Origin of the sequence: Sphingobacterium sp. CZ-2 (assembly GCF_004526235.1) — a bacterium.
Lineage (GTDB): Bacteria > Bacteroidota > Bacteroidia > Sphingobacteriales > Sphingobacteriaceae > Sphingobacterium > Sphingobacterium tenebrionis.
In genome coordinates, this window is the sequence record NZ_CP038159.1 from 980,416 (window position 1) to 1,095,758 (window position 115,343).

Consider the following 115,343-nt stretch of genomic DNA (forward strand, 5'->3'; position numbering starts at 1 on the left):
ACCCTGCTTCCTCAATTTTCCTTACTGTCCCCCTAATAATCACATTCGTAGAAATCTTATTATCGTTCAGGTTCCGCACCGAATGCAAGGTCTCCGCCTGATACTTCGTATAATTCTCAGAAAGCGTATCATCAAACCTTCCTTCCACTTCCAATTGCTCCCGTGATGATAATTTAGATAACGCCAATTGCAGATACAGCACCGCTTTCTGCTTTTCAAACACTACACCGGCTAATTTCCCCACTTCCGAAGGAGAAATAATATCATCATCCGCACTGGTAAAAATATTGTAAAACTTACCGCCATTATCCAACAGATCAATTGCTTGGCTGGCACTTGTAAAAGGTTTAATCAATTCCATAGATATATCATTTTTGAATATCTAAATTTACCAATTATTTTTCTCTTTGCATATCCCAACGTTCCTCAAATACCGGAATATAATCCAGAAATTGAGAATCTTCATCCGCATATTTCTTAAGGATCGACACCCATTCGTCAAACTTCTTCCGATCCTTTACGTGGAAAAAACTCTGCACCATATTGATCGCCATTTCAGCTTTTTGATAGTTATCATTTGAAAGATCAATGCCTTTTAAATAAATCCGTTCTGCCTCTTTTAGGTTGTTCAAGTGTTTAAATGAAAACCCTAACTCCCTATAAAACCAAAAGTTATCTGGATCATTTTCGATAGCCTTATTCAAAACCACCACCGCTTTGTAAAAACTTCCGATATGGTTATAGGCATAGGCCAGCTCAAATTCAAGGCCTTCAAGATGGGGATCCTTCTCATAAACTTTCAACAGGATCGGCAATGCCAAATCACTTACGCCGGCCGCATTGTATGCCCTTCCTTTGGCTACCTGATATTTATCGGTTTTTTCGTTGACTTTATAAACAGACAACCAATTTGGTTCTCTGGGCAGCTTCAGCTCCTGCACCTGCTTATCCGATAATATAGCGACATCTACTGTCCTTGAATCCAGTCTTGATGCCATAATAGCATCTGTAATCGGATCCAATAAAACCAAGCCACCCTCCTTATCTAGAACTGTTGCATGATGCCGAAAAGAAAACCCAGAAAGCTCATCTAAGTAAACAAATCCAATCAAATGCTTTTTAGGATTCCCAGTGCCTTCAAATACCACCCACTTATCCAGTGCATCGTAAAACTTTTGATCGAAGGACAACACTTGAGCATTTCCAAAAAATGCAGCAAAAACAAACGAAATGATTAATAAAGAGGATTTCATCCAGACAATTTATTATTTCCAAGACCAGTTCAAATCTTCGATATAAGCAATCTGAAGATCTTCGGATAATTTATAGAAATAGTCGCCTACGGATTGCGTATCTACCTTCGATTTAGGAATGATAAATCCATGGCCTACATCGATCATCAGATAAAACGCCTTTCCGGTTTCAATAATCTCCGTCAGTTCCTCATATTGCACCTTGGTTTCCTTCATCCCATCATTTGAAAAAATATGATCATCCAGAAATTCCATGGTTACCATCTTATCTAAACTTTTACTCAGGTTGAGTTGGATATGCTTTTTAAAATGCTTGATATACTTTTTAGCTTCATAGCCAGGATAACTAAAAACCCACATCACTGCTATAGCAAGAAAGATATAAGCTCCTAATTGATAGCCTTTATATAAAAAGTAAGCACCGATTAATAGATAGATTACAGGAATTATCCATTTCGTTAACTGTCTCCTTTTTCTAATACTTTCTGTTTTGGATGCCACGTATAGATTAAAGTCCACGTAGTCCGCTTCACTAAGGGTAAATTCTAATTTCATATCGGCTTATCTAGCATGCTGTTTTTCTATTTACCTTAAAAGTACAGGTTTTATTGGTTTATAATGGCAGATTAGTCGAAAAACTCTGCTGGATATTGGACTACAGTTCTTGAAAACGCTGCTAATGCCCCAGGAAAAAGTTCCAATGCCATGCAGTTTTCTTCAGGTACATCAAATGGTAATTCAATGCCAAAATTTTTACATAATTGATAACCAAATCGGGGATAATAATCAGCATGGCCTAAAAGTATGACGGCCTTAAAGTTCAGACTTTTCGCCTTTCTATGGACCTCTCCGATCAATGCTGCGCCAATTCCTTGGTTTTGGTATTCCGGATGTACAGCTACAGGCGCAAGAGCCAGAAACTGATCCACATTTTCAGGAATAATCACTGCCCCATCTTTAGGAACGAGTTTTATTTTTGTGAGCAAGATATAGCCTACAATTTTACCGTTCTGTTCTGCCACAAGAGATAGCTCCGGCACAAAGGCTTTAGATTTCCTTAATCTTTCGACCAAAAATTGCTCTTGATGGTCTGTATAGACCTCCTTTTCAAAAGCATCTTTTATTAAATGGAATACCTGATCAAAATCCTGCGGACTTTCCTGCTTTATTTCCATTTCGAAATCCATTTTTGCTCTACTTGGGAAACCTTTTTACTATCTGCCACATAGGCCGGATTTGGCATATACCACGGTATTTGTTCATAATAACTTTTGAGATCCTTGTCGTGAAAAACAAATCCCCTCCTTGCAAAAGGCAAATTCCGAAAGATCTTCCGTTGAAGCGAAGAAATAGGCTCATCAATTGCCAATTTCTCTTGTTGATGAATGGAAAATGGCAAATAAAAATCGATTTCATTATTATTCATGGATTGCAAATAGGTGTTTAGACTATAAATGAACAGTTCACCTTTTGGCTTAAAATTCTTTTTATGAAAGGTCAATGAGCCATCCTGCACATAAAATGTAACTGCATCCTTATCTTTAATGCCATTTGGAGAGCCTTTTACATCCTTCTTTTTACCAATTCCATTGATTTTCCAGTCTTCTTTATTCGTAAAAAAGGTTTTTTGAATATCAAACTCCTCGAAATCACCCAAATCTACATTCAAGGTAAAATCATCTATTTGTTTATTTGCCCAACGATTAGCCGCTGTTAATACATATTCAAAATCATAGTGGTAATCAACACTACCCGATACATCAAATTTATAGGTATGCTTTACGATATTCTTTCCCTTTTTAAATTTCGCCTTAAAATGATAGACATAAAAGAAGTCCACATAATTTCCGGAAGTATTACCCCCAAAAGTCTTCAGATCGATGCTTTTGATTTTCCCCTGTTGATTATAGAGTGAATCCGCCACATAGGAGACTTGATATTTCAGGTTATTCCCATTCATATTTACCGTAAAATCATGCATGTATGGATGAAGTCCTTTTTTAGGAGCTCCATCTACATCCCCTTGCGGAGACATGGCTTCAAAACCAACAATGATTTCTTTATCTGCACCGGGATTAAAAAACTCGTAATACACCGATACTTCAATAAATTGATTATTGATCTTTTTGATGTTAAGGATTTCCTTTTGAACGGAAATATCAGTTTCCTGAATTGGAATCAACTGATTTCCAGAGGCAAAATAAGCACCATCATTCGCGTAAATGGATATATGGCAAAAAAGGATTAAAATAAATAATAGAAATTTTCTCATAATCATTATAAGGATGGTAGAAATAAACAATTTTAGTGTACAATAATATCTTTTGCATTTTATTGATACTTTTTATCTAAATATTCAGTGTAATCATCTCTTATTTTTTTGTAATCCATATCATTAGGAATAGTTTTTCCCATAGAAATACTTTTTACAAAAGGAGAAATAGCAAAGTCATCATTTTGTTCTCGCGTTAGCGAATCAAGATAATTTTCAATTAACTTAGATAAACTTACTTTATTTGTTGAAGCATATTTTTTTGCTCGCTCAATTACGTTTTTATTTAATTTTAGTGTTAATATAGAATCCATTATCTTCAATTTGGATAAATAAACATAAATAAATTATTCTGTCAATAAAGTTGGAGGTCATCATATTTTCTCCCCAGCAAAAAAGTGATCGGTATTGATAGTAATCAGCGTAGATTTTCCTGTTGAAATCTTTGAATTCTCCACTATTAATTTAAAGGCCTCCATACTTTGTTTGGGCATTAAATTCGACCAAAAAAAGATGATGGTATTATTTGTTTTAGATACAGGTAAACTAAATTCATTTAAAATATAATTTAAACCTTTATTTTCTTTTATTTGAGCTGAGGTTTTAGGAATAAATTCATCGAACTTACCATCATAATTCCAATCTAAAGACCCTCCAATAGATGCTTTGGCATAACAATTTGCATGGAATGAAACTAGCGTGTCATTCGTATAATAATGAATTTGAAGGGGTTGTTTCAAATCATTTTTATATAAATCGCCAAAGCCTTCCACATAGGTAAGAAATTGTTCCTTTGAAATTGTTTTCGTGATAATATTTGGATTTAATTTTTTAAAATTCTTTTCGAACTGTTCAACTTTATTATTATCGAATTCTTTAATGGCTTCAATACCAGCTACCTTATACATTATACTCTTGCACCCTGAAATTGTCACGAATAATATCAGGAATATAAAAATTAACCTTATAAATTTTAATGGATTTGACATCTATTAAATTTACCACAAATTTTTCATAACTTTCTATCTATAACGGCTTTTCTAAGGACGAATGTACTTATATGAAATATTAAACATCTTCCATAAAGACAGATTGCTAAAAGTTGGCTACGAGGCAAAACCATAGTGAAAGTATACTGAAAGTATGCAAAATGTATGCTTCATATACTCTTTCAGTACTTTAACCCTACTTTAAACATACTTAAAGCACGATTCTAACCTGAATTCAAACATATTTTGAATGGGTAGCATGGAAACCATGGCCAAAAAATGGATAATTATTGTTAAGCCTTCCAGAATCGAACACCCGCCTGCGCATGACTGAACCCTCACAACGCAAAAAAGCTTCAATCTTGCGATTGAAGCTTTTTATGCGGAGAGTGAGGGACTTGAACCTATGAATACTTAAAATTTGAATAAATACAAATAGATACTTTAAAATACTGATAGTCTTTAATATAGATTATCATAGCAATTCATTAATTATCACCGATTATCAAAATAGTGTCCCCTAAATTGTCCCCCTTTTAAGATAATTAGTTATATTTGAAATGCATTTAAAAATTATTTCATGGCCTTACTAACAACTAATTTTATCCTTCGTACTGATAAAATGAATAAGCTTGGTGAAAGTCCAATATTATTCACTATTTCAGTAGCAGGAAATAGAAAGAAAATATCAACCGGCATAAATATTCTACCTGAATATTGGAATGACCAATTAAAACAGATAATATATTTAAATCGAAAAACTGCAAAGATTTTATTTCCAGATCGTGTATTTGAAAATTTATTAAATGAGGATGAGGTAGCCGAATTCAACAACCAACTTAATGACTTGGTTAAGCAAGCAAATGAAACTGCTCAAAGATTTTATTTGGATAGGAAGTCATTTACAGTTTCTGATATTGCATCTGAAATTTCTATTTTAAAAAGAGTTCTTTCTAAAAAAGAGGAACCCAATAAATTTCTTTTTGATTTTATTGATAGATATATTAGGGAGAATGAAGATAAAAGACAAAAAGGCAGTCTAACGGTTTACAAATCATTAAAGAAACATCTCCAAGATTTTCAGGATTTCACAAAGGTTAAGATAAAATTTGAATCGATTAACTACAGTTTTTTTGATAGCTTTCAAACCTTTCTAATCAACAAAAGAATGGTAGTGTCTGGAGAAGAAAGAGGCTTAAGTAATACCACAATAGCGAAGCAGCTTTCTACTTTAAAAACATTTTTAGGATATGCCCAGAAATTTGATATACCAGTTAGCGACAGCTTTAGGAAGTTTTCTATTGAAAGAGAAGAATTGCCAGTAATTTCTTTGACCGAAAATGAGTTTTTAACTCTTTTTAATATTGATTTTTCGAATTTGCCTAATAAAATAGCTTCTTATCAGAATCCAGAAGAATTCATATTATCAGCTACACTTAATAAGGTCCGGGATATCTTTTGTTTTGGTTGCTCCACTGGGTTAAGATATTCGGATCTTTCAGCTTTAAAATGGACGAATGTTAAAGGTAATGAATTAAGATTAACTGTTACAAAAACGAAAAGACCTCTTAGGATACCTTTAAATGGGTATTCATCAGAAATATTGAAGCGGTATGAGGATAAATTATATCCATTACCAAAACTTAGTAGTCAAAAGTTCAACAAGTATATAAAAGAGCTTTGTCTTTTTGCAGAAATAAATGAAGAAGTAGAAATTATTCGTTACAAGGGAGCTAAGAAGGTTGAAAAAATATTTCCAAAATATAAATTGATATCAGCACATACGGCGAGAAAGACTTTTTGTACCCTTTCCCTGGAAAGAGGTATGTCGGCTGAACAAGTCATGAAGATCAGTGGGCATAAAGATTATAGATCGTTCCAGAGATACGTAAATATAAGTGAAAATATAAAGCGAAAGGCAATGCAAGATGCTTGGGGTAATCCAATATCATTCTTAAAGAAAGTTTCAGGGGGTGAATGATGAAAAAGAAAATAAGCTACTCAAAACATAGAAGTTTAACGGATGTTCTTACAGATAACGAAATTGCCGAAATAAGTTGTTATTACTATGATTTTAAGCTGCAGAAGTCACTAAGAAATACAAATAGAGCTTTAGTATTCTTTAATACAGCTAGTGAAATTTTAGAACTATTATACGCAAATGTTTATGAAAGGGATTCTTTAGAATTGTTTCTAAAAAATGAATATTTTGATAAAATCCCGGATTATATCGATAGATCGTTAATATTTAGTTATGTAAACGCACTCATTAATAATGAATATTTCACCGATATTTCTATTGGAGTTAAACATTCAATTAATTCTTTAACATTATATCTAGTATCATACTATTCAAATGTGACCCAAAAGAGAGAAGTGAGTATTTCTAATCTATTTAGAGATCCGTATGCCAAGGATTTTAAAAGCTTTTTAAAAATTCTCAATAAACCTAACTTAGATATTAATTTTATAGATGATGGTTTTAAATGGTTAAATGGTCATGGGGCTAACGTTGCATTAAAAGTGTACTATACTGCGCTTATGGAAGAAAAAATACTTAAGGAACGAACTAAGGCAACTCAGTTTTTTAATGGTTGTAAGGCATTTTTTAATGAAGGTGATAAAATAGGTCTATCAAATCAAAAATTAATAAATTTTAATACATCCTCTAACAAATATTTAGACATCTTCAAGTCCTTAATTAAGGATGTAAAAAATAACATTTAGCTATTTTAAAATTACTCATTGCGCCTCAAATAAAATTTGAGGCTTTTTTTTGATGTAAATTACGCATTTGCGTAAAAGCAAAAAAAAGCGTAATGTATTTATTTGTATTTGAAAATCTCTAAATCAATCCGCCACTTAGTATCTAATTGTATCTAAACATATTTTTACCTATCAAGTTATTCTATTGCGTAAATGCATATAATAATGGTCTTTATTAGCCTTTTATTTGCTTTATAGTTCAAACTCAAAAAGAATGTCATGAAAAAAAATTTAGATCCTAACAGGGAGTTAGTTAAAGCAGAAGACGTTTGTTCTCATTTCAAAATAAGCAATTCAACACTTCAGCGAATGAAAAAGTCTGGTTCAATACCATTTGTAAAGTATGGAAAAACGTATCGATTTAATATTGACGAAGTCCAGCAAGCTCTTTTTAAACAGGGAAGAAAGAGGGCATTTAATTAATTGAAGATATCATAAAAATTGAAAAGGAGGTAGCAATGAAACGTCGAAATATCACAACCACCCCCAGGGAGTTAGCCAAATATAATCAAATTATTTCAAGAAAGTACTTCAAACAGAAGTTGAGCGTGCTCAGGTTTTTGAAAGAAAGCGAAACCCCTCAATGTATGAGACAGATCGAGGCAGCAACCTCGGTACCTGTGTATACCATCTGCAGAATCATAAGACATTTTGAAAAAGCTGGAGTTATTGAAAATAAATATGATGGGAAATCTCAATTGTCCGGTTTCCCTAGCGTTCACCATTATGGATTATCTGATAAGAGGAAAGGGAATTTCAATGTATAGCGAAACTTTCCTTAAGGAAGCAATCAAAGGTAATATTGAGGTGATTGATTATGAAGATGATTCTATCAAGATTTGCCATTACATTTTACGATTTGGTACCGAATTGCACTCAATAACCTTTAAAGCTTCAGGTAAAACCATGATCAATATGGAGCCACAAATCAAATCAATGGGTTATAAGAGCATCCTGGAATTCTTTCATAAAAATCCAAGTGCAGTCAATCCCTGGTTAGACGGTAAGAATGAAGGAAAGGTATTTATTTCTTCTTTAAAAATTGACAACCATGGATTACAATAGATTCAGGGACCAATTAGACAGCGCCACAAGACGGGAATTTGATTTTGAAATGATTATGTCAAAATTGAGCTTCATGGGACACGATGAAAGATTCGTTTACTACGAAAGCATCCTAACGACTGGTTTTACAACTTATGGAAGAATGGATAAGTCCACTAAAGTTGTTGAGTTGGATATTATTAAAACTATCAGAGCTCAAGGCTATTCCAGCTTGAAGGAATATCTATATAAATTTCCAAGCATGGTTAATTATGTTCTTGATGGACTAAATCAGGGATACTTATTTATAGACAGGAAAGGGATGAAAAATGAGTGAGTTAAATAGCTATAAATTATCTCGTGATTGGTTTGATTTTGTTCACCTAAATCCGGACAAAGTTACGGGAAACCATACAGCTCTATACATGTGGCTAGTGGAATTAAATAATAGATTACAATGGCGAGAAAAATTCAACATCACTACTCGTGAATGCATGGATGGCATGTCTGCAAAAAGTAGAAATACTTATTCAAAATGTCTCCAAGAATTAATTGATTGGGGTTTTGTGATAATGCTGGTAAAAAGTCATAACCAGCACCAATGTAATGTAATTAGCTTGCTCAAAAATTGTGCAAGCACTGATACAAGCACTGATACAAGCACAGTAGCAACCACTGTAGCAATCACTCATACTATTCATAAAACAAAGAAACAACCAAAATCAATCAAACTAAGTAAAGAGGAATTTTCTAAAAGCTTGATAAAGGAGGGTGCAGACCCTCAACATGTAAATGATTGGATTGCGGCTTTAGAAGAAAAAACAGTTTCTTTTACTTTTTCCTTCCTTGAGGGATTTAAGGAAAAATGCATAAACCAAAATTATCCTATCCCATTAGCTGTAAAAAAATGTGCTCAATTCCAATGGAAATCTTTTGATAAAGATTGGCTAAAAGAAGAATCTAAAATCAAAGAAGGTATGATTGATTTGGGTGATGGAATTTTTTTATCTCTATCTGATATCAAACAAATGCCAATTTCTGATAGGGAAACATTATACAAAAAAGGTTTAATAGACAAAAAGCTTGCTAATATTCCAGGATTATGATAAAAGAAACATTACAGGCCCTAGTTATTGAAGAAATCGTATTAGGCTCACTTTTCGAAAGACAAGCCCTTGAAAACGTAATTGACAAAATTTCAATTGATGCATTTACCACGCCGGTTAATCAATCAATTTTCCGGGCAATTAGAACTTTATACACGTCCTCTTTGGGAGTGGATCTTGCTTCTGTAAGCAACCAAATTGAAAAGAACGGAGATAAGAAACTTTTTGGAAATGATTCAATCCCATTTAGATTAACCGGTTTGTTAGATAGAATTGTCAATACGATCAATATTGAGCAACATATTCACATCCTTAAGGAGTTTCAAATCAAAAGAGAGTCGATTAAATCAGCAAATCAACTGATCAGGGATTGCTATGATCCTACGAAGGATGTATTTGAGGTAATTGGCGCATTCAGAACGAACAATGACCATCTTTTGCATGAAGCTCTAACCAAACCGGAAACAAGCCAACTGGAAGCAGTAAACGAGGCTTTTAAGCAAATTGAAGAAAACGCACTTAAAGCAAAGAATGGATTAACAGGAATACCATCGCTAATAGATGATCTTGATTCAATAACCGGCGGGTGGCAAAATACTGACCTTATCGTTTTGGCTGCAAGGTCAGCAATGGGTAAGACATCATTAGCATTGACTTTGACCAATAACGCTGCAGTTTCTGGCTATAGCGTTGCATTCTTTTCGTTGGAGATGGCAAAAAATCAAATTCTATCAAAACTTTTTTCAATTAACAGCCAAGTTCCATTTGAAAACATTCGAAAAGGTAAAATGACCTCTGAAGATTGGTCTCAACTTAATTTCTGTATGGATGATATTTCTCAATTGCCTATCGTTTGGGACGATGCTAAAATGGGTATAACTGAACTTATAGCAAAAGCTAAGCGCATTAAACGAAAATATGACACCAAACTTTTTGTAATTGATTACTTACAACATATTAGTAGTGTAGCACATTCAAATACAATTACAAGGGATCGCGAGATAGGTCAATGGACTCAAGCGCTTAAAAACCTAGCTAAAGAATTGAACGTGCCAATCATTGTTTTGAGCCAACTGAGCAGGAATGTTGAAAATAGAGCCGACAAAAGGCCTATGCTTTCAGATTTAAGGGAATCAGGATCAATTGAGCAAGATGCCGACATGGTACTTTTCCTTTATCGACCTGAATACTACAAGATAGAAACGGATATTCTGGGCAATTCTACAGATGGCAGAGCGGAGATCATAATCGCAAAGCACCGAAACGGAAGATGTGATACCGTCTCTGCAATATTTGATAAGAATACAACCGGTTTCACCAGTATTACTGAAGAATTTTACAACAATATTTAAATAAAAATGCAATGGAAAAAGAAGAATTAGAAAACGAAAAACGAGAATTAGAATCTCGCTTAAAAGAAATTGATTTAGAAATGAAAGGGATGTCACGTCCAGCATTAGATGTACTCAACGGGCTTAAAAAGCAACAAGAGGCTAGAGACAGACAAAACACACAATATAAAGCACAAAGTAAAAAATATTAATACGTATGGCACAGAAACTAAAAAGTAAGATGGTTTATTATCACTCACAAAGTGAAAATATTTTCAGGGAAAGAATGCCACAAATAGCAATATTGGTGAACTCAATGAAACCACATTTGCAAAGGCTCGGATTTTTAAATGGAGATAAGTTCACTAAAATTGCCAAGAATATTCTTGAAAACAAGTATTCTTTAATTGACGATATGATTACTGATCAAGTTAAAAAGAACGGTGGAAATATCGAATATGTCGAAAATCAAATCAGGAAAGACCTCGAGGAAAAAAAGCGTCAACTAGTATCTTTAGTAGATGTAATCAATTCAAAAATTGAATCACAAAGAGATATGGGTTTACAAAGGCCTAGTGGCCGTACAATAGATTATAATCAATGCCTCTCTCAAAATTTTCTTTCTATCGACGAAATAAACGACGTCTTTCTAGTGGATGAACAATCTGTTATTAATGTTAAGTCAAGATTTGAAATCCATTTAGAAGGAGATGGCCTAAGACTCTTTGAAGAATTATGTAGCGTGGCGGACATCTTAAACTCGATAATTGAGCGAGTAAAAAAGATGGGGGTCGATACCTTCTATTTCTCTCCACTGGATTTATTGATAAGTGATATGAATCAAAAAGACTTTAAAGTTGATTCATTAGAAATCTATTCGCTGTTAGTGAAATATGGTGAATTAGTACCGGTTTGGGAACAAGAAAATTAAAAGAACATGGAAAAAGTAGACATAATCGAAATAAAGAAACCTGAAGTAATTTCTATTCTTACTATCGACAGGCCATTGAAAAGGTCATTGATCGACTATATCCTTCGACGGGAACCGAAAATAAAAAAGGAAAGCTTTGAAATTACCTCAACAAAATTGGGTGTTAGGATCAGATACGCCCAGATCATGAGAAAGATGGATAGCTTTACCATGTCCGAATCAGTAGACATGATGTCCCTAGGTTTATTTCTTTCTTCTGAGCACGTTGAAAACCTTGTTTATGCGATGGCGGTACTGGTTGTAAACGATCCGTTCAAATCACCTCCAAAATGGCTTTGCGAGCAACTAAAAAAAATGAATGAAGTAGAATTCAATCTATTAAAGGATGTTCTGTTAAAGGCCTTGGATATGCCTTCATTCATTCAATCTATTGTCATTTTAAAAGGGTTAGGATTAACCTATGAAGAAAATGGAGATTCAGAATAGCAAATATTTGAATATGAGGTTAGCCTTTGGCGTTCTGTCAGAGGCTAAGACCTCAATTATTATGGATGATATGGAGATAGTCTTTTCTCCACCTAGTTTTGGATCCTATTTATTGTTCACTAGGGAATTAGGTAATATGGAAAATCTTGTTTTTGATCTCAATGATTTGGATCTTTTATATAAACCCTTATCAATAATTTTTTTTGGTAAAAATGTTATTCCAGATTGGTTCAATACCTTTCTCATGAACCTAACTAATGCTGACCTTCTAAGGATCATCCACCTTGTTAAGAATTCTGTTGTAATTGATGAAATATACTCAATGTACGGACTGGATAAAATCAAGGCGTCCTCTGACGATTTGGATAAATCACCTAAGAAGAAATTTTGGGCAGGTAGTAGGAAGATCAATTATTGGGAGATGATGGGCAATGTTGTTAAGTTCTGGGGGATTTCATTCAACGAGGTAATTTGGGGTTTATCCTATCAGAACATTCTATTGATGAACATGAGCATTCCAAAATTTGACAAGGAAGGCAACAAGATTGAAGCAGGTGGAGAGCTTACCGGAATGCAGTTTTTGCAAAACTTGAAAGCAAAAAAAGATGCAAGCAAATGATCAATTTAAAGATTAAAAATGAAAATCAGATTTTAAAAGTACTCAAGCAGAAAACTGAAAAAGTAATTGAAGAAGCAGCTGAAAAACTTTTCCAAATGGGCCAGTCAACAATTAAGGATGCTAGGGACAATGCTAAGTTCATGAATCACACCAATAACCTTAGAAGCTCTTTAGGTGTAGCTGTTTCGCTTAACGGCAAGATCCTCAAATCAGACTTTGAACTTGTCGGTGATGGGAAAAAAGGAGATGGTTCAGATGGTTATGCTAAAGCTGAAAAACTGATAAATGAAAGAGTTGAAGAATATAAGGATAAGCTATTGCTGATTCTTGTAGCTGGTGAAGATTATGCAATGTATGTAGAGAATAGAGCAAACAAGTCAGTTCTTACAACATTTGCGAGACAATTAATAAAGAAATTAAAATAGATAGAGATGGCAATAGAATTGAATGATGGAGGTGCTGCACTAGAGTTAAAAGCAACTTTAGACACGGCAGATATCCAAAAGAAATGGAAAGATCTATTAAATGGGTTAAAAACTGAATCAGATAAATTTTGGGAGGGAGTGAAAAAGAACCCTTCTGGATCCGGTCCCAAATTACCTGAGTTTGACGCCAATGCGGCCAAGACAATTCAAGGTGCAATGGTTGCATTGGGGCAATTGGAGGAAAAGGCCCAAGAATCGGCTTACCGATTAGCAGAACTTAGATCACGTGTAACGGAATTGAGCCAGGCCAAAGCAGAATTAAAGAGACAATTGGCCGCTGGAACTCTTTCCACCGAACAATATAACAAAGCCCTTGGAGCAATCGAGATTCAGCAACGACAAGCTGCAATTTCATTAAAGGCACTAAATAAAGATATCCAACAATCTATTCAACTGGAAAACGTTGCAGCTGGATCATTGGAAGAAGGTAGAATAAAACTAGCCCAATATAATGCTGAAATCGTGAAGATGGGCGGTGCAATGGATGGGTCCAACAAGGAAGTAAATGAAATGATCGCCAAACAGCAGGAGCTCTACAAACAGGTTTCTGCAATGGAGCAAAAGATGGGAACTTATGGCCGTAATGTAGGTAACTACGCTTCGGGGTGGAATGGAATGCAGAATTCGATCAATCAAATGACCAGAGAATTACCCGCATTTACATATTCCGTGCAAACTGGTTTTATGGCTCTGAGCAATAACATTCCAATTTTTGTTGACGAACTGAATAAGGCCGCTTCAGCTAATAAAGCATTGACTGCTGAAGGAAAAAAAGGAGTTCCAGTATGGAAGCAATTAGTTAGTGGTTTGTTCTCATGGCAGACAGCATTATCAATTGGAATTACTTTACTTACTGTTTCTGGAAAAGAAATTGGTGAGTGGGTGAAAGCATTGTTCAAAGGCAAAGATGCTTTAGCTGAACTCAAAAAAGCCAATCAAGATTTCAATGCAACCCGTTTGGAAGGAACTAAGAGCGCCCAAGGTGAATTGACCTCTTTAAAAACTTTGTATAGGGCAGCTACTGATAATAAACTTTCCTACAATGAAAGGTTAAAAGCTGTAAAGCAGCTTCAGCAACAATATCCGGAATATTTCAAAAAAATGGATACCGAGGCAATACTTGCCGGAAAAGCAACAAATGCATACGGACAACTTTCTAAATCTATACTTGCAACAGCTCAGGCCAGGGCTTATGAAAATAAGATTACTGAAATCAGCACAAAGATGCTGGAAAACAATGATGCTATTTTGGAAAAGCGTAATTCCGTTTCAAAGCGTGATCGATCTAAAATGCAATTCGAGGATGATCTTATCAAAAATGGTGGTATGGTCACTTCTGCATCAACATGGGGTAGCGGTACTTCTGCGCCCAGAAAAGCCCTTGCAGATGCCGATATTATGGAAAAGGCCAACAAAAAGCTTTCCAAGCAAATCAATAGATATGAGAGTGAAATTGATAAATTGATCAAAACAAATGGTGTATCTATCATAACTGGTGATTACGGCGATGGAAAAGCTCCAAAGATCAGTACCAGCGAATTGAATGAATATAAATCCCTTGTTGATAAGATTGCAGACATTGACAAAGAATATGCCCGTAAATTCATGGATTCCAATGAAGCAGAAATACAATCAGTCAGGGATAAGTTTGCTGAAATTAAGAAAGAAATCCAAGAATACAATAGCAAAAATCCAAAGATTAAAATCAATACAACTGTTATCGATCAGATAGAGCAACGTGCAGTTAAGGAAACCGAATTCAAACAAGGCACCGATGAGTTAGTTAAGGATCTTGAGGAACAGAAGCGCATTTATGATTCGTATAACGCCTACGGGAAAGAAGTTGGAGAGAAAGCTGCAAAGGAACATTTCAGTGATCAATTATCCATCGTTGAAAATTTTCGTTCAAATTTAGAGGCTGAATATTTAAAAGCCTCAACCTTAGAGGAAACTACAATGCTTAGCGGCTTCAAAGGCACTACGGCCAAATTGACCCTAGCTCAAAAGGAAAGAGTGGACGAATTAGGGAAAATGAAAAAAGCTGCGAAAGATCAGGACGAGCAAATGGCTAAACAGGAATTCGCAGATGCTCTATCTTTAGCTTCTACCTATGATGACGATGTACTTAAACTTCAGCAGGAATATCAGCAAAAACTAAAAGTTTTGGGCTCAAAAGCCACTGAGGAACAAAAGGCCCAATTGAAAAAACGATATGACGAAGAGATCAGCTCATTGACTAATGTAAACCTTCAAAAGCAGGTTGAATGGGAAAAGGTCTTTAATTCACTTCAGTTTTATTCTAAGAAAGCAACGGATAAAGTTTTGGACGATATTCAGACCAGATTAGATGCTGAATTAAAAGCAGGAAAATTGACCAAACAGGATTATGATCAGTTGACAAACGAACTGAATTCAGCAAAGACCCAGAACAATATCGATAAGTCTTGGATTGCTTCAAAATCAGCTTTGGACAATTATAGGAAATCGCTTAAGGAATACGGGAAAGAAAGCGATGAAACCAAGAAAGCGCAAAGCGGAATGTTTTCAGCACTTTCAAGGGACCTGGCTGATGCTTCTGGACTCATTGGCGATCTTTCGGGCATGCTTGATTCTCTGGGGGCCAGTTCTGGCCTTCAGGACACTATCCAAAAGATAGGCTCTTTAACTGATGGATTAAGCGGAGTTGCAGCAGGAATAGCTTCAGGGAACCCAATTGCCGTGATATCAGGATCTATAAAAGTTCTGACTGCAGTTATTGATATTTTCAATACTAAGGACAAAAAAATACAGAAACAGCTAGATAGGTACCAAGAACAATTATCTTCATTGGAAAGTTCCTTTTCTAAGATTGACAAACAATTGAACGATTCAGTAGGTGAAAGTATCTATGCAAACAGTGAGCTTGCAATTAAGAATCTAAGGGAGCAGCAAAGATTGATGTCCCAAATGGCCAGAGCCGAGGAACAAAAGAAGAAATCCGACAAATCAAAGGTGCAGGGATATAAGGATGGTATAAGTCAGATCGATGATGAAATTGCAGCAATCGAAAAATCAATGAAAGAAATGCGTGTAGGGACAGATATCAAGCAACTGTCCCAAAGTATTTCTGATGCCCTTATTTCTGCCTTTGAGGAAGGTGCTGATGCAATAGAAGCAACTGACAAAGTATTTGATAAATTCATAAAGAATGCTCTCGCAAACAGCCTAAAATTAAAATACATCGAACCGATAATAAAAGGATTGATCAATGATCTGGATTCTTTCATGGAGGCAAATGACAATAACCTTGCTGGATTCAATTTTGAAGGGTACAAAACCCAAGTAAATGAAGCAGGGAAAATGATCGGATCAATGTTGGAAAACCTTTATGGAGGTTTGGGCCTGAAAAAAGAAAGTGAGAGTAACACAAGGGGGCTAGAAGGTTCGATATCTAGGGCAATTACTGAAAGCTCTAGTTCTGAGCAATTGGGAATTATTGGAGTAAAAATTAAAAATATTTAATATGTCAGGATATTCAGCATTATACATAAGAACAGCAGAAACAGATTATATTTTCTTAGCAAACGACACAGCTGCGATGATTAAAATCCCACTTATAGTTGGAGATAAAACCTACGATAAGACACATTCAAAGTTTACTTCCAAAAATTTTTATTACCAACACTTAAAATCAAGCATTATTGTTACCGGCTCAGTTGAATTAGGGATAAAAGTTCATGAATTTATTGAGGACCAAAATATTGATAGCTATGATGGATTATTAGATTCCTTGCGGAATGATCTCAATACCTATTTGAAGGATTTTATTGATAACTATCCATGGGATCTTTCAAATAAATATTCCTATCCAGGACTTTTAGGGCAAATAATTGTTCACGGACTATCAACTCTTGACAAAAACGGTAATAAAAGGCCAAGGAACTTGCTGTTAGGGAGAAGGTTACACTTTTTAAGGGATCGTGTTAAAGATTGCGGAACCATAAACCCTGAAACTGATGATTATGAAGGGAATGTATGTCATTTGAACGATGATCCAATACTTCCAATGGAAGAATTTGAAAAGATCGCCGATGACAATCAGAAGCTGATGAATGAAAATTTCTATCTAGGTTCAATGAACATTGTTAAGCAGCAATTGATCAGATCGAACGAGCTTTTTAATGAATCTGATCGAGAAAGAATATTTTCCGCAGGGGAAATCCATCTAACAGTTTTCCAATGCAATAAAAATGATCGCTATGGAGATACCTTAACAGTTTCCCAAATGCTTGTACATAGGTTCGATGACTACGAAGATATCCAAAAGGAACAGCAGCAATTGCAGGATCGCTTGAAAAATGGTTTGGTAAAACACGATGTTATGTCCGAAATGGTCAGCGATACTTTAAATAAAATTAGAAAGGAAAGACAAAATGAACATTCAAGAAATATATAATGCTGCCTACAAAGCCGGAGCATGCACAGAAAAAGGTCTAAAAATGATTAGCCGGGCAAATAATGTGAATGATCTAATTGATTTGATGAAGTCTCCACAGGGAATTGAATTTTGTATGAAAAACCAATTTCCGTCTTTGGATCTATTGAACGAGTATAGAGAACAATTAGAATCAAATAACATCTATCCTAAAGGTACAGATAAAACGATTATAAACCCTCGATTTGTAATTGTTTTCGGGGGCTCTATAACGGTCCAAGTCGATGATTTCAACGTTTGCGAGATCTATGCAACAAACGATTCAAAAGTCATTGTGAAGGCCTCAGATAATGCTTATGTTTCAATTGAATTACATCATGATTCGATAGCTGAAACAACAAAAAGTGGAAAATCTAATATCTTATTGATTAACAAGACATTGGTTAAGAAGTGAATTACTAAAGTAGTTAAAAGTAGTAATTAGTGATTATGGAAAAGAAACAGGTAGGAAGGCCCCCAGGCGGTAAACGTTTAGGGGGCCGCGCAAAAGGAACTCCAAACAAAATTAATAAAGAGGTGCGGGAGATAATTAAAGACATTGCCAGCGATTATTTTAATAACGGAGAGTTTACCAAGGATTTTAAAAAACTAAGTCCCAAAGACAAGATAATGGCAATGGAAAAGGTTATGAAATTTGCCATTCCTACACTATCATCGGTTGACGCTAAAGTTTACACAAATCAACAATTGGAAGATAAAGTTAAAAATATGACTGATGATCAATTTTTCACCTTGGTTGATATGGCCATGGGAATAAACGAAGATGATGATGAGGAATAATGAAGACATAAGTCAAGATCTTTCTGAAAGGAAATTGCAGATGAGGAAAATGATAATCGAAGGCATAAGAAACGGTGAAGATATTTCCATGGACCGATGGCTTTATGAGAATGATACCGAAAATGGTATTCCGATTGAATCATGGTTAGAGGCAAATGAAGAGGATTTATAGATGGGGGAAATTTCCCCTATCTAAATGTCCGTAATTCCGTGTATGTAAAAGTTCGATTTTACCACTTTTGAAAATTATGAAGTGGTTTTAAACCACTTTGGAAAATAAATTAATTCACTTCAACAATCAATATTAAATGACAGCCGCAGTAATCATTGACCACCTTTTTACGCTCTTATGGGAAAGCGATATCAAACAAACGATATCCGGAAAGATAAGAAAGTTCAACCGGCCCACAAATAGCAATAGAGAGGATATAACCATAAATATATTATCCGTTGACTTTGATCAGCTCCAGGAAGGAATAGCAAATATTAACTTGTTCGTACCAAACCCAAAATTTAATGCTATGATTGAAGGCAAAGATGTTGTTTTAACTGATATCCCGGACCAATTACGAATAAATAAATTGTTAGGTGATTTAAAGGCAATCCTAAAGCACCATTACGATGCTGAAAAATATATTTTGGTTGAATTAATGGAACAATACATTATGCCTGAAGTAAACCAGACGGTTGTAACTAATCGTTTAAAAGTTACTGTTAAAAACACTTAATTGATAAAAACTTATACACCTAGAAATTTAGTAATAGTTTCACCAAGATTATAATAAACTAAATCTTTTTGGTGGATATCAAGTGAAGCCAAAGGGTTTTCTAACTTGTTTATTGCCTGAAATTTTCTAAGATTAGATTTGTTATAAAGACATCTTCTTGCAATTATCGGAATGATCCTAATGCCTTCTTCCTCTAATTTTTTTAAAAGTTTTGGAACTTCAGTTTTCATTATAAATTCTGAAGCTAAAAAGCTTTGCGAGACAATCATTATTGCTATACTACACTCGTTTAGTTGAGATTCAATTTCCTCAAACCAGTCACTTCCTACAGGTATTTGTGTGTCAATCCAAAAGTTGAAATCTATTTCAGGCATAATATTCTTTATACTCATTAACATTTCTTCAACATCATCTTTAAATACACTATCCTTGTGAGAGTAACTCACAAAAATTTTATGTTTCTTATTCGCATCTATTTTTATATCCTCTTTCATTACCTCAATTCTGTTGCCCATTTGATCATCATTAAATTTTGTCAAATTTATGGTATGAATTAAATTACCTTTCTTGTCGAAAAGAGGTTGTAAGGGGTTGCCTTCTAAATAAATATTTGGCCCAAATAAATACAATCCTCTTAATTTGGTTAATCTTGATTTTATTGCTTCGATAGGAATGACATCAAAACCCATATTATTTAACCATAATCTTTCTAGCTTTTCTAGGTCTAATATAACATTTGGGAAATAAGCAAAATTATTATTCGAAACATTTAAATATCTCAAATTTTTTAAATTGTTTAAGCCTTCAGGAAGCTCCACAAATTTATTATCAGCAATTAGCAACTTTTCTAATCCGTATAATTGACAGACTTGTTTGGGAATTGATTTTAATCGATTGCCATTCAAGTTTAACACTTTTAGATTTATAAGTGATTCAATATTTGAATAAATAGAAGTTATTTCATTTTTAGAAATATCTAGAACTTTAAGATGTCTCAATGAATAAAGTTCCTTGGGTAATGTTTTCAGCTTGTTACCACTTAGTTTTAAAACTTTAAGGTTCTTGCATTCAAAAACTTCATTAGGAATTTCAGTTAATCCCTGGTCAGATAAATCAATTTTACTTCTGTTGTTTAGCTTTCCCATTAATTTTTATGACAAAATTCGAATATATTAAAATATTCTCTATTTTTATGGTCCCTATGGAGGATGGGGCAAAACGAATGTTATGACAGCCGATGATTCAATAGATCGAGATGGTCTAAATGCGATGAAATCACTGCACATAGCATTTGGCAAATAAAGTGTAGGACAAGTAAATGGGCAAGTTGTACCAACTGTTCCAACGGTTTGGTTCTGGTGGATTTAATGCAATTTTACTGTTTTCGGGGACTCACTCACTACGGTAACCTCACGATTAAAAAGCTTTACCCCCTGAGCCGGTTCGACCACTCAGGGGTTTGTTTTTTTAATTGTAAAAAAGTTTGGATTATGGTCCTTGAATAATTTTTTAAGATTTATATCTTTAATTAAGAAGTATTGTAAATTATTTAATATTGGCTTCCAAGCATAGAACAATCCACCTTGTTAATTACTCTATTCCTCATCTTAAGTTTGTTTCTAAAGTGCCTAGAGATATTTTGTGTAATTTCCGTATAGTTGTCATCGTTATTTCCTCGTTGCCAATAATAAGGCTTAATTGCAGCACAATTGTCATGCTCAAATATCATATTAAGCAATGTTCTGTCAGAAAGCCCACAGGAATGACCCCAGATATAAACTACATAAGAATCAGAATCAATAAAATCAATTAACTCTTTATAATTAGTATTATGGAAATAAGCAAAAGATTTGATGTGTGTAAGGAAGTCATTATTATTTGTTTTTTCCATCTCTAAATAATCAGAGTCAATTTCATCTCCAAATCCAAATACTGGTGGATTATTTCTTTGGGAAAGACTTCCATGAATATTTATATTATAATAATTTCCTCTAGATAACTGATATGGCAAACCAGTATAGTTAAAGTTCAAGAATGTAATATTTTTAAATTTTATTTCTCGTTTATGTTCATCTTCGTAATCATCATCTCCTAGCTTTTCTATGTGAAACTTATCAATTACTATTTTGGGGTTTATTCCCCCTTCTGCACAATAATTAAAATCATAAGGTACATTTGCTCTACTAATTACTTCCTTTAAATACTTTCCCAAGTATATTTTAATAAAATCTAGATCCTTATTGATTTCAATAAGTTCTTCATCCATAAATCGTATTTGAGAATTTTCATTTACAAGTCTCTTTAAAAGAATTTTTAAATTCTTATAGTAAATCATCTCAATGTCCACCCAATTCTTTTCAGTTTGATGCCTTAAAAGTTCATTAAGCAATTGAGATTTTATATCAAAATTTAATCGAAACATCATATCACCAATAATAAAATCATAAATACCTTCATTTTGAAAATTGTATTTATTTAAAAACATAAAATTTACAAGTTCATGAAGTGTAGAAAAGGTTTTCAGGTTTTGGCCGTAGTAAATTCGCTCACAAGAAATCTCTAATAATTCGTTTGAAAAATATTGGTCATTTCCTTCAACGTTAATACTTGAAACAATAAGCCATTTAATGAAATCTGAATATCTAGAGGGTAAGCCACAATGAATATCAAATCCATTTCCAACAATAATTAGTTTGTTCATAATAAATAGTTTGGTTTAGCAAATATACAATGAATACAATGGAATACATTAAGATACTTTTCCCTTGTTATTATCAATAATATTTTGCATTTTTGAAGTGCGAACATAGATGTGGAGCAAGTCCACTGAATAATCTTATTAACAATAATGTCTAGGCATACTGGTGAAAGTCCAGAAACCCAACGTTTCACGTCTGTGTTCGCGGTGACCTAGACTATTTATAAATTTTCAAATTATGCGAACACAGGAAAAAACAACCCCAGCAAACCAAATCATTGATCTCCCAAGCCTATTGGAGATCGCAACCGATTCAATTGAATTGGGTTCAGTACGTCTAACTGCATGCTTAAGAAGCATTAACAGGCTCAGACTAATGATTGAAGACAAAAGCCTTTTCCCAGAAGGTGATGACAATGTTCAAGAAATATTCAATGCAGCTTCTGAAATGGAATTAATGCTAGAAAAGGCTGAATCCATTATGAACGAAATCTATGAACCTAGCCTTTCAGCGTTATCTAAGATCCGTCTTTTCTCGGAAAGTGGATTACCAAAATTGATCTCGAGCGCAAAAAGTTTAGAGGCAATCAATAAGATTTGGAATAATAATATTCCATTGCAAAAAGATCCAGAGTTCATAAAGTTGATTGGATTGAAGAAGATCGAATTATCAACAACCAAAGCCGATCTTTCCAAAATCTTCGAGGAATCACCAATAATTCAAAATGACTTTGAGTTTATTGGCAAGTTGACGGCTAAAAGACAATCATTAGTTAACTGTTAAATCTGGATATCATGAACATTCAAGCATATCATTTAGGGCAATTGAAGAAAGTAAAGAGCCGCTATATTGTTAGAGAAGACAATCAGATAATTGTGGTCAATGAATTTGTGGATGGAGGGTCTACTATGGAATGGATCGATGAAGATGTTTTGAGTTCTATCAAGGAATTTTAATATTAATTCTCACGATCATGTACGATGCAATGGTATATCAAAAATTGCCTCATGGTACAGAGGTGATTTTTATCCGATTGATTGATGGAGTTGAAACTATATATGAAGATTGGTTTGATCATCACGATATCGAAAGGATAGCAAAGGAAAACATTGAAATGTTAGGGCTTTGATAAAGTAACATAAACACACACTATTACGTTATTATAATCCCTATCAATAAAAAGGTAGGGATTATTTAATATCACCAAAGACGACATTATGACTATTCCAAAGATTTACTTAAAACGAAGGTCTAATGAAAAAGATGGCCAATTGTGGCTTTACTACTCCCATGGATCAGATAAAAGATTAGAATACTACACCGGATTGCGTATTGAAAACCAATTCTACAATGAAAAATACTGGCTAAGCAATACCAAAAAACCGATTATGAAAGGTTTTATGTATTCACACCAATATAATAAGAAGCTTGAGGAAATGAAATCATTTGCAGTCACTTTGGTTATCAATGAAAAGATACATGACAACGATGAACTTAAAAAAAGGATCACAAAAGAATTCAGAGTAGAGAAAATCAGCCAAAGCAAATTTCCGTCCACAGAATCCTTGACAGACCAAAAGGACATCAACCAACCCAATTTTGGTTCCGTTGATTTTATTTCCTATTGTGAGTTTGTCCAAGCTGAACGGATAAGCGGTAAACGGCCCATTATCAGCGGAAATAGACAGGGGCTTAATTACAAGTATAACAGCTTGAAAAATCCGTCCACTACGATATCATCCCTGAAGGAATATGTTAAGTATAAACGGATAAAGCAGCTAAGTTTTAATGATATTAATGTTGCATTCTATAACGATTATAGAAATTACCTATTGAACGTAAAAAAGAAAAAGATAAGTACTTTTTCAACTCGGGTCAGGGACATTAAAGCCTTTATGAACGAAGGTATTGATGATAAATTACACCAAAACACCGGGCACAAAAATAAAAGGTTTATAGCCCCAAAATATGAGAGTACTGGAATTGCTTTAACACTGGAAGAAATTAGAACTATCCAGGACGCTGACATTGATAAATATTATCATCATGTTAGGGACCTGTTTTTAATCGGATGTTATACGGCTTTACGCTTCAGTGATTATTCAAGCCTTGAATTGGTGGAAATTGATGACAGCTTTATCAGGCTTAAACAGAGTAAAACAAACAATAGGGTTTCAATACCAATTATGAAGGGCTTAAAAGAAATATTGTCCAGATATAACAATAAATTACCACCACCTTGCAGCAATCAGCATTTTAATAGAACAATTAAGAAAATATGTTCATTATCTGAGATCGGATTAGATAGAGTTTATGAGATCGATAAGTACGGCAATAAAATTATGTGGAGTTCAAAGGTTACAAGCCATACTGGCCGCCGCTCCTATGCAACAAATATGTTTAAGTTAGGGGTTCCAACCATCTTAATTATGTCTGCAACTGGCCATAAAAAAGAAGAAATGTTTTTGAGGTACATAAAGGCCACCAATGAAGAGAAAACAAGAATGTTAGCTGACTGGATGGAGAAACTAGATATTTAATTTTTATAGAAACCATAAATTTTACGGTATAGATTAATACATAATAATTTGGGCTGGCCTAAATTTCGGCAAGGGTAATTAATGTCGGAATTTCCAATATTATAAACACCCAGAATTTTGGGTATTAAATCCATGATCGGTTTTAACCCTTGTAATTTCTGATCACAAATAGCTCAAGGAAATTTTCCCCTGACCTTTTAAATCGTCATCCTATCCACTGACTAACGAGGGATCAGACAGTTTATAATGTGATTTAAAGTAACCTTTTGAAAAATTATTTTCGAGCATTTTATTTCGCAGAATATTGCGTGTTTAAAGAATCTCCCCCCAAAGTTGGGGTTTGATGTATTTTTTATGCTGCAGAAAAAATAAAAGCCCGATTGAAATCGAGCTTAAATGCATTTAAAAATTTCCTTTCTTTGGATCTTTAAAACAAAGATATGAAAATAAGAATGGTTAAAAAGATATATTAAAGTATTTTTCAAGCCAAAAATTAGACTTAAATGTCCCCTAAATTGTCCCCCTGCTAAAAACGAAAAAGCTAAACATCTTATTATTAAATGTTTAGCTTAAATAGTTGCGGAGAGTGAGGGATTCGAACCCCCGAACCTGTGACAGTTAACGGTTTTCAAGACCGCCGCATTCGACCACTCTGCCAACTCTCCGCGACAAAAGTAGAAATTTTCATCCGTTCTCCAAAACTAAATTAATATCCCGCTGAAAATGAGCCCAATTATTTTTTTTGGTAATTTTAAGCTATTTTACATTTCAAATTACCTTGTGAACTGAGGACTGGAACGAACGAAATGGAGAATTACATTAAAATCATAGAAGAATATCGAAAAACCCAAAACAACAACCTTTTAACTGTTTTTGCCTGTAAAAGCAATAATGAAAAACAGCCAGAAGAACTAAGGGACCAGAACTATTGGCCGAGGGTTCGATTGATAAAGACTTTATGGGAAAACTATACCGCAGCCGACAAACCACTCCTTAAATGGTTGATAAAAGAAGAGGTTAAAGCGCAGCAGGAATGCATGATGCCGGTATACGCCTTAGATATTGCTGCCTATATGCTCTACAAATACATGGATCTATCCGATGTGTTCGACCTGTTCTTTGCCAAGTTCGCTTCTAGTAATGAATTCTACCTGGACATCGAGCTGGTATTCGGCTATAACAGAGTGGAAACCAAACAGTATCTGCAAACCGAAGGTGCCAACCAACCATATGCCAAGGACATCCTAAAAACCATTGAAGGTTATGAGGATGCCCTAAGTCAAGGTGCCATTTACAAAGATCGTGATGCGTACATGAAATACTTTGAAGAACGTAAAATAAAAATCCTATTCAATGAATTGGAAAATGCGAAAGCATTCTATATAGAATAAGATCAAGCAGTTTTTTCATCAAAAAACACGATAAATTGGGTCGGATTAAGTCCAGTTTTATCCTTGATGCTCTTCGCAAATTTACCATAGGAAGAAAATCCAGATAAAGCCGCCAAATAAGTCAATTTGAAATTGCGAGCTTCCTCTACCGTCCGCAAATAATGCTCCAGATAAGAAATTCGTAGGTTATTGATGTAATTCGGAAAATCAGCGCCTTTGTTTTTATTCACCACAAAGGATAAGTATTTTGTATTACAACCTATTTCCTTCGCTGTTGACCCTATGGAACAGGCAGGATTTAAAAAAGCTTGATGTTGTTCCCAAGATTCCAAAGCTCTTAAAATCCTTGTCTCCGTTTCCAGGTTCATGTATTCCTTTTTCTGACCGTTAATTAATGCTTCCATAAGCAGAAAATTTGTGTTTATATTTTGTTAATTATTTAGTTTGTTCTTCATCAAATCGCATATAATAGCCCTTGTTATTGGCAGTACCATCTACCAGGTCTTCTATATTGCCGTTCTTTTCCTTTTCCATCAGGAATAGTTCTTCATAATCCTTCGTATACATCGCATCAGGCACCACGTTGACATCGAATACCAATTCCATTTTTTCCAGCTTTTCGAAATTGCCATAGAGCTCTATCCAATGCTTCACAAAACCTACATTCTTTGTACTGTTATAGGTCATGCTGATGAACCCCTCTTGCCCTGCCGGAATCGTCTTGGTCGTATTCTTATTCAAGACGATGCAACCACAGGAAGTTATAATGTCCGTGATGATCAATGGTGATTTTCCGATGTTCTTCACCTTGAATACCACATCCAGATCCTGGCCTGTTTGGATAGGGTAATAATGTCTGCCATTATCCATTATTTCCAAACTGGTCTTTTCATTTTTAGGGTTAAAACAGGCATTTAGCGACATCAACCCTATAAATCCTATAAGCAGCATGTTATTTTTCATATCCAATCTTTTAATGCAATATTTGTAGTTCATCAATGGCCAATCTTTTGTTCTCCTCCGACGCCTTCTGTATGCGAACCAATAACGGTTTGCTCAAGTCCACGCCTTGAAACGGAATAACAATCTCCTTTACCGGAGATTCCTCTTCCTTGATTAAGCCGAATTTTAATTTGTTGATAAGCTTTCCTGATTGATGGATTTCAATTGTCGTTGGAACATTAAAACGATGCTTTTCATTAACCAAAAAACGGATAAACATCCCTTTTGTCCCTTGCAAATCATTAAAATTCACCTCAAAAGCTATATCCTCATTCGAGGTAAACCATCCTTGTTGATAATCCTGCGGAAAACCAAGAATACCATTCAAACAGGTATGTAATGCTTCCTTATTATTATCTCCAGGTTGAATCCATTTAACTTGCGATGCTGTCAACCGATTTCTTTGCTGTCCCCATCCAGAATAGGATTTCCAAGCAACTAAATAATTGGAGATATCTCCATCAGCCTCCTTATACATCTTAATACCATTAGCGGAAAAACCAGCTCGTAGATCCTCCACTATCTTAAGGATGTCCGCCTTAACCCGAACCTGATCATTTTTTATTTCAAATGCTCCGCCGGACTCCAATCCCTTTTGATAGGCCAATTGCAGCTTACTAAAACCCATTCCTAATAGGAGTTTTTGAAGTTTTTTCCTTTCCAATCCTGTAACTTGTGGTAAGAGCTTCTCCAGTTCCTTGTAGGAGTTTGCGAACCTGTCCGCCAATAGATAAGTCTTTTGTATGTCGGCAAATCCGGCATACATACCATATCCCTTGCCTTGAAAGGATTGCTTTTCCTGATCGATCAGATACAAAGCCAGGATCGAAGCAGATTTAGGATAAAAGCGATGAAGATAGGCGCGCAATAATTGCTCAACAGGTAGGTCTACATCATTCATCAATGCGGCAGCTACATAGGTTTTAACATCATCTAAACTGCTGTAATCATAGCCACTGGCATTCAGAAAAATTCCCTTTATCCCCAATGCCTTAAAATCCTTCCATTGCGCTTGCATGCTGAGCAGGCTTGGCTGTACCGTCAGGTAATCATCGAAATTCATCGAATAATCCCAGAGGTACAACTTGGAGGATTTTAATGTCCAGGTATTAACTTTCTTCTTAAATACATTAAATTCTTTGGCATCTTTGAAAGAGACCCCCTTGGGTAAGTCAATGGTGCTTAATAACACACCTACGTTGCTGGGTAATTTCCCTTTCGGCGGCGATTTAACTGTTCCATAGACGGTAGTAAAGAATTGATGGTTGGGAAATAGGGCACTGATTTTCCCCAAAAAAGCAAATACAGCTGCCGACGCATCTCCCACCTTATTCCCGGCAGCTGTACATGCCTCGCATGTAAATGCGATGGCATTATCTTCAGGGGCAAGCATGAAATGATTTCCATGTCCTAGCCCCCCATCACCATAATTATCAACGATATACGCTTTTGTTTGTTCCAATAGATCAGGGCTGGAAAAGCATAACTGCTCAGGCATAGGTTTTCCATCCAGCTTTGCATGGCTAGCCTCCCTTTTTTCAACCAACTTGCTGAGGTTGTGTCCCCAGATCCCCCAATCTGCATCCAACTGATTCGTCCCTAATATTCCTGCATAATCACTATCGGTATTGGGTTGATAGTGAGGCTCTCGGTATGAAAAATCAAAATTTCGAGCCTGATCTTTAAAATCTATATAGGCAGGTGGAAGATCTTCATTCTGGATATAATCATTGGCTTCCCCTATCCTATCAATCAATTGATAGATCAACCAAAGCATGGTCCTATTATCTTTGGCAGATAGGTTTAAGGCCGCCTTACCATTTTTTATCTCATAGTCAAAAGGTAATTCCGGATTTACCTGGATATGCAAATGGAAATAGCCCTGGGGAGGATTTTCTTCCTGGCGCATCCGGAGGATTACCTTTTTATTTTCAGATCGTTTCTGTAAATGGGTAAATAAATAAGAAGCCCATCTTTCCCCTTCGGTTGTGCCATCATCGCTGATCAGAAAACCTTTCGCACGAAGCTGACTGTAGGAAGGTTGACAACCTAACATACCTAAAAACAAACTGATCAATATGATATTAAAACGAAACATTGACTTGGAAATAGAGATTATACAGATTTCGATAAGGGATTTCATAATTATGGGTTTCATAGTTGTACCAGGTACCCAATACACCTGCAGAAATATGTTTACTCACCATCCTGCCTACCCCTGCTCCTACCATCGCATTCATCACCGAAAAGGAATTGATGAATTGATAATTGAGAAGCATCACGTCGGGACTATTCCCAATATTAGCCATGGCCATCAAGTAGTTTTTAGGATTATTCATATAATACCTACCCTGCAAGCCCACATTGTACAATAGATGGCCATCCAAAAAGAATTGCATGTATTTGGCATTCAATCGGAAGGAATTGATTTCCTTGGTCAAACCCAGAACACCGTTGTATAAATGCTCTTCCGTATACAGTTGTCGGTAGCCAGCTCCAAGTTCAAGTTCCCAATCATTTTTAAATTGTCTATAAACAGATGCATTGAAAGCTGTTTTTGGAAAGTATTTATTGGAAATAGCCGCATCTATTTTTGTAGCCCATTTTGCATCCCAACCTCTTCCCCATTCCAGCTGTCCCTGTATTCCTTTGCCTTCCGATCTGCCAGAATAATTGATCCGACCGATAAAAGTATTGACTCCTTCAAATCGGCTATATTCAAAGGTAGAGATGGATTGAATGGTATAATTATCGCCAAATCTAGACCTCAGGTGGTAAAGTCCCACTTCGTTCTTAAAGCCTTTTTGATTCAGAAATTGTAGATGAGCCTTAAAATCTTCCAATTCCAGCAAGGAAGGTTCGTAAAAACTTTGGTAATAATAGGCTGAATCGTACTGCTTCAGTTTTTCGTAGGCCAATCCTTTGAGGTATTTCAGTTCCTTATCCTGTGGTTTATAGTAAAGAGCTTGATCGGCCACTGCAATAACCTCTTTATCGGCCTTATTTTTCAATAGGTTATTCGCATAGTCGGTTGAGAATTGTACAAAGGTATTTCTCACCTCTTCATGATAAGGATATAGCGCAATTTCCTTTTTCACCAAATCGTATGCCTCTTGAATATTCGCCCCATTCAACAATTGCGCATTGGCAAGTTTTAGTTTGAAAGGTATATCCTGTGGATAAAGGTTGCTGGCCATTTGTGCATGAGCTAGCATCTCCTCTTTCAATCCCAATTGATTGGAAAGATTCACTCCATACATCAAGGCATATTTATCCTGCGGAAAATGCTTCAACCATCGCTTGGTCCATTGGTATGCTAAGGGATAATTCCCTTGTTCGTTGGCCAGTTTGACCATCTTTAACATCAGGTCGTTGTAGCCTGACACATAGTTTTCCCGCTCAACCTGTGAAACCTCCGTAAGAACCGATTCGTAAATCTCTGCTGCGCGCTCATATTGCTCCTGAACTTCATATATTCCCGAAAGCTTTATTTTTAGATCCACATTTCTGGGATCAAGATTTATTTTCTCCTGCAACAGGACGATAGCATCTGAAAAACGACCGGTTTGGTAATAGGCATTGTACATACTGTTCAACGCATAATCCCGTTCTTCAGCCTCCCCATAATTTAATATTTCGTTCAATTTGGGAATAGCTGCTCTATATTCATTTGCCGCCATATCGGCACGGGTTTCTTCAATTAAACTGGCAACATAAGCTGCTTTAATATCTGTATCATTTGGATGCTGGAGAAAGAGCGACCTGGTCAGTGATCTTACCTTATTCTTATCAGCCTTTAACCGATAGATATCCAATTCCCGAAGGGATAAGGCCTTATCCATGCCCCGTACATTGGCATAGGACCTTAGAAGATGCAAAGCTTCATCATATTGCTGATTGGCAATGGTCTTGTTCAGCACATGCGGAAATGCTTCCACATTTCCGGGATCAGCTTCCAGAATCTTTCCGTACAAGGTGGCCGGATCTTTTGCATTTGCATGCCGTGCCGCCTCCAATAAGAAATAATTATATTTCGTACGGTTGATGCCCGATCCACCCTTCGATTGGGCCTGAAGTAGACTTAGGATCTCATCGTATCTTTTATCATGTTCTAAAATGCTGATCTTCTTATCCACCAAACTTCCATTTCCTGGAAAATAGGTCAAGCCCCTATCCACGGTCGACAAGGCTGCATAATAATCCCCAGCCTTTATGTAGTTATTAGCCAATTCATGGTATAAGGCCAATTGATTGGGTTTCTCCTGGATCAGAAGCTTATTCACAGCAATTGCATCTTCGATCTTACCTGATTTCCGAAGATCGTTTGCCTTCAGCTCTGCTTGATAATTCCTATCAGCTTCCAATTCCTTATCATCAGGGAAGATCTGGGAAATGCGTTTTAATAAACGATCCGCTTCTACATGGTTGCCTTGAAGGCGGTAAAGATCAATCTTCTTTCGCCAAAGGCCTCTCCAATAGGGATTCACTTCTAATAGTTCATTCACGTAACATATTGCACTGGAATACCTTCCGGTTTCCATTTCTACTGCTACCAATAAATGCTTCGCATCCACATTGCCTGGATTAAAGGCCACGGATTTATTCAATTCGAAACGGGCTTTACTATAATCCTTTCTCAACCAATAATATTTTCCCAGGAACATTCGTAAGTCGGAATCCTTCGGTGATTTGGCAATTTGGAGGTCCAAAACCTGCTTGGCCTTATTGAGATCACCCTTATTCAAAAGTCCGGCAATTTGCTTGACAACATCTTCCTTATCGCTGATATGAACTTTTTGCTGAGCTTGTACGGAGCTAATCCCGCCAAGCATCAAGAAGATCAAAGTCTGCAATAGAGACATGGAAATGGTATTTGAATATTTCTTTAACGTATTCATTTAGTATATGATGGTATTGATGAATGAATTATGCAGCTTTTGAAGAAGATTTATCCTGACCGTTCTGTCCACTGAACCCTTGCCTGGTCATGGTTCCCCATTTAAAGTTTTTCTTGGTGAGGTATTGCCAATATCCTCTCAGCGTAAAAATCACGACAAAGGGATGGTATAGCAGGGCCTCAAAGGCGGAAAACAGCACTAGACGAAGGTATTCATTCAGATTACGGTATAGTTTTCTTAGGGAAATATCAAACACAATGGTGATGGTGGATATACTGATCCCGATGAGGTATACATAAGCCAACATCAGCCAAAACGTATTGAAATTGATCTGTTCAGTATAGAGCAAAAAGAGCAGGAAGAAGAAGCCCGAGAACTCGATGATGGGAGCCATCAATTCGAAGAAAAAGGCATATGGCATGATAATAAGTCCCATTCTTCCATATTTCCTGTTGAACAGAAATTTTCGATGAACAAAGAATATCTGCAACAAGCCCCTTCCCCACCTTGTCCTTTGTCGCATTAATACCTTTAGGTTTGGAGGCCCTTCCGTCCAACAGAGCGAATGGGGCACTTGCACAATCTTATATGGTAATTTATGCTCTCTTTTATAGGCGATAAGACGTAAGGTCATATCCATATCCTCGGCATGGGATTTCGTATCAAAACCTCCACAGCTGATGACCGAGCTTTTTTCAAAAAGCCCGAATCCTCCCGACACATTCGGAATGGCATTAATGGCAGACCATCCCATCTTGGCCACCAAATAAGACCGCAAGTATTCTGTTTCCTGAAAGGTCGGAATAAAATCTGCGGGAGGTCTGATACGCGTAATTTTCCCATCCCTAAAATCACATCCATTGGCCATGCGCATCGTAGCACCTACTGCCAAGACTGGAATATCAGAATCGAGGACAGGAAGGATAACCTTGCTCAAGGTATCGGGCGAAAGAATACAATCCACATCCGTATTGATGAAGTAATCATATTTCGCAACATTCACCCCGGCATTCATCGCATCGGCCTTCGTACCTCCATTTACTTTATCCACTACAATTAGTTTATCGTAAAGGGGGTTGACGGATTTAAAGGTCCTTTTAAAGGGTTTACATGCCACTTTTTCCATGTAAGCGTAAGGAACTTCGATCAGTTCAAACCTGGAGATCATTAATTCTAATGTGTTATCCGTACTACCATCATTGACAATAATGATTTCATAAGTTGGATAATTCAGGGAAAGCAATGACGTAATACTGTCCAAAATGATAACTTCCTCATTAAAAGCCGGTGCAACTATGGATATTCCAGGAGCTGTTTCGGGATAGGTCGTCAGGATATTCTCTTCCCTTTCGGTATACCTTACCCGATTCCTTAGGATGTTGTAATATCCCATAAAGGCAAGGACAAAATAAATCAGGGTGATGGCCGTCGCATAGAAAAAAATAGCATAGCCATAAAAATTGAATAAAAACTCAAACATGACTGATGTATTAACCTAATTGATAATTAACCTGATCGAATATCTTTCGCTCAAATTCATTGGAGTTCGTGGAAAGATTAGTAAGCCGAAGTTTTCCTTCTTCCCCAAACTGCTTGATGGCATAAGCCAAATGAACCTTTTGTTCATTATCTGTAGTTCTGAAAAACTGATTGGTCAGAAAATCGAGCCCTATCTTGGTTTTGAATTTTGCAACCGCATTAATGATTGCCGTTTGAATCTCTACAGGAGAGATGCCATACATATCGAAAATCTCATGTTCCACCTCCTGGCGACCCAGATTTCCTAGGCTCTCAATAATAGCTGCTCTAACCAATTTGGATTCCTCCGTTTTTAATAATCCCTTTAGGAATTCGGCACATTCCATTTGGTTGAAAAAACCGATCTCTTTTATCATAAATGCTTTGAAAGCATGGTTTTTAGCATGTTGAACCCACCTTGATAATAACGGCAATGGTCCCTCAGACTGGCGACCCACTAAGAAATGGTGAATCATGATCTCATCCAGGGCATTAAAATCCGTATCAAAACTGTCTTCCAAAAATTTGAACGGATCTATGTTATCATACTTCATGACGGCCGCCCTAGCCTGTTTTCTTAATCCCTTATTCTTATGGTTTGTAGAGCGCATCAACACCGATGTTGTCAACCCATTACCCAAATTATCTAACTTTCTTAAGGCGATATGGCGTCTCTTGGAATTATTTGACATCAATTCAGTTTCCCAAAAACTAGGTATGTCCAGAACATGGATGATGGAACGGTAGTTATCCTCATTTACAGTTTTCCCTGCTTCCTTCAATTCATTGGCGGTATTTAAGATCAAATCCGTGATCTGGATCTTGGTTTTATTATTCATTCGTAGAATAACGTCCTCAAATTCTTGAAAAACCCGATCCTCCCCATATTTCTCGTCGGATCCCAGCATAGCAACAAAACGATCCTTTACTTGTCTAGATAATTTTGCAAAATCCCTTTCCTTTTTCCGTAAATTCAAATTGATCCAAACAAAACGAATTAAACTGAGGATATAAATGAATATCAAGCCCATTACAATTAATACAGTTAATCGGATCACGAATGGATAACCCATAAACTTATTTTGTAAGTAGAATAGGTAATACTGTAGGTAAAAACTTAATTCCATAATCTTGTTTGTTTTAAAAGGTGATTAAATAGTTGGTCATTTTAGATAAGCGTTTTCTTGCGCGTTTTAAATAAGATAGCGTATCAAAACCGACAGTTCAAAATTACCATGTATGGGAAGGAAAATATGTCTCAATAATTGGATAATCTGCAATATGAATTTTTTGAGACATCATTAAGGAATAGGTAACTATCTGTATTTCAATTATTTTTAATAAATCACAGTTCATCAACCGGATATTTACCTATTTTCCATAATTAATAAAATTTGCATTGTTTTAGGACAATTTATGGTAATTACACAGTCTCTATAAAAGGATATTATTCATAAAGACGCAGTAATTTTTACGTATAAGCGGGAAAAATGAGGATTATGGGAAAAATTGGCAGGAAGTTTCAAACTTTCAATTAGGATAAAAATGTCCAGTTATGAGCAAAAAGTTTCTAGGAAACGGGAATTTCGGCTTGGGTGGACAGTATAGGTTTTCCGATTTTTAAAAAGGGCTGCATAAAAATGAGATTTTAGAATGGGTTCTACCTGTTCCAAAACTCAATAAATCTCATTTCTTTTATTTTCAATATATTGGGAAGGTGGTATACCAACAACGGCCTTAAAAGCCATGGTAAATTTACTATGCGAAGAAAATCCAGAAAACTCTGCTAGGTAGGATAGTTTATAATCCAACATGACCTGGTTTTCACTTAATTCTCTGATCAGGAATTGAATCCGAAGATGCAGAATATAGTCGTTGAAATTTTGGTTTTTATATTTTCGTATAACGTATGAAACATATTTTTGATTAGAGTGAAGTTTATGCGCCAATTTGTTCAACGTAATGTTTTTATCCAAATAAAACTGCTCATTTTCCATCTGGTTCAAATCCTTCACCAGCCTGTTTTCTGTATCCAATGAAATATTGAGGTCGGTTTCCGTATTGATTTCCTTCATCAGGATCTTTGGAACCAAAATAGGTTCATCTTCGATATTCATGTCGAATTCCATCACCTGATCCGATTCCCGGGTAGGATTATTATCCAATCTCCTTTTCAAGATGATATAAATGACGCTGAACACAGCTAGACTTATCAATAGCGACCAAACAAGGATAAGATTCCGTTTGCGACTGATCAAATTCTGATTGTTTAAATCTTTGATCAATTCATCCGAAACCGCTATGGAATATTCTGTTTTCTCTTTTAATATATTAGCATAATCATTAAAATAGGCATTAGATTGTTTATGGTCATTGATTTTTTGATAATATCTGCCTGAAACAAGATAATAAGGTTCTTTAAAATCCATTCGATTGAACTTCGTTAAATACGGCTTAGCCTTTCCCAAATAGGATAAAGTAGAATCCAATTTTTCTGATTTAAGATAAGCTTCAGCTTTGCCTAGATACATATATGCCCGAAAATTACTCTCCATACTTCCCAAAAGACGGGTGGCGTTGTCAAACTGATTGATCGCTTGTTCGAATTTTAATAATTGAAGATAACATTGCCCCATGAGGTAACTGAAGGAAGAATTAAATAGGATCGTCTGCGGCGTTTGGACCTTTATCTGGGATAAAGCGGATTTCCCTTGCTCCAATTTTTTAATACCCGCAATAAAATCTCTTTTGTTCATCAGCTGCAAAGCTTCCTCTTGGATGATGTGTATTCTTTCCTCCTCAAATAAGGTTGTGTCTTCAATGGAGTTCTGGTTCTGATGGGCTATCTCAATATAACGTTGGGCTTCCACATTCAGACCCACTTCCCGAAAATTTTCGGCAAGGAAAATCGAATTCTGAGTCGCCAACTCGTAATATCCAGATAATTCGGCCTTGCGTTCGGCCAATAACCCCTTTCTGATCGCCCGAACATAATCTTTCGATTCTTTATATAAACTGGCAAGTAAGATTAGGGTACTAATCTCTTCTTCAGCACTTTCCGCTTCGGTGACCAAGGAATCTGTAAGCCGGATGGCTGCTCGGAGATCTCTTTCTTTTAAATCCTTTTGAATGTAACGGAGTCGTTCTTCAAAATTCCCATCCTGAGGGAATCCTTTCATGGGTACCATGAGTCCAATAAATATAAGAATGAACAATTGCCTCATATTACAAAAGCTTGGATTTTATCTGTTCCCTGTACTCTACTGGTGTGCAATCCTTTTCAAGACTAAAATTTCTATAAAAAGATGCCCTCGAACTAAAACCACATCGAAGAGCCAGTTCTTCTATATTCATATCAAAATCTGGTTGTTCCAACTCTTTGCATACCGCCTCAATCCGTAAAGAATTAATGGTTTTCAATACATTCTGTTTAAAATACTCCTTGAAAAATTGGGAGATCATCGATCTGGACATCTTCAAATCTTTTACCATGGTATCCAAACTAAAGCCAGGATCAAGGTAGGGCTGCTGGTTTAAGTAATTCAACACCCGGTCTTGATAATTCGTGAGTTTATGGTTAGGCATCTGTAATTCCAAAATCGGGTTTTCAGCTTCGACCATAGGAAAAGGACGATTCAGAAAATCAAACTCACTATGCACTGTTTTCCTATCCACCAATTCTTTCAACAGGTAATTATAAATAATGATCGCCCCAAACAACATGATCATATAAATGGTGATGGTAGATAGCTGCGAGGTATTTCTGATCTGTGTAAGAAACTGAGCAGATATCAGCGGCAAAATGAAGGCCGCAAGAACCAAAAGTAAGATGATCGAAAAATAAAAAATCCGTTTGATGTTCGACATGGCAATATCCAAGCCCCTGCCTTTGAACATGATAAATATGGGGTATATCATCCAGGATAGGCCAAAAGAACTATATAGGACAAAATAATAGGTTTTACTAAAGTTGACACGAAACACCTCAGAGGTAAGGAAATAAAAATATATCCCCAAAAAGATCAAGAATGGCGTGAAATGAAGAAATACCGTTTTAACTTTTGGTTTTTTATCTTCATAAGCCATGAAAGCAAAATATAAAATGGGACCATATAACAAGCCTAGGGGAGCACCTCGATCGACATATTGATACCCTTTAACAATATCAATAAAGATGGCTGCAAAACTTACATGGAAGAGCATGACGAGCAATAACCGAAAAACAATCTTATCAAATGAGCTTTTGTTAGGCAAGAGGTAATACACCTGGCAACTCATTAAACAGATCATGACGATCGATGCATATATAAAAAAAATGACCATGCTACTTTTGATTGCTTATTTTAAAATCTGTTACCGACTGACGCATATATAAGTGGAAATATTTATTGAATTTAGAAACAGAATTGAAGCCACATAAATTCGAAAGAACAGCGGTCTTTAAATGCGGATAATTACCTTTCAATAGACTCACGGCATACAAAATCCTATATTTTGCCAACCAATCAAAGAAAGAACACTTAGCCTGTAGATCAAGGAATTGTAGCATCACCTCTTTACTTAATCCGGTATGCTGTAGGAATTTTTCCATGCTGAGATTGGAATCCAGAAACAACTTGTCCTTTTCCATTGCATGTTGCAATACCTGATGATAGGCTCCCCACTCCTGCTCCGTGATTTTTATCGGCTGTGATTTTTCGGCAGTCAACACATTGTAGTATGTACGACGGTTGTCCATAGAAAATCGAGAAATCAAAAACCCTAATATGATAAAGATCCCAATACAATTGATGACCATAAATACATAAACCGGACGGACATCATAATTAAATGGCTTAAACATATAAAACAACATCGTCAACAAAAAGAAGGCTACAATAAAACCAAAAAGACAGAGGATTTCCAAAAGAATAGCTTTATATCTGTTCTTAGCTCCCCTTACCTTTTGGGTATTCCTCAATACATAAGTCGGATAGATGGTTAAAGAACTTATATAAGCGATATAAACAATCATTAAATGCCACTTTTGTAAATCCCTAGCCCAATTGATATAGAGTATGGAGAATAGAAAAAAAGGTAAAAAGTGCATGCAAACTGTTAGAAACTTTATTCTTTGTAGCCTCAAATTCCATAAGCAAGCCAATAACAATGGACCATATAACAGGGCAATCGGAATATCATACATATATGCCATAAATGGAATATGCAGAATCAACAATAAACAGAATATCAAGATCAACAAGTTGAAATTATTCAGTCTGTCTTTCATAGTTTGGTAGTTTCCGGGATTTTCCTAAAAAATGGTATTTCCTTTTATTAAAATTCCAGTAAAAAATGGCCTAACCCCATTTCGGTATAAAACCATCCTTCATTATCCTTCAAATTCAACTCCTTAATAAGGAGATATTTTAATTGTGTTTGGTTAATTTTCTGTTTTCGGATTATGAAAGTTTAAAAAATATCTAATTTGGTTACAAAAATTATAAAATCAGTAAATTAAATTTATATTTAATATTTTTTCTAATTAATTGGAATATTTCCTAAAATATTTTTAAAATTTAAATCTTTTTTAAGCTTTAACCTAACTGTTAAACATTTTTATCTAAAGCAAATATAAAAAAATTAAAATAATTAAGTTTATTTTATAACTTTTTATGATGAACATCAATTTAAATTATAATATACGTTTCTCTTTTCGAATAATAGTAGCAGCTTTAGAGAGGAAAACGTAAGATTTCGAAATGTTAAAATTTATGTTTTAACATTTATAGGCATAGGATTTGTAAAAGAGTACTATCAATTTAAAAACTATGAGAACGTTATTATCATTTGCCTTAGCTGCTGCAGCGCTATCATTTGCGAGCTGTAGCAACGATGACGGGATGGATCTAAACAGAACCACGCCAGTCACCATTAAAATGACCGATGCCCCAGGGTATTACGATCAAATCTTTTTAAATATTGATCACATTGAGATCTTATCCGCAGGAGGAAACAAAACGGTGGATATCGATGATGATCCTTTTGATATCTTATTGTATCGCTTAGGTCGTGATACGGTGTTAGCAAATGCTGATGTACCTTCAGGCCAACTTCAAGAAATCCGTTTGGTATTGGAGGATGAAGGTAATGAAGTGGTTATCGATGGTGTTAGGCATCAGCTGACTACGCCTAGTGGTCAATCATCAGGGGTAAAAATCAAGGTTCAGGATAATTTGGAACCAGGGGTTGCCTATACCCTATTATTGGATTTTGATGCATCGAAATCGATTCACATGACTGGGAATGGGAAATATATGCTGAAACCAGTAATCCGAGCTATTCCAGTTGCTGTTTCTGGTGCTGTTAAAGGTATTGTTTCTCCAAAAGAATCGCTAGCCAACTTATTGTTGATCAATGGAGCGGATACTTTGGGTACATTAGCTGATACATTGGGTAATTTCTACTTCCCAGGAGTTAAATCAGGCACTTATAAGTTATTGGTTCAACCTACTGTTACGCCTTATTTAGAGAAAACCATCATGCCTATTGAGGTAGCAAATGGTGAAGTTAAAGATTTAGGCACTATCGGGGTTAATTAATAATTTCCTCAGGGATTTTATTGGACATCCAAAGCGCCTTTATTGTCATCTTGATTGACTTTATTGTCATCCTGAGCGTAGTCGAAGGATCTGTACGGTTACCAACGAACAGATGCTTCGACTTCGCTCAGCATGACAAAACTATTTCGCTCAGCATGACAATGCTATTTCATTCAGCATAACAATGCTATTTCATTCAGCATGACAATGCTATTTCATTCAGCATGACAATGCTATTTCGCTCAGCATGACATTGCTATATCGCTCAGCATGACATTACTATTTCACACTGTCCCTATAATCAGTCCGCTGTATCCTCACCGCATTCAAAATAGCCAACAAAGCCACCCCTACATCGGCAAATACCGCTTCCCACATGGTCGCTAATCCTCCAGCACCCAACAACAGAACAATCCCCTTAACCACAAATGCTAAAATGATATTTTGCCATACAATGGCCTTGGTTTTTTTACCAATTGCAATAGCCATCGGAATCTTACTAGGTCGATCATCCTGAATCACCACATCAGCAGTTTCTACTGTAGCATCTGATCCCAAGCCCCCCATGGCTATCCCCACATCACTTAAGGCCACAACCGGCGCATCATTGACCCCATCTCCCACAAAAGCCACTATGGAAGACCTCGATTTTGATTCCTTCAGTTTTTCCACCTTATCCTCTGGCAAGAGATCACCAAAAGCACTATCAATCCCAAGATCCTTGGCCACATATTGCACCACCGCATTTTTATCGCCACTTAGCATCGTAGCCCGCACTTTCAAAGCATGCAGTTTTTCTATTGTAGCTTTTGCATCTTCCTTTATCTTATCTGCTATCGTTAAATACCCCACATATTCCCCATTCTCCGCAATAGCAATGGTTGTATATACCAAATCATTCAATTCCTTCGGATATTCCACCTGAAATTTGTCCAACAACTTTACATTACCCACCAGATAAGTTTTGCCATTCACTCTTCCTTTTAATCCATGTCCCGCTATCTCTTCTGCATCTGTTAAGGACAAACCGTGATTGGGCTCACCAACATATTGGTGGATAGCGGTAGCTGCAGGATGGGTACTTTTGCTTTCCAATAAATTTATAGCCTCCAATATCCCCTGCCTATCCAATCCATCTTTAAAAACAACTTCCTGAACCTCAAAAACACCTTCGGTCATGGTACCTGTTTTATCCATGACCACTTCTTCTACAGCGGCCAGGCTATCCAAGAAGTTTCCACCCTTCACCAATATTCCGTTTCGGCTGGCCGCCCCGATCCCACCAAAATAGCCTAATGGAATGGATATGACCAGAGCACAGGGGCAAGAGACCACCAAAAAGATCAATGCTCTATATAACCAATCTTTAAAAACATAATCGGAAACAAATATAGCCGGCAAAAAAGCAATACCAATCGCCAAGAAAACCACAATTGGCGTATAGATCTTAGCAAATTTGGAAATAAACAGTTCTGTTGGAGCCTTCTGCGAACTCGCATGTTGCACCATTTCCAATATCTTGCTCAATTTACTGTCTTCATAAGCTGCAGAAACCTTTACCTCTGCAACGCTTTTCAGATTGATCATACCGGCAAGCACAGCATCGTTTTTAACTTTTGTATCGGGCTTACTTTCTCCAGTCAGCGCTGCGGTATTGAAAGAGGCTTGATCACTTAACAAGATCGCATCCAAGGCTAATTTCTCACCAGGTTTCAGCTGGATGACATCGCCCACTTGGACATCCGTAGCCTTGACCAGTACGGGATTTCCTTCCCGTATTACTGTAGCTACATCTGGGCGTTGATCCAAAAGACTTTTAATATTCGCTTTTGCACGGGTTACGGCTAAGGTCTGGAAGGCTTCGCCAACAGCATAGAACAACATTACAGCGACCCCTTCCGGATATTCGCCGATAGCGAAAGCACCCAATGTAGCAATTCCCATCAAGAAAAATTCGGAAAAGAAATTTCCCTTTCCGATGCTTTTCACGGCATCCTTCAATACGGGTAATCCAACTGGAATATAAGCCAATACATACCATCCTAACCTGATCCATCCCTTAAACCAATCGTTAGCAATGAGGTGGTCCAATGCCAAAGCCGAGAGCAACAAGACTAAACTTAGAATGGCTGGAAGGAATAGATGGAAAGTAGAACCTTCCATATCATGACTATGGTCATGACCATCATCGTGATCGTGACTATGTTCGTGGCCATCATCATGACTATGTTTTTTGCTTTTTGAGGATCGCGCTAGAGTAACATCAGCATTTTTATATATCTTATCGGTCTGGTTGCAGATTTCGCAAACACCAGCAGCATTAAATTGATGTTTATGTTCCATTTTTAAATTTACTAACCTTTAAAGGTTAAAACAACGGATGCTGTAAATGTTTTGTAGATAGTCTTTTTTATGGAAATAATAAGTATATAAGTACCTTAGAATTAAATATGAAAGACATGATGGTAAAGCATTTAATCGGAATAATATTGATTTTTCTGGGGAGCATCTTTGCTGTACAAGCACAATTGGCAGTAATTAGTAGTCAAGATGGCTATGCAAATGTACGGGCCGAAGGTAATAATAAGGCTAAAGTGATCGATAAGCTCGATAAATTCACTGTCATACTTTTTGATGAAGAATTTATGCATGAGAAAAAAAATGCAGATTGGATACCTGTTCAATATATAGATCAGAAAAATAGGAACAACCTGGGAAACGGAAATATAGATCTAAAGGCTGGATATCTCCATAAATCGCAATTTAAAATAATGGATGCCCTTCCATCGGCCAATCCTCAAGAATTCAAGTTTCTTGTGGAAACACAAACTTTCAACATATCGAACAAGAAAATCGAATATTATCCGCAGAGCCAAAGCCCTGTTAAAATAAATGGACAGTTTTACTTTGGTGGAGATTGCGGATTGCCAAAGACCGAGGTAAAGAGTATGCGCGCTATGTTCAACAAAAAAAACATTCAGGTACCTATGAATTATATATGGGGGATTCTGCATGCAAACAAAAACTACGAGGCCAAAAAATTTGATGGGCATTATTTTGTAAAGCAGGAAATTGGGGATGGGGGTTGTTTCAGCTTTTTGGTTTGGGAGTTTAGTGATACCGGACTTCAACAACGCTTTGTAGGTTGGAATTATTAGATAGCCTATAAATATTAATATTTAATAATCAATGAGTTAACTTCCAATTCCTATTTTCCATCATGGAATACTTAAGGAAAAGGAAGATGTGGGCGATTTTAATTGTCCCTTTCCTATTGCTGTTTTGCCACTGTCGGAAAATCATGGATCCGGAAGAACCTATTTTTGATATTAGGAATCTTCCCAACGAAATGAAGTATGATGAGCAAATAAAATTGAACGCCGACCATCATAAAGACCAGATCTTATGGGCATCCTCAGATCCTTTTGTGGCCATTATAGATGAAAATGGATTTTTGAAAGGTCAGCATATAGGCACAACCACCATCAGCGTAAGTTGGAAAGATAAAATCATAGAAAAGGAATTAACCATCACGCCGTATGTGCAAGGGATTCAGGAACCCTTTGTCCATTTTGGAAAATCTATCGCTCGTATTAAAACCTTGATGAAGGTTAAACCAGTTGAGGAAGATTTTAGTGCATTATATTATGCCAATCTTTCTGAACATAGCAAATACCTCTATTATTGGTTCAATAGTAGAAACCAACTATTTTTAAGTGGAATAATCTTTGGCGACCATGATGTTAAGTTATCGAAGATTGACCACACCTTTTTTGCTGAACGATATCATGTGATGAAGGAAAAAAACAAACGAACCTATTATTTAGATTCTAAAAGAAATTACTTCATAGTACTGGACATCAATTCCGAAAAACAGCTAGTCGGTTTCTATAATCCTATAAAAGAAGAATGACATTAAACATTGTTAAGCCAAATAAATAAAAAGCCGTATCAAAAATTTGATACGGCCTCTAATCTTTTATTTAAAAAACTTAAGCGATTGGCTCTAAGTATTGTGCATAACAATATCCTTCTTCGCCATCTTTCGTTCTTACTAACCACCATTGGTCATTAGCGCGGCTGATCAAGGTAATCACCTCATCTTTTGCAGCTTTACCAACAATTGGCTGATCAGTACCTGGACCTTTACGGATATTCAAGTTACTGCTTTCCGTGATCACTTTTACTTGTTGTCCTGTAACGGAAGTAGTTACATCGACGTTCATTACGACATCTCCTGTAAGGAAATTAGGATCAATCTGGTTGTAAACGTCCCATAACTTATTCTTTACATCGGCATTGGGAGCTGTTCCACGAATCTGTAAAACGCCATCTTGTTCTGCCACCTGCAAATCTGAAATCCCAGATGCTTTTGCTGTATCTACTAATACTTGATATTTACTTAATAAGCTCATAATAATCTTTTTTATTTAACTTTTAATGCACTCATGTCAACTCTCTTAGGATTCAAAGCATCTAATCCCATTTTCAAAGCTTGTACACGAGCTTGTTCCAATTCTCCAGTTACCGTGATGATTCCATCGGCTACAGTAGTCTGTACCGTTGGAAAATCTTTGGTGAACGCTTGAACTTTAGCAGTTAAATCATCGGTGTTCGTGTTCACTTCAATCTGTGGTGCATTAACCACGATATTGTTCACTACAGATTTAACGCCTTTGGCATCTGCAGTTTTTGCAGCATCAGCCATTCTTGTTTTTTCCTCTTCAGAAGAAGCAGTACCTTTCAAGGTAACCACACCGTCTTTTACATCCACCTGAACGTTTGGATTGGATTGAATAGCTGTTTCCACTTTAGCTTTTAAGTCCGCATCAGAAATTTTGGACTTACATGCGACTGTTCCTGATACTAATACGGCAGAAACCATCGCCATTGATAAGATTTTTCGTAGGTTCATAAAAATCATTGTTTATGTAAGTAAATTATACTTAAATCTAAACAAAAAATATCCAAATTGGTTTTAAGAAATTATTATTGTTTTATAATAAATTCGTGATCTTGATTTCTTTTCCATTGAAGGTCAGGCTGTCCCCTACTTTTTTCCCTAGCAATAGCTTTCCAATGGGAGATTCTTTCGAAATCACCATGACGGTTTCCTGATCGATTTTCATAGGCCCGATGGAAATGGACAATAAATAATGGAACTGATTTGTAACAACCAAGCTTCCCAAACCCACCAATTTTAAGGGTTCTATAGGTAAATTATGTAAAGTATCTAAATCCTGTTGGGCCTGTTTCCATTGCTGTTGAAGCCGACTAAGTTCTTGCTGGGCCATTTCTCTGGAGGTTTCATATTTGTCGCCCATGCTGCTCTTCGTATCGTTGACCAAACTATCATTTGCCGTGTCCATTGCGGCGCTAATGTCGCTTATTCTGCTTTCTGTTTTTTGGATGGCTTCCCGGATCCAAACCTCTTTTTCTATCATGAATTCAATATGCTAATAAATAAAAAAAACGCCAAATCAGATTTGGCGTTTCAATTAAAAACTTAATAACCAATTTATATATTAAATTAGTTTTCTAATGCTTCTTTAACGTTTTTAGCTTTTCTTTCTGCTTCGTTAGAAAGTTCTTTTGCTTTATCTGCCGTTCTATCTGCTGCATTTTCGATCGCATCACCGGTTCTTTGTCCAGCTTCTTTAGTTGCATCGATTGCATTATCTACACCTCTTTCTACTGCTTCAGCAGCATCTCTAGCTGCTTGTTTGGTTTTTTCCCAAGCAGTCTCCGCATCTGCTACTGCTTTTCTAGCAGCTTCTTCTGCTTGTTTATCACCACTTTTCACAGCTGCATCTAAATCAGCTTGTGCTTTTTTAAGATTAGCTTCCGCATCAGCAGCTGCTTTATCTGCATCTGCTTTCATGTGAGCAGCGTGATCTTCAGCTGATTCAATGGAATGATCCAATCTTTCTCCAGCAGTAGTATCACCGTCATGGTTTTTATCCATGGTTGATGTGTTGTTATTACATGCCGAAAAAGAGATAGCACATGCAACAGCCGCTAATAATCCAAGTTTTTTCATGTTTGTAAAATTAAATGTTCGTGTGTTTTTGTTTAACATTTTTCTCGGAGGATGTTGCAAAATTTATACCAAATTATGCTTTTCGATAAACCGTGCCTTTAGCCGCTTCTAATGTGTTTTTCAATAAGCCGATAATGGTCATTAAACCTACTCCTCCTGGAACTGGTGTAATCCAAGATGCTTTCTTGGAAACTTCCTCGAAATCAACATCTCCGTACAATTTGAACCCTGATTTTGTTTCTGAAGAGTTTTCTCTGTTTATTCCCACGTCTATGACTATAGCACCTTCTTTCACCATTTCTGCCGTCACAAAATTCTTGCGACCAATGGCTGCAACAACGATATCCCCTTGAAGAACTTCTTCTTTCAGGTTCTGTGTTCTACTGTGGGTCAATGTTACTGTACAGTTCCCAGGATTGCTGTTCCTTGCCAATAGAATACTCATCGGAGAGCCTACAATATTGCTACGGCCAACCACCACGGCTTTCATGCCTGAGGTATTGATCTGATAATGTTCCAACATCAACATGATCCCGTAAGGAGTAGCAGGGATAAAACAAGGCAGATTACGCTGCATTCTTCCCAGGTTGATCGGATGGAATCCATCCACATCTTTTTTATAATCTATAGCTTCAGTAACTTTCTCTGGATCAATATGCTTAGGTAATGGCAATTGAACGATCAATCCATCAATGGAATCATCTTGGTTGATCTCGGCAATCTTTGCCAATAACGCTTCCTCGGTAATGCTGTCCTCATAATGTAGGTTGGTAGAATCAAAGCCAACCTGCTCGCAATTACGCATTTTACTAGCCACATAAGTTTCACTACCCCCATCGTTTCCGACTAGAATAGCAACCAAATGCGGTTTACGACCTAAGGTTTGAGTCAGCTCAGCAGTTTCTCTTTTGATATCTTCTTTAAGTTTTGCAGAAACTTCTTTTCCGTCCAGTAACTTCATGTTATCTATAAAAGGTTGTTGTAAATTAATCAAGTTTTAATACCGCCATAAATGCAGATTGTGGAATCTCCACATTACCTACCTGACGCATACGTTTCTTACCCTTTTTCTGTTTTTCCAACAATTTACGCTTACGGGAAATATCACCACCATAACATTTGGCAGTTACATCCTTACGTAGGGCAGAAATGGTTTCGCGGGCAATGATCTTGGCTCCGATGGATGCCTGAATACGGATTTCAAATTGTTGCCTAGGTAATAATTCCTTCAATTTCTCACAGATTTTCTTACCAAAATCGTAGGCATTGCTACGGTGAATCAAGGAGGATAGTGCATCTACAGGCTCATCGTTCAAACGAATATCCAATTTAACCAAATCAGATGTTCTATAACCGATCTGATGGTAATCGAATGAAGCATAGCCTTTGGAAATGGTTTTCAGTTTATCGTAAAAATCGAAAACAATCTCTCCCATTGGCATCTCAAACACCAATTCCACACGATCGGAGGTCAAATATGATTGGTTGATGATGGTACCACGTTTTTGGATACAAAGCGACATTACAGGACCAACAAACTCTGCTTTGGTAATGATATTCGCTTTGATATAAGGTTCTTCAATGCTATCCAATTTACTTGGATCTGGAAGATCAGAAGGGTTATGAACCACCACTTCTTCGTTGTCCTTTGTCAAGAAAGCTTTGTAGGATACGTTGGGCACCGTAGTGATCACGGTCATATCGAACTCGCGTTCCAGACGCTCTTGGATGATCTCCATATGGAGCATTCCCAAGAATCCACAACGGAATCCAAATCCCAATGCCGCAGATGATTCCGGTTCAAACACCAAGGATGCATCATTCAGTTGCAAGCGATGCATCGATTCACGTAGCTCCTCGTAATCCTCTGTATCCACGGGATATATACCCGCAAATACCATCGGTTTTACCTCTTCGAAACCTTGGATCGCAGATGCACAAGGACGGTCTTTATGGGTAATGGTATCTCCTACTTTTACCTCGCGGGCTTCTTTGATCCCCGAAATAATGTAGCCTACATCACCTGTTTTGATAACTTCTTTAGGAACCTGGTTCAGTTTCAAGGTACCTACTTCATCCGCATAATATTCTTTGCCAGTTGCAACGAACTTTACACGATCGCCTTTACGGATTTCTCCATTTTCTACCTTAAAGTAGGCCATGATACCACGGAAGGAGTTGAATACCGAGTCAAAGATCAGGGCTTGAAGCGGTCCTTCCGGATCACCAACAGGTGCAGGGATACGCTCAACGATAGCATTTAGGATATCAGGAATACCCAATCCAGTCTTTCCTGATGCAGGGATGATATCTTCTCTTTTACCGCCTATAAGATCCACGATCTGATCTTTCACTTCCTCTGGCATAGCGCCAGGAAGATCCATTTTATTTAAGATAGGAATGATTTCTAGGTCATGTTCCAATGCTAGGTATAGATTGGAAATGGTTTGGGCCTGAATCCCTTGTGAAGCATCAACGATTAATAATGCACCTTCGCAGGCCGCGATGGAACGGGAAACTTCATAGGAAAAATCCACGTGTCCAGGTGTATCGATCAGGTTAAGGATATACTGTTGACCATCTTTTTGGAATTCCATTTGGATAGCATGACTCTTGATCGTAATCCCTCTTTCCCTTTCCAAATCCATATTATCCAACAATTGGGCCTGAGCTTCACGTTGGCTGATGGTATTTGTAAACTCTAACAATCTATCGGCCAATGTACTTTTACCGTGGTCAATGTGCGCGATGATACAAAAATTGCGTATTTGCTTCATATAGGTGATTATCCCTTCAAATTAATTCGCAAATATAATTTTTTTAAACGAGGTTTTCCCCTATTTAAGGCTTCTAATTTCGGAATTATTTAGTTGTCGTTCGGAAAGGTAAGTTGAATAGCAGTCCCTAAACCTATTTCGCTATCTACTTGGACTTTAACATGCAAACGTTCGGCAATTCTTTTTACGATGGATAGCCCAAGTCCTGTACCCTCAAACTCTGACGCATTGGAAAGTCGCTTAAAACTATCAAAGACATTGCTTAGTTCTTCCTTTGCCATCCCAATTCCATTGTCAATAATATGATAGCGAACGAATTCATTATCCAGTTCGGAATAAATCTTTATTTTAGGTGAAGCTGTTTTCGCACTGTATTTCACTGCATTACCAATCAGGTTCTGGAATAATTGATAGATAATGGTTTTCTCACCATGTAAAGGAAAAAGGTTGCCAAATTCTACTTCTGCATGATCAGCAGCATATCTCAACTTACTGAAATCAACAATCTGCGGGATGAAATCCTGGGTATATACCGATTCCATTTTATAATCATAGCCTTTGACCTTTGAAAATTCATGGATGGTACGCAACATTTCATTAATGATGTTGACTGCTTCTTTGGTATTCTTGAGCATTTTCATTCTCAACACTTCCGACATGTCTGGTTTTTGCATCATCATCTGTACTGAAAGGTTGATAGCTGATAATGGATTCTTCAGATCATGGCTTACGGTATTGGCATAATTATCCAATGCCGTATTCAAATTGAGCACTTCGAGGTTCAGCTTTTGGATCTCTTCGGCTAGCATCCGGAAACTCACCAGTACAATCTCGCGCAACCTTTTGAAAAAGAAAAACTCCATATCCGTCCATTTCTCGGAGGCATGATAGGTGGTTTGATGCCAAACATCCAAATAAGGATGATCTTCATGCACAAATTGCACATTAGGTTTCCCTTCCGCAATAAGTTCTTCCGGTTTTTCCACCCATTTCCTTTTTTGGATTTTTTCCTTCCGGAAGAACAAAAAGGCTAAAGATTCCTTTTCATCCACACAGATAGCCGAAATACCAGCAAAGCGCTCGGTTTCCAAGCCTAGTTTCTTGCCGTATTTAAATACAAATTCTTCATCCGTAAAATAACTTCCTTTTTCTACTTTACGAATCTGATCAACAATGGCATCTACTTTACGCTTCCCAATGGAGATATTGTAGGTATGTAATTCATCCTTGCTCAGGATGGCCATGGCATCCGCCTTCGCAAAATAACATAAACGATCACCTAAATCGTTGAGTACTTTGTATAGATCATTCTGAACTAATAATTTTTCTTTTAGCAGAAGTTCAAAATCCCTTATTTCCTCGTAAAACTTACGGTCTTTGAGATCCTGGTTTTCAACATACTGATTCACAGCCATCTGCACAAAATACACCAAGGCTTCTCTTTTAAGCAGGTTTACTTTTTTAGCATCCTTACTTTGACAGAAAACATATCCCCATAATTCACCATCTACAATAATGGACACACTGAGGTTCGAGTTCACCCCATCCTTCAGCATATAGGCAGCATGTATGGGCGAGACCATTCGGACACTGGTTTGGGAAAGATTAGGATGATCCACTCCATTGGAGATGATCTTGATGGTTGGTCCATTGATCTGCGCCGTATAACGACTATAATTGACCACATGAATGTTCCTTGCCAACCGAAATACATCGGTGTAAGGATAATAACACCCTAGAATACCTTCTAAGTCAGGATGTTTAATATTTTCAGCTATTATAAGTCCATTATTGTCCTTATCATAGGCAAAAACACGAATTCGATCGAAGCCACTTATTTTCGAAATATACGCTGAAGTAACCTCCCAGATCCGATCCTTGTTTTTTACTAATAGGTTGTTAAACACCTCAATCTTAGGAAAGAAAACATTTTGATCAATAGCCTTCTTTTCAAACTCCAGATAGATATATTTACTTGTACCATAAACATTTAGGTAGCAACCGAAAGGCCCTACCTCTACTTCCATCCAAACACGCTCGTCTGAATCTTCGAAGACCTCATCAATCCCCTTCTTTAAATTCTCTTGGTAGTTTGGGAAATAAGTAGCAATAAATTTCCAGATATTAGAACCGATGTAATGGTTCACTGGGTTGGTCAACCAATCGGAACAATTCTCGCTCAGGGCAACCAAAGAATAGTCATGGTTTATAATCAATAGAAAACCATGTTCTTGAATACCCTCGCTAAGGTACAATTGATCATCTTCTACAATCTCCTGATTATTCATTAATTAATAGTTAGTTATGGTAGTTATTTTGATTTTACATCCCCCAACATCAAAATAATGGGTTAAAATTATAAAAAAAGGTTTGAACATCTTTAATTTTTTAATGAATTACGGAAAATTTAGATTGACTATCAATAAATAAATTGGACTTTTGGATGGTTTTATAGGCATAAAAAAGGGCTTCCTAATAGATAGAAAGCCTTTCTTATAAGTTTATTCCTAAAAAGAAATATTAGCCGATACTTGGTACTGGAACGACTTCGTTTGTATCTTTTTCATAATCGATCTCATCAAAATTGAAACCGAACAATTGGAAGAAATCATTTCTGTAACCCTGAATATCAGAAATCTCTTCCAGATTTTCAGTAGTAGCTTTTTTCCATAATTCAGCAACTTCCTGTTGCACATCTTCACGCATTTCCAGGTCATCCACTCGGATTCTTCCTTTTTCGTCCAACTGAAGATCCGAATTGTTGTAAAGTCTTTCCGCGAACAAACGTTGCATCTGCTCGATCGTTCCTTCATGTATCCCTTTTTCCTTCATTACTTTGTACAACAAAGAAATGTATAATGGAACCACAGGAATAGCAGAACTTGATTGGGTTACCAAAGCTTTGTTCACTGAAACATAAGAAACCCCATTAATATCTGCTAACAACGCATTGATAGCTGGAACAGTTGCTTCTAAATTATCTTTAGCACGACCGATCGTACCGTTTCTATAGATTGGATAGGTCAATTCTGGGCCGATGTAAGAATATGCAACGGTTTTTACACCTTCTGCCAATACTCCTGCAGCCTTCAGATCTTCTATCCAGAATTTCCAATCTTCGCCACCCATTACGGCTACGGTATTATTGATATCATCCTCCAGTTCCACCGGATTGATGGTGATATCAGAAACAACACCAGTATGGAAATCTACCGTTTTATCGGTAAATGGTTTTTCAATAGGTTTTAATACAGAGGCATGTTGCACGCCTGTTTTCGGATGCGTACGACGAGGTGAAGCCAATGAATAGACGACTAGATCCACTTGTCCAAGATCTTTCTTGATCAATTCAATGGTCTGTTGCTTGATTTCATCAGAGAAAGCATCGCCATTGATACTTTTGGCGTAAAGGCCTGCCGCTTGGGCTTCTTTTTCAAAAGCAGCGGTATTGTACCAACCTGCAGTACCTAATTTTCCTTCGGTAGCTGGTTTTTCAAAAAACACGCCAATAGTAGCTGCATCAGATCCGAACGCAGCAGAAATACGAGAAGCAATACCAAAACCGGTTGAAGCACCGATTACCAATACCTTTTTAGGGCCGTCAGCAATCTTTCCTTTTGATTTCACGTATTCGATTTGGTTTTTGATGTGTTGTGCTGCTCCATCTGGATGTGCAGTTAAACAAATAAAACCTCTAGTTCTTGGTTGTATAATCATCCTTAATTAAATTTCATTGAATAATCTTGACAAAAATAGTCAATTTTTTATCTTTTAATATAGTTCTTGTATAATAGATTGATAACTTCCTTGGAAAATTTGAGGGTCTGTCCATCCTCTACCAAGTTCGGTACACAGCCATTGGTAATGACGATAAACCCAAATTTCTTTTTGGGTTCAAAGAACATATTGCTATAAAGTCCATAGGCAGAGCCGGTATGCCCTATTAAATGTTCTCCAGTAATAAGATCATTGGTTTCCAATAAGGCTAATCCATAATGCTCTTTAGCAGACAAGCCTTTCTGCATTCTTTTTGAACTTTTCGCCTTGAGGATTCTTACTTTTCCCAACTTCCCATAGTTCATGTGCATCATCATATAGGTAGACAGGTCCTTGGCGGAGATCTTAAGCCCCCCGGTTGGAGAGAATACAGGGGTGCTCACACCCATCGTATAATTCCTGATTTCTTCTGATCGCGGATTGTAGGCAGAAGGTTGCTCTTTAAAAACCCCAGTGGTTTTTACATATAGCTTAGCAAACCTGCTTTGGTCCAAAGAATCCACACAGTATCCTGCCTGTAATTGCAAGGGAGCTAATACTTGCTGTTCGATGTAGTTATCAAAACGGATATTGCTGATCCTTTCAAGAACTGCCCCTACCATATTGAAATTAAGGTTACAATATTCATAGCCTGTGCCTGGTTCGTAATTATTATAGGATTTAGCCCAATTGGGGTTTTTCGTAGAATCCAGGACATCAAAAGTGAAATATCCATTGCTATCGTTCAGGCTAGAACGATGCGATAGCACCATTTCTAATGTTATTTTGGTATTCGGGAATTTAGGATTTCGCACGTTGAATCCGACCAGATCACTGAAATCATCATCTAGACTGATTTTTCCCTGCTCCACCAATTGCATAATTGCAGTAGAACTGAAAGATTTGGAGATCGACGCGATCCGAAACAGATCTTGCGTACTCAATGCGGTTTTCTTTTCTAGGTCCTTGTAGCCATAGGCCTTTTCGAATACGGGTTTTCCATTCTTTACCACCACTATAGCTAGACCAACAGCCTCATGCTTCTGTATAATCTGTTGCAGATCTTCCTCAAACGTAGGGCTTTGTGCATAGCTTGATCCAATCATGGTAAAAACCATGAAAATCAATAAGGTATAGGTTTTAAGGATATTCATTTTTATATAGGTTTATGTTTGTTTTTATATTAAAATCAGTGCTTGTTTTAAGCCTAAGGCAATCAAGGTCCCTAACACAAAACTCAACAGTGTGCCAATCAGTACATATTCGGTGAATTTGGTATCTTTTGCATTGCTGAGGTCGCCAAATCGGAATATGGATTTGGCAGCCAAAAGAAAGCCGATGCCCTCCATGAAATCCAACAGAACGAAACATAAGATCATGACCCTTTCCAAAACCCCGATCAATTTTCCAGCCTCAAATAGGGTTTCCTTCCGTTTATTGTTGAACTCTACCTCTTGGTTCCATTTACTGATGTATACCCGAATAATGATCGGCACCACAAACAGCTGCATCATGATGGCTATGAGGTACAAAAGGATGGTATACGGATCTATTTGTCCGATGAGCGCGTTCCATTTCTCAGGATTATTGAAGAAAAACACGACAAGGATACTCCCGATATGCAGTAGCTGATCGATGATAAAGGCCAAGACCCCATGCTTAGGGAATTTTATCTCAAAACCGATCTTAGCACTATCAATGGCCAAATGTGCTGCTGTTAAAAAAAGGATGTTCTGCCAATTCCCGGTCAAATCCCAGGAGAAAAACAAGAATAATAATCCTGCATGAACAGCGATATGATAAAATAGGTATTGAATCTTAGCCGTTCTTTTTTCCACCCAAGACCTAGGTTGCAAAACAAAATCCCCAAGGATATGGGCCAGAAACATCAATAATAAACTAAGCATGTTTTCTTAATTCTTGTGTACAATATCGTATGACCTGTTGAATTTTCGCATAATTCGCCTTCCTGAGCTCTAAGCTCAATTGGCTCTGGTGCTTCCGACCTATTATTTCCAATAATTCCTGTTGGGTAGCCTCGGGGTTTTCCAATGCCGCTTTGACCGACTCCGCCATATTCACCGTCCATTGTTCGGCAATCAGACAGGCTAAGCTGGTTGTCAGGTTCAAGAAGGCATCCAAATCCTCGTTTTCGGATTTGAACAGGATACTTTCTTTCCCCAGATGATCAAATGCTTCGCCCGAATACACGAAGGCCGTGCCGGAAGCTTTTTTGATGTCGGGGTCTATATAGCTGATCTCTCCAATCCCTATCCCTAACCGAACATCCATATTTTCAAAACTTCTTAATGAAGCTTTCAAATGAAAAATAGTGGTAAACAACTGCTCTACGTCTACCTCAGCCTGGAAACTATCTCCCCGGAACACATCAAAACGCTGCGCATGGAGTCGAAGACTATGTTCTAATTCGGGCATCCACAATCCGATATCCTGGGATCTTGAATGCACTACATCTCCTGTTATGATGATTCGTTGGTTCATAATGATTGAATTTACTGTTTTATTTCCTAAATTTCCTTTATAATTTCTTTAGAATTATTTTCATCAAAAATATAACCGAAAACGATTATAAATCAGTTTATAACCAAATATAGTTATATTAGAATTTATAATCAAAATTAATTATAATTAAGAATATAATCAAATAACGTTATAATCAGATAAAAAAGCAATATGGCGAATTATGCAAAGAAACTAACGGCTGATAAGGATTTTAAGCTTTCCGATCATCCCTCCAAATTCCAAGAGGATATCAGTTCGGATGAAGCGAAAGAAAAATTGAAGGAACTGCGCAAAAAAATAGCTGACCTGCAGGACAAGATGTATGCCGATGACCGATATAGTGTCCTTATCTGCCTTCAAGGCATGGATACGGCCGGAAAAGACTCTTTAATCAGGGAAGTCTTCAAGGCAATGAATGTGCGAGGGGTCGTGGTGGAAAGTTTCAAAACCCCTAGCGAGGAGGAACTGCAGCATGATTACCTTTGGCGACATGAAATCAAATTACCGCAGAAAGGAAAGTTCACTGTTTTTAACCGAACGCATTATGAGAATGTTTTGGTTACCAGGGTTCATCCTGAATATCTATTGAACGAACGCATACCGGGAATCACCGACCCCAAGAAATTGCCGAAGAATTTTTGGGATATGCGTTTCGAGCAGATCAACAATTTTGAGAAAAGATTGGCGGAAAACGGGATGATCATCTTCAAGTTCTTCCTGAACCTTGGTAAGGAAGAGCAGAAGAACAGGCTATTGAGCCGTTTGGAGGAAGAGGAAAAGAATTGGAAGTTCTCCCCTGGCGATTTGGAAGAAAGAGCTTTATGGGACAAATACCAAGTATGCTATGAAGACGCGATCAAAAACACCAGTAAAAAACATGCGCCATGGTATGTTATCCCCTCAGACAGCAAACCCGTAAGCCGGTATCTCGTTGCGCAGATCATTTACGATGTACTATCACAGTACAAGGATATCCAATACCCGGAAATGCCGGAAGAAATGGAAGAGAACAAAAGATTATATAAAGAACAATTGGAAGCTGAATAGCTTCCAATTAGAATATATCTTAAAAAAAACCTTTAAAAAACCACTTTAGAAAGTCCACCATCCAAGGGGATGCTGGCACCATTGAGATAAGAGGCATAATCTGAAGCCAAGAAGGTGACTAAAAAGCCATATTCGGCAGGTAATCCCAATCTTTTTGATGGAATGCTTTCCAATCGCTGCTGCTTGACATCTTCCAGGGGAATTCCCTGTTGTTTGGCTTGTCCTTCCATCAGACTATGTAAGCGCTCAGTATCGAAATAGCCCGTCATAATGGAATTAACGGTAATTCCATCCTTGGCTACGGCAGCAGAAAGGGATTTGCTCCAGCTGACCAGGGCAATCCGCATACTGTTGGAAAGGACCAGGTTATCCTGTGGCTCTTTAACGGTTAGCGATGAAACATTGATGATCCGGCCGAATCCCTGCTTTCTCATATGGGGCAATGCCAATTCGCTGGCAATTACCGCATTCTGGAACAAGAGATCAAAAGCTACCTGATAATCCGTTTCCTTTTTCGATAGGACATTGCCCGGTTGAGGACCATTGGTATTGTTCAATAAAACATCAATGTGATGTTTACCAAAAAAGTCCTTCAACACGGCTTTATGTTTTTCCAGATCATTAAAATCCGTGATCACATAGCCATGCTGTTGCCCTTTGGCATCATCCAATTCCGCAACTACGGCCTTAAGCTTCTCTTCATTTCTCGCCATCACGAACACCTCAGCTCCTGCCGAAGCTAATTGCAATGCTATCCCTTTTCCAATTCCATCCGAACCACCTCCTACTAAGGCCTTTTTTCCACTAAGATCTATTAACATGTATACATTTTATTTTTCGTCGTTCTTCGGATAACCTTCTTCATCAAGGTCATCCCTATAATCTTCCGGATTTCGGGATAGGGCCTCATCTTCCTTAGAAACGCGTATAGCGCGATCGTCCGTGATCCGCATATTATTATCCTCCAGCTCTTCTTGCTGCAAATCTTCCCGATCGGCATATTCCTCTCCAACATAAGGGTTCGAATTATCAAAGGTAGAATCATCATCCTGAGCACCTTCACTGATCGTATCGTAATCCATTGGATGATCCCAATCTGGATCTTCATCATTCACATCCAATTCAAAACTATCTTCTTCTTCATTATAGGCCAGATCCTGCGGATCGGTAGGTCCCTGCTCATCGATTTCTTCTGTGCCCTCATCCAAGATTTCCTGACCTTGTTCTAGGTTTTCCGCTTCGTTTTCCAGGTTTTCTTCTAGATTCTTTTTGTTGTTTTTCGAATTTTCCATGATCGATAATTTAAATATACACTTTTCTTAATAACCCCCAAAAAGCCTTAAAAGTTTGCCTAAAAGCCTGAATTATGCCTGATTATATATAGGATATTAAAGAATTAACGTTATATTTACATATAACAATTATAAACTTTCTACTATGCAAACTAAAACTGAATACCTTATTTGGGACAAGATTGTCTGTAGTGCAAAAAGTCGTTTTGATGCTGAACTCTATGCCAATAAGTTCAAGGATATGGCTCCGGAATTATTCGATAAATTGATATTGCATATCATTGTTGGCTTTGCATCTGGGGAAGATCACGATAGTATAGCTATTAATTTACACAATGAAATTGAGCATTTGGGCATTGAAGTCCGTGAAGGCGTGGTCGATGCGATTGTTTCCGACAAACATGTGCTCTTCTCATCAGAAATCTACGCGGCCTACCTCACTTTCTCCATGTTGGAGGACGGAAACAACGAAGCAGAAGTGCTTGGCTATGTGACCGACCTATTGGAGCATCCACAGTTATATTAGGGTGATTTATTTCCAATATTTGCATATCTTTGCAACATATGGAAACCGTTGTTAGTGGTATTAGAAGTACCGGAAAATTACACCTAGGAAACTATTATGGAGCATTGCGCAATTTCGTTAAAATGCAGAACGAATACAATTGCTTCTTTTTTATAGCCGACCTTCACTCGTTAACTACACACCCTACCCCACAGGACCTAACCAGTACTGTGCGCCAAGTGGTTGTTGAATATTTAGCTGCCGGATTGGATCCTGAAAAATCCACCATCTATGTACAATCTGATGTGCCTGAGGTAGCTGAATTATATTTATACATGAACATGAACGCTTACCTGGGCGAACTGGAGCGTTCTACCGCTTTCAAGGACAAGGTAAGAGCAAACCCAAATAATGTCAATGCAGGTCTATTGACTTATCCTGTTTTGATGGCTTGTGATATTTTGATCCACCATGCGACCAAAGTACCGGTTGGTAAAGATCAGGAACAGCATCTGGAGATGACACGTACCTTCGGTAACCGTTTCAACCGGTTGTATAATGTGGATTATTTCCAAGAGTCCTTCGCCTTTACCTATTCCGACAAACTGATCAAGATCCCTGGATTGAGTGGTCAGGGAAAAATGGGGAAATCCAATGGTGATGCCGATTGTATCTACCTTTCCGATCCTGCAGAGTCGATCCGTAAAAAGATCATGCGTGCAGTGACGGATGCTGGACCTACCGGTTTGAACCAGGAAAAACCAGAAGCGGTTCAGAATCTATTCGATTTAATGAAAGTGGTCTCTACACCGGATACCTTGGCCCATTTTGATGGCCTGTACAACAATTGCGAAATCAGATATGGTGATTTCAAAAAACAATTGGCAGAGGATATGGTATTGGCAACCAATGAGGTGAGAACACGTATCGAAGAAATCGATAAGGATGATGCCTATATTGCGAAAGTACTTAAACTGGGTGCAGATAAGGCACAGGCTAGTGCGCAAAAAACATTGAAAGAGGTAAGAGAAATCATTGGTCTTAAAAAACTATATTAATCAGATATGCATATAGCCATTGTTGGAAATATTGGTGCTGGAAAGACGACTTTAACCGAGCGTCTTGCCAAACACCTCAACTTTGAACCCCAATTTGAAGCCGTAGATAACAACCCATATCTGGAGGATTTCTACAGCGATATGAAACGTTGGGCCTTTAACCTACAGATATTTTTTCTGAACAGCCGTTTCCGTCATATTGTTGATCTGCAGAACCGCGGGATCAATATGATCCAAGACCGTACGATCTATGAAGATGCTTACATCTTTGCAGAGAACTTGTACGATATGGGATTGATGAGTGAACGGGATTTTGAGAATTATAGCGATATCTTCCAAAGTATCATCCATTATATCAAACCACCGGATTTATTGATTTATTTGAAGGCATCAGTGCCTACATTGGTGAATAATATTCAGAAACGTGGTAGAGATTATGAATCGGGGATAAGATTGGATTACCTTTCCAAATTGAACGAGAAGTATGAAAAATGGATCGGGAATTATAAGGATGGGAAATTGTTGATCTTGGATAAGGATAATTTGGATTTCGCGAATAATTCTGAGGATTTAGGAATTATTATTCAAAAGATTGAAACGGAGTTATTTGGCTTGTTTTAGGCTTGATAGTGTAAGGAAAATCCGTCATTGTAAAAACACGTCATTGCGAAAGCACGTCATTGCGAGGAGGCACGACGAAGCAATCTTTCTTTTAGTGTCATCCTGAGCAGCGTCTTTATCATCCTGAGCAGCGTCGAAGGATCTGTACGGGTACCAATTGTAGATGCTTCGACTTCGCTCAGCATGACAAGACTAAAGATTGCTTCGTTCCTAGCAATGACGATAAGATTGCTTCGTTCCTCGCAATGACGTAAAAACAAAAAAATCATGAAAGTAATAGGTATCATCCCAGCACGTTACGAATCAACCCGCTTCCCTGGCAAGCCTTTAATAGACATTGCCGGATTGACCATGATCCAACGTGTCTACAACCAAGCTAAAAACGCTTCCTCCTTACACGAAGTCATCGTCGCGACCGACGACCAACGAATCTTCGACCACGTACAAAGCTTTGCAGGAAATGTCATGATGACCAGCAACACCCATCAATCAGGAACTGATCGATGCGCTGAAATCATAAAAAAAACAGCTGGTTTCGATGTTGCCATTAACATCCAAGGCGATGAACCTTTCATAGATCCCAACCAGATCGACCTTCTCGTATCCTGCTTCCAACAGGAAGACACCCAGATTGCTACATTAATAAGAAAAATCGAACAGCTCGAAGACCTCCAAAACTTCAATAAACCAAAGGTGGTTATCAACAAGCAACTGGAAGCTATCTATTTTTCCCGTCAACCCATTCCCTATTTCCGGGGAAAAGAAATGAAAGATTGGTTGAACCAGATGGATTATTACAACCATATCGGTATCTACGGCTATCGCAGCGACATTCTACAAGATTTAACAGCACTACCCCTATCCTCCCTAGAATCAGCAGAATCCTTAGAACAACTGAGATGGATCGAAAATGGGTACAAAATAAAAACGGCTATTTCTAGCCATTTAAATGAATCTATTGATACCCCTGAGGATCTTCAAATTATCCTTAAAAAATATTTTAGTTAACAGGTTTTAAATGATCCGAATAGCTGGATTAACAGCTTAGAATACCTTCCCCTATCTTCTATGCTCCGCATATTTGATTTCCGGAAGCAAGGCCATAATCTGGTCATAATCCGGTAGACTTAGCTTCTCCATTTCCTCCATGGCTTTTCCCAGCTCCTGAGCTTGGGCTTTCGTACGAATTCCCACCACCGAACAAAGAACCGGTTGATGTAATAGTGGATATTTCAACGCCAGCGCCATCGCAGATACATTCAATTCCTTTGCCGTTTCCTCCACCGCCTTCTGAATCTTCAATACCTGATGCACCGGAATACTGAGGTATTTCTGCGCAGGTTTGTTCAACATCAATCCCTGAGCTACCGTCCCTCTAGCAAAAACAGCAATCCCTTCTTCCTTGAGCTTCGAGAAAAATTCCTCTGGCCTCCTATCCAACAGACTGTATTGCATCATGTTGGAAACAATCTGGCTCTTCTCCGCATATTTCAGAAAGACGTTTGGCCGAATGGAGGAAATCCCATATTCCTTTATTTTTCCTTGCTCCTTCAACAGCTCAAAAGCCTCTATAATCTCATCAAATGGATCATCCAAAGTTCCACCATGCAGTTGATAAAGATCAAGGTAATCCGTTTTCAAGCGGCCAAGGCTTTCCTCCACCGCCGAGAGAATATGCTTCTTAGAAGGAACCCAATCCCACCCAGAACCATCCGATCGCCATTTGTTACCAACTTTAGAGGCCAATACCCAATCCTGACGTTTTCCCTGCAACAACCTTCCGATCAGTTCCTCATTCTTTCCTTTATCATAGAGGTCCGAAGTATCCAGGTAATTGATCCCGTAGCTCGAGGCTCGTTCTAAAATCCGATCATTGGTCGATTCATGCCCCTGCATAAAGGACATTGCTCCCAATCCGATTTCAGAAACCTGAAGATTTCCCTTATAAAGCTTGTTTAACTTCATTCAATGGCTCCTTTCTCACTTCCAACAATTCTACTTCAAAAATTAAGGTACTATAGGCAGGAATCGGACCAGAAGCTCTTTCGCCATACCCGAATTGGTAAGGGATAAAAAACTTATACTTCGATCCGGCTTTCATTAATGGAACGCCTCTTTTCCAGCCTTCAATCATATCTTCCAATTGGATAGTGATCGGTTCGCCCCTATCATAGGAACTATCAAAAGAGGTTCCATCAATTAAAGATCCTTTATAATGAATCACAACCGTATCGGTTAATGTCGGCTGTAATCCCTTTCCTTCGGTGATCACTTGGTATTGTATACCATCTGCTGTTTCCTTAACCCCTGCCACTTTCTTATTCTGCAACAAAAAATCAGCACCTGCTTTTTTTAGTTTTGCCTGTTTTTCTTCAGAAACACGTTGCATACCTTTCTGGATGACCTCTTCTTTTTGCGTATCATCGAATAGCATTTTCTTGCCATCCAACACATCTTTAAATGCGTTGGTCAAAATCTGCGAATTCACGGGAAGATCCATCCTCTTCAGATATCCCGCCAAATCCTGCCCTAAGGCATAAGCTAAGGAATCGTTGGCCGTTTTTAAGGTCTGCGCTTGGGATAGACTGATCCCCGCCAATAAAAATATACTGATTAAAAATGCTTTCATTAGGTATGATTGTGTAAATTATGATTTATGATTGATAAATTAAGATTTATGATTGTTTAATATGTTTTCAACGATAGCATCGGTACAGTCCGGATAATCCACCTTTACCTTTGATTTGGCATTCAACCAAGATTCAATTTCCAGTTCCGATTTCTTTTTCAAACTTTTAATTACCGGAACGCCAATCTCTTCCAATGAGGCTGCATTCAGATGTTGCTCGTATTGGTTTTTCATCGGAATTACCAGTAATTTTTTCTGAAGATACAATGCTTCTGCTGGAGTTTCAAATCCTGCACCACATAAAATCCCCGAAGCAGTCGCCATGGACTTCACAAAAGCATCACTGTTGATGGGGTTGATGGTTACATTCTTTAATTGAAATGGCTTTTTGTTATGCTTGGAATAGACCTCCCATTTCACATCAGGAAAACGGGATAGATGCTTTAATAGATGGGCATCGTCGTACGATGGTAAATAGACCGTATAATGTCCATTGTCTACTGCGTCCAATTCGCGTACAGAATTACGAATAACCGGTGTAAATATATGCTGCGCATAACTTTTGAAATGGAACCCATAGGAATGCGTAGATGGAGCATAATTCTTCATGATGAACTTGCCTAGCATATCCGTTTCTTCTGGTTTAGGACTCGCCGGATCAAAAGCTCCAATCTGATGGCTCAAACCAATACAAGGCTTCTCCTTAAAATAACATGCCCAAGCGGAGATCGGTTCAAAATCATTGATCACGAGATCATATTGCTCCACGGGCACCGAATTGACCTCCTTCACAAACTTCCGGACAGTAGAACTCATAAACGTACGCCATAGGTCTACCCCCCCGCTTTTACCAAATATGAAACTCAGGCCATGGTACCGGTATTTCACTTCAAATGGCAGAATAATATCGGCTTGAATCCCGCTGACCAGTACATCTACTTCAGCATGTTTTCGAAGGGATGGAATAATATCTATCGCTCGGCATAAGTGCCCATTTCCAGTTCCTTGAACAGCATATAATATCTTCATCGAAATATTTTGGAACCCCAAATTAACAATATTCAATGAATAAGTAAACGTTTAAATATTAACATTCAATGAATTATTTCTTTAATTTAACCTAAACATTTGTTATTCAACATGAAACCCCTTTTCATTAGCCTTTTTATTTTATACTTATTTTCCGATAAACCAAAGTGGGGATTTTTTGCGCATAGATTAATTAATGAAAATGCAGTCTATACCCTTCCCCATCCGTTAAATTCCTTTTTCAAAAGCCATATTTATCGCATAACTTCCTCCGCCATTAATGCGGACAAAAGGGTTTACATCGATACTGCCGAAGGCAAAAGACATTTTATTGATTTGGATCGATGGCAGCCTAATGATGTTTCATTTGACCTTAATATGGATTCTTTAGACAACAATGAAGATTCTTTAGACCAATCCTTGGATACCTTGATGGTTCCCTGGTATAAATTAAAGGCTAGACAGGATCGTTTTAATTTCCTCCAACATGGCATGATCCCTTGGCAGATCGAAATCTCCTATCAGAACCTGGTCTATGCATTTCAAGAAAAAAACACCAAAAACATTATTAAACATGCTGCAGATCTTGGGCATTACATCGCCGATGCACATGTTCCCTTGCATACCAGCAGCAATTATAATGGACAGTTCAGTAATCAATTAGGTATTCATGCCCTTTGGGAATCGCGGCTTCCAGAGCGTTTTTTTGAAAACTATAACCTTATGGTAGGTACGGCAAGTTATATAGATCATGTTCCATCTTTTGCATGGCAAACCATTAAGGAAAGCCATGCTCGTTTGGACTCTGTGTTGCTGTTGGAAAAAACCACGGCAGATAGACTACCTGATCTCCATCACAAATCCTTTCAAGCAAGAGGCAACAGTATTCTTCACACTTATTCCAATGCCTATTTAGATTTATACCATGAATTATTGGAAGGTATGGTGGAACGGAGGATGCAGAAATCCATCCATGCAGTAGGTTCGTTATGGTGGAGTGCTTGGATTGATGCAGGCCAACCTGACCTACCTATTCAAACGAAGAAAGACAAAACAGAAAGCTTCAATTAAAAATATTTCGATACCTTTGGCAAATTTATTTTATATGAAATACGCCTCCAAGCTATTACTAATCTTAAGTTCAGTACCAACCCTATTATTAGCGCAGCAATCCCAAACGGACAGCACCCAATTACAGGAAGTTCATATTCAAGGGAATAGACTTCAGATACCGGTCAGTCAATCGAGCCGAAACATACAGATCATTAGTCAGAAAGAGATTCAATCCTTGCCCAGCACCAGCATCAACGAAGTTCTTCGTTATGCAGCTGGAGTGGATATCAGGCAGCGTGGCCCCTTCGGCACCCAGGCTGATGCTGGGATCGATGGTGGTAGTTTTGATCAGACCATTTTATTGGTAAATGGAATCAAGTTCTCCGATCCACAAACTGGTCACCATATGTTGAATATTCCGGTTCCATTGGAAGCTATCGAACGTATCGAGATCCTTCGTGGTCCTGCCTCTCGAATATTCGGAATTAACGGACTGACAGGAGCAATTAATATCGTTACGAAAAAGGCGGATAGCCATAGCATCTTTGCCCATACCTATGCGGGATCTTCCTTTGAAAACCGTGAAGAGGAAGGAAAGAAAGGGATATATTGGGGAAAAGGTATTCAGCTAGGTGGAACAATTTCTACCGAAAAGCAACAACATCAGCTTTACCTGACCAAGGAAAATTCAAATGGACAACGATATAATACGGCTTCTGATAATGAAAAAATCTACTATCAGAATCAATTCCAGTTCAATGATCGAAATGCCCTTCAAATGATGGCTGGATATATTAATAATGAATTTGGTGCCAATGGCTATTATGCAGCGCCAGGTGATAAGGAATCGGAGGAACATGTGGAAACCGTTCATTATAGTTTGGCTTCTACGCATCAACTTGGAAATAAGTGGTTTATCAGTCCTAGGTTTAGCCATCGCTATAATGAAGATGATTATCGTTATTACCGAAACGACTTGAGCAAAGGTCGGTCTAAACATTATACCCATACCCTTTCAGGGGAGTTGAACGCAAGTTATAAAAGTGCGTATGGTGATCTTGGCCTAGGTTTGGAAACCCGCCAGGAGAAAATCAGCAGTTCGAATATCGGGAAGCATGAACGTGTGAATTTTGGGGCATATACGGAATTTAGGACAAGTCAGATTAAGAATTTCTTGATCAATTTGGGGGCTTATGTTAATTATAATTCAGATTATGATTGGCAGGTTTTTCCAGGGATTGATGTGAGTTATTTGATCGGTAATTATTGGCAGATTGCGGCAAGTACAGGGTCGAGCCAACGGATTCCTACCTTTACGGATCTTTATCTTAACCAAAGGCCAGCGAATATTGGAAATCCTGAACTGGTTTCTGAAAATGCATGGCAACATGATCTGACGCTGAAATTTAATAAGGATAGGATTGCTGCCAAAGCGGGTTATTTTTATCGGGATATTGATAATTTTATTGATTGGACGAGAGAAAGTACCGCTGTACCTTATCAGGCCATGAATTTAGGGAAAAACCAGGTGCATGGGGTTTTGGTAAATTTTAATTTGTTACAGCCTTTGGGAGTTGATCAATCCTTGAGATTTCAGGTGGATTATAATTATTTAGATCCTTCTATTATTAATAAGACTGAGAATAAGATATTAAAATACGGGATTAAAAGTTTGAAACATCAGTTAGTTGGAACGTTGAGTTATGAGGTTAAGGAATGGTCGTTTACTACAGCAAATAGGTATTTGGAACGAATTTCTGGAACGCCTTATTTTGTTTCTGATTTTAGGGTTGGGTATCAAAGAAATAATTTTAGGGTGTATGGTGATGTTCAGAATATTTTTGATGAGGAGTATCTGGAAATTGAAGCTGTGCCGTTATTGGGTAGATGGGTTACTTTGGGGGTACAGTATAATTTGAAGTTTAGATAGGTTTGTCCGTCAATGCGAGGAGAACTTACGCGTCATTGCGAGGAGGTTTCCACGTCAACGTACGGAAGTTTCCCCGTCATTGCGCCACCTGCGTCATTGCGAGGAGGCACGACGAAGCAATCTTTCTCCTCGTGTCATCCTGAGCAGCCTTTAAGTGTCATCCTGAGCAACCTTTAAGTGTCATCCTGAGCAGCGTCGAAGGATCTATACGGGTACCAAATGTAGATGCTTCGACTTCGCTCAGCATGACATGGGTAAAGATTGCTTCGTTCCTCGCAATGACGCGCCCCCAAGAACCTCCAACGCTCCCACCTACCTCCAACGCCGCATACCTACCTCCTACACCCCACACACCTACCTCCAATGCCCCCCATACCTCTTCCCAACAAAAAAAAGCTCAATTCCTACGAATTGAGCTTTTTATAAATCTTATATTCTTTACAAGATTACAATTGTTTATCTAATTTCTCAGCAAGAACAGATTTTGGAACTGCTCCAACTTGTTTGTCAACAATCTCACCGTTTTTAAAATATAATAACGCTGGGATATTACGGATACCGTAACGAACAGAAATATCTGGGTTGTTATCCACGTTAACTTTTCCAACTACTGCTTTACCTTCGTATTCTGTAGCAATTTCGTCAACCAATGGACCTACCATACGACATGGACCACACCATTCTGCCCAAAAATCAATTAAAACTGGTTTATCTGATTTTAATACAACTTCATCAAAGTTGCTGTCTGTAATTTCTAATGCCATACTTTTATGCTTATTTGATTTATCAATAGTATTTATACAAATATAATCATTCCCAACCTTATGCTATAGGTTTCCACTTAATAAAATTTCTATAGCTTATCAATTTAATCTATAATTCACCCCTTCCAACTCCTCTAAACCATCCAAAAACTCATTCGTAATAAAAATCTTACGCTTTTTCACCGGCATCTCAATCGTCAGTTCATCCTGCATATCCATGATTTTGAACTTCAATTGACAATTCGCCTCCTGCCCTTCAATATGGCAACAATTGATCAAACGCTCTAATTCTGCAATAAATTCCGAATCCAGTTTATGCAATGGAAATTGAATGGTAAAAGTTTTCGCCATCTTTTCCCGAAGATCCGAAAGCAATTGGATGTTCTTCAATTCAAATCCCCAGTTTCCTACCTGCTTAAATCTTTCCTGCACCAGTCCCCGGATCTGCACAAAATATCCTTCCTGTAGATATCCCTTGAATTTCACATAATCTTCACCAAAGACCATGATCTCATACGAATCCGAATAATCCTCAATAACAAAAGATCCGAAAGGTTTTCCAGATTTCGCCACACGATGATTCGCCGATTGGATAATCCCACCAACAACCACTTCCTTGTTCTTGATCCGATTGAATTCCAAAGCTACCTCCGGCTCCACCTCCGAAGCTTTCATCTTATTGATCATCTGCAATTCACTTACCTTATTCGCACAGAAATGCTTGATCTCAAATTTATAGTTATCCAATGGATGGCTGGTCAGGTAGATCCCGATCACATCCTTTTCATATTTCAACTTCTCGATCAAGCCCCAAGCAGTAGCCGGAGAAAAAGTAGGTTCTGGTAATTCCACCGATCCGCCAGACCCAAAAAGACTGGCCTGCGCAGAATTTTCATTCTCCTTGAATTTATGTGCAAATTTGATCGCTTTCTCAATTCCGGTACTGTTATCTGTATCCGAACTAAAGTATTGCGCCCGGTGGGTATCTTTAAAGGAATCAAATCCACCTGCATATGCCAAACTCTCAAAGGCCTTTTTATTGATCATCCGCAGATCTACCCTTTTCGCTAGATCAAACAGTGATTTATAAGGTCCAGAACTTCTACTCTCCACGATGGTCTCCACTGCTCCTGCACCAACCCCTTTCACAGCACCCATTCCGAATCGAATAGCTCCCTCCTCGTTTACCGTAAATTTATAATGCGATTCATTTACATCAGGCCCCAATACCACTAATCCCATCCTTCTACATTCTTCCATGAAGAAAGTGACTTGCTTGATGTCGTTCATGTTGTTTGAAAGCACTGCAGCCATATATTCTGCCGGATAATGTGCTTTTAAATAAGCGGTCTGATAGGCAATCCATGCATAACAGGTCGAGTGCGACTTGTTGAAGGCATAACTCGCAAAAGCTTCCCAGTCGGTCCAGATTTTCTCCAATACCTTTGCATTGTGCCCATTGGCTTCCGCCTGCGACACAAACTTAGGCTTCATTTTATCCAATACCGCCTTTTGTTTCTTACCCATCGCCTTACGCAAAACGTCGGCATCACCTTTAGAGAATCCTGCCAACTTCTGCGAAAGAAGCATTACCTGCTCCTGGTAAACCGTAATCCCATACGTTTCGCTCAGGTATTCCTCACATGCATCCAGGTCATAGGCAATTGGTTCAATTCCATGCTTCCTTTTAACGAAGGAAGGAATGTATTCCATCGGTCCCGGACGGTACAGTGCGTTCATGGCAATCAAATCCGCAAATACTGTAGGTTTCAGCTCCTTCATGTATTTCTGCATCCCCGGAGACTCATACTGGAAGATACCGATGGTTTCTCCACGTTGGAAAAGCTCATAAGTCTTTTCGTCGTCAATCGGGAAATGATCCGGATCCAGCTCAATATCGTGGCGTAATTTAACGTTGGTGACCGTATCTTTAATCAAGGTCAGGGTTTTCAACCCCAAAAAGTCCATCTTCAATAAGCCGGCGCTTTCCACCACCGAGTTATCAAATTGGGTAACATACAGATCGGAGTCCTTCGCCAAGGATACCGGAACAAAATTCGTAATATCATCTGGCGTAATAATAACTCCACAGGCATGGATCCCTGTATTGCGCATGGATCCTTCCAAAACACGCGCTTGTTTGATGGTTTCCGCCTCAAGACCAGCTCCATCAGCCAAATTCTTCAACTTATTGACTGCTTCCAATTCTTCCGAACGTAAAGCCTCCTTTAAGGCTTTATCCTCCATATTGAAAATCTTGCTCAGTTTGAGGTTGGGGATCAATTTGGCAATCTCATTAGCATCTGCCAAAGGCAGATCCAACACCCTTGCTGTATCCTTGATGGATGATTTCGCCGCCATGGTACCATAAGTAATGATCTGGGCCACTTGCGAAGCGCCGTACTTATCGATCACATACTGCATTACTCGACCACGCCCCTCATCATCAAAGTCGATATCAATATCCGGCATGGATACCCGGTCAGGATTCAAGAAACGCTCAAATAGTAGATCATATTTGATGGGGTCGATATTCGTAATTCCCAAACAATAAGCAACGGCAGAACCCGCTGCCGATCCACGACCTGGCCCCACAGAAACGCCCATATCTCGAGCCGCAGCAATGAAATCCTGTACGATCAAGAAATAACCTGGATATCCGGTTTTCTCGATGGTCGCCAATTCAAAATCCAAACGCTCGCGGATATCATCCGTAATTTCCTCATATCGCTTTTCTGCCCCTTTATAGGTTAAATGGGCAAGGAATGCATTTTCCCCTCTTTTTCCGCCATCCACATCATCTTCTGCATGTTGAAATTCCTCTGGAATCTCAAACTTCGGTAATAGTACATCCCGATTAAGTGAATACGTTTCGATCTTATCCAAAATCTCCTGGATATTGATGATGGCATCGGGCAGATCGGTAAAGGACTTTTTCATTTCCTCCGCCGATTTGAAATAATATTCTTGGTTCGGCATGCCGAATCGGAAACCTCTACCCCTACCTTTAGGCGTAGATAGTTTCTCCCCATCCTTTACACATAAAAGGATATCATGGGCATGCGCATCCGTTTTATTGACATAATAGGTATTGTTGGTAGCAACCATTTTAACCTGGTGCTTTTTAGCCAGTTCGATCAATGTAGCATTCACACGGTTCTCATCTTCCTGACCATGGCGCATGATCTCTATATACAGATCCTCGCCAAATAATTCCTTCCACCAGATCAAGGCTTCTTCAGCCTGGCTTTCACCAATATTCAAAACCTTACTAGGTACCTCACCATTCAGGTTACCGGTTAAAACGATCAGATGTTCTTTGTATCGTTCCACAACAGATTTATCAATCCGAGGCACATAATAGAAACCCTCAGTATAGGCAATAGATGCCATTTTGGCCATATTATGATAGCCTTCTTTATTTTTGGCCAGAAAAACTACCTGGTAACCGTTATCCTTGCGGGATTTATCTTTCCGATCATCACAGATATAGAACTCACAACCCACGATCGGTTTGATCGCTTGATCGGTAAAATCCTCGCCCTTTGCCAAGGCTTCCTCCCTTTTTGCTTCCAGGTCTTTATTATAGCCCAACACCTTACTTACAAAGTGAAAGGCTCCCATCATATTCCCATGATCGGTCATGGCTACAGCTGGCATTTTTTGCTTTGCAGCCGCCTGCACCAAACCGTCAATGGAGATGGTAGATTGCAGGACAGAAAATTGGGTATGGTTATGTAAATGGGCAAAACTTGCCTCTTGGAATCGTTTTAATGTTTCCGGATCGATGGTAACTGAAGCAATACCCGACTTTTCGCGAGCACGGATATCGTCCGATGCTGCTTTTAGATTGATATGCTTTAATCCTACTGATTCAACAACAGCAGGATGTTCTCTTTTGAACTCTACAAAATATCCGGTATCAACTTGAAGATCTGCTGGTGTATAAACCTCGCGACGCACCAACTCAAAGAAACAACGGGTTGTTGCTTCCACGTCGGCGGTTGCATTGTGTGCCTCCGCAAAAGGAACACCAAATAAATAACTGTGTAGTTCGGTAAGTGTAGGTAATTTGAACTTACCACCACGTCCACCTGGTAATTTCAATAGATCGGCAGTCACTTCTGTACAGGTATCCAAGATCTGCATCTTCCCCATGGGACTATCCACTTGGTACCTATAAAACTCAGCGCCCATGATGTTCAGGTCAAATCCGATGTTCTGACCTACTATAAATTTTGCTTTTGAAAGGGCTTCATTGAATTTGGATAAGACTTCCTGTAAAGGAACCCCTTCTTGCGTTGCCAATTCCGTAGAGATACCGTGAATTTTCTCCGAATCATAAGGGATATTAAAGCCATCCGGTTTAATCAGATAATCTTGATGCTCTACCAACCTACCCATTTCATCGTGCAATTGCCAAGCAATCTGAATACAACGCGGCCAATTATCTGTATCTGTAATTGGTGCATCCCAACGCTTCGGCAATCCCGTCGTCTCCGTATCAAAAATTATATACATAGTTTTCCCTCTGAACTAACAAAAATACTTAATAATTCCTTAAGATTGGAGCCAAATCTGTCAGAAGAATTCAAGATAGACAACCTTTATTGTTTTAATCTATTATTTCAGATTGCGACCAGATTATCCATTAAAGAAAGAGCTCAATTGATAACCAATTGAGCTCTTTTTTCTTAAGTGAAATTTCTTATTTTAAAATCACCACCTCTACCCGTCTGTTTTTCTGACGGCCATCGGGCGTCTTATTATCTGCAATTGGTTTGGTCAGCCCTAAACCTCTTGTTGCTATTCTAGACTCTGCAATTCCGGCATCTACTAAAAATGCTTTTACAGAAGCTGCTCTTTTATCCGATAACCAAAGGTTATAATTTGCTTCTCCGGTGGCATCTGTATGTCCATCCACACGGATCTTAGCTTTTGCCTGATCCGTTTTCAACACCTTCACCAATTTGCTCAATTCTTTTTTAGCCGCCTCCGATAAATAAGATGAATTTGTACTGAACAATAAATCGGAAGATAAAGAGACCATTATCCCTTCATTGGTTTCGGTTGCCGTTTCAAATTCACGTTTTACATTTTTCAATCCATCGTTGGTACCATCTTTGGAAACAACGGCTCCTGGATTTACCACCATGGATTGTTGTTTACAAGAGAACAGCGTAACACTAGCTAAAATGATCAAAAACAAAAAGTTTATTCGCTTCATATTTTTTGTAGATTATTAATTTCGTAAATATAAGTTTTCCTCGTTAAATTTTATTTTTTAAATATTCTTTGCTCCGCAGATTGAATCTCTGGAATCCCTTGGTATAGCTTCCAGATCAACCCTGTTCTGGCATTTTCCAACATGACCGCCACATGGGCTTGGTTCGACGCCAAATATTCATCGGAAACATCATCGTTTTTCAGATCCATCCATGATCGGAAACCATATTCCGAGAATAGGGTCTCCCCATAAAGTGTATACAAAGCATTTAATGAACGTTTTGCTTTAACAGGATCCAAAAATATGCTCGCTATAGATATAGCAGGATTGATCCGGTAATTACCCACCGCATCAAAATGCTGATAGAAACCCCAGATATCTGAATTGGTAGTCCCCACACCTATTTCATTGTCCCTACGTTTAACCAATAGCGCATATTTCCCTACAATATCCTTCAAATCATATGCGCCAACTTTAGCTAGGTTAGGATTAATACTGGTAAATGGTCTGTACATTTCCAGGAGACTCGAATTTATTGGCCCAAACGGGACATCTAGACCATACATTGAAGTATCCTTCAGGCCTGATACTTTGATCAAGGTATCCACCAGCACTGGCTTGTCCACTATTTCCAAATCCATATCCGTTTTAGCCAAACTATCTTTGCTTAAAGAATCCTGAATTCCCTTGGCATTATCCAATGGACTTGCAGGCACTACCCGTTTATAGGAATAGGCCAAGGAATTTGAAAATGCCTGATTAGGAAGACTATGTTTCTTGGAAGCCGTTGCCAGCATATAGGTATTCAAACCAACTCCCAATCCCGTTAAAGGTGCATGTGGAAGATTCCCTTCCACCATATCCAAAGAAGATCTTAATATAAGTGGATCTGTACTCAATGCAGCAGCTCGCCAATCTACCCTATCCCATAATTTTGTGATGGCTGTCCGCAATTCGGCTTCTTCAGCGGCATCGCCCTTGAGGTACTGCCTTACAATCAATAAAGCCTCAATAATGGATGTGGTAGCTACCACATCGTATTTTGCCTGTCCATCCAGGTATTCCGGCAATCCTTTTCTTCCATCGAAAAACGCCGGATAAAAACCTTTATTATTCTGTGCCTTATCTAAGAATTGAACAATTTTCTTGGTTCTGTTGAGGAACATGGACTTCGATAGAAATCCCTTCTCTACGCCCACCATTAAACTCAATAAGGCACCACCGGTTTCTTTTACAGAAACAGGAGCTTTATCCTTCAATCGGAATGGTGTATACATCCCGGAATTCACATCATAGTTCTCAATGAAATAATTGATATGGGCCAATTGAACCAAATCCAAAAACTGGTTCTCGTTCAGTGCTTTCGGTTCCACCTCCTTTACATCCGAGAATGGCGATTCGCGGTAATTATAATCTACCCAAGCGATTTTATAATAATATTTTTTATCCAATGTAGGCACATAATCCAGATACCTCAACATATACGTTGGTCGAATAGCTACGGGGGTGAACTCCTTATTATCCAGCGATCGGTAAATCTTCACATACCTGATACTTGGTGTCAATGGCACCTGCCATTGTAATTCTACATGTTTACCGTGAGGATTGACCTTAGAAAGCACTGCTGCGGAAGTCAAGGGAGCCGTTGAATAATTGGCAGGTAGGAATTCAATCTGATCAAGGAACAATTGATGGGTAGCAGGGCTGCTTTGCTGCTGTCTGAAAATGACCCCTGAAATGATCTTATCAATATTTAATCCGGCAAAATCCTTAACCGGAATCTTAACATTCAACCAGGCATTATTCGTATAATCTTCAATATAATCGCCTAAGGGTAGACTAATAGATTGATTGGGGCCTTGTTGGATGGAAATAGATGGCAACTGCTTCTGTGCGGTTTCCGAAGAACCGACAAATAGTTTCAAATTCAAAACATCTTCCGCTGATACCCGGTAATGGAATTTCTGACGACTGTATCGAACCAGTACATTCCAATCGCCAGCTTCCGAAGAGATATAGCGCAAGGACAATGCATTTCCTGGTGTAAAATAAAGGGAATCAGAAACCAGGAGGTTCCGATGTACATTCTCTACCCAGCTTTGTCCGGAATAATCCACATAACTTCTAGCATAGCTTCCTTTCACCAAACTATTATCGAAAACTACTTCTGTATAGGATTCGGCTTTGGATTTGGTAAGAAAACAACATAAAATCAAAAAGAAAAAGAGTCTAAGTTGCATATTAAACTATTATGATACGAAAATAGAGAAAATTCGTGCCAAAAGCCACTTTTTTGGGTTATTTAAGGCTTCGTGATAAAATTATTACGCAGATATAAAGCACATTGCAATTTTTTGGTAAGAATAATTTTTCAAGTATCAACATTCTCTCTATATTTGCAACACTTCAAGCGAAAGTAGCTCAGTTGGTAGAGCACAACCTTGCCAAGGTTGGGGTCGCGAGTTCGAATCTCGTCTTTCGCTCAGTTGCCTAGGTGGTGGAACTGGTAGACACGCAGGACTTAAAATCCTGTTCCTGTTAAAGGAGTGCGGGTTCGATTCCCGCCCTAGGTACGGAAAAAAAGCTCGTCGGATGACGAGCTTTTTTAGTATAAAGTAGTGAGTATTTAGTATTTAGACCTATGGCGTCCCGCTGGTATTATGCGCCATTGCGAGGAGGCACGACAAAGCAATCTTGAAACACCTATCCGTCATTGCGAGGAGGCACGACAAAGCAATCTTCCCTAAATTATCAAATGAAAATGGCAATGCACCTACTCTAAGAAATCAAATCAATAAATTTTTCCAAAGAGATAACATTAATGATTGGAAAATCTACTTGCTTCAAAGCATCAAAGTGTCGATCATTAGAAACAAGATAATGCGAATTAGCTGCAAAGGCACAATCGACAAATTTATTATCATCTGAATCAGAACGGATCAGTCCCAATTGAAAATGAACTTCAACTTTCTTAACATTGGGCAGCAGGGTTAATGCACCCAACACAAGTTCCGCAGTTTCTTTTGAAAATATATCTGAAATCTTCTCTTCATATTCTAACAAAATATCATTAGTAACATAAACTTCAAAATCACCGTTGTAAATTTTATCTAAAAGAACTGAAAAGGTCGACCTCCGAGAGATCGACCTCAATATGACATTTGTATCTAAAATAACTTTGAGATTAGACATCAAATTATTCTTTATTTTAATAAATTATCAAGCTTTTCGTCACTATACCCTTTCTCATCCCAAATTTCATCCGCTCTGTCCCGTGCATGATCCAGAAGAAATTTCGCCATTACACGTTTAAGTTCGATCAGTTGTTCTTCTGGTAAATCCACAGAAAACAATTTGAGAAGTTCAACTTGTACATTGGTCAATGGTGGGTTTGATACTGTAGTTCCCATTATTCCCTCCTTTTTGATTATACCCAAATTTAACAAATAATATTCATTGCCTAAAAATGCATTAAGAAAATTATCATGCCAAAACCTCGTCATATAAAGGCACATCTCCGTCATTACTTGTAGCACTGATAAATTAATTCAAGTGAATAAAGATTTCTCAATTGGATTTCCAATTGCCAAATAATATAGTCAGGATGAGGGTGGGCGGATAGATAAAGCATATTTTTTCGTTTGTAATATTTGTCTAAGTAACTATGCTCAATTACTTTTTTAAATCTCCATGATTGTTTCCATAAATTCATCTACTTCAATATCATTCCTTTCACTGTCATATATAAGGAGTCCATCTTTATTTATAACAATTATTCGTGGAATAGCTTTGATATTTAATTGTATTACCAAAGGATTTCTTCCTGCAAAACCATCGCAGAAATTATCCCATGTGATGTTATGATGTTCTACTGCTTTTTTCCATGAGTTTATATTTCGATCCAAGGAAATTGAGAGAATATTAATGCGATCTCCGTATTTTTCATTTAAATTATGTAAAACTGGCAACTTTTCAATACATGGTAGACACCAACTAGCCCAGAAGTCTATAATTGTAACTTTACCTTTATATTTATCAGAATTAATTATGTGACCATTAATATCTGTACCGGAAAATTCCTCCAAAATATTTTTTTTTATATTAATTCCTAATAATCTTTTTTGTACAATCATTCCACTTGGGCTCGATTTTAATGTATTGGACAAAACATTAAAATGATCTCTTATATAATTCAAACTAAAATTTCTTAGAAACATTTCATTGATTAATAATAATGAAACAAAGGCATTTGGATTTTTTTTAATAAATTTCTCCCTTTCGTAATTCATTGATGAGATAAGTGAATCGTATCTTAATCTGAAATCATTAGATTTATTTCCTACATCCTTATATTTCAACAGACTATCAGCCAAGTTATTTATAAGTGGAACATAATGACGACTAATCTCACCACTCTGCTTAAAGATGCTATTTTCTATTCCATCCACTTTTCCTCTATATAAACTGGTTAATTCACCTGTAATCGAAATATGCCCTTTTTCAAGAATAAAAACTAAGTATTGATTCGTTACCGCAGGAACTTCAATTGCACATTGCTTATTTTCTGAAATATTTCCCTTAAATTCAAAATAACCATTCTTGGACATACATGAGTCCAAAACCAAATCCTTCTCCTTCAGAAAATAAAATGCTCCTAAATCTATCAAATAAACCATATTGTTATCAAGGTTTTTTATATGACCTTGAATATGGTAAGGTTTAACCTGTTGACCATGGGTAACCTGTAGGCAAAAAACAAATAAAAATAAAATAATTAGCTTCATAAAGATTTGTATGGTTAAGAGTATTATCATTCTATCATTGAAAGAATGATAATACTTTAATAAATTAGTTTTAAGCAGCGCAACACTTCTTTTAAACAGGCTTGGTTCCCGAACACCTACGTTCTTAATTATCTATTCGGCTACATGTCCTTTTACAATAAGTTATTGAAACTCCATTGCCATTAACACACGAAGCATTACAACTTGATGACGGTGCTTCAGTTATTGTCATTTCTCTACTGTGCCTCCTGTTAACCCTCCTAAAACTTACACATTGTTCAATAGTGGGTTTGAAAACCAAAGTTTCCATTATTCGCCCCTTTTTATCATAAACAAATTTAATTATTATTATTCATTGACTAATAATGTATTAAGAAAATTATTATGATAATTACACATCCTTTGCATACCTCGAGCCAGTCCTTTACTAGTACATTGCGCCTTTGTAGGGAGGTATGCTCTTCCCTGCATGGACGTGGCGTCATTGAAAGGAGACACAACGAAGCAATCTTCACATATATTACCCAGCGACAATGAAATCAACAAACCTTAATCGTCCATTTTTCCATTCAAACTTCCATAAATAGGTATATTCTGTGATCATATAGTTAGGATAAACTAACTCGCTATATTCTGAACCCCCTTGATTAGCGTACTTGATATTAACCTTTTCCCTATCGATGCTTATTTCATAATTCATTACATAATCACCATTATCCACAGTAACTTCGTATATTCCTTTATGTTTTGACCAATTGATATCATCCAAGTTCACTTGCTCCAAAGTTTTTTCTAAATAGGCAATATCCTTCCTATTTTCTATATCATTGGTTTCAAAATTATATTTCCTTTGCAGATCTGATTTATTGTTCGATTGTAATGCTGCTTTAAAGACCTTTAGTTCATTAATCAATTTATCCCTTTCAGCTTTCAGTTCAGTAGTCTTGTCCTGCAATATTTTAATGTTCTGCTTTTCTACCGTGTTAAAAATTATTTTATTGTTGTTGGCAACAGGTTTATACCAGCTTTTTTCTGAATAATAGCTATCAATATTAGAATCCGAAAATTTATAACCTCTTCTAGCAAATAAATCATTTGCTAAAAACCGTAATTCATCAATACTCAAGTCCTTAATTTGTTCAATTTGGATTAGTTTTGTGGCACAAGAAGAGCAATCCTTAAGGGTCTGTGCTGATAAGGAAGAAAGCAAAAAACTGGAAATTATTAATACAAATAGGCTTTTCATAAATTTAGGATATTAAAAAAACGAAGATAAATTCGTTCTAAAAATGACGATTATTACATATAATCAGTATTTAATCCTCAGACCACCTTCCTATCCCATTTAAAGTTCCATACCAAATTATTCCATCATTTGCTTCAAGTATCCCAAAAATCATTCCTTCATGGGTTTTGAATAGCTCCGGAAGTAAATTAGGATTGGACAAAGAACTTTTATTATATCGCGACAAAACCCAACTCTCTTGATTGCCATTCTTTTGTAGACCATTCGAAAATTCACTTGTTTTATCATCCTTTGAACTTGTCCAAATATTCCCTTCTTTATCTTCATAAATATAGCCTACAAAACTATCTGAAAATTTGGTAAAGTTTCTTCCATCGTATTTCCAAAGACCATCATTCCCTCCTATCCAGATATTACCGCTAGCATCTTCTATCATGCCCCTAACATTGTAAAACCCACGATTATTCTGGGTTAAATTGGAAAATGATTTTCCATCATAAATAGAAACCCCTTCCTGCGTTCCAAACCAAAATTTTCCGGATTGATCCTCCAAGATCCAATGGACATAATTGGCTGGCAATCCATTTTCTGTTGTAAAATTCAGAAATGATTTTCCATCAAAGCGACTTGCTCCCTGTTCAGTACTGAACCAAATATTACCCTTTCTATCTTCATAGATTTCTGTGACCCTATTGTTGGCTAGCCCGTCTTTACTTGTATAATTTGTAAAAGATTCTCCATCATAGTAATAAACTCCCGACCCAACAGAAGAAAACCAAAAGTTACCTTTTCGATCTTCTAAAACAGAGAAAAATCGAACTGAATTTATTTTATCCGTGATTTTAGAAAATGATTTTCCATCGAATCGGAAGATTCCATCGAATGTAGCCACCCAAATACGACCCTTACTATCCTGTTTTATGTTTCTGGTTATTCCTTGAGGGATCTCGGCAGTATCCTTAACTTGGTTTTGATTAATGCGATCATCAGACCGCATATTTTGATTATTCCCAACACAGGAAGACAAGATAAAAGCGAAAAAAAACAGAAAATTATGATTTTTCATTTAACATGACTTAAGAACAATCAATTATCTTACTATACCAAACTACTTTTTAACTGTCGTTTTTTAATTCCTTATCTAAAGATTTGTCCAAACTTTCAATTTCTTTCAAAACTTGTTCGTACCGCAAAATTTTAAACATTTTCGTTAGCTCTAATCTCCATAAATAACTAAGAAGTTCCTTTTTCTGTGTAGCAGATAAATTTGCAGTTTGTAAACCCTTCAAATTGCCTTTCTCATCAAAATTCATATACGGCGACAGGATTTCATTTGTAGGAGCAAAGTAAGTTTTAAAATCTTGCATTTCCTCATTATGATTTTCTAACTGCTCAATAATATTGTAATGATAATCGTACAGTTTTATTATCTTAAACCTTAATGAATCATTTGAGATTGTTTTTAAGTTAGTTCCTTTTAGTGATTCATAACCGGTTTTGTTGATTATTGGTGAATAATTCCTGAAGAGTAAAAAATAGTAAACAGCAATTGAATCATTATTTATTTCTTGATTGTTAACCCATTTCCTTAACTCCCCCACGCCAGCCTTACTGATTTTGTGCATTTTTAAATTTGATTCAAAATCTTTGTAATCTGAGTTTATTCCGTTTTTAATTTCACCTAAAATTTTATTTTCAGATACTTTTTCTCCTCGATTTGCACTCCATTCGGTTAGGGCAAAGGCAAGGATCACACTTATGAAAATCAGAGCAAATTCAGTTGAATATTTTTTAAGAGCATTTAGAATTTTTTGTTTAGACATCTTTTTCAAAAAACAAATAAATATAAATCGCAAATCCGAAATTAGTTGAATTTGTGGAGGCTAATTTGAATCCATTTTTTGCATATTCGTCTAATTTTTCTTGAATGTCATCCTTTGATTTCTTCGCAATATGTTCCGAATCAAGAGTTAATTTTGAGTAATAAATTAAAGTTTCTACTTTGTATGCTTTCATAATTTTGATCTTTTAATGCTGTTTTTGTTTACAGCGACAGCAAACTACAATTTATCTTATTATAATCACTCTATTTATCTAAATATTTATCTATCTATTTACCTTCTTTATTTGTTAGCAAATCCTCGATCAAGTTTTTTACTTTTTCATTTCCCGGAAATGCAGTAAACTTATTCGCCAAAATCCCTTCCTTACTATATAATAAATACGATGGGATATATTCAAATCCGAATTCAGACATTAAATAACTCCATTGATCATCCTTTAAGTAATAATGTTCGCTTCCAATACCTTTAATTACTTCTTCCCAGCGTTTTTTTGGCGAAGATCCATTTGTTAAATAAACAAAAACAACATCCTTACCCTGAAAATCCCCTTTTATGGATTTAAACTGCTTCATAGCGCCCAAACAAGGGCCGCACCAGGTAGCCCAAAAGTCTATAAACACCACTTTACCTGGATATTTTGCAAGAATAGTGTCCATCAACTTTTCCTTAGCAACATGAGCAATATCATGTACGACCAAGGGCGATTTCTTGCTATCCTCTTCGATTACCTTCTCATTTTTTCGGGACAGTATTTTAGCAATTTCACCCTTTCCCCAATAGTTCTTTATTGCCTCCTGCTGTTTAGAGTTTAATGGTTTTACTTCCTCATTAAGCTGTAGACCATAGGCATTCGCTGCCAGAATATCATAATACGGTCCATCCTTAAACCCAACCTGCTCGGCCAAAAGTCCTTTTACCTTTTTTAACCAGGATGGAATATCGCTATCACCTATTGGTGGAAGGCCTAATACCTCATTCTGGAGTATATGATGTTGAAGTTCGGGGAATGTAAAGGTATGCAAGTACTGCGGATCATTGAGATCAAAATCTTTTAAGAAACGAAAATAGGATCGATCAATTTTTTGGATTTTAGGCAAATTCACTGTATCCTTTGTGGCATTTAAATAGTTGATTTTCATGGAACTTTCATAATCGAACATGCCACTAGTGTAATAAAACATCCGAAAATCTTTTTTTAGAAAATCTTTAAACTCTTTTGAAAGCGCAACATCATTCCCCAATACCGCCTCTAGCCTCCTATTATATGATTTCTTTACAGATTCCAAGAAATCATCAATCCTCATATTATAATAATGTGGGTATTTCCAATTTGGGTCATTGGGTTTATTTTCAACCAATTTCCTAAATAATTGTTCGCTTTGCATCATATCATATTTAGGCATCGCAGGCGTAAGATCTATTTTATGGATTGTCGATCTATCAGTGTATTGTATTTCAATATAGGTAGGTTTATTTATAAAGGTTTTAATGTAAATTGGATTAGTTTGTAAACTACTAGATAAACCTATTATTGTACTACTGGTTTCCATATCATAGTCAAGCGCGAATCTGCCCGAGTAATCTATAGGAATTTCATATGTAGAATAATCTCCAGTAATGGGATGCAGAACCGAAATGCTGACCTTAACCCCACCTGCCATAAGGCTATCTGGAGCCATGATTTTTCCTGTAATCTTAGATGATCCGGCAACTATATTTATCGGTTCTGTTTGGTTTTCATTTTTCTGGCTACAACTTAAAAGGAAGAATAATATACAAGCAAAGAAAATTTGGATTTTAGTCATCTATGGTTTGGTATTTTACAGTTTTAATAAGTTTTTAATTTCCTCCGACCCCGGTCGTGGTGCATTCGGACTAATGATACTTCCATTTTCAGCAAAAATAAAATACCTAGGTATAGCATTAATTTCATATTTCTTCATAAAATTAGATTTGCTTGGATTAGTTAATAAATAACTATCTGAGACTCCTAATTCTTCTTCTTTATTCGCTTTCAACCAATCATTCTGAACTTTATCGGTGGAAATATAAACGAAAACCACATTTGAAGCAACTGAACTTTTCTTTAACATCCTGCTGTTTGGAAATTCTGCCCGACAAGGTGAACACCAACTCGCCCAAACATCCAAATAGACCTTCTTTCCTTTGTACTTCGAAAGCATTTGATCAAAACTAATTGTAGTGCCATCAGGCATTAATAATTGATCAACAATATTCATATCTGCATCAAAAGTGGCTGAATATTTTGTTTCTAGCAAAGTAAGGTATTCCTTGTCCTTAAATTTGTCCTTCAATTTAGTTAGTGAAGTTTTTGCTTGATCTGAATTAATGGAAGAAAGATATTCTCTTGAAAAATTATACAGTACATAGTCCTTACTACTTCCTGTAAAATTGGAATCAGCCACCACGATGATCCTTTCCATAGTATAGTCTTTACCCAAAAGATTAGCCATATGTTTCCACAATAAGCTTTGGTAATAATGAATTGAAAGATTGCTGTCTATATTGATCTTTTCTTTCAAATCAACAGGGTCTGTATCTATCCCTTTGGTTTGGGTAAGTTTAAGAAAGGAATAGTATGCTTCCTTCTTAAGCCAGTTTGCATAGGATTTCTTGATCTCACCTTTTTGCAGTAAATTATCCGTATAATTTAAAGTTGACTCATAAACTTCTTTCGCAGATCCCTTCCTATTAAGGAAGTATTCAAAAATATTAATTCCTTTGAACGATAACTCTGCAACGAAATTTAATTCTCGTTCGGAGAATGTATTATTATTGAGAACCTTAATATATGGATATTTATTCTTGCTCGATATAATAAGGCTATCGCCTGGTTTTATGGGATAGATTAATTCAGTAGGAGTTGGGAAATAGACTAGGCTGGAATATTGATCAAAATAATAAGCACTAAAATTACTGTCAGGCTTTACATTTATTTGATTAGATTTTATGGATAAAATGTCTAATATATGATTGACATTAGGCTCAAATTTGATATAAATACTATCCACTTTTTTTTCATTTTGTATTGATAGTTTATTATCTGAATCTTTATTTGATTTATTACCTGGATTTCCACATGCGATGAAAAATAAAATGCAAATCAGAAAACTCAATTCTTTGGCTAGTTTTATCATGATGAACCTATTATAAGATGATATAGTTTAATTGTTAGTTTGGAGCATGATTGGTAATATAAAAGATTTGATTAGTCCCTTAAATATAAGATAATGAATTGATAAATAAGATTAACAATTTAAATTTTATAGCAAATTCTTCAAAAAAAAGAGCGGGGATTTTTACGGATTAGGTACCGGTTACCTCCATGTTGCAAGTGAGGTTTAAGTGACATGTAAGTGAGGTGTAAGTGACTTTAGGCACTTGCACATTGCTTGCAATATGCATAAACTATGATTGGATTACGAAGGAAACCGCGTCATTGCGAGCCCTTGTCATCGTAAGTTTGTAGGGAAGTTATAGGAATTAAAGAAACAGAATATAATTTTGTATTTCATTTAGGATACAGCGAGAGAGGGAGTAAGATTTTTAATCGTCATTGGTCCTTGAGAGACCCTTCGCAATGTTAATCCCCCTCTCTTATTCCTATCATAAACTTGGACAGTTCATTAGGCCCGGAGCCTGTTTTTACGATTGATAAGTTATGATAAGAGCTGCTGTAATCCACAAAAATGGTATACAAAGATGGTAACAGGTATTGATTGTTCAAAGGATTATTTTGACATTTCTGTCCAATCGGGACAGAAAGAGGTTTTTAAGGGTCGTTTCAGTAACGACGAAGCGGGTTTTGTGGAGGCCCTGGGCCACATGCACGGCAGCCATATAGCGATGGAGGCCACCGGTCCCTATTACTTCCGGCTGGCAAAGTTCCTCTGGGAGAGGGATGAACGGGTCTCGGTCATCAACCCCCTTGTCATCAGGCGTTTTTCCCAGATGACCCTGGCCAGGACCAAGACCGACAGGAAGGATGCCCAGCTCATCGCCAAGTTCACCAGCATGACGGAACCTGCCCAATGGAGGCTGCCGGAGGAACATGTGCTGAGGATCAGGAACCTGGAAGGCTATATCAAGGGACAGAAGGAATGCAGGACCATGCTAACGAACAGGCTCCATGCATATGAACATGCGGGAACACTGGAACCCACGCTCAGGAAGACCATAGAGGAAGGGATCAAACGTTATGATCAGGACATCAATGAACATGAAAGGCAGGTCCAGCAGATCATCATGGAGAATTACGGGGAACTCAATGCGAACCTGCGGAGCATACCCGGAATAGGGCCACGCAGCGCAGCACTGCTTATCATCCTGACGGACGGTTTCAGTCGGTTCGAGGGGCACAGGCAGCTGATATCCTATTTCGGACTGGCGCCCAGGATATTCGAGTCCGGCAGCAGTGTAAGGGGAAAGGGACATATCTGCAAGATGGGGATGGGCCAGGTCAGAAAGGTGCTGTACATGGCGGCAATATCCGCCATCAGGAGCAACACCGCCTGCAGCGGGCTTTATGGGAGGTTGATGGAAAAGGGAAAACCCTACAAGGTCGCAATCATAGCAGTGGTGAACAAACTGATCAAACAGGCATTCGCCATCGCAAAATCTGGAAAGGGCTACATCGCAAAAGCGGCCTAATCAGAATATTATTTGGAGAAAATTTAATTTATTATTTGGATATATACACAGTTCATTGCGAGGAACGAAGCAATCTTTTAGCCGCGTCATTGCGAGGAACGAAGCAATCTTCACCCATGTCATGCTGAGCGAAGTCGAAGCATCTACACATGATACCCGTATAGATCCTTCGACGCTGCTCAGGATGACAAGGTCCAAAGATTGCTTCGTCGTACCTCCTCGCAATGACGAGGAAACCTCCTCGCAATGACGCGTAATCAAAAAAACTAAGCCTTTACCCCATACAACAACAACCTCCTGAAAGGATAAACAACTGGTCTTTTCTCAAACCTTTCCCCTATCCTTCTCTTAAACTCACCATTAAACTCAATTTGTTGTTCCTCCGAAAGTCTTTCCATATAAGGTATCAAAGCCGAACCCGAAATAAAATGAAATAAGGTTTCCGTATCCTCGGCCACAATAGGATAAATCCTTTTCGAGATCTTCAAATTCACCATACCCTCCGCAATAAACATTTCCGTATATTCTTCCATGCTCAAAACCGGCGATGACCTATTCCAACCATTTAACTGATCCCGATAAGGTTCCTCGTTCGCCAGTTCAAATAAAATCTGGTTCAGTTCATTTTCAGTTTGGCAAGGCATCTGAACAGCCAACTGCCCTCCAGGATTTAATTTCTTGATCAGATCCGGAAATAAGGTATGATGATCACCCGACCATTGCAATGCCGCATTACTAAAAATCAAATCCCATCGCGACAATCTATTAATAAACTCCTCGAAAGTTTCTACCTTATAATATAATCGTTCGGTTTGATGCTCTTCTGCTCCCCGCAACATTTCCACTGAAGAATCAATCCCCAGAAATGTGGATTGCTGAAAACGTTCCGCCAACATTGCTGTCTGCTCCCCTGTTCCACATCCCAGGTCAACAGCCTGCATTTCCGTCCGCTCCTCGATCAGGTCCATCAAATCAAAAAAAGGTTGATATCGGATATCTTTAAATTGGTTATAAATTTCAGGGTTCCACGGCATATGTCTTTATCTTTAAAAATTATACATCTATTTTCTGTTCTAACAACCAATTTAGCCCGATTTTGTTTATTTGTCCACCTTTTGTCCACCCCCTCTTACTTCCAATAAACCTATTAATTCACTTAATTTGTGGCAACAAAAAGAAATTAAATATTTCGATTAGCGTTCGAATTACATGAGTTTTTAAATTGTCAATCCCGAAAAAGCAGCAATTTTCGGGATTATTTTTTTTAATAACTCATAGAGAAAATCTATCATGTTTTAAATATTAATTAGATTTTATTTATCTAACTTTAACTAAATTTATAAGAGAAAGTTACAACATGTACTGCCAATTATAAATGTGAGATAATAAAAAAACAACAGATACCAACGGATTCCCTTGGTATGAATTAATTCTAAAAAAAGATATGGAAAACGGATCAAACGACATTAGCAAATGCCCATTCCACAACGGCACTTTGAACCAGAAAATGACAGTAGCAGGTGGAGGAACTACCAACCACGATTGGTGGCCAAAACACCTTAAAGTAAGTTTACTACGCCAGCATTCCAACCTATCCAATCCAATGGATGATGGTTTTGACTACGCAGCCGAATTTAACTCCTTAGATTTAGCCGCAGTAAAACAAGATCTGCACGCTTTAATGACCGATTCTCAGGATTGGTGGCCGGCAGATTTTGGACACTATGGTGGTCTATTTATCCGTATGGCCTGGCACTCCGCAGGTACTTACCGTGTAGGTGATGGTCGTGGTGGTGCAGGTACCGGACAGCAACGTTTTGCTCCTTTAAATAGCTGGCCAGATAATGTGAGTTTGGATAAGGCACGCCGCTTATTGTGGCCGATCAAACAAAAATATGGTCGTAAGATTTCCTGGGCAGATTTAATGGTATTGACCGGAAATGTCGCCTTGGAATCTATGGGTTTCAAAACTTTCGGTTTTGCTGGTGGTCGTGTGGATGCGTTTGAACCTGATCAGGATGTATATTGGGGTTCGGAAGATAAATGGTTAGGCGGTGATGTGCGTTATGCGCATGGTTCTGAAGGGGTCGCTGAAAAACACGGCGTATTATCGGCAGATGATGATGCAGATGGAGATGTGCATTCCAGGAATCTGGAAAACCCATTGGCAGCTGTACAAATGGGATTGATCTATGTAAACCCGGAAGGACCTGATGGAAACCCAGACCCTATTTTAGCCGCAAAGGATATTCGCGATACCTTCGGAAGGATGGCAATGAACGATGAAGAGACCGTTGCATTGATCGCTGGTGGCCATACCTTTGGAAAAACACACGGCGCTGGACCTGCAGATAATGTAGGAAAAGAACCTGAAGCAGCAGGACTGGATGAACAAGGTTTTGGCTGGAAAAGCAGTTATAAATCGGGAGTTGGAGCCGATGCCATCACTTCGGGATTGGAAGTGATCTGGACGACCACCCCAACGCAATGGAGCAATAACTTTTTTGAAAACCTATTCAATTACGAATGGGAATTGACGAAAAGTCCTGCCGGTGCACATCAATGGGTGGCAAAAGATGCAGAAGAAACCATTCCAGATCCATTCGACAGTAACAAGAAACGGAAGCCAACCATGTTGACTACCGATCTTTCCCTACGTTTTGATCCAGAATATGGTAAGATCTCCAGACATTTCTTCGAAAATCCTGATGCTTTTGCTGATGCCTTTGCACGTGCATGGTTTAAATTGACTCACCGCGATATGGGACCTCGCTCCCGTTACCTGGGACCAGAAGTTCCTGCAGAAGAATTAATCTGGCAAGATCCAATTCCTGAAGTAAATCATGAATTGATCGCTGATGCAGATGCTGCCGATCTAAAGGGTAAGATTCTTTCTTCAGGTCTAACTGTTTCTGAACTGGCATCAACGGCATGGGCTTCTGCCTCTACTTTCCGTGGGTCGGATAAACGTGGTGGTGCTAATGGTGCCCGAATCCGTTTAGCGCCTCAAAAAGATTGGGAAGTGAATAATCCTAAACAATTGGATAAAGTGTTATCGGTTTTGACGCAAATCCAAAATGATTTCAATGGAGCACAGACAGCTGGTAAAAAAGTATCCTTAGCAGATCTTATTGTTCTTGCAGGAAATGCAGCCATTGAGAAGGCAGCACAAGATGCTGGAACGCCTGTTGAGGTAGCTTTTAAAGCGGGTCGTATGGATGCTTCGCAAGAGCAGACAGACATCGAATCGATTGGACACCTAGAGCCGATAGCTGATGGATTCCGCAACTATAAGAAAAGACGATATACTTCATCTACAGAAGAATTATTGATCGACAAAGCGCAATTATTAAACCTTTCAGCACCTGAATTAACTGTTCTGATTGCCGGTATGCGCGCATTGGACACGAACTTTGATGGTTCTAAAAATGGGGTATTCACGAACAGACCTGGACAGTTAACCAATGATTTCTTGGTCAATCTATTGGATATGAATACGGCTTGGAAGGCTGCTTCAGAAGATAAGGAATTATATATCGGTTCGGATCGTAAAACTGGTCATCCAAAATGGACCGGTACTCGAGCGGACCTGGTGTTCGGATCAAACGCGGAGCTTCGTGCCGTTGCCGAAGTCTACGCCAGCGCTGATGCTCAAGAGAAATTTGTGAAGGATTTCGCAAAAGCTTGGACGAAAGTGATGAATTCGGACATGTTTTAAAAAAGAGGAGGTTGGCCAAAAGCCAACCTCTCTTTTTTAAAACAGTATTTAGTAGTGAGTAGTTAGTATTTAGACCTATGACGCCCTAGGTCTAACTACTAACTACTAACTACTTTGTACTAAAATACTATCCCAAAGGTTCTTGGAGTATTTTATTTCCGTGGGAATCAAAGTAAGTACAGACCATTTTTTCTAGGTCGACAATCCAGTTATTAACGCCATTTTCAGCACATATTTTGATGAAATGAGGGAAGTCTGTTTTTCCTTGCTGGTGATCAATTAATTCTTTTGTAAAGGTTGGAAAGTTTACTTCGGATTGGATTTTTATAGGATCATATTTTGGTTCGGAAACGGCTTCGTAGCTATTTTCACCGAAATATATTTCTTTTCCATCGGATACGTTGAATTTAAAAGAAGTGACGCCAAGGTTTCTAATTTCTGCAATGTAGCGCGGAAAATCTGCACCTGTACTAACGCGACTATGTGCTTCTTCAATTTGTTTAATGCTGAACATTTTTGTGATTTTCTATATTAGGTTTTATTAATGATATGTGATGTTTTACTAATGATATGTGATGTTTTATTATTTTTTTGTATCATGTCGAGCTCGCATCATCGAGGTTCCATGTCATTGCGAGGTACGAAGCAATCTTTTTTTATATCCTTCCAATTAAATTATCATGACGTCTAGCATGTCATGCTGAGCGAAGTCGAAGCATCTGTTCATTTACCAGTGTTTAGATCCTTCGACTACGCTCAGGATGACAAAAACCCATCAACCATGCTAACAAAAACCTTACCCAACAATCCCCTAATCCACAAAACAAACCTTCCAGGCTTCCGCCACCTTTCCCTCCCTTAAAAACGACTTTGCTTTCAGCAACTGATGCGTTAAACGCGTTGTTTCATCCCCAATGAAAGCATTCAACAATTCCTGGATCTCCGGGTCATATTTAAAAGCATCAATCTCCTGTTCAGTAGGTTTTTCCTCCAAATTAACCAAGCTCTCCAATTCCTCATCTGTAAAAACCTCAGAATTCCTTATAAATCCTGGTAAGTCATTTTTATTCATCCTAAAAATTAATCTAATCCAACTCAACTATCAAAATATCCTAATCTAGGTATTTCAACCTTTTAAAAAATCTTAGCTCACCCATCCCAACCTTCTCCAAAAACCCTACTCTAACCATCCAAACCTTCCCACTCAAATCATAACCAATCTTCTCCCCCTCAACCCCACAAAAAAAGCTGAACCCTAAAGTTCAGCTTATTCTAACAATATCCCAAAGAATTTATAATTTCTCGATAATTTTGTCGGCGAATTCACTAGTCTTAAGTAGCGTTGCATCCGACATCAAATTATAAAAATCAACTGTTACCGTCTTTTCTTGTATTGTAGTGGCTACCGCATTCACAATCGCATCTGCCGCTTCATGCCAGCCCATATAGTCCAACATCATCACTCCACTCAAAATAACCGAACATGGATTCATCGTATCGGTATCCGCAAAACGTGGAGCTGTACCATGCGTAGCCTCAAATATAGCATGACCGGTTTTATAATTTATATTACCACCAGGTGCAATACCAATTCCACCTACCATCGCTGCTAAAGCATCTGAAATATAATCGCCATTCAGGTTCAGAGTAGCCACTACATCATAATCCTGTGGTGCCAATAAGATCTGTTGCAGAAAATTATCCGCAATAATATCCTTAAGGATCAATTTTCCAGCCTGCTCCGCTTCCTTCTGCTCCGCATTTGCAGCATCCTGACCCTTATTCGCTTTGGTATTTTCCCATTGGTTCCAGGTATAGGTCTGATCCCCAAATTCCGTTTCTGCAACCTCGTAGCCCCAGTTCTTGAAAGCTCCTTCCGTATACTTCATGATGTTACCCTTGTGTACCAAGGTAACAGATTTCCTGTTCTCGCGGATGGCAAACTCAATAGCCGCACGAATCAACCTTTTCGATCCTTCCTCCGACACCAGTTTGATCCCAACACCGGTAGTATTCGTAAAGTTATAATCAATATTCAGATCCTCTTTCAGAAAATCCTGCATACGTTTTGCTTCCGCAGTTCCGGCAGCAAATTCAATACCCGCATAAATATCTTCCGTATTCTCGCGAAAGATCACCATATCCACCTTTTCAGGATGTTTGACTGGCGAAGGAACACCAACATACCATTTAGTAGGTCGCTGGCAAACATACAGATCCAATTCTTTACGCAAAGCCACATTCAACGAACGAATCCCACCGCCGATCGGCGTGGTTAATGGTCCTTTAATACCTACTAAATACTCTTTAAAAACGGTCAACGTTTTTTCCGGAAGCCAGTCACCTGTTTCGTTGAATGCCTTCTCCCCCGCTAAAACTTCTTTCCACGTTATTTTCCGCTCTCCCCCATAACACTTCGCCACTGCCGCATCAAAAACACGAACAGATGCCCGCCATATATCTGGACCAATACCATCCCCGATAATGAATGGGATGCTCACCTGATGAGGTACCTGCAATTTTCCACTTCCGTCAATCGTGATTTTATCTGTCATTTCTTTCATGTAAATCCTCTCCAATTATTTATGAATATTTATCGTAAAATGTTATTTAACCCAAGTTTTAAATAACAAAATTTAAATTATGTTTTATCCTTTCCGAACATATTTCCAATTTCCCGACTGATCTTGCGGAAAATAGGTGCTGCCTGTACATCCTCATACTCATCGATATGCTGGTCTTCCAAGCGTGCCGGGAAGATCAGGATAAGGTTCTGGTTCTTGTAGTATTTCCCAACTCGTTTTGCCAAACCATCTAAAGAATCTCGATAAGATAGTTCCCCATAGCGCGATGAAACGAAAACCAATAAAGAATCCGCATTGCTGAATGTGGCCAGACCATAAATATTATCCCAGTCATCATACAGTTCAAATGCCGTAGGCACGCTGGATTTCAAGGTCTCCAACATATTCAGAATCGCCTGTCGACTGCGTTCGTTGCATATAAAAGTGATAGGAAGTGTCAACTCAGATGCCAATTTGCTCATCTTCTCCATCCAATAATGGAATCCCACCTCCGATTCGGCCAATGGCGGCACAAAGATGGTGATCAGCTTATTGGTGATGAAAGGCTTCTCGATCCTACACATGATCAGGTTGGTATCGGTATGGTTCAAGATGCTCTCCGCTTTTTCTCCGACAATCTTTTCGACAAAGCTGGTCGCACTCGGCCAACCCAAAATCAAACAATCAGCAAATGCTTCTCGAGAGGCACGGCCAATACCATTCGCAATATTATAGTCGATCTGCGTGATCAGATCCACTTCTGTCTCAGAACCAGCAGCATATCGGGAGATCTTATCCAAGCTCTGCCTCGCCAATTGTACATTTCGTTCTGCCTGTTCATCATTTGGAACCACACTTAGAATATTCAGTGGATGCGGAGACTTCTTGGATTTGATCAAGGTCGCAAAATCCAAGATGGCTTCCATATTGTTCAGGTTCGCAATCGGGATCACAATCTGTTCTTCATGCTCTTCCACATGCTCCACATGTTCTACATGCTGCCTACCTTCTAATACGATCTTTTTGGACGCATTCTCCGTTACGACTGAGGCTATAATACAGCTCACCAAAATCAATACGATGGTACCATTCAGTACATTCTCATCAATGATCTGGTTGTTATATCCTACCATGATAATGGCCAGCGTAGCTGCAGCATGGGCATTACTTAACCCAAAAATAAGGTTCCGTTCATTGTTGGAATATTTGAAGGCCCATTTCGTAGCAGTAGCTGCCAAGTATTTACCCGAAATTCCTACCAAGGTCAATGCGCCGGCCACATAGAACACTGTCCATCCGGCCTTACTGGTGAAGATGCTGATATCCACAATCATCCCGACAGAAATCAGGAAGAAGGGGATGAATATCGCGTTTCCTATAAATTCAATTCGGTTCATTAATGCCGAAGAATGTGGGATCAATTTATTCAGTGCCAATCCCGCCACAAAGGCCCCAATGATAGGCTCTAAGTTCGCCATTTCCGCCAAAAAAGCTGCGAAGAAAACAACGGTAAGCACAAAGATATAATGCCCAGTTTTCTCACTCTCTACCTTCTCAAAGAACCATTTGGCAATTTTCGGAATGATACCAAACATGATGAACAGGAAGATGGCAAAGGATACGCCTAAGGTTACCCAGAATTCATTGGTGATCTCTCCATCGGAGGCACCTTTTATAATAGCTAAAATGATAAGTACCGCCGTATCTGTCAGGATGGTACCACCAATGGTGATCGCAACGGCTTCATTCTTTGAAATACCGTAACGATTTACGATCGGATAGGAAACCAAGGTATGGGTAGCAAACATGCTGGCAATCAGGATACTGGTCAATAAGCTATAATCCAACAAATAATAACAGACCGGAAATCCAATGGATATCGGGATAATGAACGTGAAAAAGCCGAACATAAAACTCTTATGTTTGGTTTTCTTAAATTCATTCATATCTAACTCTAAACCAGCGATAAACATGATATACAGTAAACCGATGGTAGAAAACAAATCAACAGCTGAATTCTTTTCCAACCAATTTAACCCATGTGGCCCTATGATCATCCCGGAGATGATCAACCCAATAATTCCCGGAACTTTGATCGGTCTTAGAAGAATGGGTGATAGCAGGATAATGAAAAGGACGAGGGAAAAAATGAGTACCGGATTGGTCAGTGGTGCCTCAAAAGCATGAATAAGATGATCGAATATTTTATTGTCCATAGAATATTGCTAAAGGATAAAAGACATATTAAAATTAAAATTGTTTTAGCAAGGGAAATATACGGAAAAAATACGGTTTCCCCGACGGGAATTCCGCTTTTGTAGTTGATTAATTAAACTGAATCGTGTTATTATTTAAACTGAATGGTCTTAATTGGTGATATCCGAGAAATCAACATCGAAGGGATAAATAGTGTCAATAAGGCTATGGAAACTAAAGCTAAATTTAGCCAAACTACTGTAAGCCAAGATATATCCATCGGCACGAAAGACACATAATAGATACTAGGATCTAATTTGAAGAATTGGGTATGCTTCTGAAAAAAGTAAATAATGATGGCCAGCACATTACCTAGGATCAATCCAAAACCGATCAGGTAAAGGGAATTATAGAGAAAAATAGTTCGAATCTTACCATTCTGCATGCCCAACGCTTTCAGTATGCCGATCATGGATGATCGTTCCAGAATACTGATCAATAAAGCGGAGATCATGTTGATCACTGCCACGATAACCATCAATACAAAGATGATATTATCGTTCATGTCAAGCATATTCAACCAATTGAAGATATCCGGCATCTGCTCGATCACATTCGTGGCATATAATTCAATAGGCAGTTCCTCATTCAAGCTTTCTGTGGTTAAAGCCAATTGTGAGAAATCCTTGACACGGACCTCATAGCCTCCAACCTCCTTTTCGCCCAGATTATTTAACCTCCTGATCAGAGAAAGCGAACCAATGACATAGATCTTATCCAATTCTTCGGAATTGGTGGTAAAGATACCTTTGACTACGAATTTCCTTTTCCGAACTGGCTCTTGGATGAAGTACATAATGAAACTATCCCCCACCTTCAGATGTAATCGATTGGCAGTTAGGGAAGATATCAGCAATTGGCTCTCGGCATCCTCTGCGTTGAAGTCGATGGTCTCTCCTTCCAAAATAGTCTTGGAAAGAAATTCCTGATCATAATCCTTATCGATCCCTTTGAGCAGCACACCTTCAACCTCCCCTTTGACATTCATGATCCCTGCTTTCGTAGCAAATGGATAGATATTCACTACGTTTGGATGTTTCTCTAAAACGTTGATCTGCTCGTTGGAAAGTGAGATGGGTGTGTTGACATAGGAATCACTGCGTTCGTTCTTCAGGATGATGATGTCTCCGAAGAATCCACGCTGCTTTTCGGTTATTTCCTGCTTGAAACCATTAAGAATGGCCACGGCCATGATGATAGCCATGATCGCTAAGGTCAATGCACCTATGGTTACCCGTACGATCAATTTTGAAAACGTACGTTGTCCCGATAAAGTAATTCGCTTCGCGAGGAAATATGGAAAATTCAAGCTTAATTTTAATTTGTAACTTCGCAAAGTTAAAAAAAAGAATAGATTGATATGCGTATAATTTTCATGGGTACCCCAGAGTTTGCTGTAGCTTCTTTAAAAGCATTAATTGATGCCGGCGAAAATGTTGTTGCTGTTGTTACCGTGCCTGACAAACCAGCCGGCAGAGGACAGAAAATGCACGAATCTGCGGTCAAAGTGTTTGCCAAGGAACATCAGATCCCGGTTTTGCAACCCGTAAAGTTAAGAGACCCTGAATTTATTGCAGCACTTCGCAGCTATCAAGCTGATCTACAAGTAGTCGTTGCTTTCCGTATGCTTCCAGAAATGGTTTGGGATATGCCCAAACATGGCACCGTGAATGTACATGCTTCTTTATTGCCGAATTATCGTGGTGCTGCCCCGATCAATTGGGCGGTTATTAATGGTGAAAAAAAATCAGGCGTTACAACATTCTTGCTGCAGCATGAAATTGATACTGGAAATATTCTTTTTGCTGATGAAGTGGAAATCGCCGACACCGATGACGCCGGAATCCTTCATGATAAATTGATGGAAAAAGGCGCACAATTGATCGTGAAAACGGTGGATGCCATCCGAGATGGAAATATCAATCCAGTTCCACAGGATGATTTATTGGCTGCTGAGGATGTAAAACATGCCCCGAAAATCTTTAAGGAAGATGGTGAGATCGATTGGAATAAAGATACAGCAAGCATCTATAATAAGATTAGAGGCTTAAGCCCCTACCCGACTGCTTTTACCAAATTGGACAATAAAGGTTTAAAGATTTTCCAGACATCAAAGGAAATAAAAGCGCACGACTTAATTCCGGGAACATACGTCACCGATGGGAAGAATTTGCTTAAAGTGGCCACTAATGACGGTTATATCCATTTGCTATCTATTCAGATCGAAGGTAAAAAGAGAATGTTGATAGCCGATTTCCTTCGTGGGTATCGTTTTGAAGACCCTAAAATTCAGAATATTTAATCAAATCGCCTGGCGTACATTCCAATGCCTTACACAGGGCATCCAACGTACTCAATCGAATAGCTTTTGATTTTTGGTTTTTTATGATGGAAAGGTTGGATAAAGTAATTCCTACCTTTTCGCTTAGCTCATTCAAGGACATTTTCCGGATCGTCATAATTTCGTCCAATTTAATGACTATGGCCATAATGCTAGTATTTAATATGTTAAGTATAATCTCTAAAACAAACGCGAATTTAAATTGTTTTTGATAATAGAATGCGATTTAAAATAAATATGATGCGCATTGGTTAAAAATTGTAAAATGATCGGGCATTATGTCGTAATCACGACAATTTGGAATGATTTTTGTACAGAGTATAACATCAACTAAGCTCCTCTAACTAACTCATAATGAGTTAATAATTTACAATTATATTAGAATTAATTACAGAAAATTCGTTATGTTTGCAAACATTTCAGAATAGAAAGGTTTATATATTTTAGATGAGACAGCTCAAAATTACACAATCCATCACCAATCGTGAGTCCCAATCGCTAGATAAATACTTGCACGAAATTGGAAAAGTAGACTTAATTTCGGCAGAAGAGGAAGTAATCCTAGCACAAAGGATACGGGAAGGTGATCAAGTAGCATTAGAAAAATTAACAAAAACCAATCTACGTTTCGTTGTTTCCGTAGCAAAACAATACCAAAATCAAGGACTTACTTTAGGAGACTTGATCAATGAGGGAAATCTTGGCCTAATCAAGGCAGCAAAAAGATTCGATGAGACGAAGGGTTTCAAATTTATTTCCTATGCTGTTTGGTGGATCCGTCAATCTATTCTACAAGCAATCGCAGAGCAGTCTCGTATCGTACGTTTACCTTTAAACCAAGTAGGTTCGTTAAGCAAAATTAGCAAGGCCTTCTCAAAATTGGAGCAGGAATACGAACGTGAACCATCTCCAGAAGAATTGGCAGACATCCTTGAAACAACTGTTGACAAGGTATCTGATACATTAAGCAATTCTGGACGTCACGTATCGATGGATGCCCCATTTGTTCAAGGCGAAGAAAACACCCTATTGGATGTATTGGAAAACAGCGATCCGGATACTGATAGCTCTTTGATCGATGAATCTTTATCAGAAGAAATCAAACGTTCTCTAGCGACCTTAACAGAGCGCGAAAGAGAGATTATTGTTTTGTTCTTCGGACTGGGTTCAAACCATCAATTGTCTTTAGAAGAAATTGGAGAGAAATTCAGCTTGACTAGAGAACGGGTAAGACAAATTAAAGATAAAGCTTTACAACGTCTTAGACACACCTCTAGAAGCAAAATCCTAAAGTCATATTTAGGTTAGACAATACAAACTTTACTTCAGAAACAATAGCAATGCGCATCTCGACCGATGCGCATTTTTTTATCCTTAAAAATTCGATAATTTAATCGTTTACCGAAAAATTAGCCCAAACAAAAAGCCCTAGGTTAAATCATAACCCAGGGCTCTTCCTTTAACATAGCAGTTAATTATTTTTTATGCAATTGCTCGTAAAGATCAATCACTTTTTTCTGCAAGTCAATAACCTCTACTTCGCGAGACTGAAGTCTCTTTTGAAGTTCATTGACCTCGTTTTGAATCTGCTTATCTTCTTCAGGATCTGAAGTAGATAGTAGCTGTACAAGCGATAAACCGAACAATTTTGAAATTTGATTCAATCTAGACAGGTTTACATCCGTAATTCCGGTCTCGATTTTAGAAAAGGCAGGAATCGAAATGTCTAAGCGTTTTGCCACATCCTCTTGACTCCACCCCTTCTGGTGTCTAAGTAATCTGATTTTCTTTCCTAATGCATTCATGGGTAAAATGTAAAATATTTATTTATTAAGTAATTATCAAATTTAAACAAATAACTTATAAATCAAAATGCCAATATTAATATTTTAAAAAAAAAAGGAAAAATCTTAAAAATTTCTCAAAAATTTATCCGCAAAACTTGTCATATTTACGCCATTGTAATTGTTTGAACTCATAAATAGTAAATTGTAACCATTTGATTTAAAAGATTCCAAAAATGCTTCTAAATCAGAAAGTTGTGTAATTACATGGAAAGACGGATGATTAAAGGCCTCTGATAAACTCCAGATTAATTTATCTACATCGATATTTTTTTCCTTTATAAGAGAAGTATTAACGAATACTACAGCGAAATCTGACTCATTCATCGAGTTTGCGTAGTCCTGAATAAAGTTTGCGTCTAAACTATCGTAAGCGTTTAACTCTATAATTGTTACAAGCGCTTGGTTAGGAAATTGTTCTTTAACGGCATGAATACTTGAGCGAAGCTTGCTTGGCGTATGGGCAAAATCCTGGTAAACCACAGAACCGTTCTGGCTGGCTACGAATTCCAGGTAACGAATGGAGCTTTTAAAATCTTGGATGGCTTCATAAAATCCATCCCGTTTAACGCCCAACCACTCACAAACGGTAAATGCTCCGGCGATATTCGACAAATTATGTTTGCCAAACACCTTTAATGGAATCTGCTCCTCACCTACATGTATATAAGTCACCCCCTTGTTGATGGTATATTCAGGTAGTTTATAGCCATGCCGGTTGATCTTGATATCCATGGTGCGTTCCACCACTTCGCGAGTCGGTCCGTTATCCTTGTTATAGATCAATGTTCCTTTAGGAACAATGCTACGGATAAAGTCTTCGAACTGCTTAAGGTATTCATCTTCTGGGATCACCGTTTTGAAATGCTCCCAATCCACATTGCTGATCAGGGCAATATTGGGTTTATAATCCAAAAACTTGGATTTACGATCTATGGAAGAGGCAAAATATTCATCCCCTTCAATAATGATCAGGTTATTTTCTGGATTCAATTGCAACAGGTCATCAAAACCTTCCAGTTGCGCTCCAACAAGGTAATCGAATTTCTTGCCCAGCTTCTTGAGCACATGCATCACCATACTGGTGATCGTGGTTTTACCATAGGTTCCCGCAATGACAACGCGCGTTTTATCCACGCTCTGCTCATACACAAATTCTGGGAAGGAATAAATCTTCACCCCCAATTGTTGTGCTTTCTTCAACTCTGGGTTATCCTTATCGGCATGCATTCCCAAGATCACGGCATCAATGCTTTCATCCAGTTTGTCTGGAAACCAGCCCAGTTCATCTGGAAGAAGACCAGCTGCCTGCAAATGAGATTTCGATGGCTCCACGATCTGATCATCGGAACCACTCACCTGATGCCCCTGTTCAGCTAAATTAATAGCCAAATTGTGCATGATGCTACCGCCTATGGCAATAAAATGAATTCGCATGGACTACGATTTAATAAATTTGGCCGAACACCAGTTATCCAGCACTTTTTTCTCCTTAAATTCGAAACCTACCGCACCTGCCTTTTCCGTCAAGATCGATAAATCCTCACCATCATAGAATCCAGAAAGGTATAATTCTCCTTCAGCATCCAGATCATTGGCATAAACCTCCATCTGATCCAATAAGATATTCCTATTGATGTTCGCCAGGATCGTATCAAATTTCAAACCTTCGATCACTTCCTTCGAACCTAACTTTTCTTCAATATTATAGGTGCCGTTCAATTCCTTGTTTTCCTTGACGCTTTCCACACAGATCGGATCATAATCCACCGCTATAAGTTCTTTTGCGCCACGTTTGGAAGCGAGAATAGCCAGGATACCCGTACCACAGCCCATATCCAAAACACGCTTACCCTCAAAATCGTTCTCCAGAACAAAAGAAAGCATCATGGACGTAGTCTGGTGATGGCCAGTTCCGAAAGACATTTTAGGATCGATGATGATCTGATAAGGAAATTCCGGACGGTCTTCATGGAAAGTAGCCCGCACATAACATTGATCATCGACCGTGATTGGGCTGAAATTACTTTCCCACAATTGGTTCCAATTCTGTTGTTCCAATTCCTGCACATCATACTGCAGGTCATAATCACCTGCCTCCTGGAGCAATACCGTCTCCAATGCCTGAATATCCAAATTAGCTGTTGGAACATAAGCTACAAAACCTTGGTCCTGATCCTCAAAGGTATCAAAACCAAGGTTTGCTAATTCAGCAACGAGCAAATCCTTTTGCCATTCCTCCATGTTAGAGGAGGTAAAAGTAACTGCTGAGTACTTCATAAATTAACCGTTAAATACATTAATAATCTGCAGGAAATCACGAGATTTCAGGGACGCACCACCAATCAACCCACCATCGATATCCGGTTGGGAGAAAAGGCTCTGGGCATTGCCCGGATTGGCACTTCCACCATATAAAATACTCGTATTATCTGCTGTTTCTTGACCAAATTGTTCCGCTAAAGTCTTGCGGATGAAGGCATGCACCTCCTGTGCCTGTTCTGGAGTGGCCGTTAAACCCGTTCCAATAGCCCATACAGGCTCATAGGCCAAGACAATATGTTTAAAAGCATTCGCATCCAAATGGAACAATGCTTTGCTCAATTGCGTTTTGATTACTTCGTAGAAAGATCCAGATTCGCGTTCCTCTTTGGTTTCTCCAATACAGAAGATCGGTTTCAGGTCGTTTGCCAATGCAGCATCCACCTTTTTAGCCAATAACTCATCCGTTTCACCATAATAGGCACGACGTTCCGAATGGCCTAAGATCACATAGTTAGCTCCTGTAGATTTCACTTGGGAAGCAGAGATTTCTCCGGTATAGGCTCCAGATGCATGTTCAGAAATGTTCTGAGCACCAATAGATACGTTGACTGCCGAATTTCCAAGCTTAGCCAAACTTGGCAAATGGATAAACGGACTACAAACCACCACTTCCTGACCACCTCTCACTTCATCTTTTACCATATTTACAATTTCAGAAAACAAGCTTAATCCTTGCTCATAATCCAAATTCATTTTCCAGTTTCCAGCTACAATGTTTTTACGCATAATTACTTTTTTGTTTGATTGTTGATTACCTCGGTCCGTAGACCGGCTGTATTATTATATATATGTTCAAATATGGCAATATTTCCTGAAATTTCGGTTCCAGTAGCAAGCTTTCTTCGTTCTAACATGTCCAAGAATTTATCAAACCGATAGCTTGAATAATCATCCCCTACCTGCCAGCTGAAATCCGGCACAAATTTGGGAATTATATTTGACATTGCCACCTGCGCAGCTACCCCAATTACGGTACCTGTATTTACGGAGGAATTTATCCCTAACATGGCCAGATCCCCCATGATCATCCCACATTTCAACACATCGGTCTGCCGATACGAAAGGTATTCATAATCATATAACCTTACATCCTGCCAATTGTTTTTCAGATTGGAGTTTGACGATCCTGCCCCAATATTACAACCCTCCCCGATTACCGAACAACCTAGGTAACCATCATGCCCTTTTGCACTATTGCCCCAGATCACCGTATTATTTACTTCACCGGCAATCGTACTGCCTGGACCAATGCTCACATTCGGATATAAGCGAGCCATCATCTTCACCCTGGCCGATTCACCGATAGCGACTTGCCCACGCAAGAAACTACCCTCTTCCAACTGCGCATTTTTACCTATATATATAGGCCCATCCAGACTGTTCAAACTGACCCCTTCCACGTGCGCACCAGGTTCGATAAAAATACGATCTCCGAAAAGCATATTATTGGATGAAATTGCCGCTGAGACCCTTCCTTTGGTCAGTAATTCAAAATCGAATTCCAACTGTTGCTTATTCTGTAGGAAAATATCCTCTGGATGATGGATAAACTGAACATTGGAACTGCTTTTCACGGGTTGTAAACTGGAAATGATCCCCGGTATATCTTCCGGAATGAAATCCAACTTGCAGGCAATCCATCGATCGGAAGAGACCAAAACCTCACCAACACGTAAGTTCTCCAGCTCCTCCAAGAGCGAAATATCAGGCAAAACATTCGCCTGAATAATCAGAAACAGATTCTTTAAGGAAGGATCAGTTGAAGAATGATCATCAATTGGAAAAGACGGTTGCAAATAATCTGCTGTAGCAAAGAAAACAGGTGATTGGAATATACGCTGCCATTTTTCATCGAGGGTACAGATCCCGACACGAAGATTGCCGACAGGTCTACTGGCCGAAAGCGGTAATAAATGGTTTCGCCAAGGCGCTTTATCAAATAAAAGGATGGTTAGCGACATGGCCTAAAATTACATAAAAAAATCCCGATAATAAACTTATCGGGATATCCTTTAAATTCTTAAAAGAAAATAAATTATTTCTTGTTGTAGCGGCTACGGAACTTATCGATACGTCCAGCAGTATCTACTAACTTCATTTTACCAGTGTAGAATGGGTGTGAAGTGTGAGAGATCTCTAATTTCACTAATGGATATTCATTGCCATCTTCCCAAGTAATACTTTCTTTCGTGTCAACACAAGATTTAGTGATGAAAGCGTAGTCATTCGACATATCTTTAAATACAACTAATCTGTAGTTTGATGGATGCAATTCTTTTTTCATTTTATCTTATGATTACTATATATTCAACAATTGAGGTGCAAAGATAATTTTTTTTTCATTCAAAAGCAATACTGTGCGGATATTTCCTTCCACATTTTTTAACTATTGTTGAAAACTTCCATACCCTCCCTAAATAGATGCACAAATATTGTAAAAACTTAGCTTATTTCCTACTTTTGCAATTCATTACAAGTCCGAAAAAACATGAGTATTGGATTATCAGAACAAGAACAACAACGAAGATTAAATCTTCAAGCTTTAATCGACCTCGGTATTAACCCCTTCCCTGCAGAGAAATTCGACGTGAATGCTACGGCAGAAGATATATTAGCCAACTACGAAAGAGATAAAATAAACTATAAGAACATCAGCTTTGCTGGTCGTATCATGAGCCGTCGTGTGATGGGTAGTGCATCGTTCTTAGAGCTTCAGGATTCTACTGGCCGTATACAGGCTTATGTAAAGCGCGATGATATCTGCCCAGGAGAAGACAAGACCTTATATAATACGGTATTTAAGAAATTATTGGATATCGGCGATATCGTGGGTATCACGGGTTTTGTGTTCACGACACAAACTGGTGAGATTTCTATCCACGTACAGACCTTAACGGTATTGACCAAATCCCTTCGTCCATTGCCGATTGTAAAAGAGGCAGATGGCAAGACCTTTGATGCCTTTACCGATCCAGAACAACGCTATCGAATGCGTTATGTGGATCTGATCGTGAACCCACAGAACAAGGATATCTTTGTAAAGCGTACGAAACTGTTCAATGCGATGCGTGAATTCTTCAACAACGCGGGCTATATGGAGGTGGAGACACCAGTGCTTCAATCTATCCCTGGAGGAGCTGCTGCGCGTCCGTTCATCACGCACCACAATGCATTGGATATTCCATTGTACTTGCGTATTGCCAATGAACTTTACTTAAAAAGATTGATCGTCGGTGGATTTGATGGGGTGTATGAGTTTTCCAAAAACTTCCGTAACGAAGGAATGGACCGTACGCATAATCCTGAATTTACCGCGATGGAGATCTATGTAGCCTATAAAGACTACAACTGGATGATGGATTTCACAGAGCGCTTATTGGAGCACTGTGCGATTGCAGTAAACGGAACGACAAAAGCGACGTTCAACGAGCATGAAATCGATTTCCGCGCGCCATATCCACGTGTGAGCATGGCTGCTGCCATCCAACAGTTCACGGGTTTTGATATCACTGGAAAATCGGAAGATGAGATCCGCGAGGCTGCTAAAGGAATGGGTATTGCGGTGAATGATACCATGGGTAAAGGAAAATTGATCGATGAGATCTTCGGCGAGAAATGTGAAGGAAATTTCATTCAGCCAACCTTTATCACGGATTATCCGATTGAGATGTCGCCTTTGACCAAAAAGCACCGCCATAATCCGGAATTAACGGAACGTTTTGAATTGATGGTTTGTGGTAAGGAGATTGCGAATGCATATTCGGAGTTGAATGATCCGATCGATCAGCGTGAGCGTTTTGAGGATCAGTTGAAGCTTTCGGAAAAAGGAGATGATGAGGCGATGTTTATCGATCAGGATTTCTTGAGAGCATTGGAATATGGTATGCCGCCTACATCGGGATTGGGAATCGGAATGGATAGGTTGATTATGTTCTTGACAAATAACCCATCGATTCAAGAGGTGTTGTTCTTCCCGCAGATGCGTCCGGAGAAGGCAGCGAAGGTAACTACTGTGGCGGATTATGTGGAGCAAGGAATTCCGGAGGTATGGGTGCCGGTATTGCAGAAAATGGGATTTTTGACGATTGAGAGCTTGAAAGAAGCGAATCCGAATAAGGTGTTTAATGATTTAGGCGGGATGAGAAAGAAGATGAAGTTGGATGTGGCGATGCCAAGTAAGGATGAGGTAATGGCTTGGTTTGAGTAAGCAAGGAATTGCGACCATACCGTCATTGCGAGGAACCCACCGTCATTGCGAGGAACGAAGCAATCCATCGTCATTGCGATAATACCGTCATTGCGAGGAACGAAGCAATCTTTAAACTAATCGAAAGATTGCTTCGTCGTACCTCCTCGCAATGACGATATGAAAAAACATAAAAAAAATGGATGCTAATTTCTTAGCATCCATTTCTTTTATATCCCGAATTCTTCTTAATCAAAAAAATCCGAGTCTACTTCTTCCAACTTATTTCTTCACCTGATCAGGTAACAAAATAAATTTAAACAATTGATCTTCTTTCAGATACTTGTTCGCTACGGCTTTCACAGTCGCTGGAGTTACCTTATTCAACTGCTCCAAATAAACAGTAGGATAAGTCACATCACGACCTACCTGCAAAGCACCAGAAATCTGGCTTAACCAATACCTGTTCTCACGTTGGTTAACCTCAAACTGACGTTTCTGTTCGATCACAAATTTATCCAAATCCACTTGCGAAGGACCATCTTTCTTAATCTTACGGAATTCATCCAACGTAGAATTAATCAAAGAAGGATATTTATCCACGCTGGTACCAAATCCAACATTAAAGGAATAACGTTGCGTAGGGAATTTAGAATAAGAAGCTCTTGCTCCCGTTCCATATACCCCACTCTCCTCTTCACGAAGACGCTCGATCAATCTATTGGAAAGGATAGTCTCCAATGCTGCTAAATTCATGTTCTCCGCATCGTTGTAGGTATAATCGCCATAAATGGACAATCTTACGTTAGCCTTTGCTTCCTGACCCTTATTAACGATCTTCTCTACCCCTTTTGCAGGCTCAACAATCTTCAGATCCTTCGCTTCCTCCTTACGGTTGGTCGCTGGCAAAGCTGCTAAGTAATTCTCCAAATAAGGTTTGATTTCCGCTTCGGTAAATGAACCCACGATCACGAAAGTAAAGTCAGATGCATCCGCGAAACGATCTTTGTAGATCTCCAATGCACGCGCTTGTTTTACTTGATCCAACTCCGCTTTATCAGCTGGGTTTCTACGGATGTTGTTTCCATATAAGGTATTGATGATATTCTTATTGAATACAAAGTTAGGATCATTCTCGCGGTTAGCCAACATCGTAATCTGTCTGCTCATCACACTCTGGAATACATCATCTTCGATCCTAGGCTCTGTAAAGTATCCATAGATCATTTCAAATGCAGTCTTCAAGCCTTCTTTATCCGATGAGCCGGACAAACCTTCAGTACGCTCAGAAATATAAGGACTGATATTCACTTGTTTACCTGTCATGTATTTCTGCATCTCAATAGTATTCAATTGACCTAAACCACTTGAATTCACCAATGTACCCGCCATTGATGCCGACATGTAATCCGCATCCGAATAAACGGAAGTACCACCTGGACTGAATGCTGAAATCAAGATCTCATCATTCTTGAAATTAGTAGGTTTTAATACCACTTTAACACCATTGCTCAATACGATTTCTTTCGCGCCAATCTTATCGATTGCTTTTTCGCTTTTGATTGTTCCTTTAACAGGCTCTTTGCTCAACAATGGCAGATCAGAAACCTTATCATCATAAGCCGTTAATTGCTCCTTGTCTACATCAGCGAACCAAGTATTCACCTGTGCTTCTTGCGGCAATTTATCCTTTTCAGAATCTGGTGCTAGGATAACCACATCACGGTTGCTATCCACATAATATTCTTCACCAATAGCCACTACCTCTTTCAAGGTCAATGTAGGCAATAATTGCTTCGTGATCTGATAACGATCTTCACTACTTAATGCCGGAGCATCTTTCAAGAAGTGGTTCAGATAAGCATTTACATAGCTATCCGATTTACGCTTATCGCGCTCCACATAAGAAGTTTCATTGGATTTCGCATAAGCAGAAACGGTACGTTTGAATTCCGATTCGGTAAAACCAAATTTATCCACACGGTCCAATTCACGAACCACCGCTTTAAAACCATCTTCAAATTGACCTGGTTTAGATACGAAATAGGCAGTTAGGTTATCCAATCCACCCATGAATTCAGAAATATCCACTCCCGCTTGAAGGAAAGGAGGATTAGCAGATTGCGTCAATTCACCTAAACGTGCATTGATCATGCTTCCGTAGATATTCTTCATCAATTCCTTGCGGTAGTCACCTACGGTTTCCACCTTACTTTCTTTATGTTTGATCAAGATCTGTCCTAAGGTATAGGCCATCTCCGGATCCGTAACACTGATAAATTGATTTTTGTTCAATAGATCAATGCCTACTTTTTTACGTTCTTTCGGATTCTTCTCCACACGCATATCCGAGAATAGGCGTTTGATTTCCGCTTCCATTGCTACCGGATCAATATCACCTACAACGATTAAAGTTTGTAAATCCGGGCGGTACCAATCCTTATGGAATTGACGGATCAATGCAGGATCAAATCCCATCACCACTTCTTCCGTACCGATTGGTAGACGATTAGCATATAAGGAACCATTCATCAATACCGGCATGAACTTATCGCGCATACGTTGCATAGAACCACGACCACCACGCATCTCTTCCATGATGATACCACGTTCCTTCTCGATTTCATCTGTTTCCAACATGGCATCCTGTGCCCAGTCGCGCATTACCTGAAGACCATTCTTCAACAATTCTGGATCATCCGAAGGGATTGGTAATTGATAAACCGTTTCATCAAAACCCGTATAGGCATTAAGGTCAGAACCAAAACGAACCCCAGCTTTTTGCAGGTAATCCACCAAGGCATTCTTAGGGAAATGCTTTAGTCCATTAAAGTTCATATGCTCTAAAAAGTGCGCTAGACCTTGTTGTTTGTCGGTTTCTACGATCGAACCCACTTTCACGCCCAAATACATGGTAACACGTTTCTCTGGTTCGGTGTTTTTACGAATGTAGTAGGTAAACCCATTCGCTAATTTTCCTTGCTTCACAGTTTGATCGAATGGTAATTTCGCATCCCATTTCAGGGAATCGGATTGCAAAATCACTTTTGCTTCAGCACTGATGTTGCTTGGAACATAGGCAGTTGCCACTTCTGCTGTAAATGGGAGCAAAAAGGCAATTGCCAACGGCTTCAAAATTTTCATAATCTTTATTTTTGTATAGAACGGTTATTATATAATAATGTCCCAAATTACAAGATTTTATTCGCTTTTTAAAGTTGAAAGAAAATAATAATCGATATTTAGTTATATTTAACGAATGGACTGGGAAAATTTAAAAAAGGATTTCAAACGTTTTCTGCTTTTAGAACGGGGATTAAGCCAAAATAGCATTGATGCCTACCAGAATGATATCGTTAAACTACAGCATTACTGTGAGTTAAAAGAGATCCCTCTCCAGGACATCAAGACCCGAAATATCCAAGATTTCTTGGTCTGGATCAATGAATTTGCCATTTCGGCCTTTAGCCAGGCCAGGATCCTATCGGGCATCAAAACATTTTTCCATTTCCTTCAGATCGAATACCAATGGGATAGCAACCCAGCCGAACTTATTGAAAGTCCTCGTCTTTCCCGGAAGATCCCTACTGTGCTCAGCATCCAGGAAATTGATGCCTTGATCTCGGCGATCGACCTATCCGCCGCAGAAGGGATGCGGAATAAGGCCATCCTGGAAATCCTCTATGGATGTGGCTTACGGGTTTCGGAACTTTGTGAGCTCAAGATCTCCAATTTATTTCTGGATGTGGAATTCATTAAGGTCGAAGGAAAAGGAAACAAGGAAAGGTTGATCCCCATTGGCGAGCAGGCCATCAAATTTCTAAAGATCTACCTGGAAGAGATCAGGGTGCACCAGACCATCAAACCGGGGATGGAAGATTATGTTTTCTTGAACCGTCGCGGAAACCCATTGTCCCGGGTGATGATCTTCATCATCATCAAAGACCTTGCAGAAAAAATTCGCTTGAAAAAGGATATCAGTCCGCATACCTTCCGACATAGCTTTGCTTCCCATTTGGTGGAAGGCGGTGCCGACCTGCGTGCGGTCCAGGATATGCTCGGCCATGAAAGCATCAGCACGACCGAAATCTATACGCATATTGATAAAGATTATTTACAAAGTATTATTACCCAATACCATCCAAGAAGTTAATCGGATTTGTAGACATTCCTGCTAAAAAGAATTTCCCTGTTAATGCAACAAAGTTTATTTTAATTTGCAACACTATTGCATTTGCATTATCTTTGTGCTGTGATAAATTGGATTGGAACAAAGAAAAGAGGAATTGCCAGTATCTGGATCGGTATTATATGCCTTTCCCTTGGCCTGATTTCCTTTCATACCCATGATCATACATCACATGATTGTGCACATCATGGACATGCACATGCTGAGGACCATGCACATTCTCATTCTGCCGATCATTCCCATGAGGACTGTACCTACTGTTTTTTATTTTATCATCAACAGGTAGATCAATTATTCCAGTGGAACTGGGAGAATAAAGCAGTAGAATGGCCAATAGAAAAATTTTCTCCTTCCTTATATCATGAAGGAATTGTCAGCAGACAAAGCATTCCTTATTCCCTTCGAGGGCCACCATCCTATTTCTTGGCTGTATAATTCCTTACAGCAGATCCCATTAAAAGGCTACCATATTTTAATGCCTTCCATATTTTAAAGGCTACATTTTTTTAGCGTAATCTAAATACATGCTTAGAATACTATTCCTGTGCATGATGTTAGGTCCTTGGACCGTCATCTTGGCACAGCACCATGAAACGATCGAGGAGGTAAAAGTCTCTGCGAAACGACATGAACAAGGCACAGCCGTGAGGCAAAACCTATCCCAAGAGGAGATCGACGAAAGCAAGGGCAAGACCTTGGCAGAACGTTTCAGTAATTTATCTGGCGTCAGTCTTTTGAGCTCTGGCCATAGCATATTAAAGCCGGTGATAAACGGGCTACATAGTAACCGCATTCTGATGTTGAACCAAGGCGTAAAGCATGAAGGACAACAATGGGGTATGGAGCATGCGCCGGAGATCGACCCTTTTTCGGCAGACGATTTTGAACTGATCAAGGGTGCCCAAGCGGTTCGCTATGGTGCGGATGCCTTGGCAGGCGTGCTGATCAGCAAATCCAGAAGCATCAAAACCGATAGCCTGCATGGCGCTATAGATTTATTGGGATTCAGTAACGGGCGAGGGTTTTCAGGAAACGTGCTGTTGGAAGGAGGCTTGAAAAGTATATCCAATCTGGGTTGGAAAGCCCAGCTTTCCGGCAAGAAATTGGGAAATAGCAAAACTGCCGATTATTATCTAGGGAACACCGGCGTGCAGGAGCTTAACTTCTCCGGACAGGTTCAGTATAAATTAGCGAATCATGCTTTTGATGCCTATTACAGTCGCTTCCAAACCGAGCTGGGTGTATTCTATGGTGCTCATGTCGGGAATATCAATGATATCCTGGCGAGGATTGCCCATGGTGAACCTTTGGAGCATTATGATTTTTCTTACGACATACAAGCGCCAAAGCAGGATGTCAGTCATCAATTGGCGCGTTTGAACTATCAATATTCCTTCGGGAATGACCTGCGATTGGAAGCTCAATATGGATGGCAAAGGAACCACCGCAAGGAGTTCGACCGCCGTCGTGCTGTAGCAGATGATGTACCTATGGCTGATATGGTGCTGGACAACCATTCCCTGGAACTGTTGCTGAAGAAAAAGGGATATACCATCGGTATGCAGGCTGGAAATCAGGTGAACAACAATACCCCTGGAACTGGCACCACCCCTATCATTCCCAACTTTGAAAGCTGGTCGATCGGCTTGTTCGGAATGCATCAACAAGTTTGGGATCGATTTTTATTGGAACTGGGATGGCGATATGATTTCCGATATTTCGATGCTGCCGGGTATAGGTACCGTTATAATGATCCTAACGAAAGCATCCCACAGCAATACCTGCTCACAGACCAACGGAATTTCCATAATTTCTCCGGATCAGTGGGCGGGAAATACCAACTCGATTCCAAATGGGCAATACGGTCGAATGTGGGTTTGGCCTGGCGAGCACCTACGGCCAATGAACTGTATGCAGATGGGGTTCATCATGGTGCGGGGATCTATGAGATCGGTGATCTTGATCTAAAGGCCGAACAGGGATTGAAATGGGTAAATTCGATCAGCCGCGAAGCGGATGATTTTGCCTTCCAACTGGATGGGTATGCGCAGTATATTGCAAATTATATCTATTCCACCCCGAATCCAGATTCGGTAAGACAGACCATCCGAGGAACTTTTCCGGTTTTTAGCTATACGCAGCACAATGCTTTGTTCTTTGGTCTGGACCTGAATGCGAAATGGGCATTTTTGGATCATTGGCAGTACCAGATCAATGCGGGTTTAGTGCGCGCAAAGAACCTGAGTATGGATAGTTACCTGCCTTATATTCCTTCGGATCAGTTTACACAGAGCTTGGCTTGGAGCTATGCTCCCCAGGATAAAGGATATGTTAAATTATCCCATCAGTTTGTAGCCAAACAAAATCGGTATGAAGCAGGAACGGACTTTATGGCTCCTCCCCCTGCCTATCACCTAATGCATGTACATGTTTACAAAGCTTTTCGCTTAGGCAGGGAAACCAATCAATTGGTCAATCTAGGTTTGCGTGTTGAGAATATATTCAATAACCAATATAAGGATTATATGGATCGATTCCGTTATTATGCGCATCGTCCTGGCCGAAACTTTATTTTATCCATTAATTATACATTTTAGAAAAAAACATTAAAAAAACATAATCATGAAAAATATACATTTATTTATTATCGCGTTATTCAGTATTTCTGTATTCAGTTCTTGTTCAAAGGATGATCCAAATCCCGAGGTGGACCAAGAGGAAGTTTCCGGTGCTACTTTAGTTTTTACGGAAGTAAAAAAGGTAGTGAATGGAAGTAATGTGAGCTATGAAGATATTGCTGGTGCAGAGGTAGAAAAAATCGAATTCAAAGGGAACGATCTTTTGCCGGAAGTGGGTGCTCATTTACATTTGGAAAAGGATAAGTCATATCGTTTTAATTTGATCGTTCGTGATTTTGCAGGTCGTGAGAGCCAGCAGACTTTTGTGGCTAGGGATGATCAGCATTTTGCCTTTATTTTAGGCGCTCCTGCTGATGCATTGAGCATTAGCTATGCGGATAAAAAAGCGGATGGCACTGCTGTGAAAGTAGGTACAGTTGGACATATCAGTGTAAATCAGGTGGCAGAATCGTTTACTTTTAATTATATCCTTAGGCACTTGAATCCTGGTGTAAAATCTCAGATTGATCTGGATAAGGATATTACCAATAAGGAGTATACGAAATTTGGCGGGGCAAATGATCTTGATCTGAAATTTAGCCTGCATTTGGTGGAAGAGGATGATCATGGACATGATCATTAAGAATTTTAGATTTAGTTCTTACTAAGGATTAATTCGGGAGAATGTAATCTGTTTAATTTATTAAGTAATTAGGCTCTTTGGAGCTGAGAGGAAAAGTCCAGGTGAAGAAATTCATTTGGACTTTTTTAATCTTTTTCAAGGATTGCTTCACCTCATTCCATGATTTTCCAGATGTTGGATTAATTTTGTGATCTTTATAACTAAAAATTATTAATACGTATAATTTAAAACCTTATGTTCTTAATCATTGTTGTCCGATAAACAGGAGAATTATTTTCATTTGTTGGTCCTAATACTTTACGAGCAATTTTTTTGCTGATTTCAAAAAGCTAGCCCCCCTTCTTTCAAAGAGTGAATTTTCATATTGATTGCCATCTCTGGAATTGACCTCCCGCCAACATCCCCCCAGGTCCTCTAGGAAACGATATATATTGATATAGTTCATCAATTGATTTTTGATCAGGTATACCATATTTAAAAATGCCCATGGCCGTTTTACTCTGCTTTTTACCAATGTAATCAATAGGTTGGCCAACATAGCTGCTCAAATCTGTATTTCAATGGCATTTTCAATGTCTCCCAGGAAATACTTGATTGGAAAGTTCTGTTTTAGCTGCTTGACAAGCATCTCAATTTGCCATCTCTGTTTGTAAATCCGTGCTTTTTTCTCTGCGGACAGTTCAAAGTTATTTGATATGAACTCAAATAACCTATTTTTCATCGTCCCAGTAGACAATCCGTCGGCTACGGTGTTGATGCTGTTTGTTCTGTCCATAATAAAGCACCACTTCTTCATCTTTTAAAACAGCAGAGGGTGCATTAACCGGCAGGTCGTTTTCTTTATGGGCTTGATAGGCTGCATTATCCTTCAAGCGGGTAACATAATAGATTCCGCATTTAGAAGAGGTCTCGTATTCAGCGTAATCGCATAGCCTTTATCGAAAGTTATAATGGATCCTTTGGGTAGCGTATGAGCATCCTTTAGATAAGTATGATCATGGCGGACTGCCGCACTATAACGGATGAGACAGGGAACATTCTCGCTCACCTAAAAGATGGCATATGCCTTAATGCCTACTTTTTTCTTCCCTTGCAGGGATTACGGCAGATTCCTTTTAAAATATCCTTGAACAAGGTGATAGAAGTGGAATCAATGATATATAGACGCTTCATAACTACATCACTCAAACGGCTATCCGTAAAACTTTCCCTTTTCCGCTTATAAACATCCATATAGACCTCGACAAAAAGCTTACTGGTTCGACGCTGATTTGCTTCGGAAAACGTCCTGCACCTAACGATATAGGACAGGCCAATATTACTCAGTAAATGCAAATTACAAGAAGGTGTACCTTCAATTTCTCCACTATCCAAAGAAAGCTCTATTAATATTTGCTCTTGAACACTTTTTAATGAGTCTTATTTGCAAGAATTTAAATTGAAGGATATAGCTACTGCAAGCAAAAATTATATTTTTTTTCAAAATTATTTTATTCCAAAATAGTGACCATTTGGCGAACTGCTTATTATTTGAGATTCTGGAAGAAATGGAGAAGATTTTATTATAAGATTATATGAAGGTGCAGAATTATAATGCGGTTCAGAATCATAACGATAATCAAATGAAAAACCTGTTCTAGGAGAGCCTGTTCTAGTTCTTCCAATATATTTTGTATAAAGATATATGGGCGTTTCTGGAGGTACGATAATAGGGTTGTAACAATATTTATCTGAAAAAAATGATAATTGCATTGGATATGGAGAATCTCTTTTATTTTTCTTTAATTTTATATAGAATGGAATTATTGGCACATCAATTTTAAATACACTATTAATAGTTTGGTGAGTACCTAAAGATTTCATCTTAAAATAAATAGGTACACCAGGAGTTGTTGGAGAAAAAGAAGTTCCTTTTTTCATAATATCTAATAGTTCATCAAAAGACCCTAAGCTTTTTGTCATCTGTTCACCAGAAGCACCCATGAAAAGAAGAAATAGAGATGAATTATTAATAATTTGTCGTTCTTCGGAAGTTAACTGGCTACTTCCGTTTACTAATCCTTCCAATACTGAAAAAGTTAACTTAAAAGCTGAATGAACTTTTTCAGATTCATCATTACTTTCAATTAACAAAATCCCTTTAGAACCATATACTACGGAATTAATATAGGTAGGCCATACACCATTGAGAACTTTGAAATTTAAGTTTTCATATAACTCACCTTTCTCTGGAATATCCATATCAACAGAAAAATTCTTTTGTGTAAAAGACACAGCTATTCCTGTTTTCTTCGTTATCTTTTCGTTTATATTATTGTAGTTTTGAGTAGACTTGAAGAACAAAGCTTTAACATCGACATTAGAGCCAAAAAGACTTCTTAGTTCACTATAATAGTTATAGGCAACCATATCGTAGTTAAAAGAACTTTTAATGGTTGTGTTTAGACCATTAGATTTCATTAAATTTCCAAAAAACTCAGAAGTCGCCATTACATCTGGTACAAAATTTCCATATACCGTTTTCGATGGAAAAGATACAGATACAGATATAGGTCTGCTTTCATATTCTCCATTTCTTTCAGAAAGAGGTATAAACGAAAGATTCTCTAAAGAGTTTCCCTTAATTATAGATCCTAAGTGAAAAACATCTGTTTTACCTAACCACTCTGGAGTCATTGTAAATTCATCAGCATAACCATCCAAAGTAATACCTGGAGTAATTCCATTTTTCCAAAACGTATTGTTTTTTATATAAACAGCAGCTATTTTATCTCCAGATTTTGAGAGTAGGGCATTGGGTAATGAGCCTTTTTTTTCCCTTTTAATTTTTGCGATATCAAAGTTTCTAATATTTCCTTCTACAATTTCAATTTTGGGTAACTCTGCTTGTTTTAAATTTTGGGAATATATTTTAGGTGTATCAATTTGTTTATTACAAGATATTAGTAATACAATAGACACCAAGCCACTTATAATGGATTTATTATTTTTCATTTAGTATGTTCTGAATAGTGAATAATCATTTATTTGTCTACATTGAAAAGTTATAGGATAACCAGGGTTATCTGCAGAAAAATCACCTAACTCTGTAACGTAATTGAGAAAACTTAAATATCCATTGATTTGCGATACAGAACCCGAGTTTGGTCCTCCTGCAAGAAAAACTCTAATTGTACTATTGTTGATAATATTAATATCTGTAGAAGTAATCGTCTCAGTTGTTTTTTTAAATATTTTTTTTGTTACTTTTTCAAAAACTTTAACAATTTCTTCTTTAGTAAAATCGGATTCTATTGCAAATATTCCTTTTTGTCCGTATGATATAGAGCTTATATAAACGGGGTTATTTAAAAGCTGAGATTCTATATCTACCTCCGAAATAAGTTCATCTGCACGTGGTAATGACATATCTATTGTAAAGTTAATTAATTCAAATGTTGAAATTATTCCGTTTTTCTTCTTTATAGTTGTCAATACATTGCTTACAGAGCTTGATGATGAAGAAAATAGAGATCTTGTATTGACTTTATGACCAAAATGTTGAGAAATTTCACTATAATCATTAAAGGGGTTAGAGTAAAAACTAAAAGATGAAATATCATTACTTTTAATAGATACTCCACGTAAAACGTCTTGAACAGTTTGTCTAAACGTTGATAATCTTGGAATTGATATAATTTTACTTTGTGCACCATTAATTGATGTACTGATTCTTATTGGTAATTTATTATATCCAAAAACTAGATTAAAATTACCCTGTTGTAATATATCGTTGCCATTTAAAATAGAGCCTAAATAAACCAATTCATAGTTATTATCCTTATTGATGAATTAGAGGCTCCATTTTGTTTTAATTTAGAAGATGTTTTTTCTATATAAAACTTGTTTTTTATTATAGAAGGAGAAATAGATTCTTTACTGCAGCTAAATAGAATTACTATTGTAGCAATAATTGTGAATAAGCCTATTA

At 38.1% G+C, this 115,343-nt stretch carries 108 protein-coding genes and 3 tRNA genes (1 of these 111 running past the window's edge); 44 read left to right on the forward strand and 67 right to left on the reverse strand.

The genetic code is table 11. The annotated features are described in order from the left end of the window. From E3D81_RS04440 to E3D81_RS04470, 7 genes are all read right to left on the reverse strand, one after another. On the reverse strand, positions 1-361 hold the 5' portion of the coding sequence (locus E3D81_RS04440; RefSeq protein ID WP_134776562.1) for a hypothetical protein. Its footprint begins 251 nt before the window's first position; 361 of the gene's 612 nt are visible here — the first part of the coding sequence; the start codon lies at positions 359-361; the stop codon falls past the left edge of the window. Between the two features lie 34 nt (positions 362-395). Next, positions 396-1,253: a tetratricopeptide repeat protein gene (locus E3D81_RS04445; RefSeq protein ID WP_134776563.1), complete on the reverse strand. Its 858-nt coding sequence runs from the start codon at positions 1,251-1,253 to the stop codon at positions 396-398. Between the two features lie 12 nt (positions 1,254-1,265). Then, positions 1,266-1,808, reverse strand: a complete 543-nt coding sequence (locus E3D81_RS04450; RefSeq protein WP_134776564.1) for a YcxB family protein — start codon at positions 1,806-1,808, stop codon at positions 1,266-1,268. Between the two features lie 71 nt (positions 1,809-1,879). Then, complete coding sequence (locus E3D81_RS04455; protein WP_134776565.1) at positions 1,880-2,428, reverse strand: GNAT family N-acetyltransferase; 549 nt, start codon at positions 2,426-2,428, stop codon at positions 1,880-1,882. Beyond that, positions 2,419-3,525: a YARHG domain-containing protein gene (locus E3D81_RS04460; RefSeq protein WP_134776566.1), complete on the reverse strand. Its 1,107-nt coding sequence runs from the start codon at positions 3,523-3,525 to the stop codon at positions 2,419-2,421. The genes E3D81_RS04455 and E3D81_RS04460 overlap by 10 nt, the downstream gene beginning before the upstream one ends. 59 nt (positions 3,526-3,584) lie before the next feature. Further along, entirely contained in the window at positions 3,585-3,839 is a 255-nt protein-coding gene (locus E3D81_RS04465; protein ID WP_134776567.1) for a DUF6364 family protein, read from the reverse strand. Positions 3,840-3,899: 60 nt separating this feature from the next. Next, positions 3,900-4,433, reverse strand: coding sequence for a hypothetical protein (locus tag E3D81_RS04470; RefSeq protein ID WP_134776568.1), 534 nt, complete (start codon positions 4,431-4,433; stop codon positions 3,900-3,902). A 661-nt stretch (positions 4,434-5,094) separates the two neighbouring features. Here E3D81_RS04470 and E3D81_RS04475 point away from each other — a divergent pair. The 19 genes from E3D81_RS04475 (at position 5,095) to E3D81_RS04555 (ending at position 19,264) form a co-directional block, all read left to right on the forward strand. Then, positions 5,095-6,495, forward strand: a complete 1,401-nt coding sequence (locus tag E3D81_RS04475; RefSeq protein WP_134776569.1) for a site-specific integrase — start codon at positions 5,095-5,097, stop codon at positions 6,493-6,495. Beyond that, positions 6,492-7,241, forward strand: coding sequence for a hypothetical protein (locus E3D81_RS04480; RefSeq protein ID WP_134776570.1), 750 nt, complete (start codon positions 6,492-6,494; stop codon positions 7,239-7,241). The genes E3D81_RS04475 and E3D81_RS04480 overlap by 4 nt, the downstream gene beginning before the upstream one ends. A gap of 258 nt (positions 7,242-7,499) precedes the next feature. Next, the gene (locus E3D81_RS04485) at positions 7,500-7,703 is read left to right on the forward strand and encodes an excisionase family DNA-binding protein (protein WP_134776571.1); all 204 of its coding nucleotides are present in this window, start codon (positions 7,500-7,502) and stop codon (positions 7,701-7,703) included. Between the two features lie 35 nt (positions 7,704-7,738). Then, positions 7,739-8,047 (forward strand): MarR family transcriptional regulator, encoded by a 309-nt coding sequence (locus E3D81_RS17190; RefSeq protein WP_167554229.1) that lies wholly within the window; start codon positions 7,739-7,741, stop codon positions 8,045-8,047. After that, positions 8,007-8,345, forward strand: a complete 339-nt coding sequence (locus E3D81_RS04490) for a hypothetical protein (protein WP_134776572.1) — start codon at positions 8,007-8,009, stop codon at positions 8,343-8,345. The genes E3D81_RS17190 and E3D81_RS04490 overlap by 41 nt, the downstream gene beginning before the upstream one ends. Further along, complete coding sequence (locus E3D81_RS04495) at positions 8,332-8,661, forward strand: hypothetical protein (RefSeq protein ID WP_134776573.1); 330 nt, start codon at positions 8,332-8,334, stop codon at positions 8,659-8,661. Before E3D81_RS04490 ends, E3D81_RS04495 begins: the two co-directional genes overlap by 14 nt. Further along, positions 8,654-9,430, forward strand: a complete 777-nt coding sequence (locus E3D81_RS04500; RefSeq protein WP_134776574.1) for a hypothetical protein — start codon at positions 8,654-8,656, stop codon at positions 9,428-9,430. The genes E3D81_RS04495 and E3D81_RS04500 overlap by 8 nt, the downstream gene beginning before the upstream one ends. Continuing rightward, on the forward strand, positions 9,427-10,782 hold the full coding sequence (dnaB, locus tag E3D81_RS04505; protein ID WP_134776575.1) for a replicative DNA helicase: 1,356 nt from the start codon (positions 9,427-9,429) through the stop codon (positions 10,780-10,782). Before E3D81_RS04500 ends, dnaB begins: the two co-directional genes overlap by 4 nt. Before the next feature lie 11 nt (positions 10,783-10,793). Continuing rightward, a complete protein-coding gene (locus E3D81_RS04510) occupies positions 10,794-10,973 on the forward strand; it encodes a hypothetical protein (protein WP_134776576.1) in 180 nt (59 codons plus the stop codon). Between the two features lie 5 nt (positions 10,974-10,978). After that, on the forward strand, positions 10,979-11,692 hold the full coding sequence (locus E3D81_RS04515; RefSeq protein ID WP_134776577.1) for a hypothetical protein: 714 nt from the start codon (positions 10,979-10,981) through the stop codon (positions 11,690-11,692). A 6-nt stretch (positions 11,693-11,698) separates the two neighbouring features. Continuing rightward, positions 11,699-12,178: a hypothetical protein gene (locus tag E3D81_RS04520; protein WP_134776578.1), complete on the forward strand. Its 480-nt coding sequence runs from the start codon at positions 11,699-11,701 to the stop codon at positions 12,176-12,178. Further along, positions 12,153-12,797 carry a hypothetical protein gene (locus E3D81_RS04525; RefSeq protein WP_134776579.1) on the forward strand — a complete coding sequence of 215 codons (645 nt, stop codon included), beginning with the start codon at positions 12,153-12,155 and terminating at the stop codon, positions 12,795-12,797. The genes E3D81_RS04520 and E3D81_RS04525 overlap by 26 nt, the downstream gene beginning before the upstream one ends. Continuing rightward, positions 12,794-13,222 carry a hypothetical protein gene (locus E3D81_RS04530; RefSeq protein ID WP_134776580.1) on the forward strand — a complete coding sequence of 143 codons (429 nt, stop codon included), beginning with the start codon at positions 12,794-12,796 and terminating at the stop codon, positions 13,220-13,222. Before E3D81_RS04525 ends, E3D81_RS04530 begins: the two co-directional genes overlap by 4 nt. 6 nt (positions 13,223-13,228) lie before the next feature. Further along, positions 13,229-16,783 carry a hypothetical protein gene (locus E3D81_RS04535; RefSeq protein ID WP_134776581.1) on the forward strand — a complete coding sequence of 1,185 codons (3,555 nt, stop codon included), beginning with the start codon at positions 13,229-13,231 and terminating at the stop codon, positions 16,781-16,783. A gap of 1 nt (position 16,784) precedes the next feature. After that, a complete protein-coding gene (locus E3D81_RS04540) occupies positions 16,785-17,717 on the forward strand; it encodes a hypothetical protein (RefSeq protein WP_134776582.1) in 933 nt (310 codons plus the stop codon). Then, a complete protein-coding gene (locus E3D81_RS04545) occupies positions 17,695-18,150 on the forward strand; it encodes a hypothetical protein (RefSeq protein ID WP_134776583.1) in 456 nt (151 codons plus the stop codon). The genes E3D81_RS04540 and E3D81_RS04545 overlap by 23 nt, the downstream gene beginning before the upstream one ends. A gap of 35 nt (positions 18,151-18,185) precedes the next feature. Beyond that, a complete protein-coding gene (locus tag E3D81_RS04550) occupies positions 18,186-18,536 on the forward strand; it encodes a hypothetical protein (RefSeq protein ID WP_134776584.1) in 351 nt (116 codons plus the stop codon). A 40-nt stretch (positions 18,537-18,576) separates the two neighbouring features. After that, positions 18,577-18,708, forward strand: coding sequence for a hypothetical protein (locus tag E3D81_RS17565; RefSeq protein ID WP_262708801.1), 132 nt, complete (start codon positions 18,577-18,579; stop codon positions 18,706-18,708). A gap of 136 nt (positions 18,709-18,844) precedes the next feature. Next, positions 18,845-19,264, forward strand: a complete 420-nt coding sequence (locus E3D81_RS04555) for a hypothetical protein (protein ID WP_134776585.1) — start codon at positions 18,845-18,847, stop codon at positions 19,262-19,264. Positions 19,265-19,275: 11 nt separating this feature from the next. Here the strand turns inward: E3D81_RS04555 and E3D81_RS04560 are convergent, their stop codons facing one another. Both E3D81_RS04560 and E3D81_RS04565 read right to left on the reverse strand, forming a co-directional pair. Beyond that, positions 19,276-20,409, reverse strand: a complete 1,134-nt coding sequence (locus tag E3D81_RS04560) for a leucine-rich repeat domain-containing protein (protein ID WP_134776586.1) — start codon at positions 20,407-20,409, stop codon at positions 19,276-19,278. A gap of 404 nt (positions 20,410-20,813) precedes the next feature. Beyond that, positions 20,814-21,965, reverse strand: a complete 1,152-nt coding sequence (locus tag E3D81_RS04565; RefSeq protein ID WP_134776587.1) for an AbiH family protein — start codon at positions 21,963-21,965, stop codon at positions 20,814-20,816. A 235-nt stretch (positions 21,966-22,200) separates the two neighbouring features. Here E3D81_RS04565 and E3D81_RS04570 point away from each other — a divergent pair, with 235 nt between their 5' ends. From E3D81_RS04570 to E3D81_RS04575, 3 genes are all read left to right on the forward strand, one after another. Beyond that, positions 22,201-22,746: a hypothetical protein gene (locus E3D81_RS04570; RefSeq protein WP_134776588.1), complete on the forward strand. Its 546-nt coding sequence runs from the start codon at positions 22,201-22,203 to the stop codon at positions 22,744-22,746. Positions 22,747-22,757: 11 nt separating this feature from the next. Continuing rightward, on the forward strand, positions 22,758-22,919 hold the full coding sequence (locus E3D81_RS17195) for a hypothetical protein (RefSeq protein ID WP_167554230.1): 162 nt from the start codon (positions 22,758-22,760) through the stop codon (positions 22,917-22,919). A gap of 261 nt (positions 22,920-23,180) precedes the next feature. Next, positions 23,181-24,503 (forward strand): site-specific integrase, encoded by a 1,323-nt coding sequence (locus tag E3D81_RS04575; protein ID WP_134776589.1) that lies wholly within the window; start codon positions 23,181-23,183, stop codon positions 24,501-24,503. 580 nt (positions 24,504-25,083) lie between these two features. Here E3D81_RS04575 and E3D81_RS04580 read toward each other — a convergent pair. Continuing rightward, a tRNA-Ser gene (locus E3D81_RS04580) sits at positions 25,084-25,168 on the reverse strand. Between the two features lie 141 nt (positions 25,169-25,309). Here E3D81_RS04580 and E3D81_RS04585 point away from each other — a divergent pair. Next, positions 25,310-25,894, forward strand: a complete 585-nt coding sequence (locus tag E3D81_RS04585; protein ID WP_134776590.1) for a hypothetical protein — start codon at positions 25,310-25,312, stop codon at positions 25,892-25,894. A gap of 2 nt (positions 25,895-25,896) precedes the next feature. On the opposite strand, the gene E3D81_RS04590 is transcribed toward E3D81_RS04585, so the two are convergent. The 9 genes from E3D81_RS04590 to E3D81_RS04630 form a co-directional block, all read right to left on the reverse strand. Continuing rightward, a complete protein-coding gene (locus tag E3D81_RS04590; protein ID WP_099367462.1) occupies positions 25,897-26,298 on the reverse strand; it encodes a helix-turn-helix domain-containing protein in 402 nt (133 codons plus the stop codon). A gap of 31 nt (positions 26,299-26,329) precedes the next feature. Further along, a complete protein-coding gene (locus E3D81_RS04595; RefSeq protein WP_099367560.1) occupies positions 26,330-26,857 on the reverse strand; it encodes a DUF1573 domain-containing protein in 528 nt (175 codons plus the stop codon). Between the two features lie 10 nt (positions 26,858-26,867). Then, positions 26,868-28,994, reverse strand: a complete 2,127-nt coding sequence (locus E3D81_RS04600) for a DUF4838 domain-containing protein (protein WP_167554231.1) — start codon at positions 28,992-28,994, stop codon at positions 26,868-26,870. Beyond that, complete coding sequence (locus E3D81_RS04605; protein WP_134776592.1) at positions 28,981-31,794, reverse strand: YaiO family outer membrane beta-barrel protein; 2,814 nt, start codon at positions 31,792-31,794, stop codon at positions 28,981-28,983. Before E3D81_RS04605 ends, E3D81_RS04600 begins: the two co-directional genes overlap by 14 nt. Before the next feature lie 28 nt (positions 31,795-31,822). Next, a complete protein-coding gene (locus tag E3D81_RS04610; RefSeq protein WP_134776593.1) occupies positions 31,823-33,274 on the reverse strand; it encodes a glycosyltransferase family 2 protein in 1,452 nt (483 codons plus the stop codon). Positions 33,275-33,284: 10 nt separating this feature from the next. Continuing rightward, positions 33,285-34,439 carry a HEAT repeat domain-containing protein gene (locus tag E3D81_RS04615; protein WP_134776594.1) on the reverse strand — a complete coding sequence of 385 codons (1,155 nt, stop codon included), beginning with the start codon at positions 34,437-34,439 and terminating at the stop codon, positions 33,285-33,287. A 549-nt stretch (positions 34,440-34,988) separates the two neighbouring features. Then, positions 34,989-36,491, reverse strand: coding sequence for a helix-turn-helix domain-containing protein (locus E3D81_RS04620; RefSeq protein WP_167554232.1), 1,503 nt, complete (start codon positions 36,489-36,491; stop codon positions 34,989-34,991). A 46-nt stretch (positions 36,492-36,537) separates the two neighbouring features. Continuing rightward, the gene (locus tag E3D81_RS04625; protein WP_134776596.1) at positions 36,538-37,635 is read right to left on the reverse strand and encodes a helix-turn-helix domain-containing protein; all 1,098 of its coding nucleotides are present in this window, start codon (positions 37,633-37,635) and stop codon (positions 36,538-36,540) included. Between the two features lies 1 nt (position 37,636). Then, complete coding sequence (locus tag E3D81_RS04630) at positions 37,637-38,581, reverse strand: helix-turn-helix transcriptional regulator (protein WP_134776597.1); 945 nt, start codon at positions 38,579-38,581, stop codon at positions 37,637-37,639. 541 nt (positions 38,582-39,122) lie between these two features. Between E3D81_RS04630 and E3D81_RS04635 the strand changes: the two genes are divergently transcribed. Further along, entirely contained in the window at positions 39,123-39,893 is a 771-nt protein-coding gene (locus E3D81_RS04635; RefSeq protein WP_099367453.1) for a DUF4382 domain-containing protein, read from the forward strand. Positions 39,894-40,172: 279 nt separating this feature from the next. Here E3D81_RS04635 and E3D81_RS04640 read toward each other — a convergent pair whose 3' ends face one another. Beyond that, entirely contained in the window at positions 40,173-42,236 is a 2,064-nt protein-coding gene (locus tag E3D81_RS04640; RefSeq protein ID WP_134776598.1) for a heavy metal translocating P-type ATPase, read from the reverse strand. 107 nt (positions 42,237-42,343) lie between these two features. Here E3D81_RS04640 and E3D81_RS04645 point away from each other — a divergent pair, with 107 nt between their 5' ends. Together E3D81_RS04645 and E3D81_RS04650 are read left to right on the forward strand one after the other, a co-directional pair. Further along, positions 42,344-43,051, forward strand: coding sequence for a hypothetical protein (locus tag E3D81_RS04645; RefSeq protein WP_134776599.1), 708 nt, complete (start codon positions 42,344-42,346; stop codon positions 43,049-43,051). Positions 43,052-43,194: 143 nt separating this feature from the next. Next, the gene (locus E3D81_RS04650; RefSeq protein ID WP_167554233.1) at positions 43,195-43,806 is read left to right on the forward strand and encodes an Ig domain-containing protein; all 612 of its coding nucleotides are present in this window, start codon (positions 43,195-43,197) and stop codon (positions 43,804-43,806) included. Positions 43,807-43,885: 79 nt separating this feature from the next. On the opposite strand, the gene E3D81_RS04655 is transcribed toward E3D81_RS04650, so the two are convergent. The 11 genes from E3D81_RS04655 to E3D81_RS04705 all read right to left on the reverse strand — a co-directional run bounded on the left by E3D81_RS04655 (position 43,886) and on the right by E3D81_RS04705 (position 54,968). After that, positions 43,886-44,308: an SH3 domain-containing protein gene (locus E3D81_RS04655; RefSeq protein ID WP_099367449.1), complete on the reverse strand. Its 423-nt coding sequence runs from the start codon at positions 44,306-44,308 to the stop codon at positions 43,886-43,888. An 11-nt stretch (positions 44,309-44,319) separates the two neighbouring features. Further along, the gene (locus tag E3D81_RS04660; protein WP_134776601.1) at positions 44,320-44,808 is read right to left on the reverse strand and encodes a BON domain-containing protein; all 489 of its coding nucleotides are present in this window, start codon (positions 44,806-44,808) and stop codon (positions 44,320-44,322) included. Between the two features lie 82 nt (positions 44,809-44,890). Beyond that, entirely contained in the window at positions 44,891-45,337 is a 447-nt protein-coding gene (locus E3D81_RS04665; RefSeq protein WP_134776602.1) for a GreA/GreB family elongation factor, read from the reverse strand. Positions 45,338-45,423: 86 nt separating this feature from the next. Next, positions 45,424-45,933, reverse strand: a complete 510-nt coding sequence (locus tag E3D81_RS04670; protein WP_134776603.1) for a hypothetical protein — start codon at positions 45,931-45,933, stop codon at positions 45,424-45,426. A 73-nt stretch (positions 45,934-46,006) separates the two neighbouring features. Then, positions 46,007-46,894 carry a bifunctional 5,10-methylenetetrahydrofolate dehydrogenase/5,10-methenyltetrahydrofolate cyclohydrolase gene (locus E3D81_RS04675; protein WP_134776604.1) on the reverse strand — a complete coding sequence of 296 codons (888 nt, stop codon included), beginning with the start codon at positions 46,892-46,894 and terminating at the stop codon, positions 46,007-46,009. Positions 46,895-46,919: 25 nt separating this feature from the next. Beyond that, on the reverse strand, positions 46,920-48,710 hold the full coding sequence (gene lepA / locus E3D81_RS04680; RefSeq protein WP_134776605.1) for a translation elongation factor 4: 1,791 nt from the start codon (positions 48,708-48,710) through the stop codon (positions 46,920-46,922). An 89-nt stretch (positions 48,711-48,799) separates the two neighbouring features. Beyond that, positions 48,800-50,998, reverse strand: coding sequence for an ATP-binding protein (locus E3D81_RS04685; RefSeq protein ID WP_134776606.1), 2,199 nt, complete (start codon positions 50,996-50,998; stop codon positions 48,800-48,802). Between the two features lie 232 nt (positions 50,999-51,230). Then, a complete protein-coding gene (fabV, locus tag E3D81_RS04690) occupies positions 51,231-52,427 on the reverse strand; it encodes an enoyl-ACP reductase FabV (RefSeq protein WP_099367443.1) in 1,197 nt (398 codons plus the stop codon). Positions 52,428-52,474: 47 nt separating this feature from the next. Beyond that, on the reverse strand, positions 52,475-53,620 hold the full coding sequence (locus tag E3D81_RS04695; RefSeq protein WP_134776607.1) for a serine hydrolase domain-containing protein: 1,146 nt from the start codon (positions 53,618-53,620) through the stop codon (positions 52,475-52,477). A gap of 24 nt (positions 53,621-53,644) precedes the next feature. Then, on the reverse strand, positions 53,645-54,373 hold the full coding sequence (locus tag E3D81_RS04700; RefSeq protein WP_099367441.1) for a DUF3307 domain-containing protein: 729 nt from the start codon (positions 54,371-54,373) through the stop codon (positions 53,645-53,647). Continuing rightward, positions 54,366-54,968 carry a SatD family protein gene (locus tag E3D81_RS04705; RefSeq protein WP_099367440.1) on the reverse strand — a complete coding sequence of 201 codons (603 nt, stop codon included), beginning with the start codon at positions 54,966-54,968 and terminating at the stop codon, positions 54,366-54,368. Before E3D81_RS04705 ends, E3D81_RS04700 begins: the two co-directional genes overlap by 8 nt. A 192-nt stretch (positions 54,969-55,160) precedes the next feature. On the opposite strand from E3D81_RS04705, the gene E3D81_RS04710 reads away from it, so the two are divergent. After that, positions 55,161-56,036: a PPK2 family polyphosphate kinase gene (locus E3D81_RS04710; RefSeq protein WP_134776608.1), complete on the forward strand. Its 876-nt coding sequence runs from the start codon at positions 55,161-55,163 to the stop codon at positions 56,034-56,036. A 32-nt stretch (positions 56,037-56,068) separates the two neighbouring features. On the opposite strand, the gene E3D81_RS04715 is transcribed toward E3D81_RS04710, so the two are convergent. Both E3D81_RS04715 and E3D81_RS04720 read right to left on the reverse strand, forming a co-directional pair. After that, complete coding sequence (locus E3D81_RS04715; RefSeq protein ID WP_134776609.1) at positions 56,069-56,857, reverse strand: SDR family NAD(P)-dependent oxidoreductase; 789 nt, start codon at positions 56,855-56,857, stop codon at positions 56,069-56,071. Between the two features lie 9 nt (positions 56,858-56,866). Then, positions 56,867-57,328: a hypothetical protein gene (locus E3D81_RS04720; protein WP_245153284.1), complete on the reverse strand. Its 462-nt coding sequence runs from the start codon at positions 57,326-57,328 to the stop codon at positions 56,867-56,869. A gap of 145 nt (positions 57,329-57,473) precedes the next feature. On the opposite strand from E3D81_RS04720, the gene E3D81_RS04725 reads away from it, so the two are divergent. The 4 genes from E3D81_RS04725 (at position 57,474) to kdsB (ending at position 60,520) form a co-directional block, all read left to right on the forward strand. After that, positions 57,474-57,854: a hypothetical protein gene (locus E3D81_RS04725; protein ID WP_099367437.1), complete on the forward strand. Its 381-nt coding sequence runs from the start codon at positions 57,474-57,476 to the stop codon at positions 57,852-57,854. 38 nt (positions 57,855-57,892) lie between these two features. Further along, positions 57,893-58,891: a tryptophan--tRNA ligase gene (gene trpS, locus E3D81_RS04730; protein WP_134776610.1), complete on the forward strand. Its 999-nt coding sequence runs from the start codon at positions 57,893-57,895 to the stop codon at positions 58,889-58,891. A 6-nt stretch (positions 58,892-58,897) separates the two neighbouring features. After that, on the forward strand, positions 58,898-59,512 hold the full coding sequence (locus E3D81_RS04735; protein ID WP_099367435.1) for a deoxynucleoside kinase: 615 nt from the start codon (positions 58,898-58,900) through the stop codon (positions 59,510-59,512). A gap of 267 nt (positions 59,513-59,779) precedes the next feature. Next, positions 59,780-60,520 (forward strand): 3-deoxy-manno-octulosonate cytidylyltransferase, encoded by a 741-nt coding sequence (kdsB, locus tag E3D81_RS04740; RefSeq protein WP_134776611.1) that lies wholly within the window; start codon positions 59,780-59,782, stop codon positions 60,518-60,520. A gap of 51 nt (positions 60,521-60,571) precedes the next feature. On the opposite strand, the gene E3D81_RS04745 is transcribed toward kdsB, so the two are convergent. The 3 genes from E3D81_RS04745 to E3D81_RS04755 are packed head-to-tail and all read right to left on the reverse strand — an operon-like array spanning position 60,572 to position 63,170. Then, entirely contained in the window at positions 60,572-61,477 is a 906-nt protein-coding gene (locus E3D81_RS04745; protein ID WP_134776612.1) for an aldo/keto reductase, read from the reverse strand. Further along, positions 61,455-62,141 (reverse strand): FKBP-type peptidyl-prolyl cis-trans isomerase, encoded by a 687-nt coding sequence (locus E3D81_RS04750; RefSeq protein ID WP_134776613.1) that lies wholly within the window; start codon positions 62,139-62,141, stop codon positions 61,455-61,457. Before E3D81_RS04750 ends, E3D81_RS04745 begins: the two co-directional genes overlap by 23 nt. A 39-nt stretch (positions 62,142-62,180) precedes the next feature. After that, a complete protein-coding gene (locus E3D81_RS04755) occupies positions 62,181-63,170 on the reverse strand; it encodes a glycosyltransferase family protein (RefSeq protein WP_099367432.1) in 990 nt (329 codons plus the stop codon). A 111-nt stretch (positions 63,171-63,281) separates the two neighbouring features. On the opposite strand from E3D81_RS04755, the gene E3D81_RS04760 reads away from it, so the two are divergent. Then, complete coding sequence (locus E3D81_RS04760) at positions 63,282-64,241, forward strand: zinc dependent phospholipase C family protein (RefSeq protein WP_134776614.1); 960 nt, start codon at positions 63,282-63,284, stop codon at positions 64,239-64,241. Between the two features lie 34 nt (positions 64,242-64,275). Next, on the forward strand, positions 64,276-66,153 hold the full coding sequence (locus E3D81_RS04765; RefSeq protein ID WP_134776615.1) for a TonB-dependent receptor plug domain-containing protein: 1,878 nt from the start codon (positions 64,276-64,278) through the stop codon (positions 66,151-66,153). 446 nt (positions 66,154-66,599) lie between these two features. On the opposite strand, the gene trxA is transcribed toward E3D81_RS04765, so the two are convergent. The 4 genes from trxA to E3D81_RS04785 all read right to left on the reverse strand — a co-directional run bounded on the left by trxA (position 66,600) and on the right by E3D81_RS04785 (position 74,384). Next, on the reverse strand, positions 66,600-66,917 hold the full coding sequence (trxA, locus tag E3D81_RS04770) for a thioredoxin (protein WP_099367430.1): 318 nt from the start codon (positions 66,915-66,917) through the stop codon (positions 66,600-66,602). 99 nt (positions 66,918-67,016) lie between these two features. Beyond that, a complete protein-coding gene (gene dnaE, locus E3D81_RS04775) occupies positions 67,017-71,438 on the reverse strand; it encodes a DNA polymerase III subunit alpha (RefSeq protein WP_134776616.1) in 4,422 nt (1,473 codons plus the stop codon). Between the two features lie 187 nt (positions 71,439-71,625). Continuing rightward, positions 71,626-72,144, reverse strand: coding sequence for an OmpA family protein (locus E3D81_RS04780; RefSeq protein WP_134776617.1), 519 nt, complete (start codon positions 72,142-72,144; stop codon positions 71,626-71,628). A 50-nt stretch (positions 72,145-72,194) separates the two neighbouring features. Further along, positions 72,195-74,384, reverse strand: coding sequence for a glucoamylase family protein (locus tag E3D81_RS04785; RefSeq protein ID WP_134776618.1), 2,190 nt, complete (start codon positions 74,382-74,384; stop codon positions 72,195-72,197). A gap of 170 nt (positions 74,385-74,554) precedes the next feature. Here E3D81_RS04785 and E3D81_RS04790 point away from each other — a divergent pair. Together E3D81_RS04790 and E3D81_RS04795 are read left to right on the forward strand one after the other, a co-directional pair. Continuing rightward, a tRNA-Gly gene (locus E3D81_RS04790) sits at positions 74,555-74,627 on the forward strand. A gap of 5 nt (positions 74,628-74,632) precedes the next feature. Continuing rightward, positions 74,633-74,717: transfer RNA gene (locus E3D81_RS04795), tRNA-Leu, on the forward strand. Positions 74,718-74,922: 205 nt separating this feature from the next. Here the strand turns inward: E3D81_RS04795 and E3D81_RS04800 are convergent. The 9 genes from E3D81_RS04800 to E3D81_RS04840 all read right to left on the reverse strand — a co-directional run bounded on the left by E3D81_RS04800 (position 74,923) and on the right by E3D81_RS04840 (position 83,176). Beyond that, the gene (locus E3D81_RS04800) at positions 74,923-75,336 is read right to left on the reverse strand and encodes a putative toxin-antitoxin system toxin component, PIN family (RefSeq protein ID WP_134776619.1); all 414 of its coding nucleotides are present in this window, start codon (positions 75,334-75,336) and stop codon (positions 74,923-74,925) included. An 11-nt stretch (positions 75,337-75,347) separates the two neighbouring features. Then, complete coding sequence (locus E3D81_RS04805) at positions 75,348-75,554, reverse strand: hypothetical protein (RefSeq protein WP_134776620.1); 207 nt, start codon at positions 75,552-75,554, stop codon at positions 75,348-75,350. Between the two features lie 270 nt (positions 75,555-75,824). Further along, on the reverse strand, positions 75,825-76,928 hold the full coding sequence (locus E3D81_RS04810; RefSeq protein WP_167554234.1) for a TlpA disulfide reductase family protein: 1,104 nt from the start codon (positions 76,926-76,928) through the stop codon (positions 75,825-75,827). Positions 76,929-77,448: 520 nt separating this feature from the next. Further along, the gene (locus E3D81_RS04815) at positions 77,449-78,174 is read right to left on the reverse strand and encodes a YARHG domain-containing protein (protein ID WP_134776622.1); all 726 of its coding nucleotides are present in this window, start codon (positions 78,172-78,174) and stop codon (positions 77,449-77,451) included. 70 nt (positions 78,175-78,244) lie between these two features. After that, a complete protein-coding gene (locus tag E3D81_RS04820) occupies positions 78,245-79,240 on the reverse strand; it encodes a two-component regulator propeller domain-containing protein (protein WP_134776623.1) in 996 nt (331 codons plus the stop codon). 49 nt (positions 79,241-79,289) lie between these two features. After that, positions 79,290-79,997 carry a hypothetical protein gene (locus E3D81_RS04825; protein WP_134776624.1) on the reverse strand — a complete coding sequence of 236 codons (708 nt, stop codon included), beginning with the start codon at positions 79,995-79,997 and terminating at the stop codon, positions 79,290-79,292. Next, on the reverse strand, positions 79,990-80,190 hold the full coding sequence (locus E3D81_RS04830; RefSeq protein ID WP_134776625.1) for a DUF4177 domain-containing protein: 201 nt from the start codon (positions 80,188-80,190) through the stop codon (positions 79,990-79,992). Before E3D81_RS04830 ends, E3D81_RS04825 begins: the two co-directional genes overlap by 8 nt. Before the next feature lie 94 nt (positions 80,191-80,284). Continuing rightward, entirely contained in the window at positions 80,285-81,823 is a 1,539-nt protein-coding gene (locus E3D81_RS04835; RefSeq protein ID WP_134776626.1) for a TlpA family protein disulfide reductase, read from the reverse strand. A gap of 15 nt (positions 81,824-81,838) precedes the next feature. Further along, the gene (locus E3D81_RS04840; protein ID WP_134776627.1) at positions 81,839-83,176 is read right to left on the reverse strand and encodes a TlpA family protein disulfide reductase; all 1,338 of its coding nucleotides are present in this window, start codon (positions 83,174-83,176) and stop codon (positions 81,839-81,841) included. Between the two features lie 565 nt (positions 83,177-83,741). Here E3D81_RS04840 and E3D81_RS04845 point away from each other — a divergent pair. Further along, on the forward strand, positions 83,742-84,689 hold the full coding sequence (locus E3D81_RS04845; protein ID WP_134776418.1) for an IS110 family transposase: 948 nt from the start codon (positions 83,742-83,744) through the stop codon (positions 84,687-84,689). 266 nt (positions 84,690-84,955) lie between these two features. On the opposite strand, the gene E3D81_RS04850 is transcribed toward E3D81_RS04845, so the two are convergent. Next, positions 84,956-85,723: a methyltransferase domain-containing protein gene (locus tag E3D81_RS04850; RefSeq protein ID WP_134776628.1), complete on the reverse strand. Its 768-nt coding sequence runs from the start codon at positions 85,721-85,723 to the stop codon at positions 84,956-84,958. Between the two features lie 410 nt (positions 85,724-86,133). Here E3D81_RS04850 and katG point away from each other — a divergent pair, with 410 nt between their 5' ends. Next, positions 86,134-88,407, forward strand: a complete 2,274-nt coding sequence (gene katG, locus E3D81_RS04855) for a catalase/peroxidase HPI (RefSeq protein ID WP_134776629.1) — start codon at positions 86,134-86,136, stop codon at positions 88,405-88,407. 127 nt (positions 88,408-88,534) lie between these two features. On the opposite strand, the gene E3D81_RS04860 is transcribed toward katG, so the two are convergent. The 5 genes from E3D81_RS04860 to E3D81_RS04880 form a co-directional block, all read right to left on the reverse strand. Then, entirely contained in the window at positions 88,535-88,921 is a 387-nt protein-coding gene (locus E3D81_RS04860) for a DUF1398 domain-containing protein (RefSeq protein ID WP_134776630.1), read from the reverse strand. 297 nt (positions 88,922-89,218) lie between these two features. Then, positions 89,219-89,479, reverse strand: coding sequence for a hypothetical protein (locus E3D81_RS04865; RefSeq protein WP_099367161.1), 261 nt, complete (start codon positions 89,477-89,479; stop codon positions 89,219-89,221). 220 nt (positions 89,480-89,699) lie between these two features. Next, complete coding sequence (gene icd / locus E3D81_RS04870) at positions 89,700-90,971, reverse strand: NADP-dependent isocitrate dehydrogenase (RefSeq protein ID WP_134776631.1); 1,272 nt, start codon at positions 90,969-90,971, stop codon at positions 89,700-89,702. A 77-nt stretch (positions 90,972-91,048) separates the two neighbouring features. Beyond that, the gene (locus E3D81_RS04875; protein ID WP_134776632.1) at positions 91,049-93,187 is read right to left on the reverse strand and encodes a cation:proton antiporter; all 2,139 of its coding nucleotides are present in this window, start codon (positions 93,185-93,187) and stop codon (positions 91,049-91,051) included. 131 nt (positions 93,188-93,318) lie between these two features. Continuing rightward, a complete protein-coding gene (locus E3D81_RS04880) occupies positions 93,319-94,536 on the reverse strand; it encodes an ABC transporter permease (protein ID WP_134776633.1) in 1,218 nt (405 codons plus the stop codon). A 51-nt stretch (positions 94,537-94,587) separates the two neighbouring features. On the opposite strand from E3D81_RS04880, the gene fmt reads away from it, so the two are divergent. Further along, positions 94,588-95,529, forward strand: coding sequence for a methionyl-tRNA formyltransferase (gene fmt, locus E3D81_RS04885; protein ID WP_134776634.1), 942 nt, complete (start codon positions 94,588-94,590; stop codon positions 95,527-95,529). Here the strand turns inward: fmt and E3D81_RS04890 are convergent. Continuing rightward, the gene (locus E3D81_RS04890; RefSeq protein WP_099367166.1) at positions 95,510-95,716 is read right to left on the reverse strand and encodes a helix-turn-helix domain-containing protein; all 207 of its coding nucleotides are present in this window, start codon (positions 95,714-95,716) and stop codon (positions 95,510-95,512) included. The genes fmt and E3D81_RS04890 overlap by 20 nt on opposite strands. A gap of 299 nt (positions 95,717-96,015) precedes the next feature. Between E3D81_RS04890 and E3D81_RS04895 the strand changes: the two genes are divergently transcribed. Beyond that, positions 96,016-96,876, forward strand: coding sequence for an RNA polymerase sigma factor RpoD/SigA (locus tag E3D81_RS04895; RefSeq protein WP_093096797.1), 861 nt, complete (start codon positions 96,016-96,018; stop codon positions 96,874-96,876). 167 nt (positions 96,877-97,043) lie between these two features. Here E3D81_RS04895 and E3D81_RS04900 read toward each other — a convergent pair whose 3' ends face one another. From E3D81_RS04900 to E3D81_RS04925, 6 genes are all read right to left on the reverse strand, one after another. Next, a complete protein-coding gene (locus E3D81_RS04900) occupies positions 97,044-97,373 on the reverse strand; it encodes a helix-turn-helix domain-containing protein (RefSeq protein WP_099367167.1) in 330 nt (109 codons plus the stop codon). A 105-nt stretch (positions 97,374-97,478) separates the two neighbouring features. Next, positions 97,479-98,849, reverse strand: a complete 1,371-nt coding sequence (locus E3D81_RS04905; protein WP_099367168.1) for a UDP-N-acetylmuramate--L-alanine ligase — start codon at positions 98,847-98,849, stop codon at positions 97,479-97,481. A 3-nt stretch (positions 98,850-98,852) separates the two neighbouring features. Further along, a complete protein-coding gene (gene prmA / locus E3D81_RS04910) occupies positions 98,853-99,692 on the reverse strand; it encodes a 50S ribosomal protein L11 methyltransferase (RefSeq protein WP_134776635.1) in 840 nt (279 codons plus the stop codon). Between the two features lie 3 nt (positions 99,693-99,695). After that, entirely contained in the window at positions 99,696-100,463 is a 768-nt protein-coding gene (gene tpiA / locus E3D81_RS04915; RefSeq protein WP_134776636.1) for a triose-phosphate isomerase, read from the reverse strand. A 2-nt stretch (positions 100,464-100,465) separates the two neighbouring features. Then, positions 100,466-101,698: a putative sugar nucleotidyl transferase gene (locus E3D81_RS04920; protein WP_134776637.1), complete on the reverse strand. Its 1,233-nt coding sequence runs from the start codon at positions 101,696-101,698 to the stop codon at positions 100,466-100,468. Positions 101,699-101,772: 74 nt separating this feature from the next. Beyond that, entirely contained in the window at positions 101,773-102,021 is a 249-nt protein-coding gene (locus E3D81_RS04925) for a type B 50S ribosomal protein L31 (protein WP_099367172.1), read from the reverse strand. 204 nt (positions 102,022-102,225) lie between these two features. On the opposite strand from E3D81_RS04925, the gene lysS reads away from it, so the two are divergent. Next, a complete protein-coding gene (gene lysS / locus E3D81_RS04930; protein WP_134776638.1) occupies positions 102,226-103,944 on the forward strand; it encodes a lysine--tRNA ligase in 1,719 nt (572 codons plus the stop codon). Between the two features lie 261 nt (positions 103,945-104,205). Here lysS and E3D81_RS04935 read toward each other — a convergent pair whose 3' ends face one another. Continuing rightward, on the reverse strand, positions 104,206-107,067 hold the full coding sequence (locus tag E3D81_RS04935; protein WP_134776639.1) for a M16 family metallopeptidase: 2,862 nt from the start codon (positions 107,065-107,067) through the stop codon (positions 104,206-104,208). Between the two features lie 115 nt (positions 107,068-107,182). Here E3D81_RS04935 and xerD point away from each other — a divergent pair, with 115 nt between their 5' ends. From xerD to E3D81_RS04955, 4 genes are all read left to right on the forward strand, one after another. After that, the gene (xerD, locus tag E3D81_RS04940) at positions 107,183-108,076 is read left to right on the forward strand and encodes a site-specific tyrosine recombinase XerD (RefSeq protein ID WP_134776640.1); all 894 of its coding nucleotides are present in this window, start codon (positions 107,183-107,185) and stop codon (positions 108,074-108,076) included. 99 nt (positions 108,077-108,175) lie between these two features. Continuing rightward, entirely contained in the window at positions 108,176-108,547 is a 372-nt protein-coding gene (locus E3D81_RS17345) for a DUF2946 domain-containing protein (protein WP_209023104.1), read from the forward strand. Between the two features lie 89 nt (positions 108,548-108,636). Next, positions 108,637-110,709, forward strand: coding sequence for a TonB-dependent receptor (locus E3D81_RS04950; RefSeq protein ID WP_134776641.1), 2,073 nt, complete (start codon positions 108,637-108,639; stop codon positions 110,707-110,709). Between the two features lie 25 nt (positions 110,710-110,734). Further along, on the forward strand, positions 110,735-111,373 hold the full coding sequence (locus E3D81_RS04955; RefSeq protein ID WP_134776642.1) for a hypothetical protein: 639 nt from the start codon (positions 110,735-110,737) through the stop codon (positions 111,371-111,373). Positions 111,374-111,917: 544 nt separating this feature from the next. On the opposite strand, the gene E3D81_RS04960 is transcribed toward E3D81_RS04955, so the two are convergent. From E3D81_RS04960 to E3D81_RS04975, 4 genes are all read right to left on the reverse strand, one after another. After that, positions 111,918-112,169 (reverse strand): transposase, encoded by a 252-nt coding sequence (locus E3D81_RS04960; RefSeq protein ID WP_134776643.1) that lies wholly within the window; start codon positions 112,167-112,169, stop codon positions 111,918-111,920. A 278-nt stretch (positions 112,170-112,447) separates the two neighbouring features. Beyond that, complete coding sequence (locus tag E3D81_RS04965; protein ID WP_134776644.1) at positions 112,448-112,747, reverse strand: hypothetical protein; 300 nt, start codon at positions 112,745-112,747, stop codon at positions 112,448-112,450. Between the two features lie 111 nt (positions 112,748-112,858). Then, a complete protein-coding gene (locus E3D81_RS04970; protein WP_134776645.1) occupies positions 112,859-114,367 on the reverse strand; it encodes a thiol-activated cytolysin family protein in 1,509 nt (502 codons plus the stop codon). Beyond that, positions 114,368-115,177, reverse strand: coding sequence for a thiol-activated cytolysin family protein (locus E3D81_RS04975; RefSeq protein WP_167554235.1), 810 nt, complete (start codon positions 115,175-115,177; stop codon positions 114,368-114,370). Positions 115,178-115,343 lie beyond the last annotated feature (166 nt).

Coding starts and splice junctions, on each gene's coding strand:
- E3D81_RS04960 (WP_134776643.1), bottom strand. CDS start 112,169: ATGAAGAAGTGGTGCTTTATTATGGACAGAACAAACAGCATCAACACC.
- E3D81_RS17565 (WP_262708801.1), top strand. CDS start 18,577: ATGAGGAAAATGATAATCGAAGGCATAAGAAACGGTGAAGATATTTCC.
- E3D81_RS04595 (WP_099367560.1), bottom strand. CDS start 26,857: ATGAAAAATAACATGCTGCTTATAGGATTTATAGGGTTGATGTCGCTA.
- E3D81_RS04460 (WP_134776566.1), bottom strand. CDS start 3,525: ATGAGAAAATTTCTATTATTTATTTTAATCCTTTTTTGCCATATATCC.
- E3D81_RS17190 (WP_167554229.1), top strand. CDS start 7,739: ATGAAACGTCGAAATATCACAACCACCCCCAGGGAGTTAGCCAAATAT.
- E3D81_RS04600 (WP_167554231.1), bottom strand. CDS start 28,994: ATGTTTCGTTTTAATATCATATTGATCAGTTTGTTTTTAGGTATGTTA.
- E3D81_RS04665 (WP_134776602.1), bottom strand. CDS start 45,337: ATGATAGAAAAAGAGGTTTGGATCCGGGAAGCCATCCAAAAAACAGAA.
- E3D81_RS04935 (WP_134776639.1), bottom strand. CDS start 107,067: ATGAAAATTTTGAAGCCGTTGGCAATTGCCTTTTTGCTCCCATTTACA.
- E3D81_RS17195 (WP_167554230.1), top strand. CDS start 22,758: ATGAACATTCAAGCATATCATTTAGGGCAATTGAAGAAAGTAAAGAGC.
- E3D81_RS04560 (WP_134776586.1), bottom strand. CDS start 20,409: ATGGGAAAGCTAAACAACAGAAGTAAAATTGATTTATCTGACCAGGGA.
- E3D81_RS04550 (WP_134776584.1), top strand. CDS start 18,186: ATGGAAAAGAAACAGGTAGGAAGGCCCCCAGGCGGTAAACGTTTAGGG.
- E3D81_RS04625 (WP_134776596.1), bottom strand. CDS start 37,635: ATGGTCATTTTTTTTATATATGCATCGATCGTCATGATCTGTTTAATG.
- E3D81_RS04895 (WP_093096797.1), top strand. CDS start 96,016: ATGAGACAGCTCAAAATTACACAATCCATCACCAATCGTGAGTCCCAA.
- E3D81_RS04490 (WP_134776572.1), top strand. CDS start 8,007: ATGGATTATCTGATAAGAGGAAAGGGAATTTCAATGTATAGCGAAACT.
- E3D81_RS04820 (WP_134776623.1), bottom strand. CDS start 79,240: ATGAAAAATCATAATTTTCTGTTTTTTTTCGCTTTTATCTTGTCTTCC.
- E3D81_RS04950 (WP_134776641.1), top strand. CDS start 108,637: ATGCTTAGAATACTATTCCTGTGCATGATGTTAGGTCCTTGGACCGTC.
- E3D81_RS04605 (WP_134776592.1), bottom strand. CDS start 31,794: ATGAATACGTTAAAGAAATATTCAAATACCATTTCCATGTCTCTATTG.
- E3D81_RS04650 (WP_167554233.1), top strand. CDS start 43,195: ATGGATCCGGAAGAACCTATTTTTGATATTAGGAATCTTCCCAACGAA.
- E3D81_RS04815 (WP_134776622.1), bottom strand. CDS start 78,174: ATGAAAAGCCTATTTGTATTAATAATTTCCAGTTTTTTGCTTTCTTCC.
- E3D81_RS04645 (WP_134776599.1), top strand. CDS start 42,344: ATGAAAGACATGATGGTAAAGCATTTAATCGGAATAATATTGATTTTT.
- E3D81_RS04540 (WP_134776582.1), top strand. CDS start 16,785: ATGTCAGGATATTCAGCATTATACATAAGAACAGCAGAAACAGATTAT.
- E3D81_RS04725 (WP_099367437.1), top strand. CDS start 57,474: ATGCAAACTAAAACTGAATACCTTATTTGGGACAAGATTGTCTGTAGT.
- E3D81_RS04695 (WP_134776607.1), bottom strand. CDS start 53,620: ATGAATATCCTTAAAACCTATACCTTATTGATTTTCATGGTTTTTACC.
- E3D81_RS04830 (WP_134776625.1), bottom strand. CDS start 80,190: ATGAAAGCATACAAAGTAGAAACTTTAATTTATTACTCAAAATTAACT.
- E3D81_RS04710 (WP_134776608.1), top strand. CDS start 55,161: ATGGCGAATTATGCAAAGAAACTAACGGCTGATAAGGATTTTAAGCTT.
- E3D81_RS04525 (WP_134776579.1), top strand. CDS start 12,153: ATGAAGAAAATGGAGATTCAGAATAGCAAATATTTGAATATGAGGTTA.
- E3D81_RS04535 (WP_134776581.1), top strand. CDS start 13,229: ATGGCAATAGAATTGAATGATGGAGGTGCTGCACTAGAGTTAAAAGCA.
- xerD (WP_134776640.1), top strand. CDS start 107,183: ATGGACTGGGAAAATTTAAAAAAGGATTTCAAACGTTTTCTGCTTTTA.
- E3D81_RS04475 (WP_134776569.1), top strand. CDS start 5,095: ATGGCCTTACTAACAACTAATTTTATCCTTCGTACTGATAAAATGAAT.
- E3D81_RS04805 (WP_134776620.1), bottom strand. CDS start 75,554: ATGGGAACTACAGTATCAAACCCACCATTGACCAATGTACAAGTTGAA.
- E3D81_RS04530 (WP_134776580.1), top strand. CDS start 12,794: ATGATCAATTTAAAGATTAAAAATGAAAATCAGATTTTAAAAGTACTC.
- tpiA (WP_134776636.1), bottom strand. CDS start 100,463: ATGCGTAAAAACATTGTAGCTGGAAACTGGAAAATGAATTTGGATTAT.
- E3D81_RS04925 (WP_099367172.1), bottom strand. CDS start 102,021: ATGAAAAAAGAATTGCATCCATCAAACTACAGATTAGTTGTATTTAAA.
- E3D81_RS04745 (WP_134776612.1), bottom strand. CDS start 61,477: ATGAAGTTAAACAAGCTTTATAAGGGAAATCTTCAGGTTTCTGAAATC.
- E3D81_RS04835 (WP_134776626.1), bottom strand. CDS start 81,823: ATGACTAAAATCCAAATTTTCTTTGCTTGTATATTATTCTTCCTTTTA.
- E3D81_RS04495 (WP_134776573.1), top strand. CDS start 8,332: ATGGATTACAATAGATTCAGGGACCAATTAGACAGCGCCACAAGACGG.
- E3D81_RS04485 (WP_134776571.1), top strand. CDS start 7,500: ATGAAAAAAAATTTAGATCCTAACAGGGAGTTAGTTAAAGCAGAAGAC.
- katG (WP_134776629.1), top strand. CDS start 86,134: ATGGAAAACGGATCAAACGACATTAGCAAATGCCCATTCCACAACGGC.
- E3D81_RS04685 (WP_134776606.1), bottom strand. CDS start 50,998: ATGAATAATCAGGAGATTGTAGAAGATGATCAATTGTACCTTAGCGAG.
- trxA (WP_099367430.1), bottom strand. CDS start 66,917: ATGGCATTAGAAATTACAGACAGCAACTTTGATGAAGTTGTATTAAAA.
- E3D81_RS04715 (WP_134776609.1), bottom strand. CDS start 56,857: ATGTTAATAGATCTTAGTGGAAAAAAGGCCTTAGTAGGAGGTGGTTCG.
- E3D81_RS04630 (WP_134776597.1), bottom strand. CDS start 38,581: ATGAAAGACAGACTGAATAATTTCAACTTGTTGATCTTGATATTCTGT.
- E3D81_RS04520 (WP_134776578.1), top strand. CDS start 11,699: ATGGAAAAAGTAGACATAATCGAAATAAAGAAACCTGAAGTAATTTCT.
- E3D81_RS04590 (WP_099367462.1), bottom strand. CDS start 26,298: ATGGAAGCATTAATTAACGGTCAGAAAAAGGAATACATGAACCTGGAA.
- dnaE (WP_134776616.1), bottom strand. CDS start 71,438: ATGTATATAATTTTTGATACGGAGACGACGGGATTGCCGAAGCGTTGG.
- fabV (WP_099367443.1), bottom strand. CDS start 52,427: ATGATTATACAACCAAGAACTAGAGGTTTTATTTGTTTAACTGCACAT.
- E3D81_RS04780 (WP_134776617.1), bottom strand. CDS start 72,144: ATGAAGCGAATAAACTTTTTGTTTTTGATCATTTTAGCTAGTGTTACG.
- E3D81_RS04585 (WP_134776590.1), top strand. CDS start 25,310: ATGGAGAATTACATTAAAATCATAGAAGAATATCGAAAAACCCAAAAC.
- E3D81_RS04705 (WP_099367440.1), bottom strand. CDS start 54,968: ATGAACCAACGAATCATCATAACAGGAGATGTAGTGCATTCAAGATCC.
- E3D81_RS04920 (WP_134776637.1), bottom strand. CDS start 101,698: ATGTCGCTAACCATCCTTTTATTTGATAAAGCGCCTTGGCGAAACCAT.
- E3D81_RS04760 (WP_134776614.1), top strand. CDS start 63,282: ATGAAACCCCTTTTCATTAGCCTTTTTATTTTATACTTATTTTCCGAT.
- E3D81_RS04810 (WP_167554234.1), bottom strand. CDS start 76,928: ATGAAGCTAATTATTTTATTTTTATTTGTTTTTTGCCTACAGGTTACC.
- E3D81_RS04510 (WP_134776576.1), top strand. CDS start 10,794: ATGGAAAAAGAAGAATTAGAAAACGAAAAACGAGAATTAGAATCTCGC.
- E3D81_RS04825 (WP_134776624.1), bottom strand. CDS start 79,997: ATGTCTAAACAAAAAATTCTAAATGCTCTTAAAAAATATTCAACTGAA.
- E3D81_RS04700 (WP_099367441.1), bottom strand. CDS start 54,373: ATGCTTAGTTTATTATTGATGTTTCTGGCCCATATCCTTGGGGATTTT.
- E3D81_RS04735 (WP_099367435.1), top strand. CDS start 58,898: ATGCATATAGCCATTGTTGGAAATATTGGTGCTGGAAAGACGACTTTA.
- E3D81_RS04565 (WP_134776587.1), bottom strand. CDS start 21,965: ATGAACAAACTAATTATTGTTGGAAATGGATTTGATATTCATTGTGGC.
- fmt (WP_134776634.1), top strand. CDS start 94,588: ATGCGTATAATTTTCATGGGTACCCCAGAGTTTGCTGTAGCTTCTTTA.
- E3D81_RS04555 (WP_134776585.1), top strand. CDS start 18,845: ATGACAGCCGCAGTAATCATTGACCACCTTTTTACGCTCTTATGGGAA.
- E3D81_RS04890 (WP_099367166.1), bottom strand. CDS start 95,716: ATGGCCATAGTCATTAAATTGGACGAAATTATGACGATCCGGAAAATG.
- E3D81_RS04755 (WP_099367432.1), bottom strand. CDS start 63,170: ATGAAGATATTATATGCTGTTCAAGGAACTGGAAATGGGCACTTATGC.
- E3D81_RS04455 (WP_134776565.1), bottom strand. CDS start 2,428: ATGGAAATAAAGCAGGAAAGTCCGCAGGATTTTGATCAGGTATTCCAT.
- E3D81_RS04900 (WP_099367167.1), bottom strand. CDS start 97,373: ATGAATGCATTAGGAAAGAAAATCAGATTACTTAGACACCAGAAGGGG.
- E3D81_RS04515 (WP_134776577.1), top strand. CDS start 10,979: ATGGCACAGAAACTAAAAAGTAAGATGGTTTATTATCACTCACAAAGT.
- E3D81_RS04500 (WP_134776574.1), top strand. CDS start 8,654: ATGAGTGAGTTAAATAGCTATAAATTATCTCGTGATTGGTTTGATTTT.
- E3D81_RS04620 (WP_167554232.1), bottom strand. CDS start 36,491: ATGAAAGGATTCCCTCAGGATGGGAATTTTGAAGAACGACTCCGTTAC.
- prmA (WP_134776635.1), bottom strand. CDS start 99,692: ATGAAGTACTCAGCAGTTACTTTTACCTCCTCTAACATGGAGGAATGG.
- E3D81_RS04845 (WP_134776418.1), top strand. CDS start 83,742: ATGGTAACAGGTATTGATTGTTCAAAGGATTATTTTGACATTTCTGTC.
- E3D81_RS04750 (WP_134776613.1), bottom strand. CDS start 62,141: ATGAAAGCATTTTTAATCAGTATATTTTTATTGGCGGGGATCAGTCTA.
- E3D81_RS04860 (WP_134776630.1), bottom strand. CDS start 88,921: ATGTTCAGCATTAAACAAATTGAAGAAGCACATAGTCGCGTTAGTACA.
- E3D81_RS04545 (WP_134776583.1), top strand. CDS start 17,695: ATGAACATTCAAGAAATATATAATGCTGCCTACAAAGCCGGAGCATGC.
- kdsB (WP_134776611.1), top strand. CDS start 59,780: ATGAAAGTAATAGGTATCATCCCAGCACGTTACGAATCAACCCGCTTC.
- dnaB (WP_134776575.1), top strand. CDS start 9,427: ATGATAAAAGAAACATTACAGGCCCTAGTTATTGAAGAAATCGTATTA.
- lepA (WP_134776605.1), bottom strand. CDS start 48,710: ATGAAGCAAATACGCAATTTTTGTATCATCGCGCACATTGACCACGGT.
- E3D81_RS04465 (WP_134776567.1), bottom strand. CDS start 3,839: ATGGATTCTATATTAACACTAAAATTAAATAAAAACGTAATTGAGCGA.
- E3D81_RS04670 (WP_134776603.1), bottom strand. CDS start 45,933: ATGAAAAAACTTGGATTATTAGCGGCTGTTGCATGTGCTATCTCTTTT.
- E3D81_RS04865 (WP_099367161.1), bottom strand. CDS start 89,479: ATGAATAAAAATGACTTACCAGGATTTATAAGGAATTCTGAGGTTTTT.
- E3D81_RS04840 (WP_134776627.1), bottom strand. CDS start 83,176: ATGATAAAACTAGCCAAAGAATTGAGTTTTCTGATTTGCATTTTATTT.
- E3D81_RS04570 (WP_134776588.1), top strand. CDS start 22,201: ATGCGAACACAGGAAAAAACAACCCCAGCAAACCAAATCATTGATCTC.
- E3D81_RS04575 (WP_134776589.1), top strand. CDS start 23,181: ATGACTATTCCAAAGATTTACTTAAAACGAAGGTCTAATGAAAAAGAT.
- E3D81_RS04635 (WP_099367453.1), top strand. CDS start 39,123: ATGAGAACGTTATTATCATTTGCCTTAGCTGCTGCAGCGCTATCATTT.
- E3D81_RS04640 (WP_134776598.1), bottom strand. CDS start 42,236: ATGGAACATAAACATCAATTTAATGCTGCTGGTGTTTGCGAAATCTGC.
- E3D81_RS04785 (WP_134776618.1), bottom strand. CDS start 74,384: ATGCAACTTAGACTCTTTTTCTTTTTGATTTTATGTTGTTTTCTTACC.
- E3D81_RS04875 (WP_134776632.1), bottom strand. CDS start 93,187: ATGGACAATAAAATATTCGATCATCTTATTCATGCTTTTGAGGCACCA.
- E3D81_RS04615 (WP_134776594.1), bottom strand. CDS start 34,439: ATGGAATTAAGTTTTTACCTACAGTATTACCTATTCTACTTACAAAAT.
- E3D81_RS04970 (WP_134776645.1), bottom strand. CDS start 114,367: ATGAAAAATAATAAATCCATTATAAGTGGCTTGGTGTCTATTGTATTA.
- E3D81_RS04720 (WP_245153284.1), bottom strand. CDS start 57,328: ATGGAAAATTCGAAAAACAACAAAAAGAATCTAGAAGAAAACCTGGAA.
- E3D81_RS04955 (WP_134776642.1), top strand. CDS start 110,735: ATGAAAAATATACATTTATTTATTATCGCGTTATTCAGTATTTCTGTA.
- trpS (WP_134776610.1), top strand. CDS start 57,893: ATGGAAACCGTTGTTAGTGGTATTAGAAGTACCGGAAAATTACACCTA.
- E3D81_RS04905 (WP_099367168.1), bottom strand. CDS start 98,849: ATGCGAATTCATTTTATTGCCATAGGCGGTAGCATCATGCACAATTTG.
- E3D81_RS04445 (WP_134776563.1), bottom strand. CDS start 1,253: ATGAAATCCTCTTTATTAATCATTTCGTTTGTTTTTGCTGCATTTTTT.
- E3D81_RS04450 (WP_134776564.1), bottom strand. CDS start 1,808: ATGAAATTAGAATTTACCCTTAGTGAAGCGGACTACGTGGACTTTAAT.
- E3D81_RS04660 (WP_134776601.1), bottom strand. CDS start 44,808: ATGAACCTACGAAAAATCTTATCAATGGCGATGGTTTCTGCCGTATTA.
- E3D81_RS04470 (WP_134776568.1), bottom strand. CDS start 4,433: ATGTATAAGGTAGCTGGTATTGAAGCCATTAAAGAATTCGATAATAAT.
- icd (WP_134776631.1), bottom strand. CDS start 90,971: ATGAAAGAAATGACAGATAAAATCACGATTGACGGAAGTGGAAAATTG.
- lysS (WP_134776638.1), top strand. CDS start 102,226: ATGAGTATTGGATTATCAGAACAAGAACAACAACGAAGATTAAATCTT.
- E3D81_RS04675 (WP_134776604.1), bottom strand. CDS start 46,894: ATGAAGTTACTGGACGGAAAAGAAGTTTCTGCAAAACTTAAAGAAGAT.
- E3D81_RS04480 (WP_134776570.1), top strand. CDS start 6,492: ATGATGAAAAAGAAAATAAGCTACTCAAAACATAGAAGTTTAACGGAT.
- E3D81_RS04800 (WP_134776619.1), bottom strand. CDS start 75,336: ATGTCTAATCTCAAAGTTATTTTAGATACAAATGTCATATTGAGGTCG.
- E3D81_RS04765 (WP_134776615.1), top strand. CDS start 64,276: ATGAAATACGCCTCCAAGCTATTACTAATCTTAAGTTCAGTACCAACC.
- E3D81_RS04655 (WP_099367449.1), bottom strand. CDS start 44,308: ATGAGCTTATTAAGTAAATATCAAGTATTAGTAGATACAGCAAAAGCA.
- E3D81_RS04850 (WP_134776628.1), bottom strand. CDS start 85,723: ATGCCGTGGAACCCTGAAATTTATAACCAATTTAAAGATATCCGATAT.
- E3D81_RS04610 (WP_134776593.1), bottom strand. CDS start 33,274: ATGTTTGAGTTTTTATTCAATTTTTATGGCTATGCTATTTTTTTCTAT.